This window comes from Chitinophaga sp. Cy-1792, from assembly GCF_011752935.1.
Classification (GTDB): Bacteria; Bacteroidota; Bacteroidia; order Chitinophagales; family Chitinophagaceae; genus Chitinophaga.
Genome location: NZ_VWWO01000002.1, coordinates 1,844,721 through 1,960,063, shown reverse-complemented (window position 1 = coordinate 1,960,063; position 115,343 = coordinate 1,844,721). Strand labels below are relative to the sequence as shown.

General features: G+C 45.9%; 104 protein-coding genes and 1 riboswitch (1 of these 105 only partly in view). Of the genes, 50 read left to right on the top strand and 54 right to left on the bottom strand.

The window, feature by feature from the left end; genetic code table 11:
* Positions 1-73 carry the final stretch of an NAD(P)-dependent oxidoreductase gene (locus F3J22_RS22165; protein ID WP_167020116.1) on the top strand. It extends 566 nt beyond the left edge of the window, so 73 of the gene's 639 nt are visible here — the last part of the coding sequence; the start codon falls outside the window, past its left edge; the stop codon is at positions 71-73.
* Between the two features lie 273 nt (positions 74-346).
* Positions 347-2,521, top strand: coding sequence for a bifunctional alpha,alpha-trehalose-phosphate synthase (UDP-forming)/trehalose-phosphatase (locus F3J22_RS22160; protein ID WP_167020115.1), 2,175 nt, complete (start codon positions 347-349; stop codon positions 2,519-2,521).
* A gap of 42 nt (positions 2,522-2,563) precedes the next feature.
* Here F3J22_RS22160 and F3J22_RS22155 read toward each other — a convergent pair whose 3' ends face one another.
* Positions 2,564-4,345 (bottom strand): glycoside hydrolase family 15 protein, encoded by a 1,782-nt coding sequence (locus F3J22_RS22155; protein ID WP_205195524.1) that lies wholly within the window; start codon positions 4,343-4,345, stop codon positions 2,564-2,566.
* A gap of 180 nt (positions 4,346-4,525) precedes the next feature.
* On the opposite strand from F3J22_RS22155, the gene glk reads away from it, so the two are divergent.
* Both glk and F3J22_RS22145 read left to right on the top strand, forming a co-directional pair.
* A complete protein-coding gene (glk, locus tag F3J22_RS22150) occupies positions 4,526-5,647 on the top strand; it encodes a glucokinase (protein ID WP_240155143.1) in 1,122 nt (373 codons plus the stop codon).
* Between the two features lie 14 nt (positions 5,648-5,661).
* Positions 5,662-5,737: riboswitch (Fluoride riboswitch) on the top strand.
* A 49-nt stretch (positions 5,738-5,786) separates the two neighbouring features.
* Entirely contained in the window at positions 5,787-7,082 is a 1,296-nt protein-coding gene (locus tag F3J22_RS22145) for a voltage-gated chloride channel family protein (protein ID WP_167020113.1), read from the top strand.
* 159 nt (positions 7,083-7,241) lie between these two features.
* On the opposite strand, the gene F3J22_RS22140 is transcribed toward F3J22_RS22145, so the two are convergent.
* The gene (locus F3J22_RS22140; protein ID WP_167020112.1) at positions 7,242-7,760 is read right to left on the bottom strand and encodes an SRPBCC domain-containing protein; all 519 of its coding nucleotides are present in this window, start codon (positions 7,758-7,760) and stop codon (positions 7,242-7,244) included.
* A gap of 539 nt (positions 7,761-8,299) precedes the next feature.
* On the opposite strand from F3J22_RS22140, the gene F3J22_RS22135 reads away from it, so the two are divergent.
* The 3 genes from F3J22_RS22135 to F3J22_RS22125 all read left to right on the top strand — a co-directional run bounded on the left by F3J22_RS22135 (position 8,300) and on the right by F3J22_RS22125 (position 12,643).
* A complete protein-coding gene (locus F3J22_RS22135; protein WP_167020111.1) occupies positions 8,300-9,334 on the top strand; it encodes a hypothetical protein in 1,035 nt (344 codons plus the stop codon).
* Positions 9,335-9,370: 36 nt separating this feature from the next.
* Entirely contained in the window at positions 9,371-11,461 is a 2,091-nt protein-coding gene (locus tag F3J22_RS22130; protein WP_167020110.1) for a LamG domain-containing protein, read from the top strand.
* A gap of 318 nt (positions 11,462-11,779) precedes the next feature.
* The gene (locus F3J22_RS22125; RefSeq protein ID WP_167020109.1) at positions 11,780-12,643 is read left to right on the top strand and encodes a hypothetical protein; all 864 of its coding nucleotides are present in this window, start codon (positions 11,780-11,782) and stop codon (positions 12,641-12,643) included.
* Positions 12,644-12,761: 118 nt separating this feature from the next.
* On the opposite strand, the gene F3J22_RS22120 is transcribed toward F3J22_RS22125, so the two are convergent.
* Genes F3J22_RS22120 through F3J22_RS22110 form a run of 3 tightly spaced genes read right to left on the bottom strand, consistent with a single transcriptional unit; the run spans position 12,762 to position 16,747 of the window.
* Positions 12,762-14,354 (bottom strand): MFS transporter, encoded by a 1,593-nt coding sequence (locus F3J22_RS22120; RefSeq protein WP_167020108.1) that lies wholly within the window; start codon positions 14,352-14,354, stop codon positions 12,762-12,764.
* Between the two features lie 4 nt (positions 14,355-14,358).
* A complete protein-coding gene (locus F3J22_RS22115) occupies positions 14,359-15,435 on the bottom strand; it encodes an HlyD family secretion protein (protein ID WP_167020107.1) in 1,077 nt (358 codons plus the stop codon).
* Between the two features lie 4 nt (positions 15,436-15,439).
* Positions 15,440-16,747, bottom strand: coding sequence for a TolC family protein (locus F3J22_RS22110; protein ID WP_370459465.1), 1,308 nt, complete (start codon positions 16,745-16,747; stop codon positions 15,440-15,442).
* A 119-nt stretch (positions 16,748-16,866) separates the two neighbouring features.
* Between F3J22_RS22110 and F3J22_RS22105 the strand changes: the two genes are divergently transcribed.
* Together F3J22_RS22105 and F3J22_RS22100 are read left to right on the top strand one after the other, a co-directional pair.
* Positions 16,867-17,694, top strand: a complete 828-nt coding sequence (locus F3J22_RS22105; protein ID WP_167020105.1) for an AraC family transcriptional regulator — start codon at positions 16,867-16,869, stop codon at positions 17,692-17,694.
* An 88-nt stretch (positions 17,695-17,782) separates the two neighbouring features.
* Positions 17,783-19,309, top strand: coding sequence for a S10 family peptidase (locus F3J22_RS22100; RefSeq protein WP_167020104.1), 1,527 nt, complete (start codon positions 17,783-17,785; stop codon positions 19,307-19,309).
* A 100-nt stretch (positions 19,310-19,409) separates the two neighbouring features.
* Here F3J22_RS22100 and F3J22_RS22095 read toward each other — a convergent pair whose 3' ends face one another.
* Together F3J22_RS22095 and F3J22_RS22090 are read right to left on the bottom strand one after the other, a co-directional pair.
* Entirely contained in the window at positions 19,410-20,174 is a 765-nt protein-coding gene (locus tag F3J22_RS22095; protein WP_167020103.1) for an outer membrane beta-barrel protein, read from the bottom strand.
* A 14-nt stretch (positions 20,175-20,188) separates the two neighbouring features.
* Positions 20,189-21,256: a PCMD domain-containing protein gene (locus tag F3J22_RS22090; RefSeq protein ID WP_167020102.1), complete on the bottom strand. Its 1,068-nt coding sequence runs from the start codon at positions 21,254-21,256 to the stop codon at positions 20,189-20,191.
* 36 nt (positions 21,257-21,292) lie between these two features.
* Between F3J22_RS22090 and F3J22_RS22085 the strand changes: the two genes are divergently transcribed.
* The 3 genes from F3J22_RS22085 to F3J22_RS22075 all read left to right on the top strand — a co-directional run bounded on the left by F3J22_RS22085 (position 21,293) and on the right by F3J22_RS22075 (position 23,679).
* Positions 21,293-21,799: an FUSC family protein gene (locus F3J22_RS22085; protein ID WP_167020101.1), complete on the top strand. Its 507-nt coding sequence runs from the start codon at positions 21,293-21,295 to the stop codon at positions 21,797-21,799.
* Between the two features lie 53 nt (positions 21,800-21,852).
* Entirely contained in the window at positions 21,853-22,683 is an 831-nt protein-coding gene (locus tag F3J22_RS22080) for a phosphatase PAP2 family protein (RefSeq protein ID WP_240155141.1), read from the top strand.
* 462 nt (positions 22,684-23,145) lie between these two features.
* A complete protein-coding gene (locus F3J22_RS22075) occupies positions 23,146-23,679 on the top strand; it encodes a hypothetical protein (RefSeq protein ID WP_167020100.1) in 534 nt (177 codons plus the stop codon).
* On the opposite strand, the gene F3J22_RS22070 is transcribed toward F3J22_RS22075, so the two are convergent.
* The 4 genes from F3J22_RS22070 to F3J22_RS22055 form a co-directional block, all read right to left on the bottom strand.
* Positions 23,668-24,339, bottom strand: a complete 672-nt coding sequence (locus F3J22_RS22070; RefSeq protein WP_167020099.1) for a phosphatase PAP2 family protein — start codon at positions 24,337-24,339, stop codon at positions 23,668-23,670. The two genes, F3J22_RS22075 and F3J22_RS22070, sit on opposite strands and share 12 nt — an antisense overlap.
* A 15-nt stretch (positions 24,340-24,354) precedes the next feature.
* Positions 24,355-25,344, bottom strand: a complete 990-nt coding sequence (locus F3J22_RS22065; protein ID WP_167020098.1) for an MBL fold metallo-hydrolase — start codon at positions 25,342-25,344, stop codon at positions 24,355-24,357.
* A gap of 3 nt (positions 25,345-25,347) precedes the next feature.
* Positions 25,348-25,794, bottom strand: a complete 447-nt coding sequence (locus F3J22_RS22060) for a DinB family protein (RefSeq protein WP_167020097.1) — start codon at positions 25,792-25,794, stop codon at positions 25,348-25,350.
* A gap of 78 nt (positions 25,795-25,872) precedes the next feature.
* Complete coding sequence (locus F3J22_RS22055) at positions 25,873-26,226, bottom strand: MarR family winged helix-turn-helix transcriptional regulator (protein WP_167020096.1); 354 nt, start codon at positions 26,224-26,226, stop codon at positions 25,873-25,875.
* Between the two features lie 291 nt (positions 26,227-26,517).
* Here F3J22_RS22055 and F3J22_RS22050 point away from each other — a divergent pair, with 291 nt between their 5' ends.
* Both F3J22_RS22050 and pncB read left to right on the top strand, forming a co-directional pair.
* On the top strand, positions 26,518-27,285 hold the full coding sequence (locus tag F3J22_RS22050) for an ion transporter (RefSeq protein WP_240155140.1): 768 nt from the start codon (positions 26,518-26,520) through the stop codon (positions 27,283-27,285).
* A gap of 15 nt (positions 27,286-27,300) precedes the next feature.
* Complete coding sequence (gene pncB, locus F3J22_RS22045; protein ID WP_167020094.1) at positions 27,301-28,482, top strand: nicotinate phosphoribosyltransferase; 1,182 nt, start codon at positions 27,301-27,303, stop codon at positions 28,480-28,482.
* Between the two features lie 70 nt (positions 28,483-28,552).
* Here the strand turns inward: pncB and F3J22_RS22040 are convergent, their stop codons facing one another.
* The gene (locus F3J22_RS22040; RefSeq protein WP_167020093.1) at positions 28,553-29,425 is read right to left on the bottom strand and encodes a neutral zinc metallopeptidase; all 873 of its coding nucleotides are present in this window, start codon (positions 29,423-29,425) and stop codon (positions 28,553-28,555) included.
* A gap of 146 nt (positions 29,426-29,571) precedes the next feature.
* Between F3J22_RS22040 and F3J22_RS22035 the strand changes: the two genes are divergently transcribed.
* From F3J22_RS22035 to F3J22_RS22020, 4 genes are read left to right on the top strand one after another with little or no spacing between them, the layout of a single operon-like run.
* Positions 29,572-30,582, top strand: coding sequence for an NADP-dependent oxidoreductase (locus tag F3J22_RS22035; protein ID WP_167020092.1), 1,011 nt, complete (start codon positions 29,572-29,574; stop codon positions 30,580-30,582).
* Between the two features lie 35 nt (positions 30,583-30,617).
* On the top strand, positions 30,618-31,442 hold the full coding sequence (gene fdhD, locus F3J22_RS22030; protein WP_167020091.1) for a formate dehydrogenase accessory sulfurtransferase FdhD: 825 nt from the start codon (positions 30,618-30,620) through the stop codon (positions 31,440-31,442).
* Positions 31,443-31,461: 19 nt separating this feature from the next.
* Positions 31,462-33,756, top strand: a complete 2,295-nt coding sequence (locus tag F3J22_RS22025) for an FdhF/YdeP family oxidoreductase (protein WP_167020090.1) — start codon at positions 31,462-31,464, stop codon at positions 33,754-33,756.
* Between the two features lie 38 nt (positions 33,757-33,794).
* On the top strand, positions 33,795-34,346 hold the full coding sequence (locus F3J22_RS22020) for a putative glycolipid-binding domain-containing protein (protein WP_167020089.1): 552 nt from the start codon (positions 33,795-33,797) through the stop codon (positions 34,344-34,346).
* On the opposite strand, the gene F3J22_RS22015 is transcribed toward F3J22_RS22020, so the two are convergent.
* Positions 34,306-35,427 carry a nitronate monooxygenase family protein gene (locus F3J22_RS22015; protein WP_167020088.1) on the bottom strand — a complete coding sequence of 374 codons (1,122 nt, stop codon included), beginning with the start codon at positions 35,425-35,427 and terminating at the stop codon, positions 34,306-34,308. The genes F3J22_RS22020 and F3J22_RS22015 overlap by 41 nt on opposite strands.
* A 48-nt stretch (positions 35,428-35,475) precedes the next feature.
* Positions 35,476-37,464, bottom strand: a complete 1,989-nt coding sequence (locus F3J22_RS22010; RefSeq protein WP_167020087.1) for a hypothetical protein — start codon at positions 37,462-37,464, stop codon at positions 35,476-35,478.
* A 145-nt stretch (positions 37,465-37,609) separates the two neighbouring features.
* On the opposite strand from F3J22_RS22010, the gene F3J22_RS22005 reads away from it, so the two are divergent.
* Positions 37,610-37,774 carry a DUF1328 family protein gene (locus F3J22_RS22005; RefSeq protein WP_167020086.1) on the top strand — a complete coding sequence of 55 codons (165 nt, stop codon included), beginning with the start codon at positions 37,610-37,612 and terminating at the stop codon, positions 37,772-37,774.
* An 84-nt stretch (positions 37,775-37,858) separates the two neighbouring features.
* On the opposite strand, the gene F3J22_RS22000 is transcribed toward F3J22_RS22005, so the two are convergent.
* Positions 37,859-38,620 (bottom strand): DUF695 domain-containing protein, encoded by a 762-nt coding sequence (locus F3J22_RS22000; RefSeq protein WP_167020085.1) that lies wholly within the window; start codon positions 38,618-38,620, stop codon positions 37,859-37,861.
* A gap of 436 nt (positions 38,621-39,056) precedes the next feature.
* On the opposite strand from F3J22_RS22000, the gene F3J22_RS21995 reads away from it, so the two are divergent.
* Together F3J22_RS21995 and F3J22_RS21990 are read left to right on the top strand one after the other, a co-directional pair.
* A complete protein-coding gene (locus F3J22_RS21995) occupies positions 39,057-41,540 on the top strand; it encodes an outer membrane beta-barrel family protein (protein ID WP_167020084.1) in 2,484 nt (827 codons plus the stop codon).
* 38 nt (positions 41,541-41,578) lie between these two features.
* The gene (locus tag F3J22_RS21990) at positions 41,579-42,052 is read left to right on the top strand and encodes an acyl-CoA thioesterase (RefSeq protein ID WP_167020083.1); all 474 of its coding nucleotides are present in this window, start codon (positions 41,579-41,581) and stop codon (positions 42,050-42,052) included.
* A gap of 115 nt (positions 42,053-42,167) precedes the next feature.
* On the opposite strand, the gene F3J22_RS21985 is transcribed toward F3J22_RS21990, so the two are convergent.
* A complete protein-coding gene (locus F3J22_RS21985; RefSeq protein WP_167020082.1) occupies positions 42,168-43,946 on the bottom strand; it encodes an ABC transporter ATP-binding protein in 1,779 nt (592 codons plus the stop codon).
* 325 nt (positions 43,947-44,271) lie between these two features.
* Between F3J22_RS21985 and F3J22_RS21980 the strand changes: the two genes are divergently transcribed.
* Genes F3J22_RS21980 through nfi form a run of 3 tightly spaced genes read left to right on the top strand, consistent with a single transcriptional unit; the run spans position 44,272 to position 46,853 of the window.
* Positions 44,272-44,937, top strand: a complete 666-nt coding sequence (locus tag F3J22_RS21980) for an MgtC/SapB family protein (RefSeq protein ID WP_167020081.1) — start codon at positions 44,272-44,274, stop codon at positions 44,935-44,937.
* A gap of 1 nt (position 44,938) precedes the next feature.
* Entirely contained in the window at positions 44,939-46,138 is a 1,200-nt protein-coding gene (locus F3J22_RS21975) for a DUF763 domain-containing protein (protein WP_167020080.1), read from the top strand.
* 19 nt (positions 46,139-46,157) lie between these two features.
* Entirely contained in the window at positions 46,158-46,853 is a 696-nt protein-coding gene (gene nfi, locus F3J22_RS21970) for a deoxyribonuclease V (protein WP_167020767.1), read from the top strand.
* A gap of 3 nt (positions 46,854-46,856) precedes the next feature.
* Here nfi and F3J22_RS21965 read toward each other — a convergent pair whose 3' ends face one another.
* From F3J22_RS21965 to F3J22_RS21945, 6 genes are all read right to left on the bottom strand, one after another.
* Positions 46,857-48,491, bottom strand: coding sequence for a hypothetical protein (locus F3J22_RS21965; protein ID WP_167020079.1), 1,635 nt, complete (start codon positions 48,489-48,491; stop codon positions 46,857-46,859).
* A gap of 75 nt (positions 48,492-48,566) precedes the next feature.
* Positions 48,567-50,558 (bottom strand): heavy metal translocating P-type ATPase, encoded by a 1,992-nt coding sequence (locus F3J22_RS21960; RefSeq protein ID WP_167020078.1) that lies wholly within the window; start codon positions 50,556-50,558, stop codon positions 48,567-48,569.
* A gap of 36 nt (positions 50,559-50,594) precedes the next feature.
* A complete protein-coding gene (locus F3J22_RS21955; protein WP_167020077.1) occupies positions 50,595-51,770 on the bottom strand; it encodes an efflux RND transporter periplasmic adaptor subunit in 1,176 nt (391 codons plus the stop codon).
* A 13-nt stretch (positions 51,771-51,783) separates the two neighbouring features.
* Positions 51,784-53,025, bottom strand: a complete 1,242-nt coding sequence (locus tag F3J22_RS30390) for a TolC family protein (RefSeq protein WP_205195520.1) — start codon at positions 53,023-53,025, stop codon at positions 51,784-51,786.
* On the bottom strand, positions 53,022-56,159 hold the full coding sequence (locus F3J22_RS21950; RefSeq protein ID WP_205195513.1) for an efflux RND transporter permease subunit: 3,138 nt from the start codon (positions 56,157-56,159) through the stop codon (positions 53,022-53,024). Before F3J22_RS21950 ends, F3J22_RS30390 begins: the two co-directional genes overlap by 4 nt.
* A 40-nt stretch (positions 56,160-56,199) precedes the next feature.
* The gene (locus tag F3J22_RS21945) at positions 56,200-56,523 is read right to left on the bottom strand and encodes a DUF6660 family protein (RefSeq protein WP_167020076.1); all 324 of its coding nucleotides are present in this window, start codon (positions 56,521-56,523) and stop codon (positions 56,200-56,202) included.
* A gap of 102 nt (positions 56,524-56,625) precedes the next feature.
* Here F3J22_RS21945 and F3J22_RS21940 point away from each other — a divergent pair, with 102 nt between their 5' ends.
* The 6 genes from F3J22_RS21940 (at position 56,626) to F3J22_RS21915 (ending at position 64,268) form a co-directional block, all read left to right on the top strand.
* Entirely contained in the window at positions 56,626-57,321 is a 696-nt protein-coding gene (locus tag F3J22_RS21940) for a LytTR family DNA-binding domain-containing protein (RefSeq protein WP_167020075.1), read from the top strand.
* Positions 57,322-57,601: 280 nt separating this feature from the next.
* Entirely contained in the window at positions 57,602-57,805 is a 204-nt protein-coding gene (locus tag F3J22_RS21935; protein WP_167020074.1) for a hypothetical protein, read from the top strand.
* A gap of 142 nt (positions 57,806-57,947) precedes the next feature.
* Complete coding sequence (locus F3J22_RS21930) at positions 57,948-58,094, top strand: hypothetical protein (RefSeq protein ID WP_167020073.1); 147 nt, start codon at positions 57,948-57,950, stop codon at positions 58,092-58,094.
* Positions 58,095-58,245: 151 nt separating this feature from the next.
* Positions 58,246-60,393 carry an ATP-binding protein gene (locus F3J22_RS21925; protein ID WP_167020072.1) on the top strand — a complete coding sequence of 716 codons (2,148 nt, stop codon included), beginning with the start codon at positions 58,246-58,248 and terminating at the stop codon, positions 60,391-60,393.
* 161 nt (positions 60,394-60,554) lie between these two features.
* Positions 60,555-63,926 (top strand): glycosyltransferase, encoded by a 3,372-nt coding sequence (locus F3J22_RS21920; protein ID WP_167020071.1) that lies wholly within the window; start codon positions 60,555-60,557, stop codon positions 63,924-63,926.
* 132 nt (positions 63,927-64,058) lie between these two features.
* A complete protein-coding gene (locus tag F3J22_RS21915) occupies positions 64,059-64,268 on the top strand; it encodes a hypothetical protein (RefSeq protein WP_167018492.1) in 210 nt (69 codons plus the stop codon).
* A gap of 244 nt (positions 64,269-64,512) precedes the next feature.
* Here F3J22_RS21915 and F3J22_RS21910 read toward each other — a convergent pair whose 3' ends face one another.
* A complete protein-coding gene (locus tag F3J22_RS21910) occupies positions 64,513-65,766 on the bottom strand; it encodes a lipopolysaccharide assembly protein LapB (RefSeq protein ID WP_167020070.1) in 1,254 nt (417 codons plus the stop codon).
* Positions 65,767-65,935: 169 nt separating this feature from the next.
* On the bottom strand, positions 65,936-68,512 hold the full coding sequence (gyrA, locus tag F3J22_RS21905) for a DNA gyrase subunit A (RefSeq protein ID WP_167020069.1): 2,577 nt from the start codon (positions 68,510-68,512) through the stop codon (positions 65,936-65,938).
* Positions 68,513-68,942: 430 nt separating this feature from the next.
* Between gyrA and F3J22_RS21900 the strand changes: the two genes are divergently transcribed.
* Positions 68,943-70,271, top strand: coding sequence for a saccharopine dehydrogenase C-terminal domain-containing protein (locus tag F3J22_RS21900; protein ID WP_167020068.1), 1,329 nt, complete (start codon positions 68,943-68,945; stop codon positions 70,269-70,271).
* 124 nt (positions 70,272-70,395) lie between these two features.
* On the opposite strand, the gene F3J22_RS21895 is transcribed toward F3J22_RS21900, so the two are convergent.
* The 6 genes from F3J22_RS21895 to pdhA form a co-directional block, all read right to left on the bottom strand.
* A complete protein-coding gene (locus tag F3J22_RS21895; protein WP_167020067.1) occupies positions 70,396-71,100 on the bottom strand; it encodes an NAD-dependent deacylase in 705 nt (234 codons plus the stop codon).
* A 45-nt stretch (positions 71,101-71,145) separates the two neighbouring features.
* Complete coding sequence (locus F3J22_RS21890; protein ID WP_167020066.1) at positions 71,146-71,556, bottom strand: EVE domain-containing protein; 411 nt, start codon at positions 71,554-71,556, stop codon at positions 71,146-71,148.
* Positions 71,557-71,588: 32 nt separating this feature from the next.
* Positions 71,589-72,308 carry a (Fe-S)-binding protein gene (locus F3J22_RS21885; protein WP_167020065.1) on the bottom strand — a complete coding sequence of 240 codons (720 nt, stop codon included), beginning with the start codon at positions 72,306-72,308 and terminating at the stop codon, positions 71,589-71,591.
* Between the two features lie 9 nt (positions 72,309-72,317).
* Positions 72,318-72,818: a 6,7-dimethyl-8-ribityllumazine synthase gene (gene ribH / locus F3J22_RS21880; protein ID WP_167020064.1), complete on the bottom strand. Its 501-nt coding sequence runs from the start codon at positions 72,816-72,818 to the stop codon at positions 72,318-72,320.
* Between the two features lie 98 nt (positions 72,819-72,916).
* The gene (locus tag F3J22_RS21875) at positions 72,917-73,615 is read right to left on the bottom strand and encodes a tol-pal system YbgF family protein (RefSeq protein ID WP_167020063.1); all 699 of its coding nucleotides are present in this window, start codon (positions 73,613-73,615) and stop codon (positions 72,917-72,919) included.
* 102 nt (positions 73,616-73,717) lie between these two features.
* Complete coding sequence (pdhA, locus tag F3J22_RS21870; protein WP_167020062.1) at positions 73,718-74,710, bottom strand: pyruvate dehydrogenase (acetyl-transferring) E1 component subunit alpha; 993 nt, start codon at positions 74,708-74,710, stop codon at positions 73,718-73,720.
* Between the two features lie 228 nt (positions 74,711-74,938).
* On the opposite strand from pdhA, the gene F3J22_RS21865 reads away from it, so the two are divergent.
* Together F3J22_RS21865 and F3J22_RS21860 are read left to right on the top strand one after the other, a co-directional pair.
* Positions 74,939-76,018, top strand: a complete 1,080-nt coding sequence (locus F3J22_RS21865) for a DNA replication/repair protein RecF (RefSeq protein WP_167020061.1) — start codon at positions 74,939-74,941, stop codon at positions 76,016-76,018.
* A 33-nt stretch (positions 76,019-76,051) separates the two neighbouring features.
* On the top strand, positions 76,052-76,339 hold the full coding sequence (locus tag F3J22_RS21860; RefSeq protein WP_167020060.1) for a DUF721 domain-containing protein: 288 nt from the start codon (positions 76,052-76,054) through the stop codon (positions 76,337-76,339).
* Positions 76,340-76,434: 95 nt separating this feature from the next.
* Here F3J22_RS21860 and F3J22_RS21855 read toward each other — a convergent pair whose 3' ends face one another.
* The 7 genes from F3J22_RS21855 to F3J22_RS21825 form a co-directional block, all read right to left on the bottom strand.
* The gene (locus F3J22_RS21855) at positions 76,435-76,968 is read right to left on the bottom strand and encodes a DUF4252 domain-containing protein (protein ID WP_167020059.1); all 534 of its coding nucleotides are present in this window, start codon (positions 76,966-76,968) and stop codon (positions 76,435-76,437) included.
* A 22-nt stretch (positions 76,969-76,990) separates the two neighbouring features.
* Entirely contained in the window at positions 76,991-77,512 is a 522-nt protein-coding gene (locus F3J22_RS21850; RefSeq protein WP_167020058.1) for a DUF4252 domain-containing protein, read from the bottom strand.
* Between the two features lie 37 nt (positions 77,513-77,549).
* Positions 77,550-78,053, bottom strand: coding sequence for a hypothetical protein (locus F3J22_RS21845; protein WP_167020057.1), 504 nt, complete (start codon positions 78,051-78,053; stop codon positions 77,550-77,552).
* Positions 78,043-78,558: an RNA polymerase sigma factor gene (locus F3J22_RS21840; RefSeq protein ID WP_167020056.1), complete on the bottom strand. Its 516-nt coding sequence runs from the start codon at positions 78,556-78,558 to the stop codon at positions 78,043-78,045. Before F3J22_RS21840 ends, F3J22_RS21845 begins: the two co-directional genes overlap by 11 nt.
* An 81-nt stretch (positions 78,559-78,639) precedes the next feature.
* Positions 78,640-79,695 (bottom strand): ABC transporter permease, encoded by a 1,056-nt coding sequence (locus tag F3J22_RS21835; protein ID WP_167020055.1) that lies wholly within the window; start codon positions 79,693-79,695, stop codon positions 78,640-78,642.
* A gap of 114 nt (positions 79,696-79,809) precedes the next feature.
* Complete coding sequence (locus F3J22_RS21830; RefSeq protein WP_167020054.1) at positions 79,810-80,892, bottom strand: BT_3928 family protein; 1,083 nt, start codon at positions 80,890-80,892, stop codon at positions 79,810-79,812.
* Between the two features lie 16 nt (positions 80,893-80,908).
* Positions 80,909-81,454, bottom strand: a complete 546-nt coding sequence (locus tag F3J22_RS21825; protein WP_167020053.1) for a DUF1599 domain-containing protein — start codon at positions 81,452-81,454, stop codon at positions 80,909-80,911.
* A 125-nt stretch (positions 81,455-81,579) separates the two neighbouring features.
* Here F3J22_RS21825 and folP point away from each other — a divergent pair, with 125 nt between their 5' ends.
* The 3 genes from folP to F3J22_RS21810 are packed head-to-tail and all read left to right on the top strand — an operon-like array spanning position 81,580 to position 83,727.
* The gene (folP, locus tag F3J22_RS21820; protein ID WP_167020052.1) at positions 81,580-82,443 is read left to right on the top strand and encodes a dihydropteroate synthase; all 864 of its coding nucleotides are present in this window, start codon (positions 81,580-81,582) and stop codon (positions 82,441-82,443) included.
* Between the two features lie 20 nt (positions 82,444-82,463).
* On the top strand, positions 82,464-83,276 hold the full coding sequence (locus tag F3J22_RS21815) for a diadenylate cyclase (protein WP_167020051.1): 813 nt from the start codon (positions 82,464-82,466) through the stop codon (positions 83,274-83,276).
* A 52-nt stretch (positions 83,277-83,328) separates the two neighbouring features.
* Positions 83,329-83,727 (top strand): thiol-disulfide oxidoreductase DCC family protein, encoded by a 399-nt coding sequence (locus tag F3J22_RS21810; RefSeq protein WP_205195509.1) that lies wholly within the window; start codon positions 83,329-83,331, stop codon positions 83,725-83,727.
* Positions 83,728-83,801: 74 nt separating this feature from the next.
* On the opposite strand, the gene F3J22_RS21805 is transcribed toward F3J22_RS21810, so the two are convergent.
* Both F3J22_RS21805 and F3J22_RS21800 read right to left on the bottom strand, forming a co-directional pair.
* Positions 83,802-84,695 (bottom strand): FKBP-type peptidyl-prolyl cis-trans isomerase, encoded by an 894-nt coding sequence (locus F3J22_RS21805; protein WP_167020049.1) that lies wholly within the window; start codon positions 84,693-84,695, stop codon positions 83,802-83,804.
* Between the two features lie 41 nt (positions 84,696-84,736).
* Positions 84,737-85,741 (bottom strand): bifunctional oligoribonuclease/PAP phosphatase NrnA, encoded by a 1,005-nt coding sequence (locus F3J22_RS21800; protein WP_167020048.1) that lies wholly within the window; start codon positions 85,739-85,741, stop codon positions 84,737-84,739.
* A gap of 153 nt (positions 85,742-85,894) precedes the next feature.
* Here F3J22_RS21800 and F3J22_RS21795 point away from each other — a divergent pair, with 153 nt between their 5' ends.
* The gene (locus tag F3J22_RS21795) at positions 85,895-86,311 is read left to right on the top strand and encodes a nucleoside-diphosphate kinase (protein WP_167020047.1); all 417 of its coding nucleotides are present in this window, start codon (positions 85,895-85,897) and stop codon (positions 86,309-86,311) included.
* A gap of 575 nt (positions 86,312-86,886) precedes the next feature.
* The gene (gene xerD, locus F3J22_RS21790; protein ID WP_167020046.1) at positions 86,887-87,786 is read left to right on the top strand and encodes a site-specific tyrosine recombinase XerD; all 900 of its coding nucleotides are present in this window, start codon (positions 86,887-86,889) and stop codon (positions 87,784-87,786) included.
* 87 nt (positions 87,787-87,873) lie between these two features.
* Here xerD and F3J22_RS21785 read toward each other — a convergent pair whose 3' ends face one another.
* Positions 87,874-88,800, bottom strand: coding sequence for a carboxypeptidase-like regulatory domain-containing protein (locus F3J22_RS21785; RefSeq protein ID WP_167020045.1), 927 nt, complete (start codon positions 88,798-88,800; stop codon positions 87,874-87,876).
* A 411-nt stretch (positions 88,801-89,211) separates the two neighbouring features.
* On the opposite strand from F3J22_RS21785, the gene F3J22_RS21780 reads away from it, so the two are divergent.
* The 5 genes from F3J22_RS21780 to F3J22_RS21760 all read left to right on the top strand — a co-directional run bounded on the left by F3J22_RS21780 (position 89,212) and on the right by F3J22_RS21760 (position 92,808).
* The gene (locus F3J22_RS21780) at positions 89,212-89,616 is read left to right on the top strand and encodes a hypothetical protein (RefSeq protein WP_167020044.1); all 405 of its coding nucleotides are present in this window, start codon (positions 89,212-89,214) and stop codon (positions 89,614-89,616) included.
* A gap of 105 nt (positions 89,617-89,721) precedes the next feature.
* Positions 89,722-90,336, top strand: coding sequence for a hypothetical protein (locus F3J22_RS21775; RefSeq protein WP_167020043.1), 615 nt, complete (start codon positions 89,722-89,724; stop codon positions 90,334-90,336).
* Complete coding sequence (locus tag F3J22_RS21770) at positions 90,323-91,129, top strand: sensor histidine kinase (protein WP_167020042.1); 807 nt, start codon at positions 90,323-90,325, stop codon at positions 91,127-91,129. Before F3J22_RS21775 ends, F3J22_RS21770 begins: the two co-directional genes overlap by 14 nt.
* Positions 91,130-91,267: 138 nt before the next feature.
* Entirely contained in the window at positions 91,268-91,927 is a 660-nt protein-coding gene (locus F3J22_RS21765; protein ID WP_167020041.1) for a response regulator transcription factor, read from the top strand.
* A 32-nt stretch (positions 91,928-91,959) separates the two neighbouring features.
* Positions 91,960-92,808 carry a DUF2911 domain-containing protein gene (locus F3J22_RS21760; RefSeq protein WP_167020040.1) on the top strand — a complete coding sequence of 283 codons (849 nt, stop codon included), beginning with the start codon at positions 91,960-91,962 and terminating at the stop codon, positions 92,806-92,808.
* A gap of 56 nt (positions 92,809-92,864) precedes the next feature.
* Here F3J22_RS21760 and F3J22_RS21755 read toward each other — a convergent pair whose 3' ends face one another.
* The 9 genes from F3J22_RS21755 to F3J22_RS21720 form a co-directional block, all read right to left on the bottom strand.
* Complete coding sequence (locus F3J22_RS21755) at positions 92,865-93,275, bottom strand: hypothetical protein (RefSeq protein ID WP_167020039.1); 411 nt, start codon at positions 93,273-93,275, stop codon at positions 92,865-92,867.
* Between the two features lie 141 nt (positions 93,276-93,416).
* Positions 93,417-93,812, bottom strand: a complete 396-nt coding sequence (locus tag F3J22_RS21750; RefSeq protein ID WP_167020038.1) for a hypothetical protein — start codon at positions 93,810-93,812, stop codon at positions 93,417-93,419.
* Between the two features lie 62 nt (positions 93,813-93,874).
* Complete coding sequence (locus F3J22_RS21745) at positions 93,875-94,243, bottom strand: hypothetical protein (RefSeq protein ID WP_167020037.1); 369 nt, start codon at positions 94,241-94,243, stop codon at positions 93,875-93,877.
* A gap of 129 nt (positions 94,244-94,372) precedes the next feature.
* Positions 94,373-96,079, bottom strand: coding sequence for a sodium:solute symporter (locus F3J22_RS21740; RefSeq protein WP_167020036.1), 1,707 nt, complete (start codon positions 96,077-96,079; stop codon positions 94,373-94,375).
* On the bottom strand, positions 96,076-96,204 hold the full coding sequence (locus F3J22_RS30685; RefSeq protein WP_255492077.1) for a hypothetical protein: 129 nt from the start codon (positions 96,202-96,204) through the stop codon (positions 96,076-96,078). Before F3J22_RS30685 ends, F3J22_RS21740 begins: the two co-directional genes overlap by 4 nt.
* 54 nt (positions 96,205-96,258) lie before the next feature.
* Entirely contained in the window at positions 96,259-96,438 is a 180-nt protein-coding gene (locus F3J22_RS21735) for a hypothetical protein (protein ID WP_167020035.1), read from the bottom strand.
* A gap of 10 nt (positions 96,439-96,448) precedes the next feature.
* The gene (locus F3J22_RS21730) at positions 96,449-98,929 is read right to left on the bottom strand and encodes a PIG-L family deacetylase (protein ID WP_167020034.1); all 2,481 of its coding nucleotides are present in this window, start codon (positions 98,927-98,929) and stop codon (positions 96,449-96,451) included.
* Between the two features lie 89 nt (positions 98,930-99,018).
* Positions 99,019-99,348, bottom strand: a complete 330-nt coding sequence (locus tag F3J22_RS21725) for a DMT family protein (RefSeq protein WP_167020033.1) — start codon at positions 99,346-99,348, stop codon at positions 99,019-99,021.
* Positions 99,349-99,491: 143 nt separating this feature from the next.
* Complete coding sequence (locus F3J22_RS21720) at positions 99,492-100,022, bottom strand: carboxypeptidase-like regulatory domain-containing protein (protein ID WP_167020032.1); 531 nt, start codon at positions 100,020-100,022, stop codon at positions 99,492-99,494.
* 208 nt (positions 100,023-100,230) lie between these two features.
* Here F3J22_RS21720 and F3J22_RS21715 point away from each other — a divergent pair, with 208 nt between their 5' ends.
* The 3 genes from F3J22_RS21715 (at position 100,231) to F3J22_RS21705 (ending at position 105,280) form a co-directional block, all read left to right on the top strand.
* Positions 100,231-100,773 (top strand): RNA polymerase sigma-70 factor, encoded by a 543-nt coding sequence (locus F3J22_RS21715; RefSeq protein WP_167020031.1) that lies wholly within the window; start codon positions 100,231-100,233, stop codon positions 100,771-100,773.
* Positions 100,774-100,846: 73 nt separating this feature from the next.
* Positions 100,847-101,872, top strand: coding sequence for a FecR family protein (locus F3J22_RS21710; protein ID WP_167020030.1), 1,026 nt, complete (start codon positions 100,847-100,849; stop codon positions 101,870-101,872).
* Between the two features lie 21 nt (positions 101,873-101,893).
* Positions 101,894-105,280: a SusC/RagA family TonB-linked outer membrane protein gene (locus F3J22_RS21705; protein ID WP_167020029.1), complete on the top strand. Its 3,387-nt coding sequence runs from the start codon at positions 101,894-101,896 to the stop codon at positions 105,278-105,280.
* Between the two features lie 210 nt (positions 105,281-105,490).
* Here the strand turns inward: F3J22_RS21705 and F3J22_RS21700 are convergent, their stop codons facing one another.
* Together F3J22_RS21700 and pyrR are read right to left on the bottom strand one after the other, a co-directional pair.
* Positions 105,491-106,417 carry an aspartate carbamoyltransferase catalytic subunit gene (locus tag F3J22_RS21700; RefSeq protein ID WP_167020028.1) on the bottom strand — a complete coding sequence of 309 codons (927 nt, stop codon included), beginning with the start codon at positions 106,415-106,417 and terminating at the stop codon, positions 105,491-105,493.
* Positions 106,418-106,466: 49 nt separating this feature from the next.
* Positions 106,467-106,997 (bottom strand): bifunctional pyr operon transcriptional regulator/uracil phosphoribosyltransferase PyrR, encoded by a 531-nt coding sequence (gene pyrR, locus F3J22_RS21695; protein WP_167020027.1) that lies wholly within the window; start codon positions 106,995-106,997, stop codon positions 106,467-106,469.
* Between the two features lie 150 nt (positions 106,998-107,147).
* Here pyrR and F3J22_RS21690 point away from each other — a divergent pair, with 150 nt between their 5' ends.
* Together F3J22_RS21690 and F3J22_RS21685 are read left to right on the top strand one after the other, a co-directional pair.
* Positions 107,148-107,774 carry an outer membrane beta-barrel protein gene (locus F3J22_RS21690; RefSeq protein WP_167020026.1) on the top strand — a complete coding sequence of 209 codons (627 nt, stop codon included), beginning with the start codon at positions 107,148-107,150 and terminating at the stop codon, positions 107,772-107,774.
* Positions 107,775-107,857: 83 nt separating this feature from the next.
* A complete protein-coding gene (locus F3J22_RS21685) occupies positions 107,858-108,349 on the top strand; it encodes a peroxiredoxin (protein ID WP_167020025.1) in 492 nt (163 codons plus the stop codon).
* Positions 108,350-108,419: 70 nt separating this feature from the next.
* Here the strand turns inward: F3J22_RS21685 and F3J22_RS21680 are convergent, their stop codons facing one another.
* The 3 genes from F3J22_RS21680 to prfB all read right to left on the bottom strand — a co-directional run bounded on the left by F3J22_RS21680 (position 108,420) and on the right by prfB (position 112,427).
* Positions 108,420-109,430: a hypothetical protein gene (locus F3J22_RS21680; protein WP_167020024.1), complete on the bottom strand. Its 1,011-nt coding sequence runs from the start codon at positions 109,428-109,430 to the stop codon at positions 108,420-108,422.
* Between the two features lie 161 nt (positions 109,431-109,591).
* Positions 109,592-111,223 (bottom strand): L-glutamate gamma-semialdehyde dehydrogenase, encoded by a 1,632-nt coding sequence (gene pruA, locus F3J22_RS21675; RefSeq protein WP_167020023.1) that lies wholly within the window; start codon positions 111,221-111,223, stop codon positions 109,592-109,594.
* A 108-nt stretch (positions 111,224-111,331) separates the two neighbouring features.
* A protein-coding gene (gene prfB / locus F3J22_RS21670; RefSeq protein ID WP_167020022.1) for a peptide chain release factor 2 occupies positions 111,332-112,427 on the bottom strand; the annotation gives its coding sequence in 2 pieces (ribosomal slippage) (positions 111,332-112,366 and positions 112,368-112,427; 1,095 coding nt in all).
* 226 nt (positions 112,428-112,653) lie between these two features.
* On the opposite strand from prfB, the gene F3J22_RS21665 reads away from it, so the two are divergent.
* Together F3J22_RS21665 and pgi are read left to right on the top strand one after the other, a co-directional pair.
* Positions 112,654-113,397 (top strand): hypothetical protein, encoded by a 744-nt coding sequence (locus F3J22_RS21665; protein WP_167020021.1) that lies wholly within the window; start codon positions 112,654-112,656, stop codon positions 113,395-113,397.
* 35 nt (positions 113,398-113,432) lie between these two features.
* On the top strand, positions 113,433-115,085 hold the full coding sequence (gene pgi, locus F3J22_RS21660; RefSeq protein ID WP_167020020.1) for a glucose-6-phosphate isomerase: 1,653 nt from the start codon (positions 113,433-113,435) through the stop codon (positions 115,083-115,085).
* The last annotated feature ends 258 nt before the right edge of the window (positions 115,086-115,343 follow it).

Below are 115,343 nucleotides of genomic sequence, written 5' to 3'. Positions count from 1 at the left end.
CCAGGAAATGACGCATATGCTATATAATAGCAGCTATATCCATCAGGCGCCGTTTTTGGCGGGTAAAAGCTGAATTCTTAGTAAGAGGCCGGTAAAAACCGGTCTCTTTTTCTATATCCTTTTGTCTATCTACTTCATTTTCTGTATATTGTACATTCGCACCTGCTAAAAATATAAGCAAGACAATTTAAGCATTCTGTTACCCCCAACCCTTAAGATGAACCATTGGCACTATCACCGTATTCAGGTACTTATATTCTCAGGTTCCGCTCTCCGGGTACATTTATTGATGAATTGGTGCAACATCCATTAGCATGTATTTTGAAAATAGATATATAATAAGACTATGAGAAAAACTATTATTGTATCGAACAGGTTACCGGTTAAGATTTCAGAACAGGAGGGTAAATTCTCGTTGCAAACCAGCGAAGGGGGACTGGCAACCGGTTTAGGATCTATTTACAGGGAAGGGAACAACATCTGGATCGGATGGCCTGGACAGGAAATCAGTGATCCGAAAGCGCAATCAGAAGTGACGGCACAGCTGAGAAAGATGAATCTCATGCCCGTTTTCCTCACGGAAGATGAAATCAACTACTTTTATGAGGGCTTCTCCAATGAAACACTGTGGCCGGTTTTCCACTATATGTCCGTTTATGCCCGCTATGAACAAAATAACTGGGACTACTATTATCAGGTCAACAGGAAATTCCGGGACATCATTTTATCTGTAGCAGAACAGGGAGATATTATCTGGGTACAGGATTATCAGCTGTTGTTACTTCCCGGCATGCTCCGGGCAGAAATGCCGGAGATATCAATAGGCTTCTTCCAGCATATTCCTTTTCCTTCTTTCGAATTATTCCGCCTTATCCCATGGCGTACCGAAATCCTGGAAGGGATGCTTGGCGCCGATCTGATGGGCTTCCATACCTTCGACGATACCCGCTATTTCCTGGACGCCGTCAACAGGCTTTTGCCAGCGCAGACCTCCGCCAATGTCGTTTCCTATAACGACAGGGCAATCGTAGTGGAAACTTTTCCCATGGGGATAGACGATGCCAAATACTCCCAGCTCGGGCATGATCCCGAAGTGCAAAGGTTAATCAATGAGTTAAAGGAGACCTTCAAGACAGAAAAGATGGTCCTCTCTATCGACCGGCTGGATTACAGCAAGGGAATACTACAGCGTCTTGAAGCCTTCGAGCAGCTATTTCAGCTATACCCGGAGATGATTTCCAAGGTAGTACTGTATATGATCGTGGTACCATCCAGGGATACCGTACCACAATACAAACAACTAAGAGAAGATATAGACCGTAAGGTAGGACATATCAACGCCCGTTACCGCACGCTCAGCTGGCACCCGATCCAGTACTTTTATCGTTCCTTCCCTGTAGAGATGCTGTCAGCGCTCTATAATTTTGCGGATATCTGTCTGGTTACACCTATGCGCGACGGTATGAACCTCGTCAGCAAGGAATACGTAGCCAGTCGTAACAACAACGACGGCGTACTGATTCTCAGTGAAATGGCCGGCGCCTCCAAAGAACTGATCGACGCAATCATTGTCAATCCCAATAATATCAGTGCCATTACCTCCGCTATTGTGGAAGCCATCAATATGCCACTGGAAGAGCAAACCCGTCGGATGAAGGCCATGCGTCAGGTGGTCTCGAAATTCAATATTAACCACTGGGTGAAGCTGTTCATGACCCGACTACAGGAAGTGAACGTCATGCAGCAGAATATGCTGGCCAGAAGAGTGAGTCCGGAAACGGCCATGTATATACGCCAGGAATACCGTAAGGCCAAGAACCGTATGATATTCCTCGACTACGATGGGACACTGGTAGGTTTCCAGGTAAATATAGACCAGGCTTCGCCGGATCCCGACCTTTACCAGCTACTGAGAGAGCTGGCCGCAGTTCCTGGCAATAAAATTGTCATGATCAGCGGAAGAAACCATGAGACGCTGGGCCGCTGGTTTGGCCATCTGCCAATGGATCTCGTTGCGGAACATGGCGCCTGGCAGAAAACAAAAGATGGGGAATGGTACCAGCTTCCCGGACTCAGCGACAAATGGAAACAGGAAATCAGGCCCATACTGGAAACAGTAACAGACCGTACGCCGGGATCCTTCATCGAAGAAAAAACCTATTCACTGGTATGGCATTACCGTAAAGTAGAACCCGGATTAGGAGAGCTCCGCGCCAATGAACTCATGGCGACGCTCCGTTACTACGCCCAGGAAAAGGGATTGCAGATTTTGCCGGGAGATATGGTTATTGAAGTGAAGAACGTGGAAATCAATAAAGGCAAAGCAGCAGATAGCTGGCTACACCAGGGAGACTATGATTTTATTATGGCAATGGGAGACGATGTAACGGATGAAGATATCTTTAAAACCTTACCACCGTCGGCTTATACCATTAAGGTAGGTAGCCAGGTATCGGCGGCCAGGTACTATTTACGAAGTTATCATGAGGTGCGGCATTTCTTACGTACCCTGAAGAAATAAAGCAAAGGGCTGTGTCTAAAGAATAGACACGGCCCTTTCTGATTATATAAAGATCGGAACGTCCAGCTTCATGCTTATACGGTAGGCGGCATTCATGAGTCCCACATGTGAATAGGCCTGCGGAAAATTACCCCACTGGCTGCCGGTACCCGATTCAACATCTTCACTAAACAGCAGCAGGTGATTGCTGTACTGCAGTATTTTTTCAAACTCGTGCTGGGCATCTTCCAGGCGTCCTACGCAGGCAAGGGCTTCTACATACCAGAATGCACAAACGAGAAACGTAGTTCGTGGCTTACCGAAATCATCGGAATGGAGGTAACGGTAGAAGAGGCCGTCATCAGTTTTAAGTTCCTTTTCAAGGGCCTCCAGGTGATCACGTGCCCGTTCCGACTTTGGATCCAGGTAATTCATCATGATCAGCTGCAGGGTACTGGCATCCAGGTATTTGCTGCCAGCGGCGTTGGTATAGGCTTTCAGTTCAGGATCGTAGCAGCTTTCGATATGCGCGGCGGCTCTTTCTTTTAAGGCCACAGCTTTCTCTACCAGTTCTTCATTATTAATAGTGCGGGCCATTTTCTCGGCTGCACAGCATCCTGCCCACTGGAACAAATTCGTATAGCAATGAATGTTAGCCATGTTGCGGAACTCCCAGATACCTGCATCCTTTTCATCGATGGTACGCTCTATCTTCTTCAGCAGGAGGTTGATCCACCGGTCGGAGTCTTTTCTTTCCGTAAAGATAAACCGATGGTCGGTATAGAGCGGTAGCATGGAGATCAGCACCTGTCCGTAGATATCATTCTGAATATGCTCATATGCCTGATTACCAATTCTTACAGGCTGGTTACCCATATATCCGCTGAGATGCGGAAGGATATTTTCTATCAGATCTTTTTTGCCGGTAATGCCATACAGGGGCTGGTACCGGAAATCTCCCGAGAAAGAGATATCCGTGATATAACCAAAGTAGCGTTCCATTTCTTCAAAGTGGCCGATATGATTCAGGGCTGTTAATATATAATAGCTGTCGCGCATCCAGCAGTAGCGATAGTCCCAGTTACGGCCACTGTCCGGGAACTCTGGCAGGCTGGTGGTACTGGCAGCAATGATGGCGCCGGTATCTTCATACTGATGTAATTTCAGCGCAAGCGCAGAGCGGATCACGAAAGGCTGGAAGTAATTGGCGATAGAGGATTGTTTGATCCAGCTGCGCCAGTATTGGGTGGTTTCCCGCAGGAAGCGTTCTGCTGTACTTTGCAACGGGGCTTCCAGCGGATGGCCGTAGGTAAGCAGGAGGTACCTGGTATCGTTGAGCACAAAGAGTTCTTCATCAAATATATAGCTGATGGGGATGTCGGTGGTGAGGCGGATTCGATCTTCACAGCCTGTAAATTCAATATGGCTGCTTCCCCGTAATGGGTGCAGGTGACGTGCACCATAGTCGCATACAGGTTTGCAAATCACACGCACCCTGGGAGAGCCTTCGATAGGTTCCACCTTACGGATCATCATCAGGGGCTTAAAGAACCTTTCATACTGATTGAAGCGTGGGGCGAAGTCGGTGATACGGTAGCTGCCTTCGTTGGTAGTCACCTCTGTACACAGCACATTGGTATTTTCCAGGTAGTACTGGTGAGAGGTGTAATGGTCATTGGGCAGGATAGAAAATTCACCGCCTTTTTTGGTGTCCAGGAGTCCGCCGAAGGTAAAAGTACTATCCATCCGGGGCCAGCAAAGCCAGTCGACATTGGTATTCAGATTGATATGCGCAATGAATGAGCAGTTTCCGATAATGCCAGTCTGATAAGTATGTCTTTCCATAAGCATGATTTGTATGAACTACAGTTTATTTACCAAATTGTTTGGAAGGGTACAAAACGTGTTCCGGTTTTGAAGCATCCGGAAAGGGTAGTGGTGAAATACTTGATGGGAGGGGTTTTGCAATTTTTTGTTATGCGCCGGGAGGGGAGAAAGTTGAGTGTTTTGTTATAATAATATATTATGGAGAGGAGGACCTGGGATAACCCGGGAATAATAATTACTTTTATTGGCGAGCTAATTCCTGATGAGATGACCCAGACAGTAAAAAGATTACAGTTTCTTCCGAGTTTCCTTCCTGCTGCAACCGGTACACAGCGGGTATATCTGCTGGCCGGTGATATTGGCGGCACCAAAACCAACCTGGCGTTGTTTATGGCTGCCGGCGGACAGCTGGACGTATTAAGGGAGGAGACCTATGTGTCCAGAGATTATGCTAACGTAACAGATATGTTTGTGAAGTTTTTGTCGGAGAGTAACGACAGACCGGTAGAACGTATATGCATTGGCGTAGCCGGACCGGTTTTCAATGGGAGAGTGGAGCTGACCAATTTATCGAGGGAGCTGACGGTGGATGAAATCCGCCAGGCAACCGGTGTACAGCAGGTGGCGCTTATCAATGACCTGGAAGCTACTGCTTATGGACTGGCTACTTTGTCGCCACATGAGCTGACCACTTTGCACCGTGGTTCGGGTAATCATATTGGAAATATGGCAATTATAGCGCCAGGTACGGGTTTGGGTATGGCAGGCCTTTATTGGGACGGCACGTACCATCATCCGTTTGCATCCGAAGGAGGTCATACTGATTTCGCGGTACGTACAGACCTGGATATAAAATTATTAAAATACCTACAGGAGAAATATGAGATCGTAAGCTGGGAGCGGGTGATTTCCGGGCCGGGCATACATGATATCTATACTTTTTTAAGAGATGCAGAGGGGCTGGAAGAAAGCAGTAGTCTGAAAGAGGCTATGGCAAACGGGAATCCGTCGGCGGTCATTAGTCAGTCGGCGCTGGCAGGAGATATGGGTATTACTAAAAAGACGATGGAGTTGTTTGTGAGATACCTTGCGCGGGTATCCGCAGATCTTGCCATGAAATATAAATCGGTTGGCGGATTATTCCTTGGAGGGGGAATCCCGCCAAAGATTGCTGGACTGCTGGAAACAGGGGAGTTCTATAATCATTATATTCAGGGCGACCGGATGCAGGAATTGCTGGCGAGCGTGCCGCTGCATATCGTTGATAATGATAAGGCAGCACTTTGGGGTGCAGCATATTATGCTCAATTATTAAAATAAAATATTACTTTTGCCTCCAGACAGGAAATGGTGTCTTCCTGTATAATCCAACCGTTTCGCATCGCCGGAGCTGATGGCGCCTACAGATAGTTAAATGACCAGGAGTCGTTGATTCCATGTTTTATTTATTTGTAGGATCATGAAACAAACACAGCACTTCCCTAAAGATCAGTTATCGATTGTTTACCAGCTGCTTCGCTGGACATTACTCATTTTACCTGTTGCTATAATCACTGGTTCACTGGTAGCATTATTTCTTTGGCTGCTGGATACGGTAACGCATATACGCTGGCAGCATCCCTGGTTATTATATATATTACCTTTTGCAGGCATCCTCATATACTGGTTGTATAAGTGGGGAGGGAAATCTGCCGACAAAGGCAACAACCTGATCATGGATGAGATACATCAGCCAGGGGGCGGTGTTCCAGCTCGCATGGCGCCGCTGGTGCTGATTACTACTATAATCACTCATCTCTTTGGCGGCTCTGCTGGCCGCGAAGGGACAGCAGTACAGATAGGTGGAAGTATGGCAGGCTGGATAGGTCGTGTACTGAAACTGAATGAAGCAGATATAAAGATCATCCTGATGACGGGTATCGCGGCGGGTTTCGGTGCTGTATTCGGAACACCGGTTACTGGCGCTGTATTCGCCCTGGAAGTACTGGCCATTGGCGTGATGCGTTATGATGCCCTGATACCTTGCCTGGTGGCGGGTGTACTGGCAGATGTTGTATGCAGTTCCTGGGGAATCAGCCATACGCATTATCATATAGATTACGAGTCGATGGCAGCAACCATTGGGATACCATATATACATGCCGATTTATTATTGCTTGCCAAGGTGATCGCAGGTGGCGTCGCCTTCGGTCTCACCAGTTTTCTTTTTTCCTGGTTGATGCATAAGATAAAGTCTACCGCCAACGCCTATATTAAAATACCCTGGCTGGTACCTTTCGCAGGTGGTATCATCATCATTGTACTTTGCTGGATACTCCGTACAGATGCCTATCTGGGGTTGGGTGTTACTACCAGCAGCCCTGATAGTTTGGGTCCGAGTATCGTCAATTCATTTCGTGCTGATGCCGACATCAGTTATATGAGTTGGTTCTGGAAGCTACTGTTTACTGCTATCACGTTGGGTATGGGTTTCAAAGGGGGTGAGGTGACACCTTTATTTTTCATGGGGGCAGCATTAGGTAATGCTTTGGGGCATCTGATGGGTGCTCCGGTAGACCTTATGGCGGGACTTGGTTTCATTGCAGTATTTGCAGGTGCTACTAATACGCCGCTGGCCTGTACGATTATGGGCGTGGAATTATTTGGAACGCATCATGTGATATACTTTGCAGTGGCTTGTTTCACGGCCTATTATTTCAGCGGACATTCCGGAATTTACAGTGCGCAAAGGTTGGTGGTACCTAAGAAACGATAGCCCAATTCCGTAAGCGTAAATTATTATGTTAAATAGAATTATTTTTTCGGGAGGTGGTAGCATGAGATGAACCACCCACTTTTTAGCCCTTATTTTGATACCATAATATATTGACATAGGTAGATGCCCCTGGATAGTAAAATATATCCAGGGGCATTTTTATTTCTTCTTCCCGCTTCTGGCAGCAGTCACTAAACCATCGAGCCAATCCTGGTGGCCATTGATCATTTTATTAGGTTTTGATTTCGCCAGCTCTTTGGCGGGTAGGCCTATCTGGGATTCCTGGGTCAATATCCTTACTCTTTCTTCGCTTAGATTCTCCACCAGCCAGCAATGCAGTACATCAAATTTTGTATTGGCGTCTCCGTTCATCCAGCCGTGCCAGGATAGTCGACCTGTAGAACCGTCCACGGGGGCTACAAATTCCGTCACCTCGGCTTCCATGGGAAAGCCAAAAGTTCTGAACCGGAACCTAGACGTTTCATTGAGTTGTGGGCCGCCGCCGTTGTCAAATTCTATGGCGGAGGCGTTGCTATAATATTCCGGCCAGATATACGGGTGGCTGAGGTATGGCCAGATATCTTCGGCACTGAGTCCCGCGACAATCACTTCGTTGGAACAAAAGTTATCTGTGGTCCCTGGAAGGTATGGAGGAGGCCAGTTAATTGCGTTCATCATAAGTACCTGATTTTATCCGGGGGAATACAATCACCTTATAGATTTGTTTGAGGGATTTAAAACGCAGGAGAGGTGCCTGCCGATAAAATTTTAAAATTGAAAATCTTGTTACCTCCATCAACATAATTAGGACAGAATGAACTGATTTTCAGGGGACTGAGAATTAAATAGCTGAGATATAGGTCTACATGATTTCAAATATCGCATTCTCAGCGCACTCATCAGAGGGCCTCGGCAACCCTGGCGCGAAGCGCCTAAAAAATTTTTTTAAAAACCGACTCGCTTTGGGCCCGGAATTGTGTGTTTTGCATTATCCTATAATTTATATTATGTTAAGTAGAAAATTACACACGATTCCTTCTAAAGACCCTTCCTCCCGTAATTAGCTATACAAAAAAAATAAACCGATAAGGGGTCACTGATTCCTTACAGGAAAAACATCCATTATGAAAGCTGTTTTTAGCTGTATCCACCTTTCGATGATTCCAGAATTTTGCCCTGAAAGGTCAATTACAATTCCTTCATTAAATCATTGAATTATGGCTTACTATAACCTTCTTGTAAGAGATACCTTAAACGAAACAGGCACTAACCCCACTCCCCTTAACGACGATTATTGGGCCTCTCCGGATATTATACCATACCAGGAACAGTTTCTTTCCTGGGAAATGGCAAGTACTTATTATGGTAAGGATCTGGGTGAAAGTATCGTGGGTGGTCAAACGAATAATATATATGTCCGTGCCTTGAATACATCTTCCAACGCCATGACAGGTACTGTAAATCTTTATTGGGTACCCAGCAATCTGTTGATGCTACCTAATCAATGGACTGCATTGAGCACGATCAATACTTTTGCTGACGCAAATAATAATCCATCTATAGCGCCGGGTGATGTTGCACTTATCACCGCTCCATTTATTATTCAAACACTGGTAAATCCTACTACTGGAAATCACATCTGCCTGATTGCGGTCGTGAATAACAATGGGGTTCCCCCGGCAATACCATCCAGCTTCTCCTCTAATGCTGCTTACGCTCAGTGGATCACAGGTAATCCCAATATCGCACAGCGAAATGTCAATTACTATCCTGGCGGAAATAGCCTGGGGCTGATCAATGAGTTTGGAAATTCTAACAATGCAACCGCCAAGATGATATTTTCCATTACTGGCCCGGCTGCACTTGCAGGCGGAACGGTGGCTGCTAATTGCGTTGATAGCAGACTACCCATGCCTTTTTCGCAAACCGTGAATTTTACGTCATTAGATCAGAACAGTAGTAACGCTACATTTATGATGGCCGTTCCTCCAAACATTGGTACTGTTGGTAGCGCATCCATGAGTATGTCTCTCATTATCTCGATGCCAAACAATGGAACCATTCCTCCCAATTCTGCCGTAACAGTAGATTATTACCAGGTACCATCTGCCTCCCTGGAAGATCCCGCAGAACAGGCCATGACCAGACATTATGAATTAGCCATAGCCAACGAAACCGGTCAGGTAAACCTCCAAACCCTGGCACTGATAAAGCTTGGCAGCACACTGTCTATCGTAAGTGCAAATATGTAAAACTGCTATTCCTTCAAATCCATAAAACCGAATAATATGAACACCTACATAAATGCTGTCCAGGATTTCATGCCAGTCAATCAGAATAGCACCAGTAACTTCGTAAGTGGTCAGGGCTATTATTCCTGTGGCACAATGCCCTCATTTCTGCAAAACCGTTGGACCATTGAGATCTGGTGCTATCTTGATGCACTGGTGGATGAAATGACCCTTGTTTCCAAACAGGGAGAGTTTACACTCACCACCCAGAATACCAATATTGCTGCTGCCTTTGCTGGAAATGGCCCCACTATAACTGCCACGAACGTACTACAGGAACATACCTGGTACCTGGTAAGCATTTCGTTTGATGGCAGTGCCATGACGATATACCTGAACGGTGTACGTCTTATCCAGGCTTCCGGACTCACACCTCCGGCTGCCACAGATAACAACTGGGTAATCGGTGGTGATTTTTACGGACAAATTGATACGTGCAGATTATGGTCTACGGTGCTAACTCCTTATCAGATTTCAAACAACCAATGGACAAACTACCCTGCTGCTACCAGTTACCTGGAAGCCCAGTTTGACATGTCTGTTATGCCTGCGCAAGACACCTCTGGCAATAATGTATCCATTACACCTGCTGGAAATGGTATAGAATTTAATACCCTTGTTCCGGCTGTATCATTTAATGGTACTGCCTTCTGCGACCCATATGATGATCAGAACATCATTCCTTCCGGCACTACAGACTTCTCTGTTATGGCCACGATAAATCCGCAGTACCTGCCTGAGCCCCCATACAATACCAATGCTGCTGATGATAATATGATCATCATTTCAAATGGCACGGATGTATCCCCGGATGGTTTTATCCTCTCTGTAAATGCAGCAGGTAATGTTGTTTTTCAGTTAGGAAATGCCACTCCCCTGATTTCCAACACGATGCTTAATGCGGATACCTGGTACCATCTAGCTGCTATCTGGACTGCTGATACGCAAACTGCGGACATATATATAAATGGCATTTTCGATAGTTCTGTTGCGAATCTTCCGGCTCCCGGAATGCAGGGTGCTGTGCTGATAGGTGCAATAGACAGTGTGGCCGCGGACATGGCTATCAGCGGATTTCAGGGATATATACAATACGTCAGCCTATGGAATGAGGCCATTAGCGAAAGTCAGATATTGGCAGACATACAAAATGGTCCGCAATTTTCTGCCATGACTAATTGTTTAGCGTACTATGACCTGTCAGCACTCCCGGCCCAGAATCTGATCACGCTGAACCCTGTAGGATTAGTATCTGGTGCAAGTTATGCCATGCAACAAAGCATCGGAACCATATCCAATAGCGGCGCATTATCAGCTGTCCATCCAGTCACAGAACCTTCAACCGAAGGAAAAATAATGGATGCTTCACTCGTGCAGGCGGTAATGGAGGATTTTGAATTGTTTGCCATAAAAAGAGGAATACAGGGTGATCGCCTGGATGCCATGAAATCCCTTGCCATAAGCAATTTGCAAAGTTCATCTTCTACAAATGCCATGCGCTTTTCTATAGAAACCGGCGACAATGCCATGAAGCGTCTACGGCTGCATCATGCAGATGGCCAGTCCGAAATTGTATATGAAGCACAAATTTCAGATTGCACCATGGCACTGATTATGCTGATTACCCAGCTGATAGGCGGATTGGTAACAGCTTTTGGCCTGGTATATGAGAGCAGCAGTTTCGCCAAAGGAATGACCAGCTACCTTGGAAGCCGTATAAATACCATTGGCCTCGGACCCCAACTCACGGCAATTTTCAGCGGTGGCACCGTATCGATCACAAAGATTTTTAACGCGCTGAAATTATTGCGTGAATATTCCTTACTGGTTCCACTTGCTAAATTTTCCTGGCAACTGCTCTCCAATTCCCTGAGCTGGTGGACTGTCATTTCTCTTGGTGCCAGAATTGTCCTGATATTTAGTCCTGCTGGCCCGGCCGAAGCTGTCTGGTTTGCAGCACAACTGGCGAAGTCACTCTATGACATCACTTCCGCGGTTAACCAATATCTAACTGACTGTAGCAATATAACAGCTGACTGTGGCTGCGTTTCACCATCTCAGCCCGCACTGCATGCCGCGCAATTATAATTACGTTTTTAGTATCTCCCCGCCTGCCGCATTAATGCAATGCATCTCAGGCGGGGAAACTGCAACAATAAGTTTTATCTTAGCTGAATGAATGGCACAAGTAGCTACGTTTCAGATAAGTCCTGCCCCAATTCGCATGCGCATTAAATAGTAATCCTTGTGTGCATGCCATAGAGTCTGAAATTAACAGAGAGTACCAACATTACTATATTTCCCGCTTCCAGGTTGGTTTCTTTTGCTTTATATTAACCAATGGTTAACTCAGCTGGTTTCCTCAAATTGCTAATTTGAAAGCACATTCAAATCTGTTCTATTCATATGCAGCATATAAACTTCGGGGAGGCGCTCAAAGCCTTGAACAAGCTTAATGGCATCAAAATTCATGAAATTGTGGACCTGGCTTTTCCCAGGCATTCAGAGGCCCGCAAGCTACAGCTGGAAGACCTTCAACGGGAAAAAGGCAGCTATTTCGAGTTCTTTAGCTGCCTGGAAGGCCACGACCAGGAAGCATTCAACAGCTTCCTGAATCAGCTGATCGATGCAGATATAAAGATGCTCCTGGAATCAATCAAACCGCAGGAGATTACCAACGATGAGCTAAAACGCACCACCAGACTGGAAGCAATAGACATGGGTGGGAACATCCAGGTCTACGATGAAAACGGCCAGCATATCATTACACTCAATCCTGACCTGGATAAAGATATTCAGAAGGTATTCGCTACCGCCATATGCGCCGCATGGAATAACACCTTTGCAGCTATGATCACACCTGATGGTGTTTCCGACCTTAAACTCGCTGTGGGCAAGCCTGTCAAATGGGACCGCATCCGGCCTGAAGGTAAACCTGACATCCACTATCTCTGCGCAGGTACTACCGATACGATCTTCTATTTTCACCCTTCAACTGATTATGAAGACCGTCATTTCATCGATCTGAATGCCTATTCTGAAAATCTGAAAGAAAAGATTGCTAACAACTACGGCTATACGCTCGATGCTCCCCGTCGCGGGAAAGTCAATATTCATGCGCAGTTCGGAGCCAAAGCCAATTTCCGGCTCGCGCTGTTCATGTATATGTTCTTTCAGTCACGCAGTCAGAAAGGAGCATTTATCGGTACCTCTGCAGATACTCCTACCGCAGTTAATACCTACGGATCTATATTGATTGAACACGAATAATGCATGACAGCCACTACCCTTTTCACTTTCACGGCATAAACATATCGCAATAAAAAAACCGCCACGAGGCGGTTTTTTTATTATACATCTAAAAAGAAACAGCAGTTGCACTGCGCCATCAGAATGTGGCAGCAGCTGGTTGCTTGGCTCTAACGTTAATGATCGTACGATTTATAAATGGTGCCATCACTATAATCAACATAATTACAGCAATCAGGATTGCTATTAGGGCATAATAATCCATGGCATACTTTAGAAATACCTGCTTCTGCATAGCCCTGTTCAGCAAACCAGTAGCCGCTTTGGCCGCCTGGTCCATTGGTAAACCCCTTCCCTGCAAAGCTGACTGATAAGTATGGAGTCTACCCTGCAAACCGTCATCCACTGCCGTCACATGGTCGCTTAAACGCGCGCTGTGTATGTTGCTGAAGTAAATACTGAAGAAGTTGATCAACGCTGTACTGCCACTGAAAAATGCAAACCTGATAAACACGCCTACAGCAGCAGCACTCTGACTCAACTCAAATGGCACTGATGAAATCGTAAACAGGATAATGGGTGTCATCAGCAAACCTGCGCCTGCCCCCTGTATAAATAATGGCACGATGAAAGTACTCTGATCTGCCTCGGAGGCAAACAGGAAATACATCCACCCATGAAACAGAAGCATCAGGAAAAAGCCCACCAGCCAGATGAATTGCGTTGGCCGTTGCTTAATAATCAGTCGCGCTGAAATAACAGTTCCGGTAGCGACGCCCAGTATATTGTAAATGAACAGCTCATAGATATGTAATGGGTCCATGCCCAGTACCGTAGAGAAATAAGTGGTTGTAACGTTGAAGGCCCCACGAATAATATATAGTAGCCCGACTAACGTAATACCAAATACAAATCCCTTATACCTGAACACCTCCATATGTATCAGCGGGCGCTTACGCGTCAGCTGGCGTACTACAAATACCAAACCTAGTCCCAGCACCGCTACCAGACTCCATACAATCGTGGCGTCCTGCAGCCAGTAATATTGCTGTCCATATATCAGTACATATGCCAGGCATACCAGGAATGGCGCATACAGGAAAAAGCTACCCCAGTCAAGCTGGTACAGCGGTACCCGGCGTACCAGGTGTATCCTGTTCATCATCAGTAATAATAAAATAGCCCCCGGGAAGAAGCAATATATCATTACCTTATATAGTACATTGTATTCATAATCATCTATTATCGGCGCGGTTATTAATGAGGTAAAGGAAGAAGCGCATAAAATAAGGGCATAGAAAAAAGCATAGCCTATTTCCCTGGCATGGTTGGATTTCAGCCTGGAAAACAAGAGGGTAAGGCAAATGCTGGTAACGCCGCAGTTAAATATTCCCTGCAGAAAACGACAGATATATAATACAGGAAGCTGACGGGTATTATAGATGCAGAAAGTAACGATGACCTGTAATACCAGACAGATAAGAAAATATTCCTTCGTTGAGATACGGCTGAAAAATCTTCGCTCCAGCGGCGTAAATGCTGCCAGCGCGGAATAATACACCACCATTGAAAACTGGATATCCGCAGGTTCTACACCGTAAAAGCCTGTGGCGGCATTTACGTTGGCGGTAGACAATGCAAACAGCATGACCGTCGGCAACATTACCAGAATGATTGTCAGACGTATCAGCCATTCCGGTACCCAGCTTCTGAAAGTTCCGTCATTAGCCATATACTTAGTTCCTCTCTTTTTTTACCAGCACCACCGCACTCATACCAGCGGAAAGTTCTTTCAGTTCTTCTGGATTACCGTTCACGCGTATACGAACAGGAATACGTTGTGCAATTTTTACGAAGTTACCGGTGGCATTATCCGGAGGCAATAAGGAAAACCTGCTGCCAGTAGCGCCAGATAAAGACTCTATCGTACCGGTGAATTTCCTGCCTGGAAAAGCGTCGATGGCAATATCTGTAGACTCTCCCACTTTCATATGACGGATCTGGGTTTCTTTGAAGTTGGCAACCACCCATTTTCCGGAAGCCCTGTCTACGATGAAAGCTAGTGTCTGGCCTGCCTGCACCAACTGTTTCGGCTGAATGGTTCTGCGTCCCATTTTACCATCGTAAGGCGCCAGGATAACCGTATAGGAAACCGTGAGGTCATTTCTTTTTACTACGGCCTCTCTTCTTTGGATCTCTGCATTTAAAGCTTTCAGCTGTACTTTGGCGTCTTCTATTTTTGAGAGAGAAGCATCATAGGCATTCTGTGCTGTTTTATAGTCGGAACGGGCAACGTCGAGGGCAGCGGTTACTCTGTCCAGCTGTTGTTTGGTGGCAGATTCCACATCATATAATTTCTTATAGCGGTCATATTCCTGCTCCTGGTTAACCAGCTTCGCTTTGGCAGCAGCAATCTGCGACTGGTATACTTTGGAGCCCTGGTCGCTTGTTCTGACACTGCTTTCAATAACAGCAATCTGTGCGCGGGCATTTGCCAGTGCGGCTTCCGATTCCTGCTGTGCGGCAGCATACTCGCTATTATCAATTACTACCAGCGTATCCCCTTTCTTTACGTCCTGGTTTTCTTCGTAACGTATTTCTTCCACATAGCCTGTTACTTTGGCCACAACAGGGTTGATGTATTCGTCTACCTGCGCATCGTTTGTTTCTTCGAACCTTGACTGGCGGATCAGGGTTTTGATCCCCCAGATAGCCAGGAATATTACCACAATAGAAGCTACGATGGTCGTTACTCTGGAAATGATTCTGTCCGTTCTGTTGGTGCTGGTGTCTGTGTTTGTTTTGTTGTTCATATAATTATAGGTTGCCTGTTGCTTTCAATAATTGATAGTACTGGAGTTGTGCCGTTACTTCTGCTGTTGTCAGATCAAAGCGGGATTGCAGCAACTGTGTTTCTGCATCCAGCAGGTCTGTCATCAGCGAGAGCTGGTTAAAATAGGTATTGTTGACAATCCTGAAATTTTCCTGGGCCTGTGCGATATTGTCTTTCGCCACCTGAATCCTGGTAAGCGCCTCCGTATAACGCAGGTAGGCTGCTCTGACATCTTCCCTTACCTTGTCCTGCGTATCACTGTGCTCTATCTCCTGCCGCATCAGGTTGATCTTTGCTTCAGCCTTGCGGTGCTTGTTCATATATAGCTGAGAGATAGGCATGGTTGCTTTCACACCTGCCTGACCGAGTCCATATAACGTGAACGCATATGGGTAGAGAATAATCTGCGGATAGGTATATGCATACTCTGCGTAGAGACCTACCTTCGGAGCAATGTTAGCCTTTACCTGCTTGAGTTTCAGCTCACTGAGCTTCGTCTCTTTTTCAGAAATCTTAAACTCGTAGGAGTTATCGTAGGCTTCATGCAGGTAATCTTCGTAGGTGCGTTCAGGTGAGACATGCGGATCGATGGTATCGGCAGCGATTTTAATAATGGCAGAATCGGGATCTCCCATCATAATATTGAGACGCTGCATAGCAATCTTAAGACTGTTACGGATTTCCAGCAGCGACATCTTCTGTTTGGAAAGCTTGAGTTCCGCCCGGAGTACATCACTTTTCAGTACGACCCCGTTTTTCAGCAGCTGCCTGATTTCTTCCAGTTCTTTTTCCCGCTCTGCAATGTCCTGCAGCATTACCTTTTCGTACTTGTAATTCCGGTAGATATCGAGGTAATAGGCCGCGGCCTTATATCTCAGCTCTTGTTCGCTGAGATTCATCTGATCTTTTGCCAATTCACTTTCTGTCTGGGCAGCAGTTATTTCGCGTGTTGTTTTACCTCCGTTATAAAGATTGAGGTAAGCTTCCGCACCAAACTGATAGGTGCCTTTCTTTTCAATAGGTACTTGTGTGGGAGCTTTGAACAGACCATCTTCATATAAAGCAAAATTCGAAAACCGGCCATAACGACCATTGGCTGCAACTTCCGGGAGCCTTTCCGTTTTTGCTGTCTTTACACGCTCTGCAGCACCTTCCACCTTTAATTGTTGCATCTGCAACTGTTTGTTATAGGTGGCTGTCTTTTTCCAAACTTCTGAAAGTGTTAGGGTGTTTGTAGGTTCAGGGTTTTGGCCATAAGCCTTAATGCCGCCTGATAATGTGCATATTAGCACACCCGCCAGCAACTTATTAGTAATTCTAGACATACTTATGTTGATGAAGCTGCAAAGTTCCATTCAGTTGATTAATTATTTTTTCTATAAATTGCCATTAAATTGTTAGAACCGGCCAAATGAAAAAATCTGAATATGACCTGATCCTGGAAGAGACCGATGCGATACCGCAATCGGCCTATGTATGGCATTGGAAAACCGAACATCACTTCCCTTTTCATAAGCATAACAAGGGACAGTTAACGTATGTTGAAGGAGGTGCCGCATTTTTATATACCAGGGAGAAAACCTACTTTCTGCCAGCGCGGCATTATATGTGGGTACCGGCTGGTGTAGAGCATTATTTCACCCATCGGTATCCGGCTAACTTTGTGCGTAGTATTTATTTTTATGCAGAGGAAGATGATTACAACAACCCGTTCTATACCACTACCGGCATCTACCCTGTTACTAATCTCCTCCTTGAAATGATCCTGTATACCGCCCATTGGGAAGGTGATATCATGCCCGGCACCAGGGAATTTACCTTTGTAAAGGCGATGAAAAACATCCTCCCGGATATCAGTACCAGCCCCTTACCTATTACACTGCCTACCAGTGAAAACCCGCGTATGCAGCCCATTTTGCGGTATATACAGGAAAACCTCAGTGAGCCGTTGACCATGGAATCTGTATGCCATCAGTTCAATACCAGCGAGCGTACGCTGACACGTCTTTTCAGGGCTACGATGGATATCTCCTTCTTTCAATACCTGAAGCTGGCCAGGATGGCCAAGGCCATGGGTTACCTGATAGAAACAGATAAGACTATCAGTGAAATCGCCTGGGATACCGGCTATAACAGCGTGTCCGCATTTAGTAATACATTTTTCAAACTGGTAGGCAAGCGCCCGTCCGACTATCAGCATCTCAACAAGAGCATTGACCTGGAGGAGGAAGAAGGGTAAAGCGCCGTTCAGATAAAAAGCATTGCATATCTCCGGGAAATATTTGATCTTGACTACTCAATCAAGGTCTAAATAAATGATGACAACAATGAAAAAGTGCTGGCTGTTCCCGTTCCTGCTGACGGGCATGACAATGCCAGCGGCCAGGGCGCAGCAGCACCCAGCGAAACCCACCCCAGTGGCCACGGAGAAAATCACAACATCGGTAAAGCTTAACCCGGATACCTCCATCGTTTCCAACCATGAAGTAACGGTCAGAGGGCAGCGAATTCCCTATAAGGTAATTACAGGCACGCAGCCCGTCTGGGATGAAGATGGCAAAGCTATCGCAGGCCTGTTCTATACGTATTATGAGAGAACGGATGTAAAAGACCGGGCGTCGCGGCCGTTGGTGATTTCATTTAATGGTGGCCCGGGTACGCCGTCGGTATGGATGCAGATCGCCTATACAGGCCCACGCCTGTTGAATATAGATAATGAAGGCTATCCCGTACAACCCTATGGGATACACGAAAATAATCAGTCTATTCTCGATATCGCGGATATCATCTACATAGATCCGGCTAATACCGGCTTCTCACGGGTTTTGGCAAAAGATATTTCCAATAAGTTTTTTGGAGTGAATGCAGATATCCGCTACCTCGCCGAGTGGATCAATACTTTCGTGTCGCGTCAGAGCCGCTGGGCATCTCCCAAGTTCCTGATCGGTGAAAGCTATGGTACCACGCGCGTTTCAGGTTTGGCGCTGGAGTTGCAGAATGCACAGTGGATGTACCTGAATGGGGTTATCCTCGTATCGCCCACGGAATTAGGCATTGAAAGAAACGGCCCGGTTGATGCTGCCCTCCGACTCCCCTATTTTGCCGCAACTGCCTGGTACCACAAGGTACTGGCGCCTGAATACCAGCAAAAAGACCTGAATGCGTTCCTCCCGGAAGTAGAGCACTTTACGGTGAATGAACTGATTCCTGCCATCAGCCAGGGTGGCTTCCTGGATGACCAAAAGCGAAAAGAGATTGCTGATAAAATGTCTAAATACGCCGGCATTCCTGCAAAAGAAATCCTGCAGTATAACCTGGACGTACCTACGAATTTCTTCTGGAAAGAGCTGCTGCGGGAACAGGGCTTTACGGTAGGGCGTCTTGACAGCCGCTATCGGGGTATAGATAAACAGCTGGCAGGTGATGGGCCCGACTACAATGCAGAGCTGACCTCCTGGCTACATGCGTTCACACCGGCTATCAATATCTACCTCCGTGATGAACTGGGCTTTAAGACAGACCTGAAATACAATATGTTTGGCCCTGTACATCCATGGGACCGATCCAATGACCATACCGGTGAGAATCTCCGGCAGGCAATGGCTCAGAACCCTTACCTGCATGTGATGATACAGTCTGGCTACTATGATGGTGCCTGTGATTACTTCAATGCCAAATACTCTATGTGGCAGCTGGACCCTGGTGGCAGGTTGAAAGACCGCCTATCCTGGAAGGGCTATAGAAGCGGACATATGATGTACCTGCGTAAGGGAGACCTCGCACAGGGTAATGAGGACATCCGTGCATTTATTAAAGCAGCTATTCCTAAAGAAGGCCAGGCTGCTAAATACTAATCCGCGCTTATCTCACTATCATATCTGCCCGAAGGGCGCATTAAAAAGCCCTGATCTCTAAAGATCAGAGCTTTTTAATTATTTAGTGAGATGATTTGCATTACATAATCCGATAGCTTACGCCCAGCATCAGGTAGATGTTATAGAGCGGGAAATCCAGCCCTTTAAAATCGCTGGAGAAGATTGGCCGGAGTCCCCAGGAAAGATCTCCCATTACGCTCAGTCGTTTACCTACACGTCTTTCTACGCTGCCATTCAGGCCTGCATCGAAATTCCTTACTTCATTGCTGAAGTCGAATGTGGCGTGGTCTACCAGGATTTTCTCGCCGGTAGGGCCTCCGTTACGGATATAGCCATTGGATACATCTCCATAGAAATTACTGCTGAATTTCCAGGCCACATAGCCCCCCAGTGTGAAACGCCAGTTGATATTCGGATGAAATACCGCACCAAAAGGCACGGTGAAATAGGTGTTTTTGATAGTAGTTTTATTCTGACCGGTAAATATACCTTCAAAGGTTCCGGTAGAGGAACCGTCCTGAACAGTGATGATCGTCGGGAAATACTGCACATGGTCTTTGGTGCCCATACCCTTATAATCGAGTTTTACGCCCAGGGAAACGCCCCATTTAGGGTGTAGCATATAACTGAGCTCATAGCCCAGTGCCGGGCAGAATTCGGGCCAGAATGCGTCAATAGAACGGATGGTGGCAGGAATACCTACCGGGGTGGTGGCGCCGAAATTGAAACCAGCATCTATACGGTGTTCAAAATGAGGCCGGAAGTTAGTTGAATCCTGTGCCTGAACCTGGCCAAAAGCCAGGAGCAGCATTAATGCTATATAACCAAATACTTTGCTATTCATATACAATTAATCTTTTATTCGTGAACAATCTGTAAACTATCTACCTGCAAGCGGCTTCCTACGGCACCGGCATAACTGTCTCCATTCTGGCTGGAGGAGATAACGATGGCCAGCATCATGTTGTCGGGTAGTGTAGTGACATTGTATACAAATGGCAGGTCGAATTTTGTCCAGTTGCCCCTGGCAGAACCATCCGGTAATGTAGCAGTGGCGATAATTCTGTCGGACGTATGAATATTGGTACCATCGAGTCTGGTAGTACCGCGGTACAGTACAGCGTAGATGGAGCAGGAATCTGTAATGCCTGGCTGTGGCGTACCGGCTTTATTGATATATACAGGGCCTGGCTGGTATTTATAGTAACCGGTGAATCGCAGAGCGCGGCCTCGGTAAGGCTGTCCGAACTGAGTGGCCTTCAACGGAGCAGTAAGGGCAAAGCTGCTTTCAAACACACCCAGGTAAAGGGAACCGGCAAAGAGTTTAATACCGAGGATCGACGACAGCGCCGTGCCCCCTCTGGTTTGCAACAGGGCCGAATAGTTGCCGTGGTAGGCATCTGTGGTATCCCGCAGCGGATAAGCGGAAGGATCTTTTGTAACACCGGCAAGTGCTACGCCGGGGTTACCTGACGACCATATCTGTGTAGAATCCGGTTCTATCGGGTACAGGTATTTGCTGGAAGGCTGGAGCACCCAGTTCTCGAAATCCCAGGCCCAGTTGCCAACATTGACGACAGCGACCGTGTATACCTTATGATATTGTTTACTTTGGGACGTAACCGTGTATTGTTTGATACCCGTACTGTCGAAACGGAGCGTATCTCCTGATGCCGGATCAATGGTAGATCCTTCGGTTACCACGATCCGTGGTACAATCCCGTCTGTGAAAGCGGAAGGCTTCAGGTACAGGAGGATTTTTGCATTTGCGTGGTCAATAAACACATCGCTGGTAAGGTATTTCTTATCCACGATGAACGAGTCAATATCCGCTTCCGGGTTCAATGGAACATCTTTAATACAGCTGGAAAACAGTACTGTAATTAGAGCGGCGGCGACACATAGATTCCTAAAAGTCATCATCATATCTATTATTAATCAAAAAAATATTAACATTGCGCCATGCCTGATAAAGAAAGAATAAAAAGAGTAAGCATCTATTCCGCTAAATGTGTCACTGGTGTGGTGATCGTAAGCATACTTTCCTGGCTAATCGGCTACAAAGATATAGTATGGGTACTAATTTCCGTGATGCTGGTATTATCTCCAGATGGTTCTGATGCAGTAACGCTTGCGGTTACACGTATAAAAGCCAATCTGATAGGCGCTTTGTCCGGGTTCCTGCTCATAGCCATTCATCCTAATCAAATGCTGATGATGAGCATTGCCTGCTTAATAACAGTTGTGCTCTGTAATTTGTTAAAACTGGAAGCGGCTACACGAACTGCATTGGCAGCAGCTATTATCGTCATGACCCACGAAGCGGGGTTGCATGTCTGGGATACCGCTATTGGGCGTGTTAGCTCAGTAGTTGCTGGTTGTCTGCTGGGATTGGTGATTACCTTTCTTTTTCATAATAAATTTACCCAGCGCACCGTAGACCAGGTAGATACGAACCAGGAGGCTTAGTACAGAATTTCTCCAGAATTGCCCTTTAGTTTTGAATGAACAAGGAGCGTTGCATGAAGAAATCGATAATAATAACAGGTCTTTCCCTGGCCTGTATGCACCTGGCAGTGGCGCAGACAACAGATTCGCTAAGGCAGGTAACAGATACCGGAGCTGTAAAATCAGCAGATACCATTTCTCTTACTGTACCAAAAATAAAGGTCGCAGCCACCAACCTGCCATCTTTTCAAACTTCCCTGACTGGCATATTGGTACCGGCGGCCATGATTGGCTATGGGTTCATCGCCCTGAACAATCACTCACTCTTAAACCTGAATCATAGTACCAAGGCGGAGATAATTGAAGATCATCCACATTTTAATACTGGCGTCGATAACTTTTTACAGTATTCTCCGGTGGCAGCAGTGTATATACTGAATGCTGCGGGTATACATGGAAAGCATAACCTGCGCGACAGAACCATTATCCTGGGTATCTCTGCATTGATTACCGGCAGTACGGTACAGGTCCTGAAAACACAGACACATGAAGAAAGACCGGACGGCAGCAATAACCTGAGTTTTCCCAGCGGCCATACCGCTACGGCCTTTGCGGCTGCTGAATTCCTCCGTCAGGAGTACAAAGATGTATCTCCCTGGTATGGTGTAGGCGGATATATCGCTGCAACGGCAACGGGTGCACTGCGAATGTATAATAACAGGCATTGGTTAAGTGATGTGGTGGCAGGAGCAGGAATTGGAATATTAGGAACAAAGGCAGCTTATTGGATCTATCCTTTTATACAGCGTAAATTATTTCCTGCAAAGCAAGGCGTGGTAGTGATGCCATTTTATGATGCACAATGGAAAAGCACCGGTTTAAGTCTTTCTCTGACGAGTTTCTGAGAATATAAAAAAATGCATAGCCTTCTGCTTGGATTGTGAGCAATCTCACATTCAGCCATGCCGCATAAACCAAAAAACAACTACTTTATCATTAATTCAAAAGCGCAGTGGCTTTTAGACGGGGCAGTATAAGGGGTTCCGTTGCCTGGTTTATAAAGGGGTTTCACATTTCCACTCTTCTGATTATTAAATCACCCTAAAGTAAAACGAAGGTCATGAACACCTTTTCGAAAAATTAGCATTCAACAAATATCACACAACCAGTTGGATAATTTTGTAAACAGCTGGTTAATTAGAGATTTTTCAAATCGCATATTAGATAAATCCGGTTTTGTTAACATCTAATAAAGGAATGCACCATAAAATTGAGATATATTTATTGGATACCCGTAAACCACCAAAGGTAGCAATCCGAACCATTCATTTATTGAACTGCTGTCCTTATAAAAATCTCAAAGGAATATGTACGGACCATTTATTTTTCTTGCCGCTTGTCTTGCATTTTACCTCCTCTACAGAATCCAGGCGCTGCGTAAGCTGAGCCGCACAGACAAGCGTTTCCTGCCATTTGAAGGAGAAGACGCCATACACGAAGCTAGAATTGTTGGAGCAGGTGATAACATGTTCAATGCATCCAGGTACTTACGTAGTGTCCGTAATAATTCAGACTGCAGATGGATGACCGTAGCCATCAGCCAGATCATCAGAACCGATATGGGTACCAGCCGCGATACCAGGCTCATTACCAACCTGGCGCCGGGTGAAGAACGCAAACTCGGACATGCAGACGATGTACAGGAAGGGAAATATAAAATCTATATCGGCTATGAAATCCTCTGGGCCAGGTATACTACCCAGCCCTCCTGGTACCATCCTAAAAACCGGAAATACCCTTCTCCCGCAGAAATGTATGATGAGGCATGGCGCAGACTGAATACCGACTTCATGGGAGACATGCACAAGCAGGACCGCCTTGGCGGCGAGCTATGGCCTTAAATGACCCGTTCCTGCCCCAAACCCACGGTCATGCACCAACGCCAGCCAGCAGATAGATAAGAATATGCCTGTAAAGGAGCCGGCAGTAACATCCTCAAAGAAATGCTGACTCATATACATCCTGGAATAACCTGTCAGCGCCGCCAATACGAAAAATAGTATGGTCCAGGTTTTATTCCGGCAGTAGTAAGACAATACGGTAGCCGCTGTAAACGCACAAACGGTATGTCCCGACGGAAAGCTCCGGAAATTATCCAGCACATCTATTCCCGGCACATAGTAAATGTTATGGAGTCGCGGATCCTTGGTACCTGCACGCAGTTGCTGTTCGAAATAACGATGCGGCCTCGGAAAAGCCACGATAAATTTAAACGCAAAATTCACCACTGCCGTAAACAGGTATGCGGTAGCCATCACGAAACTCTGGCGCTTGTTGATGAAAAACAGGATGGCCACCAGCGCCACGGCAGCGCCGGTACTACCCAGCTCGGTAATCTTCGGAAAGAACCAGTCGCCGGCCGGTGTATGCAGGCTATTGATATAAAAATAAATGTCCTCTCTGCTATAAAGTATCTTAATCAGCAACATGGCTGTGAATACAGGGATAAACAGCCAAAGCAACAGCCTGAGTTCCTTCAACACCTCTTTGATGCGCGTCATATGCCTCTCTTTAAATTATTGATATTTACGCCACCAGTAGCTGATGGTTTCTTTGTCGGGCAAGGTAGCGGTGGCTCCCGGCTCCGGCATCCATAAGGTAACGTTATGTTCTTTTGCCAGTGGCAGAATACGCTCTGCCGGCTCATCCCAGGGATGCAATGCCAGGTTGAAGGTGCCCCAGTGGACGGGCAACATAATACGGCCTTTCAGTGCCTGGTGTGCTTCAATGGCTTTGGCAGGGCCCATATGAATATCCGGCCATGCGGCGTCATAAGCTCCTATTTCAAGAATAGTCAGGTCAAAAGGACCATAGGTATTGCCAATATCGGCAAAGCCGGGAAAAAAGCCGGAGTCGCCTCCGATAAAGACGTTATACCTGTTTCCTTTAAGTACGTAGGATGTCCAGAGGGTACGGTCCCTTCTCAGCCAGCGGCCGGAGAAATGTCGTGCAGGCGTAGACGTGAGGGTGATGCCATCTGCCAGGTTGGTTACGCCGCCCCAGTCGAGCACAGTGATTTTTTCTTCGGGGATCCCCCAGGCTTTCAGGTGTTTATCTACCCCCAGCGGACAAATAAACCGGGGAACACGGGGCCCCAGGTATTTCATCATATGCCTGTCCAGATGGTCCCAGTGGTTATGTGTAAGCACTACTGCCGTCAGTGGCGGCAGCTCTTCCTTGCTAACGGGAGATTTAAAAAAACGTACAGGCCCCATCCAGCTAAATGGTGATGCCCTATGGGTAAATACCGGATCTACCAGAATCCTGATGCCTTCCATTTCCAGCAGGTAGCTGGAATGTCCCAGCCAGGTATATTGCAGTTCCCGGGAAGGTATCGGCGACAGCGCTTTTGGACTTATTGTAAAAGGGCCCAGTGGCTTAGGCGGAATTCGCTGGCCTTTTTCCGTCATGAAGCGCCAGAGCGTATGCGTCATGTTATCGCTTCCTACCATTGTAGGCAACGTATTGACAAACTGTTTGCCGTTGAAATGTGATGATGTCTCCAAGAGTTAGTGTGTTAGCCTGCGATGGTAATTGATCTGTCCGAGATGGTACCGGAGATGTCCGTAAATATATGTCAAAAATCCGCCATAAGTTAATCCGGGATCTTTAATGGGATTATCGGCATAAACCGTTAGCAGGAATTCGTCGGTTAAGGTCGGGAACACGGTCCAGATAACATTGGTTGCATCCTGAATATCCGCCAGGAGGGTATCTCTGGACAAATTCTTAGCGCTGAACTCGTAGTCCCTGTCGCGTACATAGCCGGTATTACCCAGCTGTGCACCAATGAAATGCCGGATGTTCCCGCAGATATGGAGGCAGAGGTTTCCGCCGGAATTCTTAATACCATCCGGCACTTTCCAGATCAGCTCGTCCGAACTATAAAGTTTAATTTCTTCTGCCAGTGCCAGCAGTTCTTTATTGAAGAGTGGCGGTAAAATTTTCTGTAGCATGATCCAGGGTTTAAGACCTGTAAAATACGAAGAATAAATAAACTGCTGTTAGCTGGTCATTCGCTATAAGTTATTCAATCATCTTCTTAAATTCCGGCATAAAACTTCCAGTGTGGATTTAACTTTAATAATATCTTCGGGAGGCACACCTCTTTCTGCCTGCGCTACAACAGATAACGCCAACGGATATACTTTTTCCTTGAGCCGGTGGCCGGTATCTGTTAGCCAGACACGTTTACTACGGCGGTCTTCATCGTCGGCGGTCCTGGTAACCAGCCCACGTTTTTCAAGGTTATCTACCAGTTTGGTTAAACTGGCCTTATCCTTGTCAGTCTTGTCTGCAAGTTCCTGTTGCCGGCAGCCATCCTGTTCGCTCCATAAATGGCGGAGAATAAAATACATGTCTGGGGTGAGGTCAACTCCTTTTTCCATAAAAAGAGAAAGCAATTTAAGCCGGTAGGCTGTGTGCGCGCGCGTAATATGTCGACTAACTGCTGAGCGCAGTATATCGGCCATTTCAGGTTCACTCATTGTAATCATTGGGTTTAATCAAGAATATCGGTTCTATTAAAATAAGAATTCTTTTAGAGGTAACGTCTATTATAACGCAATTTAAACATATATTATATAGCATTTGTTTCAATTTAAGAAATCAGGAGGATGACTAACCAAGCAGTAAAACCCATGACTGGGCTAAAGAAGCGATTTTACCGGGTAATTTTTATGGCAGATACCCCTGCCGGACGCATTTTCGATACCATGTTATTATTGGCGATACTCACCAGTGTTGCCGTAATAATGATGGAAAGTGTGCAACAGCTGGAATTGAAGTATTATCAGCTGTTCCATACCCTGGAATGGGTTTTCACCATATTATTTACGATAGAATATGTGCTCCGGGTCTGGTGTTCGCCCAAACCGGAAAAATACATGCGTAGCTTTTACGGCATTATTGATCTCTTATGTGTGGTACCTACCTACCTTGATTTTTTACTGGGTGGCGCACATTTCCTGATCAGCATACGCATACTTCGCATGCTTCGTATTTTTCGTATATTCAAGCTGGTGCCCTTTCTGCATGAAGGCCAGCAGCTCACGCTGGCACTACAGCGCAGCAGGAGGAAGATAGCGGTGTTTTTCTTCTTTATTCTCTTGCTGACAATAGTACTTGGATCTATTATGTATGTAATCGAATCAGGGCATAACTCTGGTTTTACCAGTATCCCTGTAAGTATTTACTGGGCGGTGGTAACACTTACCACCGTAGGTTATGGAGACATAGCCCCTATCACGCCGCTGGGACAGGCGTTTTCAGCTGTCATCATGATTATGGGTTACGCCATCATTGCCGTACCTACAGGTATTGTTACGGCGGAGATGACAAGGATGCGTGCCGGCGCCAGTGTAACTGTTCGCACCTGCCCTGAATGTCATAAAGATACTTTTGATGAAGATGCTACCTTCTGCAAATACTGCGGACATCATCTATAAAAATATAACCGATACATGAGCAACGGCATGAAAATATCTTCCCTTCTGGACAATGACTTCTACAAGTTTACCATGCAGCATTGCGTGGTGAAACTCTTTCCCAAGGCCCGGGCACGATATAAGTTCATTAACAGGGGACAACATTCATTTCCTCCCGGCTTTGATAAAGTACTCCGGCAGGCAGTAAATGATATGGAGCAATTATTTCTTACCAGGGAAGAAAAACTATACCTGGCTAATACCTGCCCCTACCTCGACCCTACCTATCTCGATTTCCTGCAGGGCTACCGGTACAATCCAGACGAAGTGCATATTTCACAACACGGGGAAGCGCTGGAAGTGATTGTAGACGGTTATTGGTACAGGACTATCTTATGGGAAGTGCCGCTGATGTCGCTGATATGTGAACTCTTCTATGAGCAGACGGGTCAACATAGGGTTTCAGACGAGGAAGTCATCTCTATAACAAAAGAAAAAATAGAGAACTACGCCAAACTGAATATCACCATTGCTGATTTCGGTAGCAGGCGGCGGCATTCCCTGGCAGTACATAAGCTGGTGGTACAAACACTCCGGCAATACGGGCAGGGCTGCTTCATCGGCTCCAGCAACGTACATCTGGCGATGCGTAATGGTATTATCCCTGTGGGCACCCATGCGCATGAGTGGTTTATGTTCCATGCTGCCAAATATGGTTTTAAAATGGCCAACATGCTGGGATTGGAACACTGGGTGAATGTTTACCGGGGCGACCTGGGAATTGCCTTGTCCGATACCTATACCAGCGCTGTATTCTTTGAACAGTTTGATAAGAAATTTGCCAAACTCTTTGATGGCGTCAGGCATGATAGCGGCGACCCGCTGCTCTTTGCTGACCATACCATTGCCCATTACCTCAGCAAAGGCGTTGATCCGATGAGTAAAACCATTATCTTCTCTGATGGTCTCAACTATGAAAAGGTAGCAGAAATCGCGGCCTATTGCCGGGGAAGAATAGGTATGTCGTTCGGTATTGGCACCAACTTCACTAATGATGTAGGCCTGGAGCCATTGAATATTGTTATTAAGATGTATGAGGCCCATCCTGAAGATGCGCATGAATGGACGCCAGTGGTTAAACTCAGTGATGTAAGCGGGAAATATACCGGCGATCCGCGCATGATCGCGCTGGCTAAGGAAATATTAGGGATCGTATAGCCTTGTAGGGAAATAAAAAAAGCCATCTCTATTTAATAGAGATGGCTTTTTTTATTTATCAGGCAGATGATTAATTCGCATTGGCAGCAGTACCTAAACCGATACCGGTATCGCCCTGGCTGATATCGCCGGTTTCGTAACCTTTCTTGAACCACGACATACGTTGAGCAGAAGTACCATGCGTAAATGCATCCGGTACGATACGACCGGTGGCAGCCTGCTGGAGTTTATCGTCGCCAACGGCGCTGGCAGCGTTCAGTCCGGATTCGATATCACCTGATTCGAGGATCTTTTTCATTTTATCGGCATGGTTAGCCCATAGGCCTGCAAAGAAGTCGGCCTGCAGTTCGAGCATCACAGAATATTTATTGTATTCGGTTTCACTTACACGGCCACGGAGGGCCTGAAGTTTCTTGCTGATGCCAAGCAGGTTCTGTACATGGTGTCCTACTTCATGGGCAATAACATATGCCTTGGCGAAATCGCCCTGCACACGGAAACGTTGTTCCAGTTCAGTAAAAAAGGAAACGTCGAGGTATACTTTATTGTCTGCCGGGCAGTAGAAAGGTCCCATGGCGGATTCAGCGCCGCCACATCCTGAAGTGGTAGCGCCATCGAAGAGCACCATTTTAGGTTTATAGTAGGTTTTTCCCATTTTGTCGAACTGATCTGTCCATACTTCTTCGGTGCTATGCAGTACTTTAGCAGAAAATACCTGCATAGGGCTGGCGTTATCTTTGGTAAGCTGTTCGGAGCTTTCTTGTCCACCGGGACCCTGTACCTGTTGTACAGCCTGCATCACCGTCTGAGGGTCCTGTTTGAGGAATAGCGCAATAACAAAAATGATAACAGCGCCGATACCGCCGCCGATAATTCCGCCGCGCGCACCTCCGCCAGATCGCTTCTCGACGTTGTCACTCATTTGTTCATCGTCTAAACGCATAGTAGTGTTAGGGTTTAATGTTCTATAATGAACCCGAAATTACATTATTGCCCGTGATTTACCCGTTTCCATGGTATCTTAATTTTTACAAGTATCCGGGATTCTGTAAATTACAGGTACACCAGAACTATCTATAATTCACGGACATGAAAATTCAGCAGATCATTTTAGCCGCAAGACCTCATGGCTTACCCGACAACACGATATTCGAATTTATTACCACCGACCTGGCAGATCCGGGACCTGGCGAGGTACTGATCAAGCCGGTGTATTATTCCGTTGACCCTTACATGCGTGGGCGCATGAATGCAGCCAAATCTTACATTCCTCCCTTTGAAGTGGGTGCTCCCATTGAAAGTGGCGCCATTGCCATGGTAGAAGAAAGCAACGATAAAGGTTTTCAGAAAGGAGATTATGTTATGCTGCAGAGCAGCCGTCCATTAATGCCCTGGACAACTGCCGCAGTATACCCCGCCACCAGTCTCCGTAAGCTCGACCCTTCCCTGCCCCCTACCTGGTATCTGGGAATTGCCGGTATGCCGGGACTGACTGCTTATTTCGGACTGACAGACATCGGCAAGCCAAAATCCGGTGATACCCTGGTCATTTCAGGAGCTGCCGGCGCTGTCGGACTCGCTGTCGGACAAATTGGCAAAATTTATGGATGCAGGGTAATAGGTATCGCCGGAGGAGCAGAAAAGGTGAAAATGCTTACAGACAATTTTAACTTCGACGCCGCCATAGACTATAAGAACAACAAAGACATAAAAGGCGCCATCGCCAGTGTCTGCCCAAATGGTGTGGATATATACTTTGACAATGTAGGCGGAGATATTTCCGATGCCGTCATGCCTAACCTGAACTTCCATTCCAGGGTAGTGCTTTGCGGACAGATATCCATGTACAATGAAACAGAGCAACCCATTGGCCCACGTGTACAGCCACTAATGGTGACCCGCAGCATTCTTATGCAGGGCTTTATCATTGGCGACTATGCACCACGATTTGGGGAAGGCATTAAACAACTGGCTACCTGGCTACACGAAGGGAAAATCAGGAATGCCGAAACCGTGACAGAAGGATTTGATAAATTACCGGAAGCACTCCTGGGACTGTTTTCCGGAAAAAACAGCGGAAAAATGATCGTGAAAGTATGATGGTATTTTTGCAGTAAGATTACTTATTTTTAGGGATGAACAAGCCTGTAATACATACCCGCATCAGAAAGGTGGACCGGCAGGAAATGCTGGACACTGATGATATCCTTGCAGCAGAAGAACCGCTGGAAATCAGGCTTATTCACGGCCCTACACATAATCGCCGGCAGCAAAGTATTTCCGTTACCATGCGCACGCCTGGAAACGATGAAGACCTTGCCGCCGGTTTTCTTTTTTCCGAAGGCATCATACAGCAGTATAACGCCATCGCACATATGAAAACAGAAGAAACCTCCGCAGGTACGATCATTACAATATCTCTCAAAGAAAATATTCTTCCCCAGCTAAACGGCAGTCAGCGTAACTTTACCGCTACCGCCGCCTGTGGTGTTTGTGGCAAACAGGACATCAGCAGTATTCATACAGGCGTTAGCGTGAGTAATGCTTCACTTCAGGCTCATACCACCACTATCCTGAAAATGCCGGAATCATTAAGGGTACAGCAATCGCTGTTCGATAGTACCGGCGGTATCCATGCAGCAGCATTGTTTAACCAGCAGGGGGAGATCGTACTGATGCAGGAAGACATAGGACGCCATAATGCCGTAGATAAAATCATTGGCGCCGCATTGAGAACAGACCGCTATCCGTTGCAGCAATACATGTTATTACTCAGCGGACGCGCGGGATTTGAACTCATACAAAAGGCCGCTATGGCAGGCATTGCATTTATTGCAGCGGTAGGAGCCCCTTCCAGTATGGCCGTTCAGATGGCCACCGCCTGGAATATGACACTAATCGGCTTTCTCCGGGAAAACCGTTTCAATATCTATACAGGCGCCCATCGCGTGAAGATTTGATCATTAAAAATATTCGAGCATGCAGGGAGACCAGAACCCTGTGAAATTCACAGGACTAAAACTCAGCAAACCCAAAACAGTAGCAGCAGGCATACCGGCAGTTATTTCCAGTATGAAACATATCCTTGAAGAAATGAACGCCTTCAGAGGAATGAAAGCACTGCTGAAAGTTAACCAGAAACATGGCTTCGATTGCCCGGGTTGCGCATGGCCCGACCCCGACGACGAAAGATCACCCATTGCAGAATACTGTGAGAACGGCGCCAAAGCTGTTGCTGAAGAGGCGACCACCAAAAAATTAACACCTGAATTCTTTGCAACCAATAGTATTCAGTCATTAGGTGAACTGACCGACTATGAAATAGGCAAAAAAGGAAGGATTGCACAGCCGGTATACCTGGCTCCCGGCGCCACACACTATGCAAGTATCACCTGGGAAGAAGCCTACCGCAGGATAGCCGACAAACTCAATACACTGGCTTCCCCCAACGAAGCAGTATTCTATACTTCCGGACGTACCAGCAACGAAGCTGCTTTTCTCTACCAGCTCATGGTAAGAGAATACGGTACCAACAACCTCCCCGATTGCTCCAATATGTGCCACGAATCCAGTGGCGTAGCACTCGGCGAAGCCGTTGGCATCGGCAAAGGCTCCGTAACGCTGGAAGACTTCTACGAAACAGATGTAATTATCATCCTTGGCCAGAACCCTGGCACCAATCACCCGCGTATGCTCACCGCTTTACAGAAAGCCAAAGCCGCTGGTGCGCATATCATTGCAGTGAACCCACTTCCCGAAACAGGGCTGCTGGGATTCCTCAACCCACAAACGGTAAAAGGATTTTTAAATATAGAGACACATCTGGCAGACATCTTCCTACAGGTAAAAATTAATGGAGACATGGCTTTGCTAAAAGCCATCTGTATGCTACTGCTGGAGGAGGAAGATAAAAACCCCGGCAGTGTGTTTGACCTGGAATTCATCGCCGGCAATACTTCCGGCGCATCAGCATATATCGCACACCTCCGTGCCCAGGACTTCCGGCAGCTGGTGGCTGCCAGCGGTGTACCGGAAGAGAAAGTCAGGGAGGCGGCAGCAGCCATGATGCATAAAAAGCGGATCATCGCCTGCTGGGCAATGGGCCTCACACAGCATAAAAATGCGGTGGATACCATCCGGGAAGTCGTAAACCTGCTGCTACTGAAAGGTAGTATAGGCAAACCCGGTGCTGGCACCTGCCCGGTACGCGGCCACAGTAATGTACAGGGCGACCGTACCATGGGTATTTACGAACAGCCTGCCCCCGCATTGCTGCAGAAGCTGGAAGAAGTATACGGTTTCAGACCACCGCAGGAACATGGCTACGATGTAGTACATGCCATCAAGGCGATGTACAAAGGCGATGCAAAGTTCTTTTTTGCGATGGGCGGCAATTTCCTGTCTGCCACGCCAGATACCGAATACACGGCACAGGCATTACGTAATTGCGACATGACCGTACATGTATCTACCAAACTAAACAGAAGTCATGTGGTACATGGCAGGGAAGCGATCATTCTGCCTTGCCTGGGACGCAGCGACAAAGACATGGTAGGCAACGAACACCAGTTTGTTACCTGTGAGAATTCTATGGGCGTGATCCAGATGTCAAAAGGTAACCTGCATCCCGTATCTGAACACCTGAAGAGTGAACCTGTTATTGTATGTGAACTGGCGCAGGCACTGTTTGGCGCTAAGTCCCGGACACGCTGGCAGCAATATGCCCTGCATTATGATTTTATCAGAGATGATATACAACAGGTAATACCAGGGTTTGATGATTATAATAAACGGGTTCGGCATCCGGGCGGCTTCTATCTGCCAAATGGCTCCAGGATAGGCAAGTTTAATACGCTTACCGGCAAAGCCAATTTCCAGGTGGCAGATCCTTTGTATACCCAACTCGCGCCCGACGAACTGATGATGATGACAATTCGTAGTCATGATCAGTTTAACACGACCATTTACGGACTGGACGACCGCTATCGCGGCATACACCATGAACGCAGGGTCATCCTGATGCATCCTGCTGATATAGCAAAAGCTGGTTTAAAGGAGAGAGACTTAGTAGATTTGTATAACTATTATGATAACATTACCAGAGTAGCCTATGGGTTTATAGTGATACCATACAATATTCCGGAGAGCTGTACGGCCACGTATTTTCCGGAAACAAATGTACTGGTACCTGTTAATAGTGTTGCAGATAAAAGTAATACGCCCACCTCAAAACTTGTTATCATAAAAGTTAAGCCATCGATAGTAAATAGATAGTAAATAGATAGTAAACAGATAGATAGTAAATAGATATTATGAAACTTGCAGTCTGGCAGGCGCTCCGATGGACTGCCACCGAGTATTTCACCCTTGAAGACAAGGGTATCTTTCAATTGGCCCATGGACATATCGCCGGAGTAATCCGGGATTTGCCTTTTTCTATCAGCTATGAAATAGAGATAACGAATGACTGGAGAATAGAGGCATTCACCATTCGTGCAGAAGGTACAGACAAAAGGGAACTGAAATTGCAATCCAATTTACAGGGTGAGTGGTACGACCGGGAAGGAAATCAAATCAGCGCTTTCAATGGATGCCTGGATATAGATATTTCGCTGACTCCTTTTACCAATTCTTTACCGATAAAAAGGTTATCGCACCTGAAAATAGGTGACAGCGAAGTGATTTCAGTGATTTACATTTTGTTGCCGGAATTTGAACTCCACAAGATGCAGCAACGGTATACACGCATGAACGAGGATTCCTGGCTGTATGAGAACCTGGAATCCGGGTTCACCGCTCAATTATATTTTGATGAAGACGGGATTATGAATGACTATCCTGGCTACCTGCAACGACGGTATTAGCAGTTCCTTTCAGTGAAGGCAGTAGTTGCTCTGCCTGGGCTATCATCTGCTGTATTATATCTGCCGCACCTGTTTTTTCTTTAGCTAAACCCGCTGCCTGTCCTGCCCACATGGCTACAAACGAAGGATTGTCCTGTTCCCTTGAAGCTTTTCGTGCAGGTTGTGTCAATGCATCCTGATATGGATACGGGAGAATGGTAGTATTGGAATCTTCAACAGCTGCAATCAGCGTATTGGTAAGGCCTCTTGCCCAGCGGCCTGAAAAAGCTCGTGTCAATCGTGTAGTCGTATCCGTTGCAGCTGCAATGGCAGCCTTATGTGCATCGGTGGCCAGACTTTCATTACACAGCAGAAATGCGCTGCCTGGCTGTACGCCGGCAGCACCGAGCATTAGGCCAGCGGCCACTCCCCGGCCGTCCATGATGCCGCCAGCGGCTATAACGGGCACCTTTATTCTATCTGCCAGCTGAGGGACCAATGCCATCACGCCTATCTGCGGAAGACTACCCGCAATGAAAGTACCTCTATGTCCTCCTGCCTCAATACCTTGTGCCACGATAGCATCCATGCCACGCTGTTCCAGCAGTACGGCCTCTTCCAGTGAGGTTGCCGTACCTATCAGTTTTGCGTTACTTTGTTTCAACAGCGAGATTCCTTCACTGTCAGGGATACCGAAGGTAAAGCTGACGATATCCACTTTCTCTTCAATCAAAACCGGAAACAGGTCTTTATAGGAAAAGAAGGTCAGCGTTTTAAGATCTACAGGGGCAATCCCCAGGCCGTTGCGGGTATACACTCCCTGCAACAGGGTTTGCATGGCATCAAATGCGGATTGATCTGGTGCAATAGGAATATCATAGGCAAACACATTCACGGCAAAGGGCTTTGTAGTCAGCTCCCTTACTTTCTGTATCTGGGTTCTGGCCGTGCTGGGGTCTATATTTCCTATGGGGAGAGAGCCGAGTCCGCCGGCATTTGAAACTGCTGCCACCATTTCGGGTGTGGTAATGCCCAGCATAGGGGCCTGAACAATTGGGTAGCTGATACCCAACATGCTGGTGAGGTTATTTTTCCATTCCATGAGTTTCCATTATTTCAGTATTTAAATTTAAGACAATCGCTGCGGATATCAGCGGAAACTTAAAAACGAAGGTGCACGCAATGCGGAGATCTCAAACCTGAAGTCTACTACGGTCGTTATTTCAATTTTAAACTTGTTTCCTGGCGGCGGCATATTGGGGAAATAATAGGCCGAGAGCTTCAGGGTATTCAGGGAGAGGTTTTCGTTCCTGATACGCATACCTCCACCTATTCCTAAATAGATCGGGTTATTCAGCAGATCAGGACTGTTATTGGAGATCATGCTCGCCTGCAGGGAGGTAAAGAAGTTAAATTTGAATCCCAGGATCTTCAGCGGACTGTAATAAACGGTTTCGGAACTGAAGTTCAGGCGCTGGTAACCGTTCAGTGTAGTACCTCTGAAGCCCCATATCCCATTTTCCATGTTTATGTTAAGGGGCTTGTAAAAGAACGGATTGGGGCTGTTAAGGTAATCGGTAATAATAAACTGACGGAAACGGCCTTTGAGTATTTTGAGCAGCTTGCTGTAATATTCAATACGGGCGTGAATGACGGCATCTTCTGGTTTACTGTTTTGCCAGAAAGTTCCGATACCTACGGTGGTATTGAAAAGTCCCTGGTGTTTTGTCAGCCAGAATTTCTGCCATTCGGTACCGGAGTAGATGCGACGCCGGTCTTTCCAGGTTTCCCACCCGGTGGCAACATTCACGTTATAGCCCAGCGGGATATCTTCCGTACGGCCAAATCCGAAGAAATAGTGTGCCTTGAAGTAATCCAGGCGATAGGCCTGTAGCTCAAGGATATAGTACCGGTGATTGTTATACACGGGATCTTCCTTGTATTCAAGCTGGTCCGGCCTTCGCTGGAAGTCCAGGTTATAGTGACGGGCCAGCACGGCCACATTGGGCTTTCGGCCAGATCTTCCGTTATGGTCATAGTTATTGATGAAGTTATAACCCAGCCAGGCATCGAAGATAAAGTAGCGGTAATCCCGGTAAAGCGAATCAGAGTACCCGTGTATATTGATGGAAAAGTTATTGGCGACGGTGAGTCCGCCAACAATTTTGGCAGAATTGCGATATTGTGGCCGGTTAAAACTTATATAATAAGAGCCTTCATAGACATTGGAATCCAGCTGGTTAGTATTATTTAAGGTACTGTAGCCGGCGGCAAAATCGACAAAGGAACCTCCGATGTTGCTTTTGGAATAGCGAAATTCCGTATTCCACACGGGGCTGTAGTTATTGCGCCAGTTGAAGCCTATGGCTACGCCTTGTCCGGCGCCGAGCAGGTTATTGTTATAGAACCTGGCAGCGATATCGCTGGCACTTACCTGGGAAACATCCACACCATATTCAAATACGTCTTTGGTGATTACCTCAATGTCCACTGAGTCGGACATAGGATCCCCCGGGATGACGTAGATACGGGCATCCTGGATAAATGGCCTGCTACGGAGGTAGCGCTCATTATCTGCCATATCAAAGGGTTTCAACCGTTGGTCTTCGCGGAAGAAAAGGTTCTGGCGGATCATCCATTCCTTGGAGTCGTAATGCAGCCTGTTGGCAAACTTCAGGAGCTTCATGGAAGTGGTGAAGGTGGTATCATTGATATTGCTAGGACCGAAAACCGGCACCCGCTTATAGTGGATATCCCGAATCACTTTGCCCGCAAATGGTGTAAAATATGCCTCACTTTTTACGATAGCGCTGTCTTTATTTGTAGGCACCGGCTCCGGAACGTTCTGACGGGTCATACGGCGGATCAGGGAGTCCCTGAATGCCCTGTTTCGGAGAGAATCTCCATATTCAAATAGTCGTCTGAAAAGGCCGTTATGCGATTTTACAGCAGTATCACCCAAAGGCGGGCGGGATGGCGGCGGGGCCAGATGAGGAATAACAGTATCACCTATATACGGCAGGGATATGCAAACGGGTGGGTGCTGCTGCTGAAAAGTGGCAGCGCAGAGCCTTGCCGGTTGCAGGTACAGCAGGCAGGTAACAGTTATAGTACATAATATTTTTAAAAATCTCCTCAAATGATATCCCCGTAAACAATTATAACTAAAAAAACTGGTTTGTAAACAGCAGTTAATATTTTACTTAACGGGAATGATTATTGAAAGTTGTATGGTGTAAACAAGTGGGACAGTTACCACGTATTGTTCACCTAAATTATACGTTATGCTTCGATGGGCAGCCATTTTCCTGATCATAGCAATTATAGCCGCCATTTTCGGTTTCGGAGGTATAGCCGCAGGTGCTACTTCTATTGCTAAAATACTGTTCTTTATCTTCCTTATTATGTTTGTAATATCGTTGATCGGAGGAATGATGAGGAAGCAATAAACGTGTGTACGGAGATATTTGTATAATAAAGCCTGTCTTTACAAAGTAGAGACAGGCTTTATTGTGCGGATGATCATCCGGAAATTATTTCATGATACTGGTTTCCCAGCCATCGTATTCGGCATTTACCTGCTGGGCAACTTCCCAGAGCGTCATGACAACTTTGTCGATCACCGCTTCTGTGGCTTTGTCCGGGCGTACAATGCAAAGGCGGTATGGATATTCCGCATTCTCTTCCACCTGTGTGTCGTGCAGGAGGGTGAACCCTATTTCCTGGATATGTTTCCAGTAGATATCTTTCGTTTCTTCTGTTTTAAAATGTATCCAGTGTTCTATCGGGCGTTCCATTTCGGCATTATCGCCATGCTTGCGCAGCATGCGTAATACTTTCCTGTTCTGGATACGCTGAAACTCGGCAACATCCGGGAACAGGTAATCGAAGTAGAGTTCCCAGTTATTATCTTCTTTCACACCATAGTCATATCGATACTGCGGGAATGCCTGCATGGCATCCGTAATATATTTGTCGTGCAACAAAGTGTTGCCGGCATAAAAATAAAAGTCCCTTACACCATTGGAAAAAGTACGACCTACAAAATGAGCATCCAGCTTGTTTTGCAGCTCTTCCACCAATCTATCCTCTATTTCACCCATGAGCGCAAATTCATCGTTATGCGGAAATCCGTCTTCACGTGGATTGTTCAGATAAACTGTTATATATATGGCATTCGGCTTTTCCTTCAAAGGTGCAAATCGTCTCAGATCAAGGTCAAGGCCTATTACTGCTGGACTTTCTTCAATATGGCACGTGTAAATATCCCAGTCCGGTCGGTAATCCTTATGCATATAAAAAAATTAAAATAACGCAACAGCTGGCTGTAAAGATACGTCGCTCATTGTTATCACCGAAAAGAATAAAGCCCTTCCCTGCGCTTTTTTATCCACAAAAGCCGCTTTTCATACCGCATCGGTAGCTACAACGGTATTGGTAATACGAAATTCTACTCTCCCGGAAAACATATATTGTATTTATACTATTTAAATCATCTCCCAAATACTCATGTATAAACGAACGCAGGTTAACATTAATTAACAGTGATGCACAATATTTCACTGTACCTACCAAACCAGCCACTACAAAGCATTTCCTCAGACTAAAAAGATAAAACATTGAATAGCACTGATTTCTATACTTCCACTCATCCTAAAAAAACGATTTAGTAAAGCTGCATGAACTATTTTAGCCACTGCTATTTAATGTTGGAAGCTAGTATAAGTTATTATGAGAAAAATTGTTTTGTTGCTAACAGGATGGACGTTACTGTTGCAATCACCGGTTTTTGCCCAGCAACCAGGGCCTAAAGGCGGTGGTGACAACCAAGGATCACTGTATGGAAAATTAATCGATGCACAGACTGGAAAACCCGTTGAATACGCCTCTGTTGCCGTATTGAAAGCCGATTCTTCCGTGCTCACAGGTATGTTATCTAAACCCAATGGCGACTTCGCTTTTGAAACATTGCCCATGGGGAAATATATCCTGCGCATCAACTTCATCGGATATGAAACCTTCTTCAAATCCGCCGTGCTGGCACCTAAAGCGAGCACCGTTGACGTAGGGAATATCAAAATGAAATCAAATGCAAAAACGCTTGCGGCCGTAAACGTAGTGGGTGAAAAGCCCGCCTATACAATGGCTATCGATAAACGCGTATTTAATGTTGATAAAAATTTATCGAGTATCGGCGGTACCGCCACGGATGTTTTAAAGCAGGTCCCTTCTGTAAACGTTGACATCGACGGTAATGTTTCTGTTCGTAACGGCGCACCTACCATCTTCGTAGATGGCCGCCCGACAACACTTACACTGGACCAGATCCCTGCAGATGCCATCGAAAAAATTGAAGTGGTTACTAATCCTTCTGCGAAATATGATGCGGAAGGGATGAGCGGTATCCTCAACATCGTGCTTAAAAAGAACAGAAAAGCCGGCATCAACGGTATGATTACCGCCGGTGGATCTAACCTCGGCAGCAGCAACGGTAGCGTGGATTTCAACCTGCGCCAGGAGAAATTCAACTTCTTCGTGAACTACTCTTTCAGAAACAGGGTTTCTCCAATGACGAGCCGACTGTTCAGAAAGAATATAAGTGCTGATACCATCAACTATACGGAACAGCTTCAGGATGGCGACTTCTATCGCCGGTTCCAGAACGGCCGTATCGGCTTCGATTGGTTCATCGATAACCGTAATACCATCAGTATTTCTGAAAACCTTACCGGTGGTAACTTTAACAGGTATAATAATCAAACCATCAACAACCTGGACAATCACCAGAGCCTGGTGAATGCAGGTACAGGCGTGGATAATTCCAAAAATGGTTTCCGTAACTATGCGACACAGTTCGGCTATAAACACACCTTTGCGAAGGAAGGCCATGAACTGACGGCAGACTTCACGTACAACCGTTCCAATGGCGACAACTCCTCCAATTATAGTTTGCAATACCACGACCTCAATGGTGACAACATCTATAATCCTTTACCACAGCAGCGTTACGGTACAGGAGGAGGCAATACTACCTATATCACCGGTCAGGTTGATTATGTAAATCCGCTGACAGAGAAATCTAAAATTGAAGCTGGTCTGCGAAGCAATACCCGCAAATTTACCAGCTATACCAATACTTTCGGCCTTACTTACCCTTCAACGGATTATAAACTGGACTCTTCATTATCCAGCAACTACGCCTATTCTGAGCAGATCAATGCGGCGTATGGCACCTACACCGGCGCGATCGATAATTTCGGTTACCAGGTGGGCATAAGAGCAGAACAGTCTTTCTACAAAGGTGAATCTTTCCTGGGTCAGTACCAGTCGTACAAAGTAAACTATCCGATCAGCCTGTTTCCAAGCCTGTTCTTATCGCAGAAGCTGAAGGGAGATCATGAGCTGCAACTGAACTATAGCCGACGTATCCGTCGTCCGTGGTTTATGGACCTGCTGCCGGTGATCAACCTCAACGGAACCAGCGCCAGCACCGGTAACCCGAGCCTCAGCCCTGAGTTCACCAACTCTTTCGAGTTCTCATACCTGAAAGATTTCAACCACAAAGTGAATGTGCTGATGTCGATATATTATCGTAATACAACCAACGCTATTACTGATTTTTATAAAGATACCCTGATGACGGTGAATGGTACTTCACAGCATATCCTGCTGTCGTACCCTATCAATGCCAGCTCCCGTAATTCCTACGGTGCAGAACTGACACTACGCAGTCAGCTGACAAAAAGCTGGGATGTTACCGCCAACGCTAACCTGGCCCAGACAAAAATCAATGCCTCTCAGGATAACAGCACATTGACCAATCAGGGCTTTACCTGGTTCGGTAAATTGAACAGCAACACCAAACTCCCGTGGAACCTGACTTTCCAGGTAAACGGTGTGTACGAGTCGAAGCAGATTTTACCACAGGGCGAACGTGAGCCTACCTGGTCAGTAGATGCCGCCGTTAAGAAAGATATGCTGAAGAACAAAGCCCTGAGCATTTCCCTTGGCATCAACGACATCTTCAACAGCGACAGAAATCTGAGCTACACCAATACCACCTATTCCCAACAGGAAAACTATCGCAAGCGGCTTACCCGTGAGCTGCGACTCAATGCAGCATGGCGTTTCGGAAAGATGGACACCCATCTGTTCAAACGTAAAAACGGTAAGCAGGAAGGCAACGGAGAAATGGGTGGCGGAGATAATTATTAATTCGTAATTTGGAGTCTGCTTAAATTATTTTAATTGCTATGGACTCCATTTACCACACAATAACATTAAGATTTTTAGCAGAGCCCTCAGATGTAAATTTCGGTGGAAAGGTACACGGGGGCTCCGTTATGAAATGGATAGACCAGGCAGGATATACCTGCGCTGCCAATTGGAGCGGACAATATGCCGTTACTGTTTATGTTGGAGGTATCCGTTTTTTTAAACCAATAGCCATCGGAGACCTGGTAGAAATCACTGCCAATATCATCTATACCGGCAATACCAGTATGCATATTTCCATAGATGTTTTTGCCGGAAACCCGCGCCAGCAGACAAAAACCAAGACCACCCACTGTGTAATGGTGTTTGCTGCAGTAGATGATCAGGGCAAAACGACCGCTGTTCCTAAATGGGTTCCGCGGACCGCGAATGAAATCAGTATGGAAGCTTATGCTAAAAAGCTGATGGATTTGAGGAAAGATATTGATGAGGAGATGAAGCCGTATATGTAAACAATATTTTAATTTAATTTTCAATAAAAAAGGTTTGCCTTCGGCAAACCTTTTTTATTGATTCTTCTTTTAGCAAGATGGCAAAGCCATCTTGCTAAAAGAAGCAAAAGCCTTATTAATGGCTGAATTGCATTTCACTTAATGTCTTATACAAACCACCTTCCAGTTCGATGAGCTCCCAATGGGTACCCACTTCCACAATACGTCCTTTATCCAACACAATAATTTTATCTGCTTCACGAACGGTGGCGAGCCTGTGGGCAATTACAATGGAAGTGCGACCTTCCATGAGTTTGTCCAGCGCGTCCTGTACGAGTTTTTCAGATTCAGAATCCAGTGCGGAAGTCGCTTCGTCGAGGATAAGTATACGTGGATTTTTCAATACTGCCCTGGCGATGGCGATGCGCTGACGCTGGCCACCGGAGAGTTGTATACCGCGTTCACCGACGATGGTATCGAGTCCATTGGGGAACCGCTGGATGAATTCCCATGCATTGGCCTGGCGTGCGGCGGCTTCCAGTTCTGCGTCTGTAGCATCCGGGCGGCCATAGGCTATATTTTCACGGATGGTGCCACCAAAGAGGAATACATCCTGTGGTACAACGGCCATTTGCGAACGCAGCTGCGACAAAGGAATATCTTTCGCAGGGCGGCCATCAAATTTTATATTTCCACTAACGGGATCGTACAAACGAAGCAAGAGCGAAACAATCGTACTCTTACCCGCGCCGCTAGGCCCCACCAGTGCTACCTTCTGATCCGGAGATACATCGAAGCTCACGCCATCCATAATGGTAAGGTCGGGACGGGAAGGATAATGGAAAGACACATCATTAAAGCTGATGCTGCCTTCCAGGTGATTTTCTTCAGGGATAATGGTTACCGGTGTAATATCTTCTACCGGTTCATCCAGGATTTCCAGCAGATGTTCGGTAGCGCCGATACTCTTCTGAAGACTGGTATATACTTCAGCCAGTCCCCCTACAGATGCGCCGATAAACACGGAGTAAATTACGAACGATAATAATTTAGGCGTTCCGATATCCAGGGCTACACCTCTCCATATAACTGCTACCAGTGCACCAAAGATGCCAAGGATAATAAAAGAAGAAAATGCGCCGCGGTATTTTCCGCTCTTCATTCCTATTTTGGCCGCTTCGTTTGTACGGGTTTTATACCGGTTAATTTCAAAGAATTCGTTGGCAAATGCCTTCACATTGAGGATACCGGCGAGCGTTTCTTCCACGACAGTATTGGAGGCAGCTACCTGCTCCTGTACCTGTTTGGAAAAGCGACGGATAAATTTCCCGAATATCACCGCAACAACCATCATGGCCGGCAATACAGCCAGCATGAAGAGGGTCAGCTGCCAGGAAGTTAACAACAGGATGGTAACACCTCCTATTATAATGATCACCTGCCGTATAAATTCAGCCAGTGTGGTGGTAAATGTTTCCTGCAGGGAAGATATATCAGCGGATATCCTGCTACTCAGCTCTCCTACCCGGCGCTCCAGGAAAAACTTCATGGGGAGCTTGATCAGGTGGCTGTATACTGCCTGGCGGAGGGTAGCCAGGGTTTTTTCCGTTACATTCACAAAGAGGATGATACGGAAAAAAGAGAAGATGGATTGTCCTACGAGGACAGCCAGCAATAATACAGCAGCCGAATTCATGCCGTGAAAGAGGCTTTCAGCGCTCTTTGGGTCAACCAGGTTCCCCATTAATTTGGGAAATGCCAGTCCGGCAAGACTCGATACCAGGAGGAAAACGAGGCCCAGGGCAAATTGGGGCCAGTAAGGTTTAACATAGCTGAACAGACGAAATGTTTTCTTCAGGGATGCTAATTTCAGCGGCTGCTTTGGTTCCGCCGTGGAATTGGTGTCATTACGCATTTATCAGTTCTATTGGTTTCACAACAAAGGAGACGATCGTGAAACAAATATATTGCTTTACGCCAGATAAAATGTTTACCATTGGTTAATAATTCGCAGCCAGGGCACAACTATAGGCAATCAGACTGAAAATAGCCGCCAGGGATACTGCTACGCACGCTTTATAGAGAATTAGTTTCATATAAGGGTTTTAGGATATTGGTTGATTCAAATAATATTCCAACTTTATAACGTTTATATAACACAAAAGTTTACTTTTTTAGAAAATTTTTAATCAATGGATGCTGGAACGCAAAACCTTACATTTGCAGATATAATATTGCCGATGAAACATATTATAGAGTTAGTTTCACAGGACCAGGTACTCAAAGTATTGATAGCCCTCCTCATGGGCTGTGTAATTGGTGTAGAGCGGGAATATAAACGAAAGGCGGCCGGTATGCGAACCATGGCGCTGATCTGTATGAGCAGTACTGTTTTCACCATTCTATCTGCCGAACTGGGCAACCCCGGCAGTCCTGACCGTGTAGCGTCCAACATCCTGACCGGCGTAGGTTTCATTGGTGCCGGCGTCATCTTCAAAGGAGAATTTGCCATAGACGGTATTACAACGGCCGCCAGTATCTGGATCGCCTCCGCAATAGGCATGGCCATTGGCATGAGTCAGTACGTGCTGGCCGTTTTTGCACTGGCCGGCGCTATGGTCGTATTGTTGATATTAAAGTACGTAGAGCATTATGTAGCGAAAGTAAACGACAAGCGCATCTACGTTATACAATACAGAGAGGCTGATCTCTCACAAGCCATGCTGGAAGCCAGCATCCGGCAATATAACCTCCAGATCAGGCGTATGCTCCTGATGAAAAAGGATGAAGTAGTAGAAGTGAATTATGAAGTTCGTGGTGCAAAAAGCAGGATGCATGAACTGGACGAATTTTTAATGCAGAACAAAAGCATCTGGCAATACCAGGTGCAGTATAACCCGATGTAATATGCCTTCGTATGCAGATTTGCCATTACACTATGGTCATGTACCACAGTGGCTGGCGCGGAGAATGAGTTTGTTAGGCGGTGCCATCACAGAAGCAATTATCCTGGATTATGGCCAGGGAGAGTTTTTACGCCGCATGAGTGATCCATACTGGTTTCAGGCACTCGGGTGCGTCCTGGGCATGGACTGGCATTCCAGCGGTATTACCACCAGCGTGATGGGGGCCTTGAAAAAAGCCATCAACCCCAGGTCAGCTGAACTGGGCCTTTATATCTGCGGAGGAAAAGGAAAACATAGCAAGGAAACGCCCAACGAACTACGGGTGATCGCTGATAAAACCGGCCTTCCCGGCGACCAGCTCATATATAGCAGCAAACTGACCGCCAAAGTAGATAATACTGCTATCCAGGACGGTTTCCAGTTATACCTCCATTCCTTTGTACTCAGCAGCCAGGGCGAGTGGGCCGTAGTGCAGCAAGGCATGAACGACGCCACCAGCATGGCCAGGAGGTACCACTGGCATTCCTCCGCTTTCAAATCTTTTACCGAATCTCCACATACCTACATCTACGGACAAAACCAGGGACTGATACTGAACCTCACAGATACCGCTGCCGATGTTACCAAACAAGGCATCATGGAACTGTTGAAGGAAAAACCGGTACACCTGCTGCCAGAGATCAGGAACCTTATCATGCCTTCCCACCACGATGTGAGGGCGGAAAACGTTAATCTGAAGCGGCTGGGAAGCGTGCTGGCACTGGCCCATGATACCAACCCCGCGAACTTCGAATCATTGCTGATGCTGGAAGGCGTAGGCCCTAGAACATTACAATCCCTGACGCTGGTGAGTGAAGTGATACATGGTACCCCTTCCCGGTTTGAGGACCCCGCCCGGTTTTCTTTTGCTCATGGCGGCAAAGACGGGCATCCCTTCCCGGTGCCGCTGAAAATATATGATGAAACAATTTCCACGCTGAAAGATGCGCTGTATAAGGCTAAGATCGGTGAGTCAGACAAGAAGGAAGCAATTGGCAAGCTCTCGCAGATGTCTGCCGAAATAGAAAAAAATTTTATTCCCAATACCAATTTCGATAAATTGATTGAGGAAGAAAGACGCAATTCCTGGCAACATAATGGCCGCACCGTTTTCGGTAAAGCGCCCAAGCCAAAAGAAGGCGACCAGCTTTCGTTGTTTTAATCTGTAAAATCTTACTGCTATCAACTACACCGATTATAATACACTGAGTGTTCCTGAAGCCACCATCCGGCAAAAGGAGTTAAAGGAACAGGTGGTATTACAGCCACTCCCTGAAAAGATCAGCTATATTGCCGGTACTGATATCTCTTTTGATAAATTCAGCACCCACGTATTTGCCGGGATTGTATTGTTATCATTCCCAGACCTGAAGCCTGTGGCGTGCAGCCTTATTAAGAAAGAAGTGAAGTTTCCATATGTACCTGGTTACCTCGCCTTCAGGGAAGTACCCGGCCTGCTCGATGCCTGGGAGCAGCTGGCCATCAAACCGGACGTAGTGGTACTGGATGGTCATGGTATTGCGCACCCACGCCGGATGGGCATTGCATCGCATTTTGGTGTACTTATAAATAAGCCGGCATTGGGTTGTGCCAAGAAGAAACTCTTCGGAATCTATGAAGAACCAGGTAATAACGCCGGCGACTATACGCCATTGTACGACAAACAGCAGGAAATTATTGGTAATGTATTGAGAACAAAAACCAATGTGAAGCCTGTTTTCATTTCTCCCGGGCATCTGAGTGATGTAGACAGCAGCCGGGAACTAATACGCCAATGTGTTACCAGATACCGGCTGCCGGAACCTACCAGACATGCACATGCCATCGTCAACCAGTTCAGATTGGGCACACTGTCTGAAGGGTATACTACGTTTTAATTGCTAGAACTCAATCCAGGCCAGGGCTGCCGTTTTCACCGTTCCATTTCTCGATAGTAAAATGGTAGCGTAGGTATGTGAACCTGCGTTATAATCAGACGCACCTAATATACAGGCATATCGTTTCGTTACTTCCGGCATACCAAAAAGATACAGGCGTTCAATACGTTTTTCCGTATAGCGGTAGCATACAAAACTGGCGTCGTCCGCGAACTTCAGCGGTTTCTTTGTTTTGTCAGCACCGCCGGTATCCAGGTATTGCAGGTAATCATTGAATACCATGAAGGTTACATCCGGCTTGTTGATAAAGTCATAGGAAACATAAGGACTGAGGTTCAGCGCAGCAATCTTGTTACGGAAAGTCCACTCACTCTTACTTCTGCGATGCTGAAAAAATGGCTGCGCCACGCCTGTTACCACCTGGTATTTATTCAAAGAGAACGTTACATCTTCCCTTCCTACTGAATCCAGTTCTGCCACGCCCGCATCGCCCATATTTGTATGGAGGTTACTAAGCTGGTTATTTCCCTGTTTAAAGAAGCTCAGTGTTTCCCACATGATCGTACTGGTGCCGTCATCATTGATGATCCAGTTCTGCGGGATGCCAGAATAGTCGTCTTTGTAGTTGAGGTTGATGGCTACGTTCTTGCTCAGCTCAGGGTTGGTGAGTACCGGGTGCTTCCGCAGTTTTCCATCTTCCGAAAAAATATTTAAAATCGTTCCTGAATTACCACTGCGTTTCTCATCCGGTACGTGTATCAGCAGACGTACTTCTTTATAGGCAGGAACTACCTTCACCAGACCTGCAACCTGGTTATAATTTCTCGTATAGGCGAGTACGTGATGTGAAAAAGTTGAGGAGTCGGGCGACAGCACACTGAAAACGACTTTGGAAGCTGATTCCCCGGAAGAGCGCTTACCATTGAAACCTACCGTGGCCATGTATATGTGCGACTGGTCCTGCACGGCCATATTGATATAGCTGAAATATTCATAGGTATTATCCTGCATGTAGAAATAGCCCGTGTGGATCAGTTTATGATCGGGCGTGTAATGCTGCACAGTGATACGCTGTTTGGTATCGTCCCCATATTGTATTTCAGCGCCGTTGAAGAAAGCCACTGCGTAGTAATCGCTGCGGGTATCCTTTTCCACAAAGCAATCGTGGCTGGCGACATTGTTCTGGTTGTACATATTGCGGAGGCGCAATGATGGCAGTTCTCCCAGTTTGTCTTCTTTGAGAAGACGTCCATTATCCGCATCCAGTACGAGTCGGTAGAGATTCGGTATATCCTTGACTGTTTGTTGCAGGAAGATCACCGGTTGCCCGTTTATCTGGTAGATCGCGTCTATTTCCGTATTGTCAAGATCGGTGCTACTCCATTGTTGCGGGCTGATGGTATCATGGCGGAGTAATTCATGGGCGGGGTTATACATAGATACTTCCAGACCGGATTTCTGACCGAAGTGCAGGTAACAGGTATTGCCGTTTCTCAGTTGCAGCAGTTTGTCGAATCCGTCGCCGGGAACATTAAATTCATTGCTCAGTTTTACTACAGGTACCTGGGCGGTTGTCCGTGCCGCCGTCAGGATAAAACATGTCAGCACCAGGGCCAGCGTCCCTTTATATTTTATCATCTTTATACTAATTAATAATTTCAAATATATAAAAATTATTAATTAGTATAAAGATGATAACCGGGTATATACTGATTAGAATTGTTTACGTTGTATTCGGATGGCATTCATAATAGCAAGGAGCGCCACCCCTACATCGGCAAAAACGGCTTCCCACATGGTAGCGAGTCCGCCGGCGCCCAGCAGCAGCACCACTCCTTTCACGACGAAGGCCAGTGTGATGTTCTGCCATACGATCTGTTTGGTAGCACGGCCTATGCGCACGGCCATGGATATACGGGAAGGCTGATCATTCTGGATGACGATATCAGCGGTTTCGATGGCGGCATCACTGCCAAGGCCACCCATCGCCAGGCCGGCATCACTCAGGGCGATAACAGGTGCATCGTTGACGCCATCGCCTACAAAAGCTACGCTGCCTTTTTCCGCACGGATGGCTTTTACCTTTTCCACTTTATCTTCCGGTAACAGATCCCCGTAGGCTTCTTCCACACCAAGCCTTTCTGCTACGTATTTCACCACGCTGGATTTATCTCCCGACAGCATAACGGTATTGATGTCCATTTCGTTCAGCTCTCTGATAGCCTGTTGGGCATCTTCCTTGATCTCATCGGCGATGGTGATCAGTCCCGCGTACTTCCCATCAACGGCGATGGCCACTACGGTGAGCGGAATATCTTCTGCACTGATATCGAAGCTCACATTAAATTTCTTCAGTAGTCTGAAGTTACCGGCCAGCAGCTCTTTGCCAGCCACGCTCCCTTTCAGGCCATGTCCTGCTATCTCTGTAAGTCCGGTTACTTCCAGCGGCTGCGCGGTATCGCCCAGGTATTCGCGTATAGCCGTAGCCACCGGGTGTGTGGATTTACCTTCAATCGCATTCACCCATTGCAACAGTTCTTTCTCCTCAAAACCTGGCTGGATCAATACTTCCTGTACTGCAAAAACACCTTTGGTCAGCGTACCGGTTTTATCCATCACCACATTTTTGACATTGGCCATCACATCGAGATAGTTACTGCCTTTAAACAGTATGCCATTGCGGCTGGCGGCACCGATACCGCCGAAATAGCCCAGCGGTATGGAAATCACAAGTGCACACGGGCAGGAAATCACCAGGAATATCAGGGCGCGGTACAGCCATTCGTCGAACACATAATTTGCAACGAAAAAGTACGGCAGCAAACAAATGCCTACTGCCAGGAATACAACTGCAGGTGTATAAATTCTGGCGAACTTGCGTATAAATAGTTCTGTAGGCGCTTTCTGGGCACTGGCATTCTGTACCAGCTCCAGGATGCGCGACAGTTTACTGTCGGCATAGGCTGTAGTGACCTGAACATCCGTTACAGTATTGAGGTTGATCATACCTGCGAGCACGGCATCGCCTTTCACCATGGTATCAGGCTTGCTTTCGCCGGTGAGTGCGGCAGTATTAAAGGTGGCTGTTTCTGTCAATAAGATACCGTCCAGTGCGAGCTTTTCGCCTGGCTTCAGCTGCAATACCGTGCCCACCGGCACATTCGCTGCGGCCTTACGAACGAGTATACCATTTTCCAGGACATTCACTTCGTCAGGGCGCTGGTCCAGCAGACTTTTGATATTCCCTTTTGCGCGCGATACGGCTGCATCCTGGAATACTTCTCCCACCGCATAAAACAGCATTACGGCCACGCCTTCCGGATATTGCCCGATATAAAAAGCACCCACGGTCGCTATGGTCATCAGCAGAAATTCACTGAAAATATCCCCTTTAAGCACCGTACGCCAGGCATTTACCACCACGGGCAAAGCTACCGGCAAATAAGCCAGCAAATAGAAGCCCAGCCGTTTATAGCCAGTAAATCCTGTCCAGGTATGGTCCAGGAGGATGCCTGTCAGCAATAATAACAGGCTGACAACGCACATAATAAATTCAGATGTCCGGTACCAGGCAACGGTGCCACTACCGTGATCATGGCCGTGGTCGTGGTCGTGATCATGATCGTGGCCATTGGATGTTTTTCCGTGTGAATGCGCCGGTTGTTTAACAACCGTCTGCTCATTACCACAACATTCTTTTGACATATATACTCGATTTAATACTGCCGGTGAAAAATGCTATTAATGACCTTCGTGCTCTCCGCTGTTTTTCATTTTAGCCAGCAGGTCGTAGGCTCCTTTTACTACAAAATCATTGTCTGGCGCAGGGCCGGCAAAAGCTACTTCGGTAAAGCCGGATTCGGTATTGCCTTTGGTTACTTCCATCATCTTGAAGGTATGCAGGCTGTCGGCCGCCGCTGCCTTTACAAATACGTAATTCTTATCTTCAAAGTTCACTACTGCAGCTTCCGGCAGGGCCTTTACTTTTGCCGCACCGGTTTCAATCACCGCTCTGAGGTAAGTTCCCGGCAACAGCTGTGTATCTTCCTTGCTGAGATGGCAGTGTACCCTGATGGTACGGTCTGTACTGATTTCCCTGCCGATCAGATGTACGGTTGCCTCCCTGGTACTACTTTCATTTGCCAGTGTAAACCTGACCAGTTGACCCACTTTCAGCCTGGGAATATCTTTCTCAAAAACAGTCAGTTCCGCGTGCAGGTGCTCTGTATTAACAATACGGAAAAGTATATCCGTTGGCGTTACAAACTGTCCGAGGTTTACATTCACCTGGGTAACATATCCGCTGATAGGTGCATAAACATTGATGCTCCGCTGGATATCCCCTTTCAGTAAAGCGGTCATATTAACATGAAGCAGGCTCAGTTTCTGTCGCAGACCATTTTCCTTTACGGTCAGCGATTGCCAGGCTGCTTTTGCCTGCTGTAATGTTTTTAACGCATTTACATTTTCCTTTGCCAGTTCTTCCTGACGGTGATATTCCGTGGTTGCATATTCGAGCTGACTGCGAACCTCCAGGTAGTCTTGCTGTAATTGAATATAATCAAGATTTTCCAGAACTGCGATTACCTGGCCCTGTTTTATAGGCATGCCCTGTAGCAGGGTTGTCTGGCGGATGAAGCCCCCCATTGGCACAGATACACTTACCAGCTGCTGTGGTGGCACATCCAGTAATCCGCTCACCTTAACTGCACTGCTGATTTCCCGATCTTCCAGCTTACCGGTTTGTATACCCGCTGTTTTATATTGCAGATCAGAAATCTCCACCATACCAGGTGTTTCATCATGGTCATGGTCTGCTGCGGACTTCTCTGCTGCTGATTTATTGTTACAGGCAGCTAAAAAGCCCATGGAGAAAAGGATTACAGCGAGATTTATAATATGTTTGATAGTTTTCATGTTGAGATATTTATTATTGACGACCTGCCAGATAATCGATATAGGAAGCTGCCAGCTGATTGTCCAGCAGTGATTTCAGATACCCCTGACGTATACCCAGTACTTGTTCCATATTGAGGAAATGCTCTGCATAGCCTATTTCGCCGGCACCATACGCCAGTGATGACTGCTTCAGGATCAGCGTTGCATTAGGCAGGGCGGTACCTTCATAGTAATGCAGGTTATCCATTTGTTTTGCATACTCCTGTAATGCTTGCTGGTAAAGATTCCTGAATTGGATACCATTTTGTTCCAGGGTGAGTGCGGCTGCATTTTCCTGCTGCCGTTCCGCTTTCACCTTTGCCTTTAAGGGACGTGCCCACAATGGCAATGCGAGTCCTACCTGGAATCCCTGAAAGCGGTCGCCACCTGTAGCCAGCGGCGCACCGCCTGCATTCAATGGCGTTCCTATCAGCGACTGATTAAAATAGCCCACGGTGATATCCGGCAAAATGGCGGCATTATAAACCTTGCGTTGTTGCTGTGCTGTAATCACTTCCTGGCGCAGGTATTGGAGATAAGGATGCATGCTGACTGCGGCTGAATCGCTCAAAGGCTGAATATGCACCGCCGCAATACCTGCTTCCCGCTGTGCCGGTAATACACTGGTATCCGGCAGGGCCAGCAGCGCACGCAGGCGGGATTCATTGATGGTAATGTCTGCCTGGTTTTGGCGAAGCAGGTTTACCACTTCCTGTTTTCGTGTATCCGCTGCCGTTTTCTCCAGCATTTTCGACTCTCCTGTTCTGTAACGCAGGTTAGCGCTGGCTGCAAAAGCGCCAAAGAGACTATCCTGCTGTTGTAGTAAAGCCCGCTGATCGTGTAGGAAAAGCAGCTGCATCCAGGCTTCCTTCACCTGGAAAGCCAGCTCATTGGCGTTATTGGCTTTCAGGTATGTGGCGGCGGCTACCTGCGACTTTCCCAGTTCTCTTCTGGCGGCGAAATTGGTAGGAAAAGGAATAGATTGTGAGATGGCAAAATGATTATCAGTTTTGACATAGCTGTTATACTGACCATATTGCATGCTCACTTCTGTCTTGCCGATTTCGCCGCTTGCCGGCAATAATTCCTGAAAGTACTTCACTTTAGCACCAGCGGCCTGAAGCCCTTTATTGTTGGACAATGCGGCCTGTACGGCCTGCTCCATGGTCCATTTATCGGTAGTCTGTGCTGCTGCCAGCAACGGCAGCAGCAACAGGATGATGACTATTCTCATGATTGTAAAGGCGGGGTTTTGGATGAAAAGAATTTTTCAAAATAGATGTACAGACAGGGCAGCACCAGCAGCGTCAGCAATGTGGAGGTAACGAGTCCGCCAATTACTACCGTGGCCAGTGGCCGCTGTACTTCAGCTCCCGCGGTGGTGGCCAGCGCCATTGGCAGAAAGCCGAAAGACGCTACACAGGCTGTCATCAGTACCGGTCGTAACCGTATAGCCGTTCCCTTTAGTACGATATCGCGCAGATCAGTCATTCCTTCCTTCTTCAGGTTATTGAACTCTCCTATCAGCACGATACCATTTAGAACAGCTACCCCAAAGAGTGCGATGAAGCCAACGCCAGCGGATATACTGAAAGGCATGCCGCGTAACAGCAGTGCGAAAACCCCGCCGATAGCCGCCATTGGTATAGCGGTGAAGATGAGCAGTGATTGTTTTACAGAACGGAAAGTGAAGTACAGCAATCCGAATATCAGCAGCAAGGCTACTGGTACGGCAATAGAAAGTCGTGCGGTAGCTTCCCGCAGGTTTTCGAACTGTCCGCCGTAACGGATAAAGTATCCTGGCGGCAGTTTTACCTTTTGTTTTACCGCAGCTTCTATTTCTGCTACTACGCTGGCGATGTCGCGGCCACGCACATTAAAGCCTACAATGATCCTACGTTTGGCGTCTTCGCGCTGTACCTGGTTGGGGCCTGTCACCAGCTCCACGGTGGCCAGCTGCTCCAGCGGCACCTGGTTGCCGCCAGGCGTGGTAATAAATAAACGTTGTACATCTTCCAGTTGCTGACGGTTGTTATTGTCCAGCCGCAGGACGAGATCAAAACGCTTTTCACCTTCATATACGATACCTGCCGATTGTCCTGCAAAGGCGGTATTCACCGTCTGGTTGATGGTGGCAATATCAAGGCCGTATTGTGCAACCTTGTCTCTGTTGATTTTTACCACTATCTGTGGCAGGCCATCCATTTGTTCGAGGTAGATATCTTTTGCCCCTGCTGTTTTAGCAACAATGGCATTTATTTGTTTAGAGAGATTTGATAGTGTATTGAGATCTTCCCCGAATATTTTGATACCAACATCCTGGCGTACACCGGAGATCAGCTCGTTAAACCTTAGCTGTATGGGCTGTGAGAAACCAAAGCTGACACCGGGGATGGCTTCAAGTGCTTCCTGCATTTTGTTGGCCAGTTCTTCCCGGTTATGGGCCCTGGTCCATTCGCTGCGTGGTTTCAAAAGAATGGTAAGATCGCAGGCTTCCAGCGGCATGGGATCTGTAGGAATCTCAGCGGCGCCAATCTTGCCTACTACTTCTTTTACTTCCGGGAACTGCTTTTTAAGGATGTCTGCTGCCAGTGTTACCTTATCAATGGTTTCAGATAAGGCACTACCGGTGAGCAGTCTTGTTTCCACTGCAAAATCACCTTCTTCCAATGTTGGCAGAAACTCTCCGCCCATGTTGCGGAATAACAGCAACGCTACTACGAAAAGCAGTACAGCGGCGCTCACTACCCATAGCTTCACCTTTAAGGCGCCACGGATCAGCGGGTCATAAAGTTTATGGAAAAAGGCCATGAGCCTGTCGGCAATGGTAACCTTCACGGATATACGCTTGTTCAGGCATAGTGCAGACATCATCGGCACATAGGTCAGCGACAGCAGGAAAGCCCCCAGGATGGCAAAGGAAACTGTCTGGGCCATTGGCTTGAACATTTTTCCTTCAATACCAGCCAAAGCCAGGATAGGCAGGTAAACGATCAATATGATGATTTCCCCGAAAGCTGCTGCCGATCTTATTTTACGGGCACTGGTAAATACTTCTTCATCCATTTCGGCTTGTGTCAGCTGCAGGGAGCTATTTCCTTTTAGCCGCGTGCCAAGATGGTGCAAGGTGGCTTCCACGATGATTACTGCGCCATCTACGATCAGTCCGAAGTCAATCGCACCCAGGCTCATCAGGTTACCGGACACCCCAAAGAGATGCATCATGGCGATGGCAAAGAGCATGGACAGCGGGATAACGGAGGCTACAATAAGTCCGGCCCGCAGATTCCCCAGAAAGACAACCAATACAAAAATCACGATCAGGGCTCCTTCCAGCAGGTTTTTCTTTACCGTGGCAATAGCACGTCCTACAAAGTCGCTGCGGTCCAGGAAGGGCTCAATTACCACGCCTTCGGGTAAGGTCTGCTGGATTTCTGCCATGCGCTTTTTCACCGCCTGTACCACTTCATTGGAGTTCTTGCCTTTGAGCATCATCACAATGCCGCCCACCGCCTCTGATGTATCCCTGGTGAGGGCACCATAACGGATGGCATCGCCCAGGCGGGCAGTGGCAACGTCCCGGATCAATACGGGCGTACCATTGGTTGTATTTTTCACCACTATCTGCTCGATATCCGCAATGCTGGTAATCATACCTTCACTACGAACAAAATAAGCATTAGGCTTTTTATCTATATAAGCACCGCCGGTATTCTGGTTATTGCGTTCCATGGCATTGAACACATCCGCAATACTGAGATTATAGCTACGGAGCTTATCCGGGTTGATGGCTACCACATATTGCTTCAGCTTTCCACCAAAGCTGTTTACCTCTGCAATGCCGGGTGTACCGAGCAACTGGCGGCGTACATACCAGTCCTGGATGGTTCGCAGCTCCCTGGCGTCGTATTTGGATTCATAGCCCTTTTGCGGGTGCAGTACATACTGGTAGATTTCTCCCAGGCCACTGGAAATGGGCGACATCTCCGGCGTTCCTATGCCCGGCGGGATGTTGCTTTTGGCTTCAGCGAGCTTTTCATTGACCTGTTGCCGGGCCCAGTAAATATCTACGTCATCATGAAAAACGACGGTAACAACTGACAGTCCGAACCTGGAAATACTGCGTACTTCCCTGAGTTCCGGGATAACGGCCATGGTTTGCTCTACAGGAAAAGTGATCAGTCTTTCTACTTCCTGGGCGGCCAGCGAAGGCGACAGGGTGATTGCCTGCACCTGGTTATTGGTAATATCCGGCACTGCATCAACGGGCAGCCGGGTCAGCGACCATATACCCCATGCGGCAAGTGCCAGGGTAAATATGGCAATAGCAAGTTTGTTCCTGACGGAAAACAGAATTATTTTATCCATTATGTGGACGGGTTATAGGTAACAGAATTTAGTAAACTAATTAGCCTATAACTGTTCGTGGAGGCTGCCAAACATCCATAGATCTGGCAGTATAAAGGTCAGACTGAAAAGAAGGAAATATATGGGAAGATGAAATACGATATGGGATATACAAGTGAATAGCTACAGGCATTACCTGTACGTTGCAGCAGCTGCATACACAGAGCGGTGAACAAAAATCAGGTTGAGTATGCTGATGACTGGTATCTGTACCATGTACCATTTCCTGTTGCAGATGTCCGTTTACAGCAGCAGCTGCGTCGTTGCATGGCAGGCATGACAGCAACACGATATATATACTGAATATGTAAACGAAAAATTTCATCTCAACAAAAATAAAGATAACTACCTATATCTTATCAATAAAAAACTGCATCGCAGTTGCGCAAACGCTTTGAAATATCCGATTTGTTACTAAATTAGCCATATGAATTGCCTGATCGTAGACGATAATAAACTGGCCAGAACAGCCATGCGTCAGCTGGCCAGTCATGTAGACCATCTGCAGGTGCTGGACGAATGCAGCAGCGCCATGGAGGCCTATAACCTGCTCCAGAAAGAAAAAGTGGACCTCTTGCTCCTGGATATTGAAATGCCCGGCATGAGCGGACTCGAATTGACGCGCAACCTCGGAAGTAAAGCCCCCATCATTATTTTTACAACTGTAAAAAAAGATTATGCAGTAGAAGCCTTCGAATTAAAAGTGGCGGATTATCTTATCAAGCCGGTGAGTCCGGCCCGTTTTATACAGGCAATCGACCGCGCAAAAGAAATCTATGAAAGTAATAACAGGGAAATTCAGGTATCCGATCTCGAATTTGTTTTTATCAGGGATAATGGCGTGCTAAAACGTATCCGTACTGAGGAAATCCTCTACCTGGAAGCTATGGGCGACTATGTAAAGTTATTTACCGCACAGAAATTCCATGCCATCCATGCTACCTTAAAATCGCTGGAAGAAAAATTACCGGCAGGAAAATTTATGCGGGTGCATCGTTCGTATATCGTTGCGCTGGACAAAATAGAAGCCATAGAAGATGGTACCATACTCATACAAAAGAATAATATACCAATTGCAGATGCCTACAAATCCGCACTCAACAGCAAATTGAAGTTATTATAGTTTTTGGGCGCCAGCACCACCGCGTCTCAACAGCGTAGAGAGCATCTCCCAACGGATACCTTCGGTATCCGTTGTAAATACAATACAGGTAAGTATTGAGTAAATGATTCCATTAAAAATTCCTCTCTTATAATAATTCCATTTCTTAATCATCACCGACAGATTTCACCTGTTGGACGACAGCTACTGCCCATTGAACCAATTGTAGTCAAACAGCCTTTATCAGGATTGTACCTTTAGATCGTAAACATAATTGATCCACATTTAATCTGTAACAATCATGAAAAAGTTAGGAATTATGCTGGCAGCTGCCATGTTGTTTATGAGTGCATCAACATTCGCGCAAGCTCAGGAGCCTGCAAAAAAAGAAACTAAAACTGAAAAACCTGCGGAAGCAAAAAAATCAGCTCATCATCACAAAGCTGCTTCTCACAAAGCACCTGCTGCTAAAAAAGAAGCAAAACCAGCTGGCGCTACCAAATAGTTTTTCCAGTCAATATAGCTCCCTTGATATTTAGTCCCTGCTGTTAGCAATAACTTGTGGGGACTAGATATCTACCCATTTCTAAAAGCCCTGTAAGATGAAAACGAAGTTGTTGGTTTTATTCTGCATTTTCATAACGTTTATGGCACTCTGCACATATAGCTCCCTGTATGAATGGAACAGCGAAATGCAACACCATCTGCTGAAGGCTGTATTATTACTGGGTGCAGGTCTTATCTTTGTAACAGGAGCCGTTATCACCTATTCCCGGATGAACAACCATGTTTAATGGCCGGTCATCCGGATTAGTTTTGTATTAAAATTTTATACGATTATCTTGTAATTTGAACCTGCATTCCTATATCAGCGTTTATATGTACTAAACTGTCATGCAACCTAAGCGAATTAAATATTATCTCCTGGGCCTATTCATACTAGGCATGATACTATTTATTGTGCTGCAGTTTAACTCCGCCAAAAACATTCAGAAACTTATCTCCGGAAACGAACAGCTACTCCAGGAGCTGAACGTAAAAAACGAATTACAGAAGCTTCAGACCAATATGGCCAAAACGGATATAAAAGTCCGTGGTACGGTCATTTCACAGGATACCCTCCATATTACCGGGATTGAGGCAGAAATAGCAGTAATTAAGGCCGACCTCAAAGAGATTAATAAAATTGTCAGAAATGACAGCACAGAGAAACTACTCACCCAGTTAAATTACCTGGTGGATGAGAAAAACAGTTTCAATGTGCAGGTGCTGGATACCTTCTACAGTAAAGGTAAATGGGCCGCTGAGAAGATGATCAACAACCAGAAAGGGAAAAGGCTCAGTGAGGCTATTACCGGCATCCTCCATCAGCTGGATACCACCCGGCAATCGGAAGTAAACCGCACCACCCATCTGATAGATACCAGTGGCCAGAAAGCACAAAGCTGGGGCACCGTACTGGTGTTCTTCGCCTGTTTGAGCAGTCTGCTGGCCTTTCTATATATTACCAGCCGTATCCATAAACAGGAACAGCTGATAGATGAACTGGACCAGGCCCGGCAGAAGGAACGAAAACTTACTGCCGTAAAAGATCAGTTCCTGGCCAATATGAGCCATGAAATCCGGACCCCTATGAACGCTGTTCTGGGCTTCACACACCTGCTAAAAGCACAACCACTTAATAATAAATCCAAAGAATACGTTTCCGCCATCGAAGGCGCCGGACAAAACCTGCTGGAAATCATCAACGACATCCTCGATATCTCTAAAATAGAATCAGGTATGATGCGCATTGAAGGCAGCTCCTTCAGTCTGCATGGCGTATTACACAATATCTACACTTTATTCCGTCCCAAAGCAGAAGAGAAAAATCTGCTGCTGCACGTGACCATCGACGACCAGGTACCTGATATCCTTTATGGTGATGTAACCCGCCTGACGCAGGTATTGGTCAACCTCACCAGCAATGCCATCAAATTTACTGACAGTGGTGAAGTAAGTATTCATGTATCCAAGGTTTGGGCAGATGAGATGGGCGTACGCCTGTTATTTACTATCAGAGATACCGGCATAGGAATAGAACCAGGCAAGCAGCATTCTATCTTCGACCGCTTTAACCAGGGCGAAGCCTCTACTACCCGCAAATACGGTGGTACCGGCCTTGGGCTTACCATCGTAAAGCAACTGGTTGAACTGCAGAATGGATTTATTTCTGTAGAAAGCAAACCTGGAGAAGGCGCCGCCTTTAAAGTAGAACTACCTTATGCCATCGGTGAAGCACTGCCTGAAACCAGTGATAAACTCTCCCCTGATCAGGACCTGGAGTCACGCCATGAAGAAGTACGCCTCCTCGTAGCGGAAGATAACCGCCTTAACCAAAACCTGTTGCGGCACCTCCTCAGCACCTGGCGACTACCTTACAAAATCGTGAACAACGGCCAGGAAGCATTACAGGCACTGGAAAAATCGAACTACGACCTGTTATTATTAGATATACAGATGCCTGTCATGGATGGTTATATGACTGTACAGAAATTACGCGGTGAGCTTCACTCCAACATCCCGGTGATAGCCATGACAGCGCATGCAATGGCCGGAGAACGCGAAAAGTGCCTGCAGATGGGCATGAACGAATATATCGCCAAACCCATCCGTGCAGAAGAACTCTACCGCCTCATCCAGATATTTACCGGAAAATTACAAGGCCCTGACACCAGTGTTACCAGTCCTTTACTGAATGGAGAAAATGGTACACATCTGCTGAATATGCAATACCTGCATGATCTCTCCAAAGGCGATAAAGGCTTCGAAAATACCATGCTGGAACAATTCATATCTCAACTACCAGAAGATCTCAGCAGCCTCAAAAAAGCCATCAACAACGAAGATATTGCCAGCATCAGAAGTACGGCACATAACCTCAAAACTACCGTCAGCTTCATTGGCCTGGAATCACATCTTTACCCTATCCTCGATCCGCTGGAAGAACTTACCCCTGCGGTATATGATCCTGTTATTGTAAGGGAACAGTTCGAATCGCTGAAACAACTCTCCATGCAAGCCATACAGGAAGCTATCTCTATCATGATCTGATAATTGTTAAAGCATTCTTAAAGGGCTAAAATCCTTACTGCTAAAGGAATGTTAACAGTCGACAGCCGCCGCCTGCTCACCGACAACTCCTGCCTGTATATCGACAGACGCCCTTCCACGCAGCCTGCTACAAGTAATTTTGTATTGATAAATATAGGATTATGAGTAACAGCAAACAGATTTTCCAAACCACCTCCCCCCTGCGCTGGCGCACATTTCAGTGGACATCCAGGATACTCCTCCTGGCCGGACTGCTGATGGTGATTATCGTATGGCTGGCTTTACGGAACAATTACATGCCTGGATTGCCAACCCTCCAGGACAACAGCACCTATAACTATAAGAAACTCCAACACCCCGTACAGCCTGTTTCTTTAAATCAGAAAGAAGCTAAGACTTACAAAGGTTTTGAAGATATCATCTCCGACAAAAACCGCAAAGCCGGCATGAACGCAGTGGTAAACGGACAAGCTGTTAAAACCATCCGCGCCGGCTTCTATGTAGACTGGGACCCGCAATCATTCTATTCGCTGCAAACAAACATCGATAAAATGAATACGGTAGTACCTGAATGGTTCTTTATAGACCCAAAAACAGATACGCTTCGTACTGAAATCGACCAGCCTGCACTACAGCTCATGCAGCAACACCACGTAGCCATACTGCCGCTGCTAAATAATATCAATGCAGATAAAGAAAATGGCGACTTCGATCCTAAAATATTACACCAGGTTCTTACCAATCCGCAGAAAAAAGAAAAATTGATTGCAGATATCATCAAAACACTGCACCAGTACCACCTGCAGGGTATCAACATCGACTTTGAAGAATATGCCGAAAAAAGTGATGAACCGCTGATCAGCTTCCAGCACGAGTTGTACGACAAACTCCACAAAGAAGGTTTGCTGGTTACACAGGATGTAACACCTAACAACGAAGACTATAACCTCAGCGAATTAGGAAAATACAACGATTACATTTTCCTGATGGGATATGACCAGCACTTCGGAACCAGTGTAGCCGGTCCCGTTAGTGAGGAAAGATGGATAGAAAAAGTACTGGACGAAGCAGCACATAAAATACCTGCAAACAGGCTGGTACTGTGCATTGCAGCCTATGGCTACGACTGGCCAGCCAATAGCGAAGGTACCACCGTTACTTACCAGGAAGCATTGCAACTGGCCAATCAGTACCACGCAAAAATTAATTTTGACGAAGATACCTACAACTGTCACTTTGATTATACAGATGATGATAATGTGGTACACCATGTTCAATTCATGGATGCTGCCGGTAACTTCAATACACTCCGGTTTTCAGATGAATACGGTGCTGCCGGTACCGCTATCTGGCGCCTGGGCTCTGAAGATGCCCGCCTGTGGAGCTTTTACTACCGCCGCCTCGACAACCAGGCATTGGCAAAACAACCATTCGATTTCAGCAAACTGTCTGGCATACAGGCTGCTGCCGCCAAACCTGACTATATCGGCGATGGTGAAGTACTGAACGTGGTAAGTGATCCTCACGACGGTTACATCAAAATTACACCTGACGAACATCACCTGGTGGCCTCACAGGATTACCAGACACTCCCTACCGGCTACGTTATCCGCAAATCCGGACAGGTGAAAAAACAGGTGATCCTTACCTTCGACGACGGCCCTGATGCTACCTATACACCGCAGGTACTCAACATTCTGCAGGAAGAAAAAGTGCCCGCAGCTTTCTTCGTCATCGGTATAAATGCAGAAAATAATCTGCCTATACTGAAACAACTTTATACCAGCGGTGAAGAAATCGGTAACCACACCTTTACACATCCTAATATCGCTGCCATCAGCGAAGACAGGGCCAATACAGAAATCAATGCTACCAGGCTCCTCATTGAAGCTGCTACCGGACACAGTACCATCCTTTTCCGCGCCCCTTACAATGCAGATGCAGAGCCTACCACACCGGAAGAACTGAAACCGGTAGCACTGAGTAAAAAGAGTAATTATTATACCATCGGTGAAAGTATCGATCCGGAAGACTGGGAACCAGGCGTTAGTGCTGATACCATTTATCAACGTGTGGTGGATCAGTACGAAGCAAATCCTGAGAAAGGAATTATCCTGCTGCATGATGCTGGTGGCGACAGAAGCGCTACCGTAGCGGCTTTACCAAGAATCATCCATTACTTCAAAACACATGGTGTACAGTTCACTACTGTTTCGGCTTTACTGAATAAGAACCGTGCAGAAGTAATGCCACAGGTACATAATCCTGTCATTGCCATGAATGGTACTGTTGCCCTGATATTCTTCCGTATACAACAGTTTTTACAGATCGCATTCTGGGCCGCTATTATTCTTGGTATGGTGAAAATATTGGTGATGCTGATAATGGCTACCATACAGTATTTCAAAGAAAAAAGAAATCCGGTGGCGGTACCTGCTGATGATAAACTGCCAGGCGTATCTATTATCGTACCTGCCTATAATGAATCTGTAAATGCGGTCAATACCGTTAAAAGTCTGCTCCTTCAACAATATCCGTTATTTGAAATCATCTTTGTAGATGATGGTTCGAAAGATGATACCTATACCCTGATGCACGATGCCTATGGCTGTCATCCGCAGGTGCAGGTATTCACCAAACCCAACGGAGGCAAGGCCAGTGCTTTAAACTACGGTATCGGCTATGCGAAATATGATTATGTGATTTGTATAGATGCAGACACACAGTTGTATCCGGATGCAGTTAAACACCTGATGACACGCTTCGACAATGACCAGGTGGGTGCAGTAGCTGGTAATGTGAAAGTAGGTAATGAAAACACCTTACTGGCCAGATGGCAGTCTATCGAGTACATCACCGCACAGAACTTCGACCGCCGGGCGCTGGACCTGGTAAATGGTATTACCGTTGTTCCTGGTGCTATCGGTGCCTTCAGCAAACGTGCGATCGATGAAGCAGGTGGATTCACCACAGACACGCTGGCAGAGGATTGTGACCTGACCATCAGGATCTTAAGGAAAGGTTATGTGATCCGTAACTGCACCGATGCCATCGCCATGACAGAGGCACCTGAAACACTGAAACAGTTCATGAAACAACGTTTTCGCTGGAGCTACGGTATCATGCAGAGCTGCCGCAAAAACCTCGATGCCTGCTTCAATCCCCGTTATAAAGCATTGGGACTGATATCCCTGCCAAATATCGTGATCTTCCAGGTGTTACTGCCTATCCTGGCGCCACTCGCCGATATCATGCTGGTATGGAGCCTTATCTGGAACAGACATGATGCGGCAGGTATGCACAAGATAATTTTCTGCTACGTACTATTTACACTTGTTGACGTGTTAGTGGCCATGGTAGCCTTTTTATTCGAAAAAGCACCATTGAAAAAACTGATCTGGATGGTGCCACAGAAGTTCGTCTACCGTCAACTGATGTACGTAGTTTTATTCCGTTCCATCAAAAAAGCAATCCAGGGAAATGCACAGGGATGGGGCGTTTTGAAAAGAACAGGCCATGTGCAGGTAGTATGACCGTACAATTTCCCGTGTTCAACGACAGTAATAACCTGTTCACCGAAACACTACATAAAAGGAAGCGCAGCGCCTTAATTTAGCTGTACAAACTCTGAACTAATTTACTTAATCTTTTAAAAGACAAACATCATGAAAAAAAGCCTGATCGCCGCTGTAGCAGTAATGACTATCTCTGCTGCTTCTTTCGCACAAGCACCTGCTGCTAAACCAGCTAAAAAAGAAAAAGCTGCTAAAACTGAAGCTCCTGCTGCTAAACCAGCTGCTGATACTACTAAGAAAGCTGCTAAACCAGCTGCTGCTGCTAAGAAAGCTGAGAAAGCTCCTGCAAAGAAAGCTTAATCTAGTTTATACAGCGTTTGAGTTAATTGTCCCGTTCTGGTTTCCAGAACGGGATTTTTTTGCTTTAAATACTATTGTTTTATTCCTCTTCCTGCCTTCGGCAGGAAGAGGAATAAAACATCAAGGGGGGATGCCTATGGCATCCCCCCTTGATGTTTTATCTATGGCATCAGCTGATAAAACAAAAAGCCCTGCATTGCTGCAGGGCTCTTATAACGTACGTGAATTATAATAAATGCTGCGGTTATTTCAGCGCATCCAGTTTCTTTTTCACTTCATCCATTTTAGCAGTCTGGTTTTTGATTGCATAGATTTTCTGCAATGCATACAGGCAGCTTTCGTAAGATTGTTTGTCGCTAGCTTCGATGTTAGCACCTTTAGCAGCGAAAGACTCATCAGCTTTTTCGAAGAAAGGTAAAGACTGGTTCATCAGTGCTTCCATTTTACCTTGCAGTTCTTTTGCTTTAGGACCGGTTTGTTCTTTACTGTTCAGGTCATTCAGTTGTTTGTTGTAAACTACTGCTTTATTGAAGTACAGTGCACCCAGCTGGAAGTTAGCGATAGCATCAGCAGGATTTGCAGCCAGTACTTTTTTGTAGGCAGCTTCTGCTTTACCGATCAGCTCTTCGTAGTTAGCTGGTTTAGCAACTTCGTTACCTTTCTCATCGTGAGGGTTAGCGAGGTTGTCCAGGCGGATAGCGTAATCCAGTTGCAGTTGCTGGTCGTCTGGATTTTCAGCAATTTTCTTTTCGAGCATGCTCAGGAGTTCTGTAGTTTTACCGGTTTTGGTATAGTACATCATTTCCATATCGTTGAAACGCTTGTCTTTAGGGAAAACAGTTTTACCCTGTTCGATGGCTTTCAGCCAGTTAGCGTTATCACCTTTTTCTTCATATAACTGACCCAGGATAACATACAGTGCAGGTTCACCTTTGAACTGTAAGTCAGCAGCTTTCTGCAGATAGGTCAGTGCCTGGTCTTTCTGGCCAGCCTGGTTAGCGGCATAACCGGTGTAGAATACAAGGCTGGTATCTGTAGGGATGGTGCTACCCAGGTTTTTGCCGTTGAAGTAGGTTACTACTTCTTCTGCTTTAGAGAAGTTAGTTACTGCCGGTTCCCATTTCTGTTCGTTCAGGGCAGCATAACCAGCGTTTGCAACAACAGCATAGATGTTGTACATAGACTGGTTCATTACCAGCACCGCTTCTTTCATTTTAGGATCGATCTCGAGCGCTTTTTTGTAAGAATCAAACGCTTGCAGGGCTAAAGAAGCATCTTTTGCTTTTGTACCCATTGCTTCCAGGATCTGACCATTTACCAGCCATGTTTTGGCGTCGTTTTTAGTCTTGTCGTTCTGTAATGCTGCGTCAATATCTGCTTTTGCTTTCTCCAGATCCGGCTTTTTCAGGTTTTCCTCCGCGCTGCTCACTTTCGCCCGTTGTGCCATTACACTGAATGTTGCGGAGCAGAGGAGAAAAGAAACCAGTAATTTTTTCATGTCTTATTGTTTTAAGTTGCTGATTACTTTGTAAGAGTATGGTGCTTTTAAATAGTATACAATCTTATTGGCAGCTACCACTAAAGCGGACACTGTAATTTTCTGAAAACCGCATTTCACTCCTTTTCAGGAACGAAATGCGGCCTTTAAATGAATATTATTGAACGGTTTATTCTGCTGCTGGCGCTTCAGATGCGGAAGACTCGCTGGCATTATCTTCAGTGGTATTTTCTCCACCTTCTTCTCCATTGATCTCTTCAGTTGCAATTTCGTCCTCTTCTTCCTGTTCGTCAAGACGTGCTACTGCTGCAATTTCGTCGTTATCGTCCAGGCGGATCAGGCGCACACCCTGTGTGGCACGTCCGGCTTCACGGATGTCTGCAACCGCCATACGAATGGTGATACCGGATTTACAGGTGATCATCAGGTCGTGTTGTTCAGTTACATCCAGAATGGCAATCAGGTTACCGGTTTTTTCAGTAATATTTATGGTTTTTACACCTTTACCACCTCTGTTGGTGATACGGTACTCCTCAATGTTGGTACGTTTTCCGTAGCCTTTTTCAGATACTACGAGTACAGTTCTTGATTCGTCGTTCTTGTCTACACAAATCATACCAACCACTTCATCTTTCTCATTATCTACCTCAATACCACGTACACCAATAGCACCACGGCCGGTGTCGCGTACGGTAGCCTCAGGGAAACGAATCGCACGACCGCTCTGGATCGCCATCATGATCTGACTGTCGCCATTGGTAAGTTTTGCTTCCAGCAGCTGGTCACCTTCATTGATAGTGATAGCGTTCACACCATTCTGACGCGGACGGGAGAATTCTTCCAGCAGCGTTTTCTTGATGATACCGTTTTTAGTACAGAGTACAATATAATTGTTATTGATGAAATCTTTATCTCCCAGATCTTTAATATCTATGATTGCACGGATCTTATCATCAGAAGGCAGCTGGATCATATTCTGGATCGCACGGCCCTTACCGTTTTTCTCGCCTTCCGGAATTTCGTAGACCTTCAGCCAGTAGCAACGGCCTTTCTCTGTAAAGAAGAGCATGGTATGGTGCGTAGATGCCACGAACAGGTGTTCGATGTAATCTTCGTCCCTGGTTCTGCCACCGATCGCTCCGCGGCCACCACGCTTCTGCTGACGGTAGTCATAGGCAGAAGTACGTTTGATATAACCCAGGTGAGAAATGGTAATTACCACATCTTCTTCTGCAATGATATCCTCGATTCTCATCTCAGATGCCAGGTACTGGATCTCTGTTTTACGCTCATCACCAAATTTCTTCTTCACTTCTTCCAGCTCTTCCTTGATGATTCTCATACGTAAACCTTCGTCATTCAGTACCTCGTTGAGGTAAGCGATGAGTTTCATGATTTCGTCGTATTCAGCACGGATCTTATCACGCTCCATACCTGTCAGTCTTTGCAGACGTAATTCCAGGATTGCTTTGGCCTGAATTTCAGATAAACCGAATTCGCTCATCAGTCCATCTTTCGCAATTTCAGGGGTGGCTGCTGCACGGATCAGTGCAATAACCGCATCCAGGTGGTCCAGTGCAATCAGGTAACCTTGTAAGATGTGCGCCTTCTCTTCTGCCTTACGCAGATCGAATTTCGTTCTTCTTACAACTACCTCATGGCGGAACTCAATAAACTCGTGCAGGATTTCTTTCAGGTTCAGAATACGCGGACGACCTTTTACCAGCGCCACGTTGTTGATACCGTATGAGGTCTGCAGTTCAGAATATTTATATAACTGGTTGATGATAACGTTAGGAATAGCCTCACGTTTCAGATCAATTACCAGGCGCATACCTTCACGGTCACTCTCGTCACGTACATCGGAAATACCTTCGATGATCTTATCATTTACCAGCTGCGCAATTTTCTGGTGCAGCACTGCCTTGTTGATCTGGTAAGGCAGTTCATATATTACCAGTCTTTCACGACCGGCTTTAGATGTTTCAGTAGTGATTTTACCACGTACCACCACGCGGCCACGACCGGTTTCAAAACCTTGTTTTACACCGTCGAAACCGTAGATGATACCGCCGGTTGGGAAATCAGGCGCTTTCACATGCTTGATCAGCTCCTCAATCGTGATGTCCCTGTTGTCGATCATGGCGATCAGACCGTCGATTACTTCAGACAGGTTGTGAGGCATGATGTTGGTAGCCATACCCACCGCGATACCGGAAGCTCCGTTGATCAGGAGATTCGGAATTCGTGTAGGCAGTACCGTAGGCTCTTCCAAAGTATCATCGAAGTTGAGGGTGAAATCCACCGTTTCCTTTTCGATGTCCTCCAGCATTGCCTCGGCCAGTTTCTGCAAACGAACCTCCGTGTAACGCATGGCCGCCGGCATGTCACCATCCACCGAACCAAAGTTACCCTGACCATCTACCAGCATATAACGCAAACTCCAGGGCTGCGCCATACGTACAATGGTGTCATAAATAGAGCTGTCTCCATGCGGGTGATACTTACCCATTACATCCCCTACAATACGTGCAGACTTCTTGTATGGTTTATTACTGTGGTTCCCGGCCTCATTCATACCGAATAGAACGCGGCGGTGAACAGGTTTTAAACCATCTCTTACATCGGGCAACGCACGGCCTACAATTACTGACATCGAGTAATCTATGTAGGCAGTTTTCATTTGTTCTTCGATATTAATCTGAACAATTTTCCCTTCCTGCTGATTTTCCGTATGCTCTGTCATTTAGTATTGATTTACAGATTTTTCTGCTGAAAAATAATAGAGGCAAATATAACATTTTCAGCCCGAATAACGGCCTGAAAAAAGTAAAATGTGAATAAAATTGGCCATAGGGATAAAAGCTGATATTTAAAGTTCGTTATATAGTTTAAAAGCTACATACCGGGCAAGGATTAATCCCCCCTGAAACGTTATAATCCGAATTTATGTAATTTTACTTTATCTCTTATATGTCCCAATTACATGATATGTAAAAAATGACAAAATACCAGCTGTTTATCCCAACATCGATTGATAATCAATAGATTTTTTTACAGGATAATATATTTTTTATATAGGTAAATCCGAATTTCCCCGGGAATTCGAACATATATATCAAATTCTATGTTATTCCACTGATTCTTAATCACTTTTTCCCAAAGAAAAGCGTACCATGAGAAATATTTTGTTGTTTGGCGCAGGAAAATCTGCAACAAGCCTTATCGACTACCTTATCACCAATGCGCCCAGACAAAAATGGCACGTGACGGTAGCTGACCAGGACTTATTACAGATCAAGTCCAAGACTGGCAAATCTTATTATGCAACCCCCGTGGAATTGAACATTCATGACCAGGCTGCACGTCAGCAGCTTATCCAGGAAACAGATCTCGTCATTTCCCTTTTACCCCCGCCCCTGCATATTCTCGTAGCCAAAGACTGTCTGCAGTTTCATAAAAACCTCCTCACAGCCTCCTACGTAGACCCCGAAGTCCGTAAACTCGAAAAAGACATCGAAAAAGCAGGCCTCCTCTTTATGTATGAAATGGGACTCGACCCCGGCATCGATCATATGTCGGCCATGAAACTCATTCACTCCATTGAAAAGAAAGGCGGACAAATCTTCTCCTTTAAATCCTACTGTGGCGGACTCATTTCACCAGACAGTATCGATAACCCATGGCAATATAAAATCTCCTGGAATGCCCGAAACATCGTTCTGTCAGGCAGTTCAGGCGCAACCTATAAAGAAAAAGGAAAAATAAAAGAACTCTCTTACGAACAACTTTTTGATCATAATAAAACCATCCAGGTACCCGGTATAGGTAAACTTGCCTATTACCCTAACAGGGACTCCCTCTCCTACATGGAAATCTATAAACTCCAGGAAATAGCCACCTTCATGAGAGCGACCCTGCGTTTCCCGGATTTCTGCGAAGGATGGAATGCACTCATTAAATTAGGTCTGACAGATGATGCTAAAAAAGTTCAGACGGATCATATGACCTATTATAACTGGGCCACCCAAAATCTGGACGGCGATAATGCTGCAGAGGCACATGATGAATATGTTGCCCAACACCTGGGGGTGAGCAGCAAATCCAAAGTAATACGTCAGCTGAAATACCTCGGCCTGCTCAATGGTGATCAGATCAACCTGGGAGAAAAAACCAATGCAGGCGTGCTCGAATCAGTAGTACAGGAGAAGCTGCGCATGGAACCTACCGACAAGGATATGATCGTGATGATGCACGAAATTGAATTTGAAAGACGTAGCATGGCCACCAGAATGCATGCCTACATGATCGTACAGGGGGAAGATAATCTCAGAACCGCGATGGCTAAAACGGTAGGGCTGCCGCTGGGTATCATGGCCAAGCTGATACTGTCTGATAAGGTGAGCCTTAAAGGGTTACATATCCCCGTGATGCCGGAAATCTATAATCCTGTATTAAAAGAACTGGAAGAATTCGATATACGTTTTGAAGAAACGTTTGAATAGAAGCTATTGTATCCTATAGAAAACGCTCATGGGGCTAAAGGTTGTTGTGATGCCCTCCCTTGTCCGGGAGGGCTTTTTATTTTATGCCGATGATTAACACAGATGTATATACGTAGAAAGATAATTATGATTGAATTTCTTTCAGCAACAGATCTGTTAACGTTGCAACACCAGTGGTAGCAGCACTTTCAATCTTTTTCAGATTAACATAGTAATGATCTACTGCAGGAATTTTCTTGTCGATGATAAACTTCTGCACGGCTGGTTTTACATAGTTCAGCAAGCCGGCGGCAGGATATACGTTGAGTGAAGTTCCTACTACAACAAAGTAATCAGCCCAGAGTACTTCGCGCTGCGCCTGTTCTATCATCGGCACCGCTTCTCCGAACCATACGATATGCGGGCGCATTTGTCCGCCGTCAGGGCCGAGGTCTCCCACTTTGATATCACCTTTGATATCCATAATGGTTTGTTCATCAAAGTCCTTAACGCTGCGCATTTTGAAGATCTCACCATGCAAGTGTATCACCTTGGTGGAACCAGCCCGCTCGTGGAGGTCGTCGATGTTCTGGGTGATGATCCTGACATCGAAATGTTCTTCCAGTTTTGCGAGACCGATATGCGCTTCATTGGGTTGGGCAGCGAGTACATCTTTTCGGCGCTGGTTGTAGAATTCGAGTACCAGTGCAGGGTCTTTGCGCCATCCGTCAGGGGATGCCACCTGATAAACATCATGGCCTTCCCACAATCCGTCGCTATCACGGAAGGTACGCAGGCCGCTTTCGGCGCTGATGCCAGCGCCAGTCAACACTACCAGTCTTTTTTTCATTGATATTCAATTTTTGGGATTAAGCTAAAGTTGGTTTCCCTTGCCTTACTTCATATCACCCATTTCCATGATCACCTCAAATTCTTCAGGCGTAACATTACAAACAGAGAGGCGGCCCTGGCGGATCAGCGACAGGTTGGCCAGTGCTTTCTCAGCCTTCATGGCAGCCAGGGTTACGGGCTTTTTGAATGGCTTCAGGGGCTTCAGGTCTACCACTACCCAGTTAGGATCAGGTGTGGTTGGGTCCTGGTAAAATTCTTTCGCTACAGTGGCAAGGCCTACAATTTCCAATCCTTCATTGCTGTGATAGAAGAGAACTTTGTCTCCCTTCTTCATGCCTTTCAGGTTATTACGTGCCTGATAATTACGCACACCGTCCCAGAAGGTAACTTTATCTTTTACAAACTGGTCCCAGGAATATTTAAAAGGCTCAGACTTCACCAGCCAGTAGTTCATTTCAGTAAATTTTTAGGTAGATGATCTGCCGGTTACCAGCCACTGGCCAGTACATCGGCAATATGCATGATTTTTATGTTGGTCCCATGTTTCCGGATATAGCCGTCGAGGTGCATCAGGCAGGACAGGTCGGTGGAGATGAGATAGTCTGCACCACTGGCTACAGCGTTATTCACTTTCTGTTCGCCCATTCCCATGGAAATAGGTTCGAATTTTACAGAAAACGTACCGCCAAAGCCACAGCACACTTCACAATCATTCATCTCTTTTAACTCCAGTCCTTTCACTTTTTCCAGCAGCTTCCGCGGCCCTTCCTTAATACCACATTCTCTCAGTGCGCCGCAGGCATCATGGTAGGTACCAATGCCATTGAGGGTAGCACCCAGATCTGTTACGTGTAAAACATCTACCAGAAATTCAGTAAACTCATAGAGGTTTTTCTTCAGGAGTTTTACTTCATTATGTGCAGCAGAGTTATCAAACAGTTTTGCGTAGTAGTTCCTTACAAATCCGGTACAGGAGCCACTGGGGGCTACTATATAGTCGAAGGTATGGAAGTCCTTCAGAAATTTGGTGGCAACGGTCCTGCATTCATCGTGATAACCTGCGTTGAAGGCCGGCTGGCCGCAGCAGGTTTGCTCGGTGTTATACATGACATTACATCCCAGTTTCTCCAAAACTTTCACCATGTTGAAAGCGGTTTCCGGGAACATTTGGTCTACAAAGCATGGTATGAATAACTGTACGTTCATCTTATTATTTTAGCTCTTTGCCAGATTCCTTCTCAGTGCTATCATTTTCAGTGCAGTGATAGCAGCTTCTTCTCCTTTATGACCGTGAGCACCACCGAGGCGATCGAGTGCCTGTTGCTCATTGTCTACCGTCAGAATACCAAATATAACGGGAACGGGTAACTGAAGGTTCAGTTGCAGGATTCCTTCCGTAACGGCTTTACAAACGTAGTCAAAGTGCGGTGTTTCTCCACGGATCACGCAACCGAAAGCAATAATAGCGCCAGGTTCCTTACCAGTACCTTGTGTAGCTTCCCAATATTGTTTGCAGGCATATGGCAGCTCGAATGCGCCAGGTACTACAATTTTATTGGTTTTGGAAACATTGTACTGTGTCAGTGATTTTTCGCAACCCGCTACGAGTTCGTTGATAATATGGTCGTTCCATTCGGTATAGACCATAACAACACTGGCATCCTCCAGGTTGAGAATGCCAGCATCATTTAATAAGCTTTTGTTATTGTCCGACATATTCTGTTGCTTTCATGCTGTAGGGGATAGCTTTTAGCGCCAAAATATAAACAGGATCTATATAGGGGCAGCTAAAAGCCAGCCACATTAGCGATTAATTAGTTTCTTACATCACCGAGGCGAGCCAGGTATTTATCCATATCCTTGCCTTCGTTGCTCAGTGGGTATTTTTCTTTAATTTCTTTGTAGATGGCAATAGCATCCTGTGCTTTACCAGCTTTTTCCAATGCCATACCAGCACGGAACAGATATACAGGAGCGATCATTTCGTTGTCGTTGTAATGACCAGCTTTTTTATAGTATTCGATACCATCATTTACCTGGTTCAGTTCCATGTAAGCGTCACCGATCAGGCCGTAGGCAGATGGTTGCAGCATGAGGTCGCTGGAAGAGAAATCTTTCAGCTGCTCGATACCTTTCTGGAATTCACCGAGGCGGATGTAGCAAACGCCTGCGCTGTATTTAGCGATGTTACCTGCCTGTGTACCACCGTATTTGTTGATTACCTGCAGAAAACCAAAGTTGTTACCATCACCATTCAGTGCCAGTTTGAAGGAGTCTACCGCGAAGTAGTTCTGCGCCTGGAAAACCATTTCCTGGGCTTTTTTCTCGTTAGGGGCTTTTACAAAACGGTTATAGGCGAAAAAGCCACCAACTACTACCACAACAGCGAGGAGGGCGATATTGATGATATTCTTGTTTTTTGAATAGAAGTCTTCTGCTTTGTGCATGCTGGCTTCCAGATCAAACTCATTCTTTGTTTTTGGCTGAGTGGTATTATTTGTAGTTTCTGACATTTGATGTGTAATTGTAGTTGCTTGGTTTATGAATAGCTGCAAGTGCCTAACAGTCCCTCCGGGGAAATTCTCCGAAGGGACTGTTAATGCTAAAATGCTTTATTAGTCAACGATGAACGGATAATCCTGCTGAACGTAAACATCTTTCAGCAGCTCGTCATCAGATGGCCATGGAGACTCTTCAGCGAACTGAACACAATCTTCTACTTCTTTCTTAACTTTTTCGTTGATTGCTTCGATTTCAGCTTCGGTAGCCCATTTATTTTTCTGAATTACTTTCAGTACACCATTGATAGGATCCTGTTCTTTATACTCTTCTACCTCTTCTTTGGTACGGTATTTAGCAGGATCACTCATGGAGTGACCACGGTAACGGTAAGTTTTGATTTCCAGCAAGGTAGGACCTTCACCGGCGCGAGCGCGTTTTACAGCTCTTTCAAAACCTTCGTGTACAGCTTCGCAGCTCATACCATCAACAGTATCGGAAGGCATATCATAAGCGTTGGAGAGCTTGTAGATATCCAGTACGTTGGAAGTACGTTCTACGGAAGTACCCATCGCATACATGTTGTTTTCACAAACAAATATTACCGGCAGTTTCCACAGCATGGCCATGTTAAAGGTTTCATGCAGGATACCCTGACGGGCAGCGCCATCTCCGAAGAAACATACCGCTACGTTGTCTGTACCTTTGTACTGCTCAGCAAAAGCCAGACCTGCGCCTGTACCGATCTGAGCACCCACGATACCGTGACCGCCGTAAAAGTTATGCTCCACTGAGAAAAAGTGCATACTTCCTCCCTTACCTTTGGAACAACCTGTCGCTTTACCATACAATTCCGCCATGCAAGCATTGGCTGAAATACCTTTAGCTATCGCCAACGCGTGATCACGGTACGAAGTAATGAATTTGTCCTCTGGTTTTGTAGCAGTCATTGCACCAGCAGCAATTGCTTCCTGTCCTATGTACAAATGGCAAAAACCACGGATCTTCTGCATACCATACAATTGGCCCGCCTTTTCTTCAAAACGGCGCAGCAAAAGCATCAATTCATACCAGTACAGATACGTCTCTTTGGTGAATTTCGTCTTCACGTCTGTTTTAGTTTGCACTCTTTCTAAATTTGTTCGCAAATATAACAGGAAAATTGTAAAATATAAATATGAATTCCATTTGTGATTAAATTATGCAAATTCATCAAATTCAGTGAGTTTTGCATACGGATGGGTAAAATCCCCCCAAGAGTACTGCGGGACACGGTTTTTTATCAGTTATAAATCATCCTATTTTTGCATATTATTTATTACGAATAATTTTTTTCTTTGCTGCATATAAAAAAAATATCGCTCGTTCAGTTCAAAAACTACGCTTTCCGCGATTTCCTCTTCCAGGAAAGGATCATTGGCATTACCGGGCGTAACGGCTCCGGCAAAACAAACCTGCTGGATGCCATCTACTACCTCTGCTTTACCAGGAGCTATTTCAGCTCCCAGGAAAGCCAGAATACCCAGTACCAGACCAGCGGCTTCCGGCTCGAAGGTGCCATGGAAAAGAACGGCAGCGACGAAAAGATTGTCTGCACCCTTAAGGAAGGCAAAAAAGAGTTCTCCCTCAACAACGACCGCTACGAGAAATTCTCCCGCCATATCGGCCAGTTTCCGGCCGTCATGATCGCCCCTGACGACGCAGAAATCATCACCGGCGGCTCCGAAGAACGCCGCAAATGGATGGATACCCTCCTGTCGCAGCTATACCCGGACTATCTCGAACACCTCATCATCTACCAGAAAATACTGTTACAACGTAATACCCTCCTGAAAAATATGGAATCCGCCGGCTCCCAGGCCGATCAGCTACTGGACGTATTCGACCTGCAGCTGGTACAACACGGCACCCCCGTTTACCAGGCCCGCCGCAATTTCCTGACCTCCTTCATTCCACAGGTGCAACGGCTGTACGATTACATTTCCGGTACCCACGAAATAGTGAATATCCGCTACCAGTGCACCCTACAGGAAGAAGACTTTGCAAAACAGCTCAGCAGCGCCCGGTTTAAGGACATGCAGCTCCAGCGCACCAGCTGCGGCATCCACCGCGACGACCTGGTTTTTCTGCTCAACGACTACCCCATGAAAAGCAGCGCCTCCCAGGGCCAGCGGAAAAGTTTCCTCTTTGCCCTCAAACTGGCGCAGTATGAGGTACTCAGACAACTGAAAACCTTCCCCCCACTACTGCTCCTCGATGACGTATTTGAAAAGCTGGACCAGGATAGAGTACAGCGCCTCATCGCGCTGGTTGCAGGAAAAGAATACGGACAGGTTTTTATTACAGATACACATGCGGAAAGGTTAAAGGATGCCTTCGAAGCGGCAGGAAGCAGCATTCAGCTGATAAACATTTAAGCAATCTTAGCGATTTTTAATACCTTCGCGTTTATGCGTCACGGAACTACCAGTATTGGAGATGCCCTCAGGGAATTTTTGAACAAGAGCAGGATGAAACCCCGCCTGACAGAAGTACGTATCCAGGAAAACTGGGAGGATATTATGGGGAAAACAATAGCAAGGTATACATCCGGTATACAGCTGATCGATGGAAAACTCATCATCACCACCACCGTGGCCCCACTCAAACAGGAACTCAGCTACTCTAAAGATAAAATCATCAAACTGGTAAATGAAAAACTGGGAGAAAACGTGGTAAAGGAAGTAATTATCAGATAGGCAGTGATCACTGCATGGGTTAATTTTTTCTCTACTTCAGGTTATTTCTACTACACAACAAAATTGCTGCCGGCAGGCAATATCGTTGTTGTAAATCATCGAATGGTTACTACCTTGGAATCCTTACTGGCAAAGTGTTTCACCAGGTCATTCACATCATCCATTTTCAAACTTGTTTTCAGACTGATAACAGCGAGGTCTTTTTCGTCCTGTACCAGCATCACCAGTTTACCCAGTTCATCATCCTTTCCTTTGTTCAGCACATAAATCTGGCTGCTCTTTTCACGCACTTCCATCAGCATCTCAAAATTCTCTCTTGATTCCAGGGATCTTTTCAACCTTGCAACATCATTGGCGGAAACGCTGGCGCTGTCCATGTTTTCGAAGGCATATACCGTCAGGTGACTGATATGCTTAAGCAGCTTTCTGAAGGTCTGTACATCCGGGTCGTTCTTTTCCGCCATCTTTGTGATCAGGCCTGCAAACCGCAGTCCCAGTGAGCTGATATTTACGTTGGTAACATCTGCCTTGCCTTTGAAGTTATCCGTAAACTCCCGGATACTCTTGTCCTGTGCAGCTGCGGCCGTAGCCATGAGCATCATTGCACAACCAAATAGCAGTGATTTCATCTTAGTAATTTTTAGGGGTGAATTATTTTTTGCGAACGTTCTTTAATTTATCCATGCCCTGGATATCAACATTGGCGGCAATCTGCGAGATCTCGTTCAGGTCGATGTCGCCCACAAGGCTCATTGCCAGGAACTGATCAGGACCGCCAACAAGCATAACCAGCTCATTGATATTACCTTTGGCATTTTCCTTTACCATAAACTTCAGATCATTGCTTTTGTCGCGGATGGTCATCAGTTCTTCGTAATCACTACCCAGGAAGGCGGCAGCTTCTCTAAAGAGGCGTACCCCGTCTTTGGTGGTTTCTTTGGAAAGGATACGTAAGCCTTTCAGTTTCTGTACCACTTTCATGAATGTTTTGGCATCAGGATCTCCGCTGTCGAATTTTCCGAACATGCTGAACATCTTCGGCGTAATGCTGATAACGGTAAAGCTCCTGTCGTTCTCATACTTCTGGAAGAAGCGTTCTACGGGGCTTCCCTGCTGCGCGTAAAGCTGCAGACTTAGAAAAACCGCCGTGAGCAACAAAAGGAATCGTTTCATCTTTGAAATGTTTAAGTTAAAATGGTTGGTTATTGTGTCAGTTGTTAGCGGATAATCTTACGGCTGCCGTGTTGAAATAAGACAGTTGCTGCATTTTCTCGGTTCCTTTATTAAGGTTGCGGGAAAGTAATGCCAGGGCTTTTTTCGTTTCCTGATAAGCCTTTCTTTGTTCTTCTTCCATCGCCAGCTGCTGATTAGCCTGTTGTTTTGTATGCTGATGTTCTTTCAGGGCATAACCGATTCCTACTGCCATCAGTAATACGGCGGCATATTTCATCCAGTTATAGCCCGGGCGCATGCGTACTATCTTTGCAGGCACTGGTGTAATGGTTTCCGTGAATGGAAGCGGGTCCCACTCCGGTTCTGCCGGGATGGCCTCTCCTCCGCCGAAGTACTGGAACAGCGGTGCTGCTTCTTCCAGGTCTTCCGGCATATCGGGATGCGGTTCGGCGTAAAATGCTTTCAGCATCGCCTCCTCTTCCAGAGAACTTTCTCCATTCCAATATTTTTCCAGCAGGGCACTGATTGCTTTATAATCCATATACCTGTTGATTTTGTAGTTTTTCCCGTACAGATTTTCTTGCACGGTGCAAATTCACTTTTACATCGTTGACATCTATATCCAGTGTGTCAGCGATTTCCTGGTAAGACAAGCCTTCCATATCCCTAAGCTGCATGATGGTGCGATATTTCTCCGGCAGGGAGTTGATCGCTGTATGAACTTTATTCATCACTTCATTACGTTCTGTGGCAGCATGCGGACTGGTCTGATGCTGGGCAGGCATTTCACTGGCTTTATCCAGTGTATCGGCTACCCGGTATTTCCTGGATTTGATTTTATCCAGTGCCAGGTTACGCGTAACACGCATACACCAGGCTTCCAGGTTCTGCAGCTCCATCATCTTACCTTGCATGGCCCATACTTTCATCAGTGCATCCTGAGTGATATCCTTGGCGTCTTCCTCATTACCCAGCAGACGGTAAGCAAAGCGGTAAAGCTTTGTTCTTACGGGTACTACCTGGGAAAGGAATATTTCTAATGACATGTGGAATAGCACTGTTTAAAAAGAAGACGACTGGTTAATTCAGATGTTACAAAGATTTTTAAATTTTTTTTAGGGAGATAGTTAATCCAGCTTGATACGCGGATCTATGGCGGCATAGAGGAGGTCGGCCAGTATATTTACCAGCACAAAAATGCCGGCGGTGACAAGAATTGCACCCATTACAACAGGAAAATCATATTTATCCAGGGCATCAACGGTAATTTTACCGATCCCTTTCCATCCAAATATAAATTCTACAAAGAAAGCCCCTGCCAGCAATTCGGCAAACCAACCGGTAATAGCCGTCATCACAGGGTTCAGGGCATTCCTGAGGGCATGACGCCATCTTACCTGCTTATTATTCAGTCCCTTCGCATAGGCCGTCCGGATGTAGTCCTGGTGGAGTACGTCCAGCATGGCACTGCGGGTAAGCTGCACGATGATGGCCAGTGGCCTGATCCCCAGCGTTAAAGCCGGCAATACCAGGTTACGCAGGTTCAGCACCCGACCCCGGAAGGGATCTATATCATATAAGCTGCCCGTCATATGCAGGCCGGTATAATCACTTAACAGAAAGCCGAAAATATAAGCCAGTACAATACCTGCAAAAAATGAAGGCGCCGAAATTCCCAGTACACTGGAAAATACCGCCCCGGTATCCCACCAGGTATTATGCTTCACCGCCGACAGCATCCCCAGGGAGATCCCCACGATAGTTGCAAAGATCATGGCGGCCGTTGCCAGCAACAGGGTCCCTGGCAATGCTTCCCACAGCATCTCTCCTACTGGCTTCTTTCCCTGGTAGGAACGGCGCAGGTAGGGAACTTTCAGTAAAAGTACCTTACCCTGGGAGAAATGTAATAGCGGAAGATAGCGGAAATTGGCAACCGCCTCTGCTTCATTATAGACAGAGAGCGGAGAAAGATCGTTGAGGTACAGCAGATATTGAACGCTTACCGGCTGGTCTAGGTGAAGCTCTTTACGTACATTTTCCAGGGAAGCCACATCAGCCCTTTGCCCCATGGTCAGTCTGGCAGGATCCCCCGGTAATACATTAAACAGAAAAAAGACCAGTGTTACCACTCCCAGTAGCACCAGCAGCCCATACCCCAGTTTTCTTAGCAGGAAGCGCAGCATACAGATTTGGTTTATAAAATGAGGGCTGACCAGAAAGTGGGTCCAGTAACAAACAGTACCCCGACTTTTTAGTCAGCCCCGGAAAGGCTATTAAGCCCTATTAAAAATAATGTATTATGGAATATCGTGGTAGCTCCATTTACCAATGATGGTGCCTTTTTCCAGCAACATCAGGGTAGGATTACTACGACCGGCAGTTTTGATCGCAACTCCATCCATCTGGAAGAACTGGAAGCTAAGGCCATGCTGTTGTTTGAAGGCCTCAATCTGTTCTTTGGTAGAGGCGCTTACGCCGAATACCTCAATCTCTCCTTTCTGCTGACGTGCCTGCAGGGCCTTCAGTTTATCGTCCCAGCCACTGCCTGCCTTATCTGTATTCAGTACCAGGAAGAGGTATACCGGTTTGGGTTCTTCCAGAACAGACTGTGTCTGGTTACTACCATCGGCATCTGTAAGAATAAAATCTTTGATCGCCGGCTCAGCATTACCCTTCTTCACCAGTTTATCAATTCTGTCTACAAATACCCAGGTAGAATCATTCCATGGATAATCCTTGTCTGTAAATTCTTTTTTCACGCCATCTTTTTCGTAGATGAAGGTCATCTGGTATACATCCGGCGTAGCCCCTGGCGGCAGTTTCATCTTTTCAGGGATATTGTTGCCTACTTTAAAGGGCAGGCAATCGAAAAACGGCAGGTGACGCAGCGTATACCATTGCAGTCCGAAAGAAAATACAGTCGCCAGTAATACGATGATACCCGTTCCTTTAAACAAGGGCTTGATATCATTACGTTTCACAACGATCAGCAGGATCATTACAAAGAGGGCGATATCTTTCCAGAAGGTCTGTGTTGCCGTCAGTTTGATACAGTCACCGAAGCAGCCACACTCACGAATGGTGCCGCTAAACAGGGCATATCCTGTCAGGAAGGTAAAAAATGCGATCAGCAATAATAGCAGGATGGAGAAGATACGCATCCGGTACCCTACCAATACTGCGACTCCGGCTACAATTTCAAAAACGTTCATCACAACGGAGAACACCAGCGAATATGGAGACAGAAAAGTCAGGTGCAATACTTCAAAAAATTCATCCATCTTATAACTCAGGCCCAGCGGATCATTGGCTTTAATTAATCCTGAGAAGATGAACAGCACCCCTACGAGGATGCGAAACAGGTTTAGGATAATCTTCATGATTTAATGGTTTAGGTTAGCTTGCTTGACTTTCGTCTATTTTGATCAGTGCGAATATTGCATAGTTGATGATATCCGTATAATTGGCATCGATACCTTCTGATATCAGCGTTTTTCCCTGGTTACGCAGGATTTGTTTGATGCGGAGTAATTTGGTAAGGATGAGATCTACAAAAGACTCCTGGCTCATGTCTCTCCAGGCTTCTCCGTAGTCGTGGTTTTTAGCCAGCATAGTTTCTTCCACTTCCTTTTCGTATTTTGTATAGAGTTGCTCTACTTCATCTACCGGTAAATCCGTATAGGGGTTACCGTTGGGCTGGAGCTGAATCATGCCGATGATGCCATAGTTCACGATAGCCTTGAATTCACCTTCGATGGAATCTGCTACTTTCTGTACGCCGGTTTCCTGGATCGTACGTATTCTTTGTGCCTTAATAAAGATCTGGTCAACAACAGAGATCGTACGGAGTACTCTCCAGGAGGTGCCGTAGTCCTTCGTTTTTTTGATAAAAATATCCTTGCAACCGGCAAATGCTTTGTGGTATTGTGCTAATGTATCCATAATTCAGAGGCTAAAATCATAAATTGCAGGCAGGAAGCAGGGAATAATCCTGTTCACCTTGCTTACATTACGTAAATTGCAGGGGCAAAATAAAGAATTTCAGATAAACAGGCGGCACAATTACCATGAAAACTAACCATATCAGTACATACACACCACTTTCCATCAATTGCAGGGGCAGGTTGCTATCCCTTGCAAAGCCTGTGGTGATGGGGATCATCAACGTTACAGATGATTCATTTTATGAAGGAAACCGCATGCGGGAGCTGCATCATCTTGTTGAAAAAGCAGGCCGTCACCTGGAAGAAGGCGCCGCCATTCTGGACATCGGCGCGCAAAGTACCCGTCCGGGGGCTACAATGATCGGTGCAGAGGAAGAACTTAACAGGTTACTGCCTGCCATTCATGCCATCCTGAACAAATATCCGGAAGCAATTATCTCTGTGGATACCTGGTACGCCAGCGTTGCAGAAAAAACCGTACACGCGGGGGCTGGCATAATTAACGATATCAGTGCCGGCGACCTCGATGACCAGATGATACCTACCGTAGGCAAACTGCAGGTGCCTTATATTGCCATGCATATGCAGGGTAAGCCAGCCACCATGCAGCATAGTCCCCAATATGAAGATGTAGTAAGGGATGTGCTGGATTACCTGATTCAGAAGCTGGCCATCTGCCGGGCTGCCGGTATCAGGGATTTCATTGCCGACCCGGGCTTTGGTTTTGGTAAAACACTGGAACACAACTATGCCCTGATGGCTCATCTTCACCTCTTTGCCGATATTCTGCAAACACCAGTACTAACGGGCATCTCCCGTAAATCAATGATTTACAAACTACTGGATACTACGCCTGTAGATGCATTAAACGGCACTACCATTTTAAATACGGTTGCATTACAACAAGGTACACATATACTCAGGGTACACGACGTTAAGCCCGCTATAGAAGCGGTGCGGATTTTAGACAAACTGAATGGAAACTAAATCTTGCTATTTTTACAATTATGAGGGAAGTAATACAATTTTATGGATATGAGTTTCGCTGGCTGGAAATAATAGACCTGGTTATCGTAATTTTTCTGATCATACAACTATACCGGTTGCTGAAAGGCAGTCTGGCCTTTAATATCTTCGTTGGCCTGCTCATGGTTTATGCGGCGTATTTCCTGGTAAGGGCACTGCGCATGCCTATTCTGACCAACATCTTACAAAACTTTATCAATGTAGGCATCATTGCCATCATCATCATTTTTCAACCGGAGATCAGGAAGTTCCTGCTGGTACTGGGCAAGAAAACACCGCTGAGTAAGGATAGTTTCCTGACCAAGTTATTTCTGCCGGATAAGTTTAAGAGTTACAAAGACGAAGAGAATATTATTAATGAGATCATCATCGCGGTTAGCCGTATGATGAGTACCAATACCGGGGCGCTGATTGTGGTAGCTACTACCTACCGTCTGAAATTTGACACTGCATCCAGTATCCCTATCGACGCCAATGTGAGCTCCAAGCTGATAGAATCTATTTTTAACAAGCATAGTCCTTTACATGACGGGGCGCTGATCATTGTCAGCAATAAAATGCTGGCTGCAAAGGTAATATTACCGGTATCTGAAAATCCCGATCTTCCCACCAGGGTCGGTTTACGACACCGTTCGGCAGTAGGTATTACAGAACACAGTGATAACCTGGCGATTATCGTTTCTGAAGAAAGGGGTACCGTTTCCTACGCACAGGATGGCAACCTTACCCAGGATGTATCCCTGGAAGACCTGAAGGTGAAACTCTATGAAGTGCTGATTGATGTATATGCGTAAGGATGGCATGGTTTAGATAATAACCTGTAACTTTGTAAAAATGACTGGCAGCATGGACCACGGAATCATATTATTTGACGGGGTGTGCAATTTCTGCAATTCGGCGGTGAATTATGTGATCCGTCATGACCGCAGAGGTTATTTTCATTTTGCCCCGCTTCAATCGGCGACGGCAAAGGATTTAGCAGCAAAATACGGGTTCAGTACGGATGATATGAATACCTTTATACTGATTGAACACGGTAAAGTGTATACGAAAAGCACGGCTGCTTTACAGGTAGCTGCAAAACTTAACTTTCCGGTCCGGTTGCTATATATATTTATTGTGGTACCTTCGTTTATACGTGACCGTATATATGATGTGGTGGCAAGAAACCGGTACAGGTGGGCAGGAAAAAACCCGGTATGTATGGTACCCACGGCGGCTGTGAAGGGTCGTTTTATGAATTAGGACTGTATTAGACTTTATATCAAAAGAAAAGTCCCGGTGTATACCGGGACTTTTCTCATTTATGGTAAGAAAGATTATTTTTTCTTAGCCGGAGCTGGTGCTGGTGCAGCGAGTGCAGGAGCAGCCGGAGCTGGTGCACCTGGTTTAATATCAACCAGTTGAACATCAAACACCAGTACTGAGTTACCAGGGATTGCAGGAGGTGAACCTTGCAGGCCGTAAGCCAGTGTAGAAGGAATAACTAAAGTAGCTTTAGAACCTTTTTTCAGCTGAGACAGACCAGCATCCCAACCTTTGATCACGAAACCGCGACCGATAGGGAATTTGATTGGTTCCAGCGGCATACCTGGGCGCAGGGTAGAATCCTGGCTGGAGTCGAACACTTTACCGGAAGTCAGTTTACCAGTGTAATGAACGTAAACGGTATCGCCTGGGTTAGGAGTAGCACCTGTACCTTCTTCTTTAACAGCTACATAAACGCCTTCTGCGTTTTTGGTAGCGTTGATTTTGTTTTTCTCCAGGTATTCTTTGATGATTTTGTCATCTTTTTCTTTCTGTGCTGCAGCAGAGAATTTGCTGTCTACCTGGAAAGTAATTTTCAGTTTGTCGCCTTTTTTACCAAAAGGAGGACGTTGCATAGGAGGTAAAGAGTCCCAAGGAATAATAAAGGTAGCACTATCACCTTCGTGGAGCAGGGCGATGCCTTCCATGAGGTCAAATTTGTCCATTGGCTTGGCAACCAGTACTGGAATTGGCGCACCCACTATCTGACGGGAAGAACCCAGCAAAGAGTCGTTGATTTTCTGGGTCACGTTAACCAGTGCAGTATCACCGATTTTCAGCTGAGCACCATTACCGGCTTTGTGCACGATATACTCAATACCGCTTGGTGTTTTTTTCACACCTGTGCCGCAGCTGGCAGCGAACAGGCCCAGTGCCGCGACTAATAAATAATTGTTTCTTTTCATTTGACTGTATTAGTAGGTTGAAGTACTATCTATTGGGTAAGTTATTGTAATTGTTCCTCATTTTCTTCAATAGCCTTAAGAAATCTTTCCACAGTTTTCTCCAGGGGGTCTGAACTGCGGCCTCCGGAGGCGTTGAAGTGGCCACCACCGTCAAAATATTTACGGGCGAAGGTGTTCACGTCGAAGTCGCCTTTGGAGCGGAAAGAGAGTTTCACCTCTACATTACGGTCTATTATCAGGGCAGCTAATTTAATACCCTGGATTGAAAGCAGGAAATTTACGAGGCCTTCGGTATCACCTGTCATCAGATCGAAGCGTTTCAGATCAGAATAAGGGATGGCCAGCATGGCGGTATTATATTCATAGTAAACTTCCATACGGTTGAGCAGGCTATGCCCAAGGAAGCGCAGGCGGTTTTCCAGGAAGTTATCGTAAATATTCTGGTGGATGACTTCGTGTTTCAGTCCGCGGTCCATCAGGTCAGCCACCATACGGTGTACGCGGGCGCTGGTGGAGGCAAAGCGGAAAGAACCGGTATCCGTCACGGTACCGGCATAGATGCAGGCAGCGATATCCAGGTTAATGTATTTCTCCTCTCCCATTTTGTAGATGGTTTCGTAAACCAGCTGGGCAGTGGAACTGGCGGAGGTATCACTAACTCCGTAGTTAAAGGTGGGCTGTGGCTCCAGATGATGATCTATCAGTATGGTGGTACATTTCAGCTGTTCCAGGTAGGGCGCCAGGTTTTTGGTGCGGTAAAATGCATTAAAATCCAGGCAGAAGAGTAAATCAATACCTTCCAGGGCCTGCATAGCTTTGTCCTGTGATGATTCAAAATCGACAACCAGATCTGCGGCCGGCATCCATTTAAGGAAGTCGGGGAAGTTGGTGGGAGATATTACAGTCACATCATGGCCTTTCTGAATCAGGTAATGATACATCGCTAAAGATGATCCCATTGCATCGGCATCTGGTTTCTGATGCATGGTTATGACCACTTTTTTAGGGCTTTCCAGCAAAGGCTTAATTTCCTCAATCGGCTTCATTCAACTGTAATATTGTTAATTTATAAGTCTGTGTTCTTAACAGAAAATGAAGTGCGAAGTTCTTTAATTGGTGCAGAATTTCAAAATTTTTTACCGCTAAAGAAAATGTAATTACTTTTGCGGCCTAAATCAGTAATCCGGAATCAAAAAACTATGGGTAACAGAACTTTTACAATGATTAAGCCTGATGCGGTTGGAAACCGTTTCGAAGGCGCTATCCTGAACATGATCTGCGAAGCGGGCTTCCGTATCGTAGCTATTAAGAAAACACAGCTCTCTGCTGCTAAAGCTGGCGAATTCTACGCAGTACACAAAGAAAGACCTTTCTATGGTGAGCTGGTTGAATTCATGAGCAGTGGTCCGATCGTAGCTGCTATTCTGGAAAAAGACAATGCAGTGGAAGACTTCCGTAAACTGATTGGTGCTACCAACCCGGCTAACGCTGAAGAAGGTACCATCCGTAAGAAATATGCAGAATCTATCGGCCGTAATGCCGTTCACGGTTCTGATTCTGACGAAAATGCACAGATCGAAGGAGATTTCTTCTTCAGTGGTCTGGAGAAATTCTAATCTGTACTTACAGATTATACCATATAGCCGGGGCAGTCGCCCCGGCTTTTTTTATATGTAGATGAGGGAAAAGAAGAAAGACAAAATATACTGACAAATAATTGATTATCAATCAATTAAATAAATTTGACTAAAGTAATTATTTAAATACGGGAAATTTCTCTCTTATACATACAATATAAGATAAATATATTCACATAAAACACCTTAGCACAAGCCAGAAAAAGTGCTGGAGCAGGTCTTTCACATCAAAAAATAACTGGTTACAATAAATTGATTTACAATACATCACACTAATCTACCTAAACAAATACTCTAAACAAACGACATACATTACTTTTTTTCAACATGGCAGTGAGGTTTTTTCAATAAAATTTTACATAACTACAATAAATGCATCCAGGCCCCCTCTACTTCGGGTAACAACGTTTACAGTCCATTTGGTGCTAACGGGAACGCCTGTACTTAGATCTAAAATATACAATCCCCCTCAGCTCTTTTCATCTTTTAAAAAATTTAGGCATTATCAAATGATAAACGATTTAGCATTTGAAAAATGCACTTAACTTGCCTGTATGTGGGAATCATTCCGAAAATTATTTAAAAGCTATCTGCAACTGGAGCGGTCATTATCCTCAAACTCTATTGAGGCATACCTCCGGGATGTCGAAAAACTGGAACAGTACCTCCAGGCAAACGGAAAAGAAAAACTCCGGCCACAGGATATTACCCTCTCCGACCTCCAGGAATGTGTACAATGGATTGCAAAACTCGGCATGACACCAGCCTCCCAGGCCAGAATCATCTCCGGCATCAAGGCATTTTACAAATTTTTGCTCCTGGAAGATATGGCAAAGGAAGACCCCTCCCAACTCCTGGAAGCACCCAAACTGCAACGCAAACTGCCTGACGTCCTCTCTTTTGAGGAAATAGAACTACTCATCGCTCAGATAAAAATGGATACACCGGAAGGACACCGTAACAGGGCTATCCTTGAAACCATGTACAGCTGCGGACTCCGCGTAAGCGAAGTGATCTCCCTCCAGATCACACAGCTTCACCTGGACGTAGGATTTATCCGCGTAGTAGGTAAAGGCAATAAGGAAAGACTGGTACCCATCGGCAAGGAAGCCATGCGACAGATAGATATGTACCGGCGGAATATTCGTATACACATGCCCGTTAAATACGGAGAAGAAGATACCCTCTTCCTCAACAGAAGGGGCGGCGCGCTCAGCAGGGTAATGATTTTCCTGGTGATAAAGGAACTGACCAAAGAAGCCGGCATTCCTAAAAATGTTTCTCCGCATACCTTCCGGCACTCCTTTGCCACCCACCTGGTGGAAGGCGGCGCCGATCTCAGGGCCGTACAGGAAATGCTGGGCCATGAAAGTATTACCACTACTGAAATCTACACCCACCTGGACCGCGAATACCTCCGCGATACCTTACACCGGTTTCACCCGAGGTTTTAAAAAGAAGACCGGTTAAGAGGCACCATCGTACGATGTATACCTCTTAACCGGCCTCGCTTTGGATTTATTGTTTCTTAACTGGCTAAACTATTTTTCCGTTAAAGGCGCCCTGCCGGACACCATTTTGTGGTGTACCGTGGCAGACAATGGCTTGCTTTTCTCCTTCCTGGCCTCCCCAAAGGCTTTTACTGCATTGAGCCAGATGGCGATCTGACGTGTGGCACGAACGATTATCCCTGGCTTAAAGACAATATCTAGCCGTGCACAGGGGCCAATATCCTGGCGATCAGGCGCCAGTGCATGGATTTCATCTTCTTCCCATACCAGTTGCTCATCTTTGTAGATTTTGAAATAAATATCCGGCCCCATATTTCTCCTGCCTTCCTTTACCAGCTGTAACCTGCCGGCATAGAGATCACGCCGGGAGAAATGCATGATATACCTTCCAAAAGGATTACTGGTGACTTCTGCTATTTTCTTACCGGTAAGCGCGTTGAAGGCAGCGATCCGGAGTCCGGGCTGTGCAACACCGGTAGTATGTCTTACTGTGCCGGCCACCACCCAGGCGCCGGCGCTACGATATATTTCCGCCCAGATATCTTCCGGAATCACATAGGCATATGCGGCTACATACCCGGCCATATGCTTTTTCCAATGGGGCACCATAAAGCTTAAATGATAATTCCTGGACTGCAGGTTACCAGTTTTGCCGGGCATCTGGTCCAGACAAAGATCCAGCTCCAGTGCTTCGGTAAATAAATGGGCCTGCTCCCAGCGAAGCCGGAAGTTGCCCCTTTCGTCGAGCGTGGTTTCTGCCAGCAGCCGATCGGCTTTAGAGAGCACTTCTCTTGCCGACAAAGGGCGTAACTGATTAAAAATGCCTTTTACTACTGTCAGGTGTTCCTCCCGGGGGTTGTTTTCCGGGAGATAAATCCTGATCCTTGCATTGGCCAACGGCTCAATACAATCATCACAGATCAGTGCAGAGATATTACCAATTAACAGGTAGCTCATAGTTTGTTTTTTTTATTTGGGGCCAACTCGTTCTTTTTGCTGATTCATTGAATAACTTATACGGTGCATAATACCAGTAAGCGCAAACATGGTAGAAAGGCCGATACGGATACAGCTGGATCAGAAACGATAAAATAGAATAGTTGTAAGGTTGACTTTACAAAGGAATAGCAATTACAACAGTCCGTCAAGCGTTGAAAAACTGAAAATAGGCATGCGTATAAATACGCATTTTTACAGAACTGCCGCCATAAATCAGTAAGCTGAAAATCCTCTAACACCCGCCACTACAATGATTCAAAATGCTAAAACGTTTAAACTCAACGCCATCAGTTAACAGTAATACCTTCTTGGAGATGTGAAAAATTATAATAATTTTACTACATCCTAAATTACTAAAACTATACACGTATGAGCGAAGAGAAACGCCCCAACATCTCCGAGTTCGGTGGTTTCATTTCCAAAGATGAAATGGACCGACTGCTCGGCAACTATTCTGATGATCACGGAGATCAGAAATCTCCTGATTTTGTAAAAGCAATGTGCTTCTCCAAAGACAAAGTATTAGAACTTCTGGCCCAGAACAATGCTGCAGGCCTGCGTATCTACTACGGACTTCACTTAACTGACGACAATCAGCGGGAAAAGAAAATGGTATTGGTGGCCACAGATGCCGACGGCTGTGATATTTTGCCGACCGGTGTTACCAGTGGTGACCTGATGGGTTCCAAAGGCGGAAGTGGCCTGATCCTGGATCAGGGTGTTCCCTGCCCTCAGTTCTGCAGCCCAGATCCAAGCAAACCAAATAATCCGTAACTTGCCTGCTACTGTCAGTACAAAGAAAAAATTATAGTGATAAGCCCAATTTTACTTTCATTTTACATCATGACGGGGATCGAATTTTTGGTTCTGATCCCCTTCTTGCTTAAATATAAGCAGCTCGATACTTCTTCTAAATGGTTGTTCTACTACATTGTCAACTCGGTAGTATTCGCGGTAGGCTCCTTCGTATTGATGCTGGCCTTCGGGAATAACATGTGGTTTTTTAACCTCATGAATTTTCTTCAGTTTGTAATATTGTCTTTCTTTTATCTTTCCTCTATTAAATCCCCCCGGCTAAGGTATATCATTCTTCGGGCGCCATTAGTGATGCTGGTGGTATTTGCTACCGACTTTGTAAGTTTCGACAGCATGAAATATTTTGACTCGTTTGCTACCGGGTTAAAATGTATCTCACTGATATTCTTTGCCATATGCCTGTTTTATCAGCAACTCAACGATAAAAAATTAATTGAGAAGTCTATTTACATCAATTCACTTCCCACTTTTTGGTATAATACAGGGCTGTTTCTATACTTCAGTGCCGCATTCCTGTTTGACCTGAGTATGAACTTAATGCAGAAATCTGCCGGCCCGAATATGACAGAACCTGAAATGTTAGTCTATTGCATCAATTTCTTCATGGGCAGTGTTGCTATGATCCTGTTCTATATCGGGCTTACCAAAACAGCAAAAAAGGAGTATGCAATTAACTGATCTCGTGATTATTGGTATTGCCATTATGCTATCGCTGGCTATTGTAGTGATAGCATTGGTAATGCTGCAACAACGACAGGTAATACGGCATAAGCTGGTCATCCAGGATAAGGACCTGCAGCTGCAACGAGAAAGATTACAGGCCATTCTGGAAGGTCAGGAACAGGAAAGGAAACGCATTGCGGAAGATTTACACGATGAGGTAGGTGCCCAGTTGTCGGCACTTAAACTTACTATCGGCGGCTTACAACCATTACTTAAAACAGGAAACGGAGAAAAGGAACGGCTGAAAGAAACGAAAGATTTTACTGATACCATCATTCAACAATTGCGCTATATCTCCCAAAGCCTCCATCCCCAGGCATTGGAAAACCTGGGCCTGGCGCATGCCCTGGATTCATTCTGTAGTCTGATCAATAAAAATAAACAGGTAAAGATAAATTTTGTAGGGCCGGAAGATACCTATCCCGTAGACCAGAGTAAGGCATTACATGCCTATCGCGTTGTACAGGAATTAATCAACAACATCATCAAACATGCACAGGCAACAGAAGTAACCGTATTTTATTCCAATACGCCCGCACGCCTCACTATTGAGGTCGCAGACAATGGAAATGAGAAATTACTTCATACCCTGGATACCGCTAAACAAAAGATCAACAGCCTCGGTCTGAAAAATATTGAAAGCCGCCTCAATATTATCGGAGGGGCCATTTCATTCAATAAATGGGAGCCGAAAGGTACACTCGCACGGATACAAGTGGAAGATTATCAGGCCATTGAACAGAAATAGTACGTACTTATTTAGTTTTATTCTTAAATTGCCATCTGATAAGGTGATTATGAGCAGATCATAATTATCTTGTCGTATGCCGATTTAAAGTAATTTTTATCCTAGTATTATAAGTAATTCTCTATAAACTGTCCTCAAATGACACACCAGATTAAAGTGGCAATTGCTGATGATCACAAGATCTTTCGCAGTGGAGTCATTAATACACTCATACCTTATGAAAATATTAATGTAATCTTCCAGGCTGAAGATGGCCAGCAGCTCCTTGATATCATGGAAACACAACAGCCTGATGTTATCCTGATGGACCTGAAAATGCCCAATATGGATGGTATTGAGGCTACCGTGAAAGTGAAAGCCAAATTTCCGGACGTAAGAGTGATCATTTTAACCATGTATGAAGATGATAATTTTATTGTCCACCTGGTAGAAAACGGCGCCAATGCCTATCTGCTCAAAAATGCAGAACCGGAAGAAATCTACGAAGCCATCTGTACTACCTATGATAAAGGTTTTTATTTCAATGAAAATGTAAACCTCGCATTACTGAAAAAAGTACTGCACAAGACCAAACAACAAATCAAGCCTACCCTCAAAAATGAAGTTCAACTCAACGACAGAGAGGTAGAAGTGCTGAAGCTGATCTGTAATGAATGTACCACACAGGAAATTTCTGAAAAAGTGTTTCTCAGTCCACGTACGGTGGAAGGTATCCGTCAGAAATTACTGGAAAAGCTGAATGTTAAAAACAGCGTTGGTATTGTACTTTATGCCTTCAGAAATGGCCTGATAGAGTAGCTCATCCGCCACCAATTTTCTCAATATATATCATGAAAAATCTGAAAACTTTTGTTGCCGCAGGCAGCTGCGCATTTTTATTGTATGCCGGTGCAACCATGGCACAAGGTGTGAAAGTACCTGCGCCCAGCCCTAACCAGACGATTAAACAGGAATTCGCCCTGTCCAGCGTGGAAGTAGATTATTCCCGTCCAAATGCAAAAGGCCGCGTGATTATGGGCGACCTCGTTCCATATAATAAAGTATGGAGAACAGGCGCCAATAAAGCCACTACCATTACTTTTGGTGAAGATGTGAAGTTTGGCGGCGTTGCCGTGAAAGCCGGTAAATATGGCTTACTGACTATCCCTGGCCAGCAGAAATGGACCGTGATTCTGACCAGCAGCCTGGATGTTACCAAACCTGCAGATTACAAACAGGAAAATGATATTGCCCGTGTAACCGTTACGCCTCAACGTAGCACTAATGCGTTACAGAGCTTCACCATCGGCTTCGACGATATCAAATACAATTCCATGGTGCTGACACTTGCCTGGGACAAAACCGTAGTACCTGTTGTGATTGTTGCTGATGTAGATGCTAAAATTGAAGCTGACCTGGACGCTGCGCTCCAGTCGGATAAAAAACCTTACTTCCAGGCAGCGCTCTACTATGCAGACCTGCATACCGACCTGAAAAAGGCCGTGGAGTATATCGATAAGGCAGCAGAGCAAAATCCTGATGCCTTCTATGTGATCTACCAGAAAGCACGTATTCACGCCCTTGCAAAAGATAATGCTACTGCCAAAGCAGCAGCACTGAAATCGCTGGAACTCTCCAAAGCAGCAAAAAGCGATGATTATATTGCACTGAACAACAAACTGCTGGCTACGCTGAAATAAACGACACCAGTTATAACAAAAAGAGGGACCAGCGCTGATGCCTGGTCCCTCTTTTTTTAAACTAATGATTTTTTAAGGGAGATCTTTTTCCCTTCCTTGAAATCTCCATAACTCTGGCCATGAAACGATAGTTCATAAGTAACAGCGTCCTTATGTTCTCCTACGGCTATAATATAGATCTCTCTGTCCTTACCTATTACCTTTTCGTACCAGAACAGGGTAATACTGGCATTACCCGAATTTTTGCCGGAAGAAGCGTGAAGAACAGGCATTTGTAGATTGCCCTCCGGGAAGGTATAAGGTTTAGTGGCTTTTCCTTTTCGATCCTCAATGGCAGTTAGTGCCTTACTTAAATTGGAATGGTTGTTAGGACCAACCTCCGGTTGCAGTTTTGTCTGCATTTGATTTCGTGTCATTCGTTGACCATAATGGTCGTTGTTACTAATAAGAATAAACGTGTCTGCCATTTTGATTGTATTTTTAAGGGGTACGGTTAATTGAGTAAATAAGTGAGGTAGCCAATGCGAATGCATTGGCTACCTCATTTTAAACGGCAGGTCCCTGATTCATCAGGAAACAACCTGCTACTTTTATTGCAATGATGACAATTAAATCGAAATCTTTGCGCCTAGTTTGAATTGTCCTGTTGACTGACCATAATGAACCAGCTTATAGGTAGTATTAGTGGTATGCTCTCCCATCGCTATAATATAATGATCCTTGTCCTTACCTCTTGCCTTATCATACCAGAACAGGGAAATGCTGGCGTCGGCGCCAATTTTACCTGATGAAGCATGAAGAACAGGCATATTTACGGTCCCGTCCGGGTAGGTATAAGGTTGCGTGGCTTTTCCTTTTCCATCTGCCACATCATTCAACGACTGACTTAAATTAGGATAGCTTTCCTTGTCAATATATTTTCGCAGTTCTGTCTGCATAGCCATCTGGTCCATTGGGGCGCTGTACTGGTTGTCGTTCTTAATAAGAATGAACATGTCTGCCATGGTGATTAAATTTTAAGGGGTACGGTTAATTTGAGTAAATCAGGGTTAGTAAGTAACTTACCTTAAATGGTAATAGTTGCATTCTTTTTGAAGTCACCTGTAGGCTGACCATAGTCGGTCATTTTGTAGGAAGAGGCAGCAACATGCTCTCCCATGGCGAAGATGTGGTGATTACCACCATTGTCATAAAAAAACAGTGACACACTTTTTACGCCAATCACACCAGAGGAGGCATGTAGCACGGGAAAGTTATTAAACCGGTAGCTGCCGGTAGGTTTTCCTTTCCCACCAGTTACGTCGTTCAGCGATTGTTTTAAATTGGCGATGCGATCAGCAGTAATGAGGTTGCCAAGGTAGCTTTCAGCTTGTGCCTGATTCATCGGTTGCGTGGAGGTTCCATCACTCTTGATGATGACAATTTGATTGGCCATTTTGATGAAGTTTTAGGGTTCGGTTAATTTGAGTAAATAAATGATAAGACAAGGAACAATACTGATCGCCCAATAGTTCACCTGTCAGATAAGATATTTTTATCTCCCCAAAAAACAAAATAAGGAAACCTAACTATTCAAAATATGCTCATTTTTAGCCGGAATAAAGGACTGTATTACCAATGCAATAACCAGCACCAGCATGCAACCGATAGCATTTAACCAGAGGAAACTTACTTTTTCCATCCAGAACAATACCAATACAATTACCTGGGAGATGATTGCAGAATAGAAAGTAGCGGTACCACCGATGCGCTTCATGTAAAACGCCACCAGGAAGATGCCCAGTGTGACACCGTAAAACCAGGAACCAAGAATATTCACCACTTCGATCAGGCTGCCGAGGCCACTGGCAAACTGAGCAACCGCAATACAGAACAGGCCCCAGATGAGCGTCCATACCCGCGACATGCGCAGGTATTTCTCCGGAGATTCTTCTGATTTATACAGTCGTTTATAGACATCGATAATTGTTGTAGAGGCCAGCGAATTCAGTGCGGCAGCAATACTTCCCCAGGCAGCCAGGAAAATAATGGCTATCAGCAGACCTACAAGGCCTTTCGGTAAACTATTTACCACGAAATGAAGGAAGATGTAGTTGGTATCATTGGCATCGCCGCCAGGGTCAGCATTTTTTATCAGCATGACAGCCTCTGAGCGTACACTTTGCGCCTGGTCTTCCGTTGCCTGCAAAGCGTGTTGCGCTGAAGCTATGGAAGTCTCCTCTCCTTTCTCCAGCGCAGCTGCAAGCGTCTTTACCTGTTGCTGTTTTACGGTGCTCAGTTCTTCGAATTTCCCTTCCAGTCTGCGTAACGCCGGACCTTGCGCCGTTTCGTGTACCCGTGCCAGTTGTGCCTCGTTAAAAAATAACGGTGCCCTGAAATACAGGTAAAATACGAATACCAGCGCGCCAATCATCAGTATGAGAAACTGCATGGGTATCTTTACCAAACCGTTCATCAGCAGGCCTAAACGGCTTTCCTTCACTGATTTGGCAGTAAGATAGCGGCCTACCTGCGATTGGTCTGTTCCGAAGTAGGACAGCGCCAGAAAAAACCCGCCTATCAAACCACTCCAGATATTATACTTATCATTCCAGTCAAACTTCGTAACAATCACATTCAGCTTGTTCATCTTCCCGGAAACCTGTAAGGCCTGTTTAAAACCTATATCTGGCGGCAGCAGGTGTATCACCATCCAGCCTGCCAGGAACATTCCTGCGAAAATTACTGCCAGTTGCAGTGTCTGGGTATAACTTACCGCCCGGGTCCCCCCTGCCACTGTATAGATAATCAGCAAGCCTCCCATGATCAGATTGGTCCAGTAAAGGTTCCACCCTAACAAAGAAGATAATATAATACTGGGGGCACAGATACTGATACCGGTAGATAACCCGCGCTGAATAAGAAACAGGGAAGCTGTCAGTGTACGTGTTTTCAGATCAAAACGCTGCTCCAGGAACTCATAGGCCGTGTATACTTTCAACCGGTGAAAGATGGGTACAAAGGTGATACAAAGTACCACCATGGCCAGCGGCAATCCAAAATAATACTGCACAAAACGCATCCCGTCCGTATATGCCTGGCCAGGTGCGGAAATAAATGTAATGGCACTTGCCTGCGTGCCTATAATAGAAAGCAATACGATATACCAAGGCATAGACTGATTGCCAAGGAAATAACTTTCCATGTTTTGCTTGCCACGGCTCTTCCAGATACCATACACAACAATAATGGTTAGCGTAGCAACCAGTACTATCCAGTCTAATGAACTCATGAAAATGTTTTGGTGAATACATAGAAAAGCACGATCAGTAAGGCTAGCCAGCCTATTACCAATGCATACCAGTAGTTCCACGACGGGAACAACGGCGGCTTCTCTTCCTCCATATTTTTTGACATGGAAAGGTAGAATTACAGGTCCTTAAATATATTAAACGTACTTATGGCTGCTGATCAGTCGTGGGTGCTTTTACTCCACATACTGCCAGTCAGCAGCCCCAGGCCAACGCCTATCAGCAAGCCGATATGCACCCGTTTTATTTCCAGTCCGATCACAATTCCCAGTACAATACACAGGATGGCGGCAATGCGCAACCTGGGTCTGTTCTGTTTTACATTTTTATCCTTACTCATAATCCTGCGATCACTTTTTTACTGATATCAGATTTACAAACAGCCTGTAAGCACCTGGCACCCCTGCCGGCAGCTGTCTGAAGAATGACAAGGATGTATATACATATCGTCCTTCACCATATTTTGCAACAAGTGTAGAACCATCTAATGCTGGCTCTCCTTTATCGTGCATGGCGAATAATTTAGTATATGCATTACTTGCATTGGAGGTATAATAAAGTCCCAGCTCCTGTACCCAGCCATTGAAATCCGAAGGTTGAATAACGTTTGGATAAAGCAATACGGAGTCTTTCGGATGCAGGAAATCTACTGTTGCCGTTTCATCTGTAACCCTGTCGCGGGAAAGTGCAAATGGATACGGCCCCAGGTCGTTCATTACCAGCGGCGAATTTACGTTGTATTGTACCAGGTAAGTACCACCTTCTTTTACATATTCCATCAGGCGTGGCTGCCAGAACTTCATACGAGGATTGGTATTATAGGCACGCACACCTGCAATGATGGCATCATATTTAGAAAGGTCGCCGGACATAATATCCTTTTCAGTCAGTTCTGTCACTTTGTAGCCCACCTGACGAAGTGAAGCGGCTACCATGTCACCAGCACCCGGGATATACCCCAGGTTATTACCGTTATGTTTCAGCGAAACTGTTACCAGTCTTGCCTGTGCAGGTGGAAACAGGGTAATGGCCGGAATGTGGTCGTAGTTGATACGTTGGATACCATCAGTATATACTTTGCCGGCGCAGGTCATGGCTATACCAAAGGTATCTGCGCGGCTATTGATATTGGATGCGATTGGTTTAACGGAAAAATGAAACTCCTGCTCATCATTGGCCTTGTCAAAATTATAGGCCCTTGATTCGGGTATAGATGCAAAGCCGAAAGGCAGTTTCAGTGAAAGTTCACCATCAACATGATCGGCCATTGCCTGCATTTTTACGACTACGTCCTGTGGTTTATTATCTGTGAAGATGAATACCTGGTTGGTGAGGTTTCCCACTACCGGCGGTGCGATAACAAGTGGTTCGTATAATTCCCCTTTTACAGGGTCGGTAAATTTATATTGTAATGCCCGTTGGATGGTAAAATCCTGTCCGCCCAATTGCAGCTCAATGGTAGCCTGTAATGCAGGTATATTTTCAGGATTGCCTACCAGCAACGGATTTTCGATATTATAGGTACCCAGTGGATGAGCGCCTATCAGCCAGTAAGGCTGTGACACCGGCGTATTAGCCGGCACATCCAGGGTAGTGTTTAAGTTATATAGATTATTAAAAGGTAATTGTTGTCCGACAGCATTATCTCCTTTTCCAGGCAGGGTAATGTTTTTGAGTGTCACGGGAATATTTCCCCTGTTAATCACCTGAACACTTGCGGTCATAGGGCGTCCCGGAACCACCACTTTGCTGGCGCTGTATGCTTCTGCCCAAACGCCGGCGCAAGCCAGTATCAGCTGTTCTGTTTCTTTCAGTTTCTGTGTTTTCCAGTACCCTTCCGGCAGTGCTGCTATTGCTTTACGGATCTGTAATAATGCCGGTACGGAAGCAGATGGATCTTCCATATTAAAGCCAGCGATGGCCTTATCTACCAGTGTTCCTATGGCGTTGCCCTGTGGGATACGGTTCCAGGATTGGTCTACTCCATCGAGCAGGCTTTTCTGCGGGTTGGTGCCTTTGATGGTCAGGAAGTATTCCATTGCTGAACCGCGGGTAGCTGCTACGCCGAAGCCCTGGCTCTTGTGCTGGGAGCGGCTTTCGGCGGCAATTTCGCCAAAACCCTTACCCAGTAAAGGGTTGTAAACACCTACATCTATCTTGAACTGGTCTTCGGAGGTGGTATTATTTCCGCCAAAGCTGAATGTATTCCAGAGGAGGCGTTTTGCCTGCCATGGTTTTACATAGGCCAGTTGTTCCGGTGCATAGGTTGGATCTGCCGCCAGCTCGAATGCTTTGGCTGCGATCATGGCAGAAGCAGTGTGGTGGCCGTGTCCGGCGCGACTATCGGCCGGGAACCGGCAGATGATCACGTCAGGCTGAAATTTACGGATTACCCAAACGGCATCACGGATAATTTTAGCAGAATCCCAGATGCTGAAGGTTTCTTCCGGGTTCTTGGAGAAGCCGAAGTCCTGCGCACGGGTAAAAAACTGCTCTGCGCCATCGATGCGGCGGGCTGCCAGCAATTCCTGGGTACGGATTAAGCCCAGCAGTTCCCCCTGTTCATTACCGACGAGGTTTTGTCCGCCGTCGCCACGGGTCAGGGAGAGATATCCGGTGCGGTATAATTTTTCTTTTGCGAGATATCCAAGTAAACGGGTGTTCTCATCATCAGGATGAGCGGCAAAATAGAGTACGCTTCCAAGCGTGTCCAGTTTTTTCAGCTGCAGTTTGATATCAGCAGCATTCCAGACAGGAGAAGGCTGGCAAAAAGCCTGGACGCTGTTCAGTAACAGTAGTAACGTCAGCGCGGATAAGATTCTTTGAAACATGTAAGACTGCGAGATTTACGGATCTTCAAAAATAATAATTAATGGAGGCCCTCCAAGCAAAAAAGGTTGAACGGTGCAGGATAATGTTATTATTTCCTGAACATGAAGTATACCGCGCCTATCAGCAGGGTAAAAGACACCAGGTAATTCCAGCGGAGTGGTTCTTTCAGAAAAAATACTGCGAAGAGCGCGAATATGGTAAGGGTGATAACTTCCTGGATGGTTTTGAGCTGAAAGCCGCTCCAGCCTTCCATATAGCCAAGTCTGTTGGCCGGTACCATGAAGCAGTATTCAAAGAAGGCGATGCCCCAGCTGAGGAGGATTACTTTCCAGAGGGCGGTTTCGGTATGTTTGAGGTGCCCGTACCAGGCGAACGTCATGAAGGAGTTGGAGATGATCAGTAGTAATATGGTGCGCATTGTAAAAATTTACAGCTGCGAATATACACGGTAAATTGGAGTAAAAGAAAGAGGCCATTCCAAGAATAGAATAGCCTCATGGATCAAACCAATAGGGTCCTCAGTTAGGATGAGTGTGTTGTTGGTTGCTAGTATTATAAATATTATTGTTCGAGTTTGATTTCACCGATATCGGTTACTTTACCATCTTCAACTTTTACATCTTTCACAACAGCACTTTTATAGGGCTGTTTTCCTACTACGGTAATTATATAATTACCTGCTTTGGCACCAGGGATGGTGAAAGTACCCTGTGATACGGCAGCTTTCAGTTTACCTTCTGTATTTACCGCTTCTACTTCGGTAGCTCCGTCTGCCGGAGTGATTTTACCGGTGATTGATCCGGCTTCAGCAGCGCGGAGAGAATCAGTACCTTTGAGCGAATCGAGTCTAACGCTGAAGTGTGTACGCATTGCTGCGGTATCCAGACCTGCGAGTGAATCGGCGCTGTAGAAGGCTTTGCCGGCTAATGAATCAACGGAGAAAGTTGCCAGGCTATCTGCTCCTGCCAGTGAATCAGCACTGATTACAGCTATGCTGTCAATAGCTTTTACCGGAGTAGCGTTACCTTTGGTGGCAGTCATACCTAAGATCATTGCGGCTAATGCGAACATTCCTGTCATTGTTTTTTTCATGGCATTCAAATTTTGATATGGTTAAAAATAATGATGCTCTTTTACGGCTTTCGTTGTGCATGGTTTTTGTAACTATGCCCTACTTGTTGGCGGCCGTATAATAACAATACACCCGAAACAACACTTACCATTAGTGAAGAAAATGTTAAAGTGAAAAAAAACTTTATAATCATCTATCTTCGCACCGGCGGAAACAAAAGATCAGCCCATGTTGCAACTGAGTAATGAAGAAATAGTAAAAGGCATCAGGACAAGAAAGAAAGATGTATTCGAGGCTGTTTTTAAACAGTTCGCCCCTTCCATGTATAATATCGCGGTGCGATATGTAAAAGATGAGGATACTGCCAATGATATGGTACAGGATGTATTCCTCAATTTGTGGAAGAATGCGGAAAACCTGGATGAAAGAGCGCCTATTCAGCACTATCTGTCCAGAGCCACGGTGAATACCTGCCTGAATGCTATAAAAAAAGAACAACGAAAGGAGACTTATACGAAAGAACAAATGCATGTCGCCACTCCTGCAGAAACAACCCACCAGATCCTGGAACACAAGGAATTGGAAACCCAGTACAGGTATGCATTGGAAAAACTCCCCGATCAATGTCGTCGTGTTTTTGAAATGAGCCGGTTTAGTGGCTTATCTCCCGCAGAAATATCCGAACAACTCGATATCTCTATAAATACGGTATATGCGCATCTGACTACCGCGCTGAAAAAACTGCGGGTGGTACTCATTAATAAACAGTAGAACCAGCAGAAAAAAAAATTTTGAAATCGACTAATGGTAACAAGCCCGCTGGTTGTATTATCAATAAGTAGCCATGAATAGTAAAACCGACATAGATATTGTGATCCGTTACCTGGAGAGTCCGGAGAATGAGCAGTACAAGCGACTGCTTAACGACTGGATTCAGCAGGATCCGGCAAATCTCGACATCTTCCTGGATATGAGGGACATGTGGAACGGAGATCCTCTCCCTGCTGCCTCTGCCTTCGATACCCACGGACAGTGGCAACAATTGAGCGCTGTTCTGGACGAAACGCCGGCCAATACACCTGTTGGCTCTGAACCAGCACCATTAAAAGTTGCTGCCGTAACAGAAAAAACAGTTGCGCCTGCCGCCAAAACAAGAAAAATTCAGGGCCGTTACTGGTGGGCCGCCGCAGCTGTGGCTGGTATCGCCGTTACCCTCACCCTACTGGGACCAGGCAATTATAAAACATACGCTACCCAGCTTCAGATCGATTCTGTAAGGCTGCAAGATGGCTCCATGGCCTACCTCAATGCCAATACCATCATTAAGGTGCCACGCGATTATGGTAAAAATGATCGCCATATCAGCGTCCAGAAAGGGGAAGCCTTCTTTGATGTGATCAAAAACGATGCACAGCCATTTACAGTGGCCGCTCAAAACGTAGATATCAAAGTACTCGGAACCTCCTTTAACGTTAAATCGGCCGAGCACGATGTAAAAGTTTTTGTGCAGACAGGTAAAGTCAGTGCCGCATACAGGGGCGCCGATAAAAATGTGATCCTCACCCCTGGCGAGGAAGCACAGCTACTGCATAATAAAACTGATATCAGTACCATCCTGCATAAAAAATCCAATAATATACTGGCCTGGAAAACCAGATGCCTTGTATTTGATGAAACACCGCTGGCTGACGTAGCAGCCGCCCTGGAAGATTACTACCATGTTAAAGTATCCATCAGCAATCCGCAACTCGCAGATGCTAAACTGCTGGCTACTTTCAGAGACCTTCCACTGGATGAAGTGCTGGATATCATCAGAAAAGCATTACAAATCAACATTAAACACGAAGATAACCTGGTCGAATTCTACTAATAGCCCTGGCGAAATCTGCCTATGCAGCAATTCATTTCTCAGGCGCTACGCTCAGTTACCAGGTTAAGCCTGTCGTCTGCTACCCTTTTTTTTGTTATCCTGGTAATGGCCGGTGCAAACGCATCTGCCCAATCTGCTATTCCTAAAAATGTTACACTACAGTTCCGCAATGCCACACTAAAATCCATCCTCCGGGAAATAGAAAAACAAACGAAATATACTTTTGCCCTTTCTTCCGATGAACTGGAGAACCGACGTGGTATTAGTATAAAGGTCAAAAATGCACCTTTATCTTCCGTACTGCCACAGCTCTTCCCCTCTTCAAAATATAATTTCGAGATCAGGGACGGACAAATCATCGTCTTTCCTGCTGGCAGCAATAATAATAACCTGCCTCCCCCTGGCAGTAACCGCCCTTTAAATCCTAATAAATGGCTGGTTACCGGTACCGTCACCGATGGTATAGAACCCCTCAGTGGCGTTTCTATCCGGGAAATGGACACCCAGAATGGTGCAGCCACCAATGAAAGCGGACAATTTCAGGTAGAGCTCGCCTCCGGGCAAGCCACCCTCCAGGTTTCACTGATTGGCTTTCAACCTAAAGAAATTACCGTCCGCGACCGCCATAATATCAATATCATCCTGCAACCAGATCTCAAAAAACTCAATGAGCTGGTAGTATTGGGATATGGTTTGCAGAAAAGGGCCAATATCACCGGTGCCATCACGCAGATAGAAGGCAACAGGCTAAAAAGCAGGCCCGTAGCCAATGTAATGGCTGCCCTCCAGGGTACGGCTACCGGCCTGGTAGTAACCCGCAGCAACGGCCAGCCTGGTAAAGAAGGATTTAATGTGCAGGTACGCGGTGTCAGCTCCGGTAGTGGCGCCAATACTCCAGTTATAGTGGATGGCGTACCAGGGTCGCTTTCTGTATTGAATCCGGATGATATCGAGTCGGTTTCTATCCTCAAAGATGCAGCAGCAGCAGCTATCTATGGCGCGAGAGGCGCTGGCGGCGTAGTGCTGGTAACCACCCGTACCGGAAAACCGGGGAAACTTGCCATCGATTTTAATACCCTGGCAGGTTTTGAAAAACCGATCCGGCTCCCGCAACGTTTATCTTCAGCACAAGATGCCATGATGGCCAATATAGCCGCCGAAAACGCCGGACAACCAGCCCCATGGCAGCCCGCCGAAATAGCCATGTTACAGGAAGGTAATAAATACGTGATCGATTACAACAACCCCGACTACTACAAATACTACTACAACTACAATCAGTTAGCACTGCTTACCAAAAATAAAACGGCTGTTCAGAACTATAACCTTTCTGTTAAAGGTGGTTCGGAGAAAAACCAGTTTACTGCATCGCTGGGGTATTTCGGGCGGCAGGGACTCTTTGCTGTAGGTCCCGACAAGACAAACCGGGCCAACGCAAGATTCAGCATCAACAATAAAATTGATAAACACTTCAGCCTGGAAACAAGGATGTCGTTTGCACAAAGCAAAACATATTCTCCGTCGCAACTGGTAGAAGGTCCGAACGGCTTACTGGCCGGACTTTACAGGGGACCAGGCTATGTTCCCGTATTTGTACCCGGTACCAATAATTATGCAATCGGTGGTGCGCCGGTATATGCAATTTTAAATAGCGGTGGAGAAAGAGTAGAAACGAATGATTATATCGATGCCGTATTTACATTGCGTGTTGATAGCCTGGTAAAAGGCCTGGGACTTCGCCTGATCTATAGTCCGCAGCAACAAACCCAGCGTGATGAACTGGGTCGGCAAACTGTTCCGCTGTATAATCGTGTAGGCGTTGCCGGTGCTGTGCAGCCCGACAATATGCTGCAGATAAATAAGCTGAACGCAAGAGGTGGTAATCTTCAATTACTGGGAGATTATGATCTCAAAATAAAAGAGAAAAATATGATTCATCTCCTGGGCGGACTCACCCAGGAAACCTATAATACCACACAAAATACCGCAGCATCCTATGATATAAATGCGGTAGACATCAACAGCAAAACATTCTCTGCTCCGCCGCAACTATCGCGCGACCTGGCCATTACCGGATCGCTGACCTCCCTTTTCGGAAAGATCAACTATAATTTCGACAACAGGTACCTGCTGGAAGCAAACCTTATCGGGGCGCGACTTTACCAGGCAGCTAACTATTACCCCAGCCTTACACAGTGGAAGGTTTTCCCTTCTTTTTCGGCCGGGTGGCGACTCAACAACGAGACATGGTTTTACGAAGCCCTGCCGTTCTTCAATGAGTTTAAACTGCGCTGGTCATGGGGAACGCTGGGAAATGTCAATAGCTGGAATACTATCAGCAATGACGAACGTTTGCAAACATTTACCTTCACTCCTAACCTGTTACAGCAATTCGTATATCACAACCCGTTACCACAGGCCACAGGATGGGAAAATATTTCTGCAAATAACTTCGGACTGGATATGACCATGTTCAAAGGTCAGTTAAGTTTATCGGGAGATTATTTTATTAGATATAACAGGGAGATGCAGATTCCGCAGCTGACATCGTCTACCAATGGCGCCTGGCCGCTCGGTTTTCATGAGGGCAGCATGAAATCCCAGGGATGGGAACTGAATGTTGGCTGGAAAACCAATACCAGCAAAGCTGTCAACTGGTATATCAATGCCAATTTATTCCATAGCAAAAACAAGGTAATCAGCAATGATGGCGTAATAGCGCAGCCAGGCTGGAACCAGGGCATCAGTGGCTATCCTTATTCCTCTCTTTTTGGTTACCAGGCAGAAGGCTACTTTAACAGCAACGCGGAAGTTGCACAGCATGCTTTTCAAAACAGCAATACAGGACCGGGCGATATCAAGTATAAAGATGTCAATGGCGACCATGTTATTGATGGCAAAGACCTCGTTTACCTGGGCAGCACTGATCCGCTATATTCCTATGGCATAGATGCCGGCATCAGCTGGAAAGGCATTGAATTGTCCGTATTTTTCCAGGGAGTGGGCAACAGGAAGGTAATGCCGGACCCGCGCTATAATATCCCCTTTTCCAGTGGCTGGCAGGAGCCCTGGAGTATTAACCAGGACTATTGGACGCCCGACCATACCAATGCGCTGTTTCCGAGGTTGTACCAGGGCGATGTACAGAATACCGTTCCCAGTAGTCATTGGGTAATGAATGGCGCCTATATCAGGCTTAAAAACCTGCAATTGGGGTATAGTCTGCCCGCCGGCCTGCTAAAGAAGATTCCGGTGAAGGCGGCAAGGATCTATTTCTCTGGCCAGGATTTATGGGAAACCAATAATATGCGTATCAAGTATTATGACCCTGAACAGGCAGGAGGATATAACGGTAACGTATATCCGTTCTTCAGGTCGTATACGCTGGGGCTGAATGCTTCTTTCTAGTTAATCATCTACCGTAATAAATAAAAAAGAGGGTATCTCAAAAAAAATATCAATTATGCCCAATACCTGATCTGACCATGATATATTTTACCAGTGTTAGATTTGCAACCGATACCTCCGGTATCGGTTGGTTAGGTTCCGCGCTGCGCGCGGAGAGGCTTTCAGCCGATATTTACTTTTGAGATACCCTTTTTATATTCAGGTACTGATCTATTTTTTGTTGCCTGCCAGCAGATACAGGGCAGCCATACGAACAGCTACGCCGTTTTCTACCTGGTCGAGGATGATGGACTGTTTGGAGTCCGCTACATCCGAATTCAGTTCCACGCCGCGGTTTATCGGGCCGGGGTGCATGATCACCACTTCTTTCTGCAGGCTATCCAGCAATTGCCTGTTGATACCATAAGCCAGTGAATATTCGCGAAGGGAAGAGAACAGCGGCGTGTTCTGTCTTTCCAGCTGTATGCGTAATACGTTGGCCACATCGCACCAGTTGAGTGCTTCGCGGATATCGTAGGTAACGTTTACGCCCAATGCTGCTTCCAGGTATTTAGGAATCAGTGTTGGCGGACCGACTACGGTCACTTCCGCACCCAGTTTTTTCAGGCAGTAGATATTGGAGAGCGCTACACGGGAGTGCATGATATCACCGCAGATAGCGATTTTCTTTCCTTCCACGCTACCGAGGCGTTCCTTGATGGAAAAAGCATCCAGCAGGGCCTGGGTAGGATGTTCGTTGATACCGTCGCCGGCATTCAGAATAGGAACATCTACGTGTCTGGAGAGAAAATGTGGTGCACCACTGGCACTGTGACGCATCACTATCACATCCACTTTCATGGACAGGATATTGTGCACGGTATCGATCAGGGTTTCCCCTTTGGATACAGAAGATCCGGAAGCAGAGAAATTAATGGTATCTGCTCCGAGTCTTTTCTCAGCAAGCTCAAAAGAAATGCGGGTGCGTGTAGAATTCTCGAAGAATAAATTGACAATCGTGGTATCGCGGAGCGTGGGAACTTTTTTAATCGGTCTTTGTAAAACCTCCTTAAATTCCCTGGCTGTTTGAAAAATGAGTTCTATATCCTGACGCTGCAGATCGCGAATTCCGAGTAAGTGTTTTACAGAAAGTGACATTAATGTGCAAATATAAAGGGTGAAATCTGAATTCTGAAATCCGAATTTCTTAATCGACCAAAACTACTTCATCTTTCCCATCTCTTTCTTCCCATAATACGCGTACTTTCTGGGAGATAAATGCGTCGATGGTACGTCCTGTATAATCAGGCTGAATAGGCAGCTGGCGACTGAATCTGCGATCTATCAGGGCCAGCAGTTCTACTGCATCGGGCCTTCCGAAATCCAGCATGGCATCCAGTGCAGAACGGATTGTACGGCCGGTATAAAGCACATCGTCAATCAAAACGACTTTTTTGTTCTCAATGGAAAAATCAATGCTGGTTTCGTTAGGAACATGCAAGCCCTTCCCTTTGTTGTAATCATCTCTGTAAAAAGTGATATCCAGCTTTCCATAGTCGATATTGGTACCAGGCATGAGCTGTTTCAACTTTTCGTAAATCCTGTCTGAAAGAAACACTCCCCGTGGCTGCAGGCCTATCAGCACTGTATTTTCAAACTGCAGGTGATTCTCAATTAACTGGTGACAAAGCCTGTCTACGGTGATAGACAATTGTTTCCCGTTTAGTATCGTCTTCAAAACACTATGTTTTAGATGCCAAAAATAATGATTAATGAGGCAGATAAAAAGCCGAATTAATAATTCCTGCGAATATTAGCCAACTTATCACTTAAATAACCGGCATAATATATGTTAAATTTCATATTCATTAAACCCAAAACCTATATCATGGTACCAAAACAAATTATCCCTGTATTTATGCTGGCAGTGGCATTATATACTGCCAAATCCCAGGCCCAGGAAAAGAAAAACTACATCAGTGGCACTGTCGGCTTCAGTAGCTACACCCAGGATAACCGGGGCACTGAATTCAAAGCCAATACCTTTACTATTATGCCGTCTTATGGCCACTACATCAGTGAGAAATTTTCTATCGGTATTGCTGCCGGTTATTCTCATATCAGCATGAAACAAACTGGGATTGAAAATCCCAACAAAACCAATGGATTCAATGTGGGGCCTTTTATCAGATTCGAGCAACCCATCTGGGGCGATAAGGTATCCGTTTACAATGATCTGGGATTATCTTACGAAAACACTAAGGGCGAGTCATCCGCGATGGACAATAACGATAGGGACGTTAGCTCCAATGCTGGCACCTTGTATTACAAGCCGGGGCTTATCGTTAATTTTACCAAACGCACCTCTCTCCTGCTGAATTTAGGCTACCTGCTGAATGCTACCCATTCTGAAAAAAAGGACCCTTCAAATGGCACTGTTAAACAAACCAGCGCTGGTATTCAATCAGGATTCGGACTTAGCAGCCTGAATTTTGGCTTTCAATTTAAATTCTGATAATGGCTGACGTTTTTCAGGACTTCCTGTGCTAAATTGCATTATAATCATGCATTATGAAATTGATTAAATACTTTTTGATTATGGCTGCATTTCTTCAGTTCTGGAGCCCATCTGCGGATGCCCAGATAAAACAGGGCGATAAAGTCCCGGAATTCAAATTACAGGACCAGGATGGCAATACCTTTGATCTTGCCACTGTGCTGGGAAAGCAGCCACTGGTAATTTATTTTTATCCTAAAGATGAAACCAGTGTATGCACCAAAGAGGCCTGCTCATTCCGGGATTCCTACGAGGAATTTAAGAAACTGGGCGCGCTTGTGATCGGTATCAGCTCTGATAATGTGGCGAGTCATAAAAGTTTTGCAACACACCACCAACTTCCGTTTACCCTTTTGAGTGATCCTGATCAGAAAGTAAGGAAACTCTTTGGCGTACCCAAAACCTTTGTGATACCAGGCCGCGTTACCTACATAGTGGATAAAAACGGTATTGTGGTTCATACTTTTAATTCCATGAAAGATGGTGAGAAGCATGTAACAGAATCGTTGGATGCACTGAAGAAAATGAACTAGGCAAACGATAAGAAAAAGCCGTCTCTACTGAGTAGAGACGGCTTTTTGCATTTTATAAAACGAAGTATTGTTAAGGCTTTTCCGGTATCATGAGGCTATCGTAACGCAGGGTTACCGGCGGGCTCCAGTTGTTAAAAGTTATGATGTCGTACTTCGGCACTTTCGTTTTTACATACTGAATAGCGGCCGACAACACAGCAGGGTCCACTATTTCACGTTTCAGCTGATCTCCTTTCTTTAGCTCCGTTCCGGCCCATGAAGTATCTACACTCATGACATAACCGGTATTTTCTGTCGGTACAAATAATGTAGCGTTAGTCATGGCATTTGACTGCAGGTTTGGAACACCCATCAGTTTTCCATCTCTGTACAGTGCATATCGCGCAGCTACCGGAAATTGCAGACTTAACGGCAACGGATATACGCTGGTATCGGCGAAATAGGATTTCAGTTTATCTATTTCCAGATTGGCATTGGTACTAACGGGCCTGGTAGAGTCGCCATTGTCGTAACACTTGAGCATAGCGGCTTTTACCGGAGGTACGCCATATGTTGCCCTGTCTTTATAGGCATATAATGGAACAGTGGCGGTAACTGTTTTTTGTGATTCTTTTGTTACCAGGTATTCCAGCAGTTTGAAATATTTTTCCCTGGTGTCTGTTGTCCAGTCACAATCGTATTGCAGGTCTTTTCCTGGTTCTTTGCCCGTTTTTTTATGAATATGTCCGGATACAAGTTCCGTTTTTCTTACTATTCTTCTGGCGAGCGATTCCATGGAATCAATGGGTAGTTTTTGCAGTACTTTATTTTCAATATGAATAACTGGTACTAAAACTGCGGCGCCATAGAAAGCGGTATCGCTGTAGTCGAACATGAATGTCGGCTTGGGCAGTGGTACATCAAACTGGTCGTTCCAGGTTACGTCAAAATAGCGCAAATAAAGGCTGCTGAACTTACCGATGGGTAATTTCGATTCAGGCGTAAGTGGAAAATAGGCCTGATCCCAGAAATAGATACCTGGTTTCTTTTGGGTGGGCTGGCAGGCAGTAATGGCCAGGAAACATAAGAGTAAAAAGGACAAATACCGGGAATGTAACATGGATTTGAATGATAAAACTTACAAAATAAAAATCAGGCAAGAAAGATAAGAAAATACCACCATGATATTGTCGTACAGCGATAAAAAAAGCGATCTCCGGAAGTAGAGATCGCCTTTATATTAAATCATGAACATTTCATGTATTAAGCCTCGTTCAGGAAAGGATACCTGTAATCTACAGGAGGTACAAAAGTTTCCTTAATTGCACGGGCAGAGAGCCAACGGTAGAGGTTCAGCATAGAGCCGGCCTTATCGTTGGTACCGGAAGCGCGGGCGCCGCCAAATGGCTGCTGGCCTACAACTGCACCGGTTGGTTTGTCGTTGATATAGAAGTTACCTGCACAGTTAACCAGTTTTCTTGTTGCCAGTTCCACTGCATAGCGGTCCTGCGCAATGATAGAACCGGTGAGTGCGTACTCAGAGGTGCTGTCAACTACATCCATGATTTCTTCGAATTTCTCTGCATCGTACACGTGGATGGTCAGTACTGGTCCGAAGATTTCTTCGCACATGGTGATGTACTTAGGATCTGTTGTTTCGATAACAGTTGGTTCGATGAAGTAACCTTCTGTCTTATTGTAATTACCGCCAGCAATTACTTTTGCGGCAGGGTCTTGTTTAGCGTTGTCGATGTATTTGGCGATCTTATCAAAAGAGCGTTCGTCGATCACTGCGTTGATGAAGTTGCTGAAATCTTCTGTGGTACCCATTTTCATGGTTTTCAGATCAGCAATCAGTTTTGTTTTGATAGCATCAGCGATATTGCTTGGCAGGTAAGCGCGGGAAGCCGCAGAGCATTTCTGGCCCTGGTATTCGAATGCGCCGCGAGCGAGTGCAGTTGCTGCTACTTCAGGATTGGCAGATTTGTGGATCAGGACGAAGTCTTTACCACCGGTTTCACCCACGATACGCGGATAGGTCTTGTATTTGTGGATGTTCTGGCCGATTGTTTTCCACATGGTCTGGAATACGCCGGTAGAACCGGTGAAGTGTATACCAGCGAAGTGTGGGTTGGAGAAGCAGATATCACCGATGAGCGGACCGCTGGCATATACCAGGTTGATCACACCAGCAGGGAGGCCTGCTTCGATGAGCACCTGCATAAACATCTGTGCAGCGAACACCTGGGTATTGGCAGGTTTCCAAACTACTACGTTACCGCACATAGCAGCAGACGCAGGCAGGTTACCACCAATAGCGGTGAAGTTGAACGGTGTTACGGCCAGTACGAAACCTTCCAGGGGACGGTATTCCATTCTGTTGTGTACACCTGGAGAGCTCACCGGCTGCTGACGATAGATTTCGCTGAGGTAGTGAACGTTCCAGCGAAGGAAATCGATCAGTTCACAGGCGCTGTCAATTTCGGCCTGGTAAGCATTTTTACTTTGGCCGAGCATGGTAGCACCGTTCATGTGGTAGCGGTATTTTGTAGCGATCAGATCAGCAGCGCGGAGGAAGATTCCTGCACGTGCTTCCCAGTCCATGTTGGCCCATTTTTCACGGGCTTCCAGGGCTGCGTTGATAGCATCATTTATATGAGAAGCATCTCCTTCGTGGAAATGTCCCAGTTTGTGTTTGATCTCATGAGGAGGTCGCAGATCAACAGTTTTGCCGGTGCGGATTTCTTTTCCACCGATATACATTGGAATATCGGCAGTTTCGGCTTTAAACGCTGCCAGTTGTTTTTTCAGTGCAGCTCTTTCCGGAGATCCTGGAGCATAACTATAAACAGGCTCATTAGCTGGCGCTGCGTAGTCAAAGTATCCTGTATTCATCTGGTTAGATTTTGTTGTTTCGAATAAATAATAATGCGCTTGGCAGATTACGCTGCAAAGGTAGTTGTTGTAACCCGTTGAGGCTTATTAATTATTAGTGGATACTTATTAATTATTGTCCTCTTCTTTCTGCATCATCAGATAAGCCTTGATAAATCCGTTCAGTTCGCCATCCATTACTGGTCCTACGTTTCCAACTTCGAAGTCTGTACGGTGGTCTTTGATCATTTTGTACGGATGGAATACGTACGATCTGATCTGTGAGCCCCATTCGATTTTCCGTTTGTTGGCGTTGGCAGCATTTTTCAGCTCTTCACGTTTGCGGAGTTCCTCTTCATAGAGGCGTGATTTGAGCATGGTTAATGCTTTTTCACGGTTTTCTCCCTGTGTACGTGCCTGCTGACATTCGATGATGATTCCTGAAGGGATATGTTTCAGGCGTACTGCGGTTTCCACTTTGTTTACGTTCTGTCCGCCCTTACCACCGGAACGATAGAATTCCCATTCCAGGTCGGCAGGATTTACAGCAATCTCGATATTGTCATCCACTAACGGATATACATATACGGAGGCGAAAGAAGTGTGTCTGCGCGCATTTGAATCGAAAGGAGAAATACGTACCAGCCTGTGTACCCCACTTTCTGCTTTCAGGTGCCCATAAGCAAAGTCACCATCAAACTCCAGTGTTGCCGACTTAATACCTGCTCCATCACCGTATTGTGTGTCGATTTCAGAGACTTTCCATCCCTGTTTTTCACCATACATACGATACATACGCAGGAGCATTTCTGCCCAGTCCTGACTCTCAGTACCACCTGCGCCGGAGTTGATAGTAAGTACAGCAGGCATTTCATCTTCGGGCTGGTTTAAGGTAGACTTAAACTCCAGGTCTTCCAATGCTGCCTGTGCGGCCTTGTAGGCTTGTTCTACTTCCTCTTCTGTTGCTTCCCCTTCTCTGAAAAAGTCATTGAGCACCGCGCTGTCTTCTATGGCGGTGTGCACATTGTCATAAAGGTCAACCCAATATTTGTTTACCTTAATTTCTTTCAGGATGGAAGTCGCTCTGGCATTATCGTCCCAGAAACCCGGGGCCAGAGATAATTGTTTGTCGTTTTCTATTTTGGCTAATCGGTCAGGGACGTTAAAGAAAACCTCCCAGGACGTAAAGACGGTCCCTCATAGCTTTAAGTTGCTCTGCTGTCATAGGTCGCAAATGTATTGAAAAATGTACAATTCTGCTAATGTAATAGCAATTGATATATATGCTGCAATAATATTGCAACTTATAACATACTTTTTAGCATAATATTTGTGGAATTTATTGGCATTCAAGATCTTCATATATAAAAAAGCGGCTATTCATTATGCAAGCCCATGATGCCCTACATTACAAGAACAGGTCGGTGTTTAACAGTATTTCTTTCTTAATTATGGTTGCTGCAAACATTCTGGCGGTAGTATTACCTATTAACGGCCTGACCACAGCGGAAGTAGCAGATAACTATCCCAGTCTGTTTATACCGGCGAATTTTACCTTTATGATCTGGCCGGTCATCTATTTCTGCCTGGCAGCATTTACGATTTATCAGCAGGTACTGGCCTTTTCCGGGCGCCCTTTCGAGGAACTCAGCTCCTTCATGCGTAAAATGGACCACTGGTTTATTCTTTCCTGTATTGTAAATGCAGGCTGGCTGTTTGCCTGGCATTATGAGATCATCAGCCTTTCTTTAATACTTGTTGTCATTCAAACCAGCTGCCTGGTGATGATCCACCGCAACTTTGGTATCAGAAACAGGGACGCCAGCAGCAGCGAAAAGTTATTTATAGAATTACCGTTCAGTATTTACCTGGGCTGGATGGCCGTAGCGTTGCTGGGCAATGTAGGGTCGCTGCTGGCATATGAAGACTGGGCAGGCAGTCACCCGACACAAATACGGATCACTATTCTGCTGACAGGTATTGCCACCGCCATTACCATGCTGATGATATTGTACCGCAACAATATCATGTACGCACTTGTTACTGTGTGGGCGTTGTATGGAATCATTTCCAGGCGGCAGGCAGAAGGGCTACCAGATGAGTTTAGTATTATACATGCCTGTATCATGGGAATAGGGCTGATTGCTGTTACTATTTCATGGCATTTAATAAGGAAACAGAAATCATTCGCGTAAAGTATTAATTTTGGCGCGCATTAATATACACTACTATGTTCCCATCAATTAATCCGGTTGCTACCAAATCCTGGCAACAACTACAGAAACATGCTGAAGAAATGAAAAAAGTGCAGATGCGCACTTTGTTTGCTGTAGATAAAGAAAGGTTCAATCTTTTCTCTCTCCAGCTGGAAGATATTCTGTTTGATTATTCAAAGAACCTGATCACTGAAGAAACCCGCAGCATGCTGTTGTCGCTGGCCGAAGAATGTGGCGTTAAAGACGCTATCAAGGCTATGTTCAACGCTGAAAAAATAAATGCAACGGAAAACCGCGCCGTGCTGCATACTGCGCTGCGTAACTTCTCCGGCAAACCAGTAATGCTGGATGGCAGAGATGTGATGCCCGATGTGGAAGCGGTGCTGAACAAGATGGATCATATCTGTCGCCAGGTGCATTCAGGCGAATGGAAAGGTTATACCGGCAAGACTATACGCTATATCGTAAACATCGGTATCGGCGGCTCCGACCTGGGCCCGGTAATGGTTACAGAAGCACTGAAACCTTACTGGAAAGAAGGTATCCAGCCTTACTTCGTTTCTAACGTTGATGGTACACATATCGCAGAAACCCTCAAGCTCATCACTCCTGATGAAACCTTATTCCTGATTGCTTCAAAAACTTTCACCACACAGGAAACCATGACCAACGCCAACACTGCGCGCGACTGGTTCCTGGAACATGCGAAAGACGAATCATATATCGCAAAACATTTCGTTGCACTATCTACCAACGAAAAGGCTGTTACTGCATTCGGCATAGACCCTAAGAACATGTTTGAGTTCTGGGACTGGGTTGGTGGCCGCTACTCCCTGTGGTCCGCTATCGGTTTGTCTATCGCACTGACAGTTGGTTACAACAACTTCATCCAGCTATTGTCTGGTGCACATACTGTAGACAAACACTTTGCAACAGCACCCCTTGAAAATAACATCCCTGCTATCATGGCGCTCGTGGGACTCTGGTATGGCAACTTCTTTGATACCGCAACAGAAGCCATTCTGCCATACGATCAGTACATGCACCGTTTCGCTGCTTACTTCCAGCAGGGAAATATGGAAAGCAATGGCAAACATACCGATCGTACAGGCGTTGACGTTAAGTACGAAACAGGTCCTGTTGTTTGGGGTGAGCCAGGCACAAACGGCCAGCACGCTTTCTATCAGCTGATCCATCAGGGCACGAAAATTATTCCATGCGACTTCATCGCACCAGCAATCAGTCACAACCCGATTGGCGATCATCACGTAAAACTACTGTCTAACTTCTTCGCGCAAACCGAAGCACTGATGAACGGTAAAACCGAAGAAGAAGTACTGGCAGAACTGAAGAAAGCCAATACATCTGAAGAAGAAATCAAACGTGTATTACCATACAAGGTATTCACCGGCAGCCGCCCTACCAACTCCTTCCTGGTAAAACAGATTACACCATACACTCTTGGTTCACTGATCGCATTGTACGAGCATAAGATCTTTGTACAAGGTGTTATCTGGAATATCTACAGCTTTGACCAATGGGGTGTTGAACTGGGTAAACAGCTGGCCAGCAGGATCCTTCCTGAGCTTGAAAATGAAGAGCTGATCCTTAACCATGATGCCAGTACGAATGGTTTGATCAATGCTTATAAGAGCATGAGGAAATAATGCAGTTATAATAAATATTTCTTTCCCCGAAATCCTGTGAAGCCTTCGGTTTCACAGGATTTCGGGGATTGTTTTTCCCGGCCGCCGGCCCAGAAAAACAATCCCCGAAAACGAAGAAAAGCAATCCCCCGCAGGCAGTAAAATAAATGCCTTCGGCAGAGAAAGAAAATTCCCGGACGGCGGAGAATTAGCAGTCCCTGAAGGAAAAGTACGGGCAATAAAAAACCCCCGGAAAAATCCGGGGGTGTAATTTATTTT

Coding starts and splice junctions, on each gene's coding strand:
- F3J22_RS30685 (WP_255492077.1), bottom strand. CDS start 96,204: ATGTCAAAAAATATGGAGGAAGAGAAGCCGCCGTTGTTCCCGTCGTGG.
- pruA (WP_167020023.1), bottom strand. CDS start 111,223: ATGAATACAGGATACTTTGACTACGCAGCGCCAGCTAATGAGCCTGTT.
- F3J22_RS21950 (WP_205195513.1), bottom strand. CDS start 56,159: ATGGATAAAATAATTCTGTTTTCCGTCAGGAACAAACTTGCTATTGCC.
- F3J22_RS21755 (WP_167020039.1), bottom strand. CDS start 93,275: ATGGCAGACACGTTTATTCTTATTAGTAACAACGACCATTATGGTCAA.
- F3J22_RS22115 (WP_167020107.1), bottom strand. CDS start 15,435: ATGAACAACAAAACAAACACAGACACCAGCACCAACAGAACGGACAGA.
- F3J22_RS21690 (WP_167020026.1), top strand. CDS start 107,148: ATGGTACCAAAACAAATTATCCCTGTATTTATGCTGGCAGTGGCATTA.
- F3J22_RS22085 (WP_167020101.1), top strand. CDS start 21,293: ATGCCTGATAAAGAAAGAATAAAAAGAGTAAGCATCTATTCCGCTAAA.
- F3J22_RS22160 (WP_167020115.1), top strand. CDS start 347: ATGAGAAAAACTATTATTGTATCGAACAGGTTACCGGTTAAGATTTCA.
- pncB (WP_167020094.1), top strand. CDS start 27,301: ATGAGCAACGGCATGAAAATATCTTCCCTTCTGGACAATGACTTCTAC.
- F3J22_RS22055 (WP_167020096.1), bottom strand. CDS start 26,226: ATGGAAAAAGGAGTTGACCTCACCCCAGACATGTATTTTATTCTCCGC.
- F3J22_RS22105 (WP_167020105.1), top strand. CDS start 16,867: ATGAAAAAATCTGAATATGACCTGATCCTGGAAGAGACCGATGCGATA.
- F3J22_RS21700 (WP_167020028.1), bottom strand. CDS start 106,417: ATGTCACTTTCTGTAAAACACTTACTCGGAATTCGCGATCTGCAGCGT.
- F3J22_RS21985 (WP_167020082.1), bottom strand. CDS start 43,946: ATGCGTAATGACACCAATTCCACGGCGGAACCAAAGCAGCCGCTGAAA.
- F3J22_RS22015 (WP_167020088.1), bottom strand. CDS start 35,427: ATGGAATGGAAAAATAACCTCACCAGCATGTTGGGTATCAGCTACCCA.
- F3J22_RS21710 (WP_167020030.1), top strand. CDS start 100,847: ATGAATAGTAAAACCGACATAGATATTGTGATCCGTTACCTGGAGAGT.
- folP (WP_167020052.1), top strand. CDS start 81,580: ATGAAAACTAACCATATCAGTACATACACACCACTTTCCATCAATTGC.
- F3J22_RS21955 (WP_167020077.1), bottom strand. CDS start 51,770: ATGAAAACTATCAAACATATTATAAATCTCGCTGTAATCCTTTTCTCC.
- F3J22_RS22070 (WP_167020099.1), bottom strand. CDS start 24,339: ATGACGCGCATCAAAGAGGTGTTGAAGGAACTCAGGCTGTTGCTTTGG.
- F3J22_RS21665 (WP_167020021.1), top strand. CDS start 112,654: ATGGTTGCTGCAAACATTCTGGCGGTAGTATTACCTATTAACGGCCTG.
- F3J22_RS21730 (WP_167020034.1), bottom strand. CDS start 98,929: ATGTTTCAAAGAATCTTATCCGCGCTGACGTTACTACTGTTACTGAAC.
- F3J22_RS21890 (WP_167020066.1), bottom strand. CDS start 71,556: ATGAACTACTGGCTGGTGAAGTCTGAGCCTTTTAAATATTCCTGGGAC.
- F3J22_RS21745 (WP_167020037.1), bottom strand. CDS start 94,243: ATGGCCAATCAAATTGTCATCATCAAGAGTGATGGAACCTCCACGCAA.
- F3J22_RS21780 (WP_167020044.1), top strand. CDS start 89,212: ATGAGCGAAGAGAAACGCCCCAACATCTCCGAGTTCGGTGGTTTCATT.
- F3J22_RS21810 (WP_205195509.1), top strand. CDS start 83,329: ATGGACCACGGAATCATATTATTTGACGGGGTGTGCAATTTCTGCAAT.
- F3J22_RS30390 (WP_205195520.1), bottom strand. CDS start 53,025: ATGAGAATAGTCATCATCCTGTTGCTGCTGCCGTTGCTGGCAGCAGCA.
- F3J22_RS21910 (WP_167020070.1), bottom strand. CDS start 65,766: ATGAAAAAATTACTGGTTTCTTTTCTCCTCTGCTCCGCAACATTCAGT.
- F3J22_RS22080 (WP_240155141.1), top strand. CDS start 21,853: ATGAAGAAATCGATAATAATAACAGGTCTTTCCCTGGCCTGTATGCAC.
- F3J22_RS21735 (WP_167020035.1), bottom strand. CDS start 96,438: ATGAGTAAGGATAAAAATGTAAAACAGAACAGACCCAGGTTGCGCATT.
- F3J22_RS21760 (WP_167020040.1), top strand. CDS start 91,960: ATGAAAAATCTGAAAACTTTTGTTGCCGCAGGCAGCTGCGCATTTTTA.
- F3J22_RS21850 (WP_167020058.1), bottom strand. CDS start 77,512: ATGAAACGATTCCTTTTGTTGCTCACGGCGGTTTTTCTAAGTCTGCAG.
- ribH (WP_167020064.1), bottom strand. CDS start 72,818: ATGTCGGACAATAACAAAAGCTTATTAAATGATGCTGGCATTCTCAAC.
- F3J22_RS21795 (WP_167020047.1), top strand. CDS start 85,895: ATGGGTAACAGAACTTTTACAATGATTAAGCCTGATGCGGTTGGAAAC.
- gyrA (WP_167020069.1), bottom strand. CDS start 68,512: ATGACAGAGCATACGGAAAATCAGCAGGAAGGGAAAATTGTTCAGATT.
- F3J22_RS21925 (WP_167020072.1), top strand. CDS start 58,246: ATGATACTATTTATTGTGCTGCAGTTTAACTCCGCCAAAAACATTCAG.
- F3J22_RS21920 (WP_167020071.1), top strand. CDS start 60,555: ATGAGTAACAGCAAACAGATTTTCCAAACCACCTCCCCCCTGCGCTGG.
- F3J22_RS21840 (WP_167020056.1), bottom strand. CDS start 78,558: ATGTCATTAGAAATATTCCTTTCCCAGGTAGTACCCGTAAGAACAAAG.
- F3J22_RS21815 (WP_167020051.1), top strand. CDS start 82,464: ATGAGGGAAGTAATACAATTTTATGGATATGAGTTTCGCTGGCTGGAA.
- F3J22_RS22125 (WP_167020109.1), top strand. CDS start 11,780: ATGCAGCATATAAACTTCGGGGAGGCGCTCAAAGCCTTGAACAAGCTT.
- F3J22_RS21995 (WP_167020084.1), top strand. CDS start 39,057: ATGAGAAAAATTGTTTTGTTGCTAACAGGATGGACGTTACTGTTGCAA.
- F3J22_RS21980 (WP_167020081.1), top strand. CDS start 44,272: ATGAAACATATTATAGAGTTAGTTTCACAGGACCAGGTACTCAAAGTA.
- F3J22_RS21725 (WP_167020033.1), bottom strand. CDS start 99,348: ATGCGCACCATATTACTACTGATCATCTCCAACTCCTTCATGACGTTC.
- F3J22_RS22005 (WP_167020086.1), top strand. CDS start 37,610: ATGCTTCGATGGGCAGCCATTTTCCTGATCATAGCAATTATAGCCGCC.
- F3J22_RS22120 (WP_167020108.1), bottom strand. CDS start 14,354: ATGGCTAATGACGGAACTTTCAGAAGCTGGGTACCGGAATGGCTGATA.
- F3J22_RS21720 (WP_167020032.1), bottom strand. CDS start 100,022: ATGAAAAAAACAATGACAGGAATGTTCGCATTAGCCGCAATGATCTTA.
- F3J22_RS21805 (WP_167020049.1), bottom strand. CDS start 84,695: ATGAAAAGAAACAATTATTTATTAGTCGCGGCACTGGGCCTGTTCGCT.
- F3J22_RS22100 (WP_167020104.1), top strand. CDS start 17,783: ATGAAAAAGTGCTGGCTGTTCCCGTTCCTGCTGACGGGCATGACAATG.
- F3J22_RS21765 (WP_167020041.1), top strand. CDS start 91,268: ATGACACACCAGATTAAAGTGGCAATTGCTGATGATCACAAGATCTTT.
- F3J22_RS21935 (WP_167020074.1), top strand. CDS start 57,602: ATGAAAAAGTTAGGAATTATGCTGGCAGCTGCCATGTTGTTTATGAGT.
- F3J22_RS21960 (WP_167020078.1), bottom strand. CDS start 50,558: ATGTCAAAAGAATGTTGTGGTAATGAGCAGACGGTTGTTAAACAACCG.
- F3J22_RS22095 (WP_167020103.1), bottom strand. CDS start 20,174: ATGAATAGCAAAGTATTTGGTTATATAGCATTAATGCTGCTCCTGGCT.
- F3J22_RS21855 (WP_167020059.1), bottom strand. CDS start 76,968: ATGAAATCACTGCTATTTGGTTGTGCAATGATGCTCATGGCTACGGCC.
- F3J22_RS21930 (WP_167020073.1), top strand. CDS start 57,948: ATGGCACTCTGCACATATAGCTCCCTGTATGAATGGAACAGCGAAATG.
- F3J22_RS21875 (WP_167020063.1), bottom strand. CDS start 73,615: ATGTCAGAAACTACAAATAATACCACTCAGCCAAAAACAAAGAATGAG.
- F3J22_RS21715 (WP_167020031.1), top strand. CDS start 100,231: ATGTTGCAACTGAGTAATGAAGAAATAGTAAAAGGCATCAGGACAAGA.
- F3J22_RS22130 (WP_167020110.1), top strand. CDS start 9,371: ATGAACACCTACATAAATGCTGTCCAGGATTTCATGCCAGTCAATCAG.
- F3J22_RS22155 (WP_205195524.1), bottom strand. CDS start 4,345: ATGGAAAGACATACTTATCAGACTGGCATTATCGGAAACTGCTCATTC.
- F3J22_RS22060 (WP_167020097.1), bottom strand. CDS start 25,794: ATGCTACAGAAAATTTTACCGCCACTCTTCAATAAAGAACTGCTGGCA.
- F3J22_RS21785 (WP_167020045.1), bottom strand. CDS start 88,800: ATGAGCTACCTGTTAATTGGTAATATCTCTGCACTGATCTGTGATGAT.
- F3J22_RS21940 (WP_167020075.1), top strand. CDS start 56,626: ATGAATTGCCTGATCGTAGACGATAATAAACTGGCCAGAACAGCCATG.
- F3J22_RS21705 (WP_167020029.1), top strand. CDS start 101,894: ATGCAGCAATTCATTTCTCAGGCGCTACGCTCAGTTACCAGGTTAAGC.
- F3J22_RS21895 (WP_167020067.1), bottom strand. CDS start 71,100: ATGAAAAAAAGACTGGTAGTGTTGACTGGCGCTGGCATCAGCGCCGAA.
- glk (WP_240155143.1), top strand. CDS start 4,526: ATGGAGAGGAGGACCTGGGATAACCCGGGAATAATAATTACTTTTATT.
- F3J22_RS21965 (WP_167020079.1), bottom strand. CDS start 48,491: ATGATAAAATATAAAGGGACGCTGGCCCTGGTGCTGACATGTTTTATC.
- F3J22_RS21800 (WP_167020048.1), bottom strand. CDS start 85,741: ATGAAGCCGATTGAGGAAATTAAGCCTTTGCTGGAAAGCCCTAAAAAA.
- F3J22_RS22145 (WP_167020113.1), top strand. CDS start 5,787: ATGAAACAAACACAGCACTTCCCTAAAGATCAGTTATCGATTGTTTAC.
- fdhD (WP_167020091.1), top strand. CDS start 30,618: ATGAACAAGCCTGTAATACATACCCGCATCAGAAAGGTGGACCGGCAG.
- F3J22_RS21915 (WP_167018492.1), top strand. CDS start 64,059: ATGAAAAAAAGCCTGATCGCCGCTGTAGCAGTAATGACTATCTCTGCT.
- F3J22_RS22040 (WP_167020093.1), bottom strand. CDS start 29,425: ATGCGTTTAGACGATGAACAAATGAGTGACAACGTCGAGAAGCGATCT.
- F3J22_RS21845 (WP_167020057.1), bottom strand. CDS start 78,053: ATGGATTATAAAGCAATCAGTGCCCTGCTGGAAAAATATTGGAATGGA.
- F3J22_RS21835 (WP_167020055.1), bottom strand. CDS start 79,695: ATGCTGCGCTTCCTGCTAAGAAAACTGGGGTATGGGCTGCTGGTGCTA.
- xerD (WP_167020046.1), top strand. CDS start 86,887: ATGTGGGAATCATTCCGAAAATTATTTAAAAGCTATCTGCAACTGGAG.
- F3J22_RS21900 (WP_167020068.1), top strand. CDS start 68,943: ATGAGAAATATTTTGTTGTTTGGCGCAGGAAAATCTGCAACAAGCCTT.
- F3J22_RS21685 (WP_167020025.1), top strand. CDS start 107,858: ATGGCTGCATTTCTTCAGTTCTGGAGCCCATCTGCGGATGCCCAGATA.
- F3J22_RS22075 (WP_167020100.1), top strand. CDS start 23,146: ATGTACGGACCATTTATTTTTCTTGCCGCTTGTCTTGCATTTTACCTC.
- F3J22_RS22035 (WP_167020092.1), top strand. CDS start 29,572: ATGAAAATTCAGCAGATCATTTTAGCCGCAAGACCTCATGGCTTACCC.
- F3J22_RS21830 (WP_167020054.1), bottom strand. CDS start 80,892: ATGAAGATTATCCTAAACCTGTTTCGCATCCTCGTAGGGGTGCTGTTC.
- F3J22_RS21740 (WP_167020036.1), bottom strand. CDS start 96,079: ATGAGTTCATTAGACTGGATAGTACTGGTTGCTACGCTAACCATTATT.
- F3J22_RS21825 (WP_167020053.1), bottom strand. CDS start 81,454: ATGGATACATTAGCACAATACCACAAAGCATTTGCCGGTTGCAAGGAT.
- F3J22_RS22000 (WP_167020085.1), bottom strand. CDS start 38,620: ATGCATAAGGATTACCGACCGGACTGGGATATTTACACGTGCCATATT.
- F3J22_RS22140 (WP_167020112.1), bottom strand. CDS start 7,760: ATGATGAACGCAATTAACTGGCCTCCTCCATACCTTCCAGGGACCACA.
- pgi (WP_167020020.1), top strand. CDS start 113,433: ATGTTCCCATCAATTAATCCGGTTGCTACCAAATCCTGGCAACAACTA.
- F3J22_RS21990 (WP_167020083.1), top strand. CDS start 41,579: ATGGACTCCATTTACCACACAATAACATTAAGATTTTTAGCAGAGCCC.
- F3J22_RS21860 (WP_167020060.1), top strand. CDS start 76,052: ATGCGTCACGGAACTACCAGTATTGGAGATGCCCTCAGGGAATTTTTG.
- F3J22_RS21975 (WP_167020080.1), top strand. CDS start 44,939: ATGCCTTCGTATGCAGATTTGCCATTACACTATGGTCATGTACCACAG.
- F3J22_RS21770 (WP_167020042.1), top strand. CDS start 90,323: ATGCAATTAACTGATCTCGTGATTATTGGTATTGCCATTATGCTATCG.
- F3J22_RS22135 (WP_167020111.1), top strand. CDS start 8,300: ATGGCTTACTATAACCTTCTTGTAAGAGATACCTTAAACGAAACAGGC.
- F3J22_RS21945 (WP_167020076.1), bottom strand. CDS start 56,523: ATGAAATTTTTCGTTTACATATTCAGTATATATATCGTGTTGCTGTCA.
- F3J22_RS22025 (WP_167020090.1), top strand. CDS start 31,462: ATGCAGGGAGACCAGAACCCTGTGAAATTCACAGGACTAAAACTCAGC.
- F3J22_RS21750 (WP_167020038.1), bottom strand. CDS start 93,812: ATGGCAGACATGTTCATTCTTATTAAGAACGACAACCAGTACAGCGCC.
- F3J22_RS22090 (WP_167020102.1), bottom strand. CDS start 21,256: ATGATGATGACTTTTAGGAATCTATGTGTCGCCGCCGCTCTAATTACA.
- F3J22_RS21885 (WP_167020065.1), bottom strand. CDS start 72,308: ATGAACGTACAGTTATTCATACCATGCTTTGTAGACCAAATGTTCCCG.
- F3J22_RS22050 (WP_240155140.1), top strand. CDS start 26,518: ATGGCAGATACCCCTGCCGGACGCATTTTCGATACCATGTTATTATTG.
- F3J22_RS22020 (WP_167020089.1), top strand. CDS start 33,795: ATGAAACTTGCAGTCTGGCAGGCGCTCCGATGGACTGCCACCGAGTAT.